The organism is Nitrincola nitratireducens, from assembly GCF_000585235.1.
GTDB classification, from domain to species: Bacteria; Pseudomonadota; Gammaproteobacteria; order Pseudomonadales; family Balneatricaceae; genus Nitrincola; species Nitrincola alkalisediminis.
Genome location: NZ_AONB01000010.1, coordinates 1 through 115,343 on the forward strand (window position 1 = coordinate 1; position 115,343 = coordinate 115,343).

General features: G+C 47.4%; 104 protein-coding genes and 4 pseudogenes (1 of these 108 running past the window's edge). 56 read left to right on the forward strand and 52 right to left on the reverse strand.

Annotated elements, in window-relative coordinates; genetic code table 11:
- Positions 1–156: 156 nt before the first annotated feature.
- The 11 genes from D791_RS09865 to D791_RS09905 form a co-directional block, all read right to left on the reverse strand.
- Positions 157–873, reverse strand: coding sequence for a tyrosine-protein phosphatase (locus D791_RS09865; protein WP_036510998.1), 717 nt, complete (start codon positions 871–873; stop codon positions 157–159).
- A 285-nt stretch (positions 874–1,158) separates the two neighbouring features.
- Complete coding sequence (locus D791_RS20370) at positions 1,159–2,055, reverse strand: polysaccharide biosynthesis tyrosine autokinase (protein ID WP_202806854.1); 897 nt, start codon at positions 2,053–2,055, stop codon at positions 1,159–1,161.
- Positions 2,013–3,398, reverse strand: a complete 1,386-nt coding sequence (locus D791_RS20375) for a GumC family protein (protein WP_202806855.1) — start codon at positions 3,396–3,398, stop codon at positions 2,013–2,015. The genes D791_RS20370 and D791_RS20375 overlap by 43 nt, the downstream gene beginning before the upstream one ends.
- 2 nt (positions 3,399–3,400) lie before the next feature.
- The gene (locus D791_RS09875; protein ID WP_036511001.1) at positions 3,401–3,937 is read right to left on the reverse strand and encodes a polysaccharide biosynthesis/export family protein; all 537 of its coding nucleotides are present in this window, start codon (positions 3,935–3,937) and stop codon (positions 3,401–3,403) included.
- A gap of 93 nt (positions 3,938–4,030) precedes the next feature.
- Positions 4,031–5,179 (reverse strand): outer membrane beta-barrel protein, encoded by a 1,149-nt coding sequence (locus D791_RS09880; protein ID WP_036511004.1) that lies wholly within the window; start codon positions 5,177–5,179, stop codon positions 4,031–4,033.
- A gap of 81 nt (positions 5,180–5,260) precedes the next feature.
- Positions 5,261–5,743, reverse strand: coding sequence for a hypothetical protein (locus D791_RS09885; RefSeq protein ID WP_036511007.1), 483 nt, complete (start codon positions 5,741–5,743; stop codon positions 5,261–5,263).
- Between the two features lie 298 nt (positions 5,744–6,041).
- Positions 6,042–6,407 (reverse strand): VanZ family protein, encoded by a 366-nt coding sequence (locus D791_RS09890; protein ID WP_051514405.1) that lies wholly within the window; start codon positions 6,405–6,407, stop codon positions 6,042–6,044.
- Positions 6,408–6,460: 53 nt separating this feature from the next.
- Positions 6,461–7,018 carry an exopolysaccharide biosynthesis polyprenyl glycosylphosphotransferase gene (locus tag D791_RS20195; RefSeq protein WP_337588629.1) on the reverse strand — a complete coding sequence of 186 codons (558 nt, stop codon included), beginning with the start codon at positions 7,016–7,018 and terminating at the stop codon, positions 6,461–6,463.
- Complete coding sequence (locus D791_RS21425) at positions 6,975–7,856, reverse strand: Rossmann-fold NAD(P)-binding domain-containing protein (RefSeq protein ID WP_164481315.1); 882 nt, start codon at positions 7,854–7,856, stop codon at positions 6,975–6,977. Before D791_RS21425 ends, D791_RS20195 begins: the two co-directional genes overlap by 44 nt.
- 83 nt (positions 7,857–7,939) lie before the next feature.
- A complete protein-coding gene (locus tag D791_RS09900) occupies positions 7,940–8,614 on the reverse strand; it encodes a hypothetical protein (protein ID WP_036511011.1) in 675 nt (224 codons plus the stop codon).
- Positions 8,615–8,797: 183 nt separating this feature from the next.
- Positions 8,798–9,775, reverse strand: coding sequence for an NAD-dependent epimerase (locus tag D791_RS09905; protein WP_036511012.1), 978 nt, complete (start codon positions 9,773–9,775; stop codon positions 8,798–8,800).
- A 751-nt stretch (positions 9,776–10,526) separates the two neighbouring features.
- Between D791_RS09905 and D791_RS20380 the strand changes: the two are divergent.
- A pseudogene (locus D791_RS20380) lies at positions 10,527–13,270 on the forward strand (bifunctional diguanylate cyclase/phosphodiesterase).
- Positions 13,271–13,313: 43 nt separating this feature from the next.
- Here the strand turns inward: D791_RS20380 and D791_RS09915 are convergent.
- Positions 13,314–13,940, reverse strand: a complete 627-nt coding sequence (locus D791_RS09915) for a peroxiredoxin (protein ID WP_036511016.1) — start codon at positions 13,938–13,940, stop codon at positions 13,314–13,316.
- Positions 13,941–14,162: 222 nt separating this feature from the next.
- Here D791_RS09915 and D791_RS09920 point away from each other — a divergent pair, with 222 nt between their 5' ends.
- A complete protein-coding gene (locus tag D791_RS09920; RefSeq protein ID WP_036511019.1) occupies positions 14,163–14,600 on the forward strand; it encodes a protein tyrosine phosphatase family protein in 438 nt (145 codons plus the stop codon).
- 127 nt (positions 14,601–14,727) lie between these two features.
- Here D791_RS09920 and D791_RS09925 read toward each other — a convergent pair whose 3' ends face one another.
- Both D791_RS09925 and D791_RS09930 read right to left on the reverse strand, forming a co-directional pair.
- Positions 14,728–16,179 carry a DUF2339 domain-containing protein gene (locus tag D791_RS09925; RefSeq protein WP_051514407.1) on the reverse strand — a complete coding sequence of 484 codons (1,452 nt, stop codon included), beginning with the start codon at positions 16,177–16,179 and terminating at the stop codon, positions 14,728–14,730.
- A 25-nt stretch (positions 16,180–16,204) separates the two neighbouring features.
- A complete protein-coding gene (locus D791_RS09930; RefSeq protein ID WP_036511021.1) occupies positions 16,205–17,347 on the reverse strand; it encodes a DUF2339 domain-containing protein in 1,143 nt (380 codons plus the stop codon).
- A 284-nt stretch (positions 17,348–17,631) separates the two neighbouring features.
- Here D791_RS09930 and D791_RS09935 point away from each other — a divergent pair, with 284 nt between their 5' ends.
- The 8 genes from D791_RS09935 (at position 17,632) to D791_RS20890 (ending at position 28,735) form a co-directional block, all read left to right on the forward strand.
- On the forward strand, positions 17,632–18,207 hold the full coding sequence (locus tag D791_RS09935; RefSeq protein WP_036511024.1) for a DNA-3-methyladenine glycosylase I: 576 nt from the start codon (positions 17,632–17,634) through the stop codon (positions 18,205–18,207).
- Positions 18,208–18,508: 301 nt separating this feature from the next.
- Positions 18,509–18,952: a YjfI family protein gene (locus D791_RS09940; RefSeq protein WP_036511027.1), complete on the forward strand. Its 444-nt coding sequence runs from the start codon at positions 18,509–18,511 to the stop codon at positions 18,950–18,952.
- 1 nt (position 18,953) lies between these two features.
- Positions 18,954–19,649, forward strand: a complete 696-nt coding sequence (locus tag D791_RS09945) for a PspA/IM30 family protein (RefSeq protein WP_036511029.1) — start codon at positions 18,954–18,956, stop codon at positions 19,647–19,649.
- A gap of 36 nt (positions 19,650–19,685) precedes the next feature.
- Positions 19,686–20,318: a hypothetical protein gene (locus D791_RS09950; RefSeq protein ID WP_036511032.1), complete on the forward strand. Its 633-nt coding sequence runs from the start codon at positions 19,686–19,688 to the stop codon at positions 20,316–20,318.
- Between the two features lie 17 nt (positions 20,319–20,335).
- On the forward strand, positions 20,336–22,375 hold the full coding sequence (locus D791_RS09955) for a hypothetical protein (protein WP_036511035.1): 2,040 nt from the start codon (positions 20,336–20,338) through the stop codon (positions 22,373–22,375).
- Between the two features lie 81 nt (positions 22,376–22,456).
- On the forward strand, positions 22,457–27,388 hold the full coding sequence (locus tag D791_RS09960) for a DNA repair ATPase (protein WP_051514408.1): 4,932 nt from the start codon (positions 22,457–22,459) through the stop codon (positions 27,386–27,388).
- A 73-nt stretch (positions 27,389–27,461) separates the two neighbouring features.
- Entirely contained in the window at positions 27,462–28,604 is a 1,143-nt protein-coding gene (locus D791_RS09965) for an ImmA/IrrE family metallo-endopeptidase (RefSeq protein ID WP_237748589.1), read from the forward strand.
- Positions 28,601–28,735 (forward strand): DUF4411 family protein, encoded by a 135-nt coding sequence (locus D791_RS20890; RefSeq protein ID WP_081763821.1) that lies wholly within the window; start codon positions 28,601–28,603, stop codon positions 28,733–28,735. The genes D791_RS09965 and D791_RS20890 overlap by 4 nt, the downstream gene beginning before the upstream one ends.
- A gap of 18 nt (positions 28,736–28,753) precedes the next feature.
- Here D791_RS20890 and D791_RS21430 read toward each other — a convergent pair whose 3' ends face one another.
- The gene (locus tag D791_RS21430; RefSeq protein ID WP_272944832.1) at positions 28,754–28,882 is read right to left on the reverse strand and encodes a hypothetical protein; all 129 of its coding nucleotides are present in this window, start codon (positions 28,880–28,882) and stop codon (positions 28,754–28,756) included.
- Positions 28,883–28,941: 59 nt separating this feature from the next.
- Here D791_RS21430 and D791_RS09970 point away from each other — a divergent pair, with 59 nt between their 5' ends.
- Positions 28,942–29,340, forward strand: a complete 399-nt coding sequence (locus tag D791_RS09970) for a GFA family protein (protein WP_036511040.1) — start codon at positions 28,942–28,944, stop codon at positions 29,338–29,340.
- Between the two features lie 58 nt (positions 29,341–29,398).
- On the opposite strand, the gene D791_RS09975 is transcribed toward D791_RS09970, so the two are convergent.
- The gene (locus D791_RS09975; RefSeq protein ID WP_036511043.1) at positions 29,399–30,706 is read right to left on the reverse strand and encodes an NAD(P)/FAD-dependent oxidoreductase; all 1,308 of its coding nucleotides are present in this window, start codon (positions 30,704–30,706) and stop codon (positions 29,399–29,401) included.
- A gap of 193 nt (positions 30,707–30,899) precedes the next feature.
- On the opposite strand from D791_RS09975, the gene D791_RS09980 reads away from it, so the two are divergent.
- From D791_RS09980 to D791_RS10015, 9 genes are all read left to right on the forward strand, one after another.
- Positions 30,900–32,456, forward strand: a complete 1,557-nt coding sequence (locus D791_RS09980) for an ABC transporter substrate-binding protein (protein ID WP_089503624.1) — start codon at positions 30,900–30,902, stop codon at positions 32,454–32,456.
- Positions 32,456–33,391: an ABC transporter permease gene (locus tag D791_RS09985; RefSeq protein WP_036511045.1), complete on the forward strand. Its 936-nt coding sequence runs from the start codon at positions 32,456–32,458 to the stop codon at positions 33,389–33,391. The genes D791_RS09980 and D791_RS09985 overlap by 1 nt, the downstream gene beginning before the upstream one ends.
- Complete coding sequence (locus tag D791_RS20895; protein ID WP_237748590.1) at positions 33,388–33,750, forward strand: hypothetical protein; 363 nt, start codon at positions 33,388–33,390, stop codon at positions 33,748–33,750. The genes D791_RS09985 and D791_RS20895 overlap by 4 nt, the downstream gene beginning before the upstream one ends.
- Positions 33,714–34,184 carry an ABC transporter permease subunit gene (locus D791_RS20900; RefSeq protein WP_237748591.1) on the forward strand — a complete coding sequence of 157 codons (471 nt, stop codon included), beginning with the start codon at positions 33,714–33,716 and terminating at the stop codon, positions 34,182–34,184. The genes D791_RS20895 and D791_RS20900 overlap by 37 nt, the downstream gene beginning before the upstream one ends.
- Positions 34,181–35,584 (forward strand): ABC transporter ATP-binding protein, encoded by a 1,404-nt coding sequence (locus tag D791_RS09995; protein ID WP_036511048.1) that lies wholly within the window; start codon positions 34,181–34,183, stop codon positions 35,582–35,584. Before D791_RS20900 ends, D791_RS09995 begins: the two co-directional genes overlap by 4 nt.
- Positions 35,585–35,758: 174 nt before the next feature.
- The gene (locus D791_RS10000) at positions 35,759–36,820 is read left to right on the forward strand and encodes a porin (protein ID WP_036511050.1); all 1,062 of its coding nucleotides are present in this window, start codon (positions 35,759–35,761) and stop codon (positions 36,818–36,820) included.
- Between the two features lie 230 nt (positions 36,821–37,050).
- Entirely contained in the window at positions 37,051–38,151 is a 1,101-nt protein-coding gene (locus D791_RS10005; RefSeq protein ID WP_036511054.1) for a malate dehydrogenase, read from the forward strand.
- 222 nt (positions 38,152–38,373) lie between these two features.
- On the forward strand, positions 38,374–39,525 hold the full coding sequence (gene nosP, locus D791_RS10010) for a nitric oxide-sensing protein NosP (protein WP_036511056.1): 1,152 nt from the start codon (positions 38,374–38,376) through the stop codon (positions 39,523–39,525).
- Complete coding sequence (locus D791_RS10015; RefSeq protein WP_036511059.1) at positions 39,525–42,131, forward strand: hybrid sensor histidine kinase/response regulator; 2,607 nt, start codon at positions 39,525–39,527, stop codon at positions 42,129–42,131. The genes nosP and D791_RS10015 overlap by 1 nt, the downstream gene beginning before the upstream one ends.
- 16 nt (positions 42,132–42,147) lie before the next feature.
- Here D791_RS10015 and D791_RS10020 read toward each other — a convergent pair whose 3' ends face one another.
- Entirely contained in the window at positions 42,148–42,822 is a 675-nt protein-coding gene (locus D791_RS10020; protein ID WP_036511062.1) for a response regulator, read from the reverse strand.
- Positions 42,823–42,881: 59 nt separating this feature from the next.
- Positions 42,882–43,433, reverse strand: coding sequence for a rhodanese-like domain-containing protein (locus tag D791_RS10025; RefSeq protein WP_051514409.1), 552 nt, complete (start codon positions 43,431–43,433; stop codon positions 42,882–42,884).
- Between the two features lie 229 nt (positions 43,434–43,662).
- Here D791_RS10025 and D791_RS10030 point away from each other — a divergent pair, with 229 nt between their 5' ends.
- Positions 43,663–44,082 carry a CopD family protein gene (locus D791_RS10030; protein WP_036511065.1) on the forward strand — a complete coding sequence of 140 codons (420 nt, stop codon included), beginning with the start codon at positions 43,663–43,665 and terminating at the stop codon, positions 44,080–44,082.
- Between the two features lie 65 nt (positions 44,083–44,147).
- On the opposite strand, the gene D791_RS10035 is transcribed toward D791_RS10030, so the two are convergent.
- The 11 genes from D791_RS10035 to D791_RS21765 form a co-directional block, all read right to left on the reverse strand.
- Positions 44,148–44,765 (reverse strand): ubiquinone biosynthesis accessory factor UbiJ, encoded by a 618-nt coding sequence (locus D791_RS10035; protein ID WP_036511067.1) that lies wholly within the window; start codon positions 44,763–44,765, stop codon positions 44,148–44,150.
- A 26-nt stretch (positions 44,766–44,791) separates the two neighbouring features.
- On the reverse strand, positions 44,792–45,550 hold the full coding sequence (gene ubiE, locus D791_RS10040; protein WP_036511069.1) for a bifunctional demethylmenaquinone methyltransferase/2-methoxy-6-polyprenyl-1,4-benzoquinol methylase UbiE: 759 nt from the start codon (positions 45,548–45,550) through the stop codon (positions 44,792–44,794).
- 76 nt (positions 45,551–45,626) lie between these two features.
- On the reverse strand, positions 45,627–46,010 hold the full coding sequence (locus D791_RS10045) for a gamma-butyrobetaine hydroxylase family protein (protein WP_036511072.1): 384 nt from the start codon (positions 46,008–46,010) through the stop codon (positions 45,627–45,629).
- A gap of 62 nt (positions 46,011–46,072) precedes the next feature.
- Complete coding sequence (hslU, locus tag D791_RS10050; RefSeq protein WP_036511075.1) at positions 46,073–47,404, reverse strand: ATP-dependent protease ATPase subunit HslU; 1,332 nt, start codon at positions 47,402–47,404, stop codon at positions 46,073–46,075.
- Positions 47,404–47,946 (reverse strand): ATP-dependent protease subunit HslV, encoded by a 543-nt coding sequence (gene hslV, locus D791_RS10055; protein WP_036511078.1) that lies wholly within the window; start codon positions 47,944–47,946, stop codon positions 47,404–47,406. Before hslV ends, hslU begins: the two co-directional genes overlap by 1 nt.
- 105 nt (positions 47,947–48,051) lie before the next feature.
- Positions 48,052–48,768: an SPOR domain-containing protein gene (locus tag D791_RS18955; protein ID WP_051514410.1), complete on the reverse strand. Its 717-nt coding sequence runs from the start codon at positions 48,766–48,768 to the stop codon at positions 48,052–48,054.
- Positions 48,769–48,771: 3 nt separating this feature from the next.
- Positions 48,772–48,987: a DALR anticodon-binding domain-containing protein gene (locus tag D791_RS20905; RefSeq protein WP_237748592.1), complete on the reverse strand. Its 216-nt coding sequence runs from the start codon at positions 48,985–48,987 to the stop codon at positions 48,772–48,774.
- A 26-nt stretch (positions 48,988–49,013) separates the two neighbouring features.
- Positions 49,014–49,748, reverse strand: a complete 735-nt coding sequence (gene argS / locus D791_RS20910) for an arginine--tRNA ligase domain-containing protein (protein WP_237748593.1) — start codon at positions 49,746–49,748, stop codon at positions 49,014–49,016.
- A 44-nt stretch (positions 49,749–49,792) separates the two neighbouring features.
- Positions 49,793–50,530 (reverse strand): arginine--tRNA ligase domain-containing protein, encoded by a 738-nt coding sequence (gene argS, locus D791_RS20915; protein ID WP_237748594.1) that lies wholly within the window; start codon positions 50,528–50,530, stop codon positions 49,793–49,795.
- A 99-nt stretch (positions 50,531–50,629) separates the two neighbouring features.
- The gene (locus D791_RS10070; protein WP_337588627.1) at positions 50,630–52,318 is read right to left on the reverse strand and encodes a primosomal protein N'; all 1,689 of its coding nucleotides are present in this window, start codon (positions 52,316–52,318) and stop codon (positions 50,630–50,632) included.
- Positions 52,319–52,329: 11 nt separating this feature from the next.
- On the reverse strand, positions 52,330–52,833 hold the full coding sequence (locus tag D791_RS21765) for a primosomal protein N' family DNA-binding protein (protein ID WP_337588628.1): 504 nt from the start codon (positions 52,831–52,833) through the stop codon (positions 52,330–52,332).
- A gap of 239 nt (positions 52,834–53,072) precedes the next feature.
- On the opposite strand from D791_RS21765, the gene rpmE reads away from it, so the two are divergent.
- The gene (rpmE, locus tag D791_RS19660) at positions 53,073–53,291 is read left to right on the forward strand and encodes a 50S ribosomal protein L31 (RefSeq protein ID WP_081763824.1); all 219 of its coding nucleotides are present in this window, start codon (positions 53,073–53,075) and stop codon (positions 53,289–53,291) included.
- A 252-nt stretch (positions 53,292–53,543) separates the two neighbouring features.
- Positions 53,544–54,812: a malic enzyme-like NAD(P)-binding protein gene (locus D791_RS10080; RefSeq protein WP_036511084.1), complete on the forward strand. Its 1,269-nt coding sequence runs from the start codon at positions 53,544–53,546 to the stop codon at positions 54,810–54,812.
- 155 nt (positions 54,813–54,967) lie between these two features.
- Here the strand turns inward: D791_RS10080 and uvrA are convergent, their stop codons facing one another.
- Positions 54,968–57,793 carry an excinuclease ABC subunit UvrA gene (uvrA, locus tag D791_RS10085; RefSeq protein WP_036511086.1) on the reverse strand — a complete coding sequence of 942 codons (2,826 nt, stop codon included), beginning with the start codon at positions 57,791–57,793 and terminating at the stop codon, positions 54,968–54,970.
- Between the two features lie 150 nt (positions 57,794–57,943).
- Between uvrA and ssb the strand changes: the two genes are divergently transcribed.
- The 4 genes from ssb (at position 57,944) to D791_RS10105 (ending at position 61,590) form a co-directional block, all read left to right on the forward strand.
- Positions 57,944–58,489, forward strand: a complete 546-nt coding sequence (ssb, locus tag D791_RS10090) for a single-stranded DNA-binding protein (RefSeq protein ID WP_036511089.1) — start codon at positions 57,944–57,946, stop codon at positions 58,487–58,489.
- A 124-nt stretch (positions 58,490–58,613) separates the two neighbouring features.
- Positions 58,614–58,925 (forward strand): YqfO family protein, encoded by a 312-nt coding sequence (locus tag D791_RS10095; RefSeq protein WP_036511093.1) that lies wholly within the window; start codon positions 58,614–58,616, stop codon positions 58,923–58,925.
- Positions 58,926–59,078: 153 nt separating this feature from the next.
- Positions 59,079–59,771, forward strand: coding sequence for a methyl-accepting chemotaxis protein (locus D791_RS21435; protein ID WP_051514411.1), 693 nt, complete (start codon positions 59,079–59,081; stop codon positions 59,769–59,771).
- 52 nt (positions 59,772–59,823) lie between these two features.
- The gene (locus D791_RS10105) at positions 59,824–61,590 is read left to right on the forward strand and encodes a PAS domain S-box protein (RefSeq protein ID WP_036511096.1); all 1,767 of its coding nucleotides are present in this window, start codon (positions 59,824–59,826) and stop codon (positions 61,588–61,590) included.
- Positions 61,591–61,702: 112 nt separating this feature from the next.
- On the opposite strand, the gene D791_RS10110 is transcribed toward D791_RS10105, so the two are convergent.
- Positions 61,703–62,452, reverse strand: coding sequence for an EAL domain-containing protein (locus D791_RS10110; protein WP_036511099.1), 750 nt, complete (start codon positions 62,450–62,452; stop codon positions 61,703–61,705).
- Between the two features lie 236 nt (positions 62,453–62,688).
- On the opposite strand from D791_RS10110, the pseudogene D791_RS10115 reads away from it, so the two are divergent.
- Positions 62,689–64,400, forward strand: a pseudogene (locus D791_RS10115) (potassium/proton antiporter).
- Between the two features lie 61 nt (positions 64,401–64,461).
- Here D791_RS10115 and D791_RS10120 read toward each other — a convergent pair.
- The 5 genes from D791_RS10120 to D791_RS10140 form a co-directional block, all read right to left on the reverse strand.
- On the reverse strand, positions 64,462–65,754 hold the full coding sequence (locus D791_RS10120) for a voltage-gated chloride channel family protein (protein WP_036511102.1): 1,293 nt from the start codon (positions 65,752–65,754) through the stop codon (positions 64,462–64,464).
- Positions 65,755–65,780: 26 nt separating this feature from the next.
- Positions 65,781–67,625 carry an ABC transporter ATP-binding protein gene (locus tag D791_RS10125; protein WP_036511105.1) on the reverse strand — a complete coding sequence of 615 codons (1,845 nt, stop codon included), beginning with the start codon at positions 67,623–67,625 and terminating at the stop codon, positions 65,781–65,783.
- Between the two features lie 245 nt (positions 67,626–67,870).
- Positions 67,871–68,875 carry a cytochrome d ubiquinol oxidase subunit II gene (cydB, locus tag D791_RS10130; RefSeq protein WP_036511107.1) on the reverse strand — a complete coding sequence of 335 codons (1,005 nt, stop codon included), beginning with the start codon at positions 68,873–68,875 and terminating at the stop codon, positions 67,871–67,873.
- A complete protein-coding gene (locus D791_RS10135) occupies positions 68,872–70,245 on the reverse strand; it encodes a cytochrome ubiquinol oxidase subunit I (protein ID WP_036511110.1) in 1,374 nt (457 codons plus the stop codon). The genes cydB and D791_RS10135 overlap by 4 nt, the downstream gene beginning before the upstream one ends.
- Positions 70,246–70,281: 36 nt before the next feature.
- Positions 70,282–70,845, reverse strand: a complete 564-nt coding sequence (locus tag D791_RS10140) for a GbsR/MarR family transcriptional regulator (RefSeq protein WP_036511113.1) — start codon at positions 70,843–70,845, stop codon at positions 70,282–70,284.
- A 213-nt stretch (positions 70,846–71,058) separates the two neighbouring features.
- On the opposite strand from D791_RS10140, the gene D791_RS18960 reads away from it, so the two are divergent.
- The 5 genes from D791_RS18960 (at position 71,059) to rfbD (ending at position 75,860) form a co-directional block, all read left to right on the forward strand.
- Complete coding sequence (locus tag D791_RS18960) at positions 71,059–71,829, forward strand: pyrroline-5-carboxylate reductase family protein (RefSeq protein WP_051514412.1); 771 nt, start codon at positions 71,059–71,061, stop codon at positions 71,827–71,829.
- A gap of 133 nt (positions 71,830–71,962) precedes the next feature.
- Complete coding sequence (locus D791_RS10150; RefSeq protein WP_036511116.1) at positions 71,963–72,952, forward strand: TRAP transporter substrate-binding protein; 990 nt, start codon at positions 71,963–71,965, stop codon at positions 72,950–72,952.
- Positions 72,953–73,013: 61 nt separating this feature from the next.
- A complete protein-coding gene (locus D791_RS10155) occupies positions 73,014–73,583 on the forward strand; it encodes a TRAP transporter small permease (protein ID WP_036511119.1) in 570 nt (189 codons plus the stop codon).
- Positions 73,580–74,839, forward strand: coding sequence for a TRAP transporter large permease (locus D791_RS10160; RefSeq protein ID WP_036511121.1), 1,260 nt, complete (start codon positions 73,580–73,582; stop codon positions 74,837–74,839). The genes D791_RS10155 and D791_RS10160 overlap by 4 nt, the downstream gene beginning before the upstream one ends.
- Positions 74,840–74,954: 115 nt before the next feature.
- Positions 74,955–75,860: a dTDP-4-dehydrorhamnose reductase gene (gene rfbD, locus D791_RS10165; protein WP_036511124.1), complete on the forward strand. Its 906-nt coding sequence runs from the start codon at positions 74,955–74,957 to the stop codon at positions 75,858–75,860.
- Between the two features lie 46 nt (positions 75,861–75,906).
- Here rfbD and D791_RS10170 read toward each other — a convergent pair whose 3' ends face one another.
- The 5 genes from D791_RS10170 to D791_RS10190 all read right to left on the reverse strand — a co-directional run bounded on the left by D791_RS10170 (position 75,907) and on the right by D791_RS10190 (position 80,113).
- Positions 75,907–76,281 carry a SirB2 family protein gene (locus D791_RS10170; protein WP_157682315.1) on the reverse strand — a complete coding sequence of 125 codons (375 nt, stop codon included), beginning with the start codon at positions 76,279–76,281 and terminating at the stop codon, positions 75,907–75,909.
- 131 nt (positions 76,282–76,412) lie between these two features.
- Entirely contained in the window at positions 76,413–77,204 is a 792-nt protein-coding gene (locus D791_RS10175; protein WP_036511128.1) for an ABC transporter permease, read from the reverse strand.
- Positions 77,201–77,935 carry an ABC transporter ATP-binding protein gene (locus tag D791_RS10180; protein WP_036511131.1) on the reverse strand — a complete coding sequence of 245 codons (735 nt, stop codon included), beginning with the start codon at positions 77,933–77,935 and terminating at the stop codon, positions 77,201–77,203. The genes D791_RS10175 and D791_RS10180 overlap by 4 nt, the downstream gene beginning before the upstream one ends.
- Positions 77,936–78,904 (reverse strand): YVTN family beta-propeller repeat protein, encoded by a 969-nt coding sequence (locus D791_RS10185; RefSeq protein WP_081763826.1) that lies wholly within the window; start codon positions 78,902–78,904, stop codon positions 77,936–77,938.
- A 21-nt stretch (positions 78,905–78,925) separates the two neighbouring features.
- The gene (locus D791_RS10190) at positions 78,926–80,113 is read right to left on the reverse strand and encodes an ABC transporter substrate-binding protein (protein WP_051514413.1); all 1,188 of its coding nucleotides are present in this window, start codon (positions 80,111–80,113) and stop codon (positions 78,926–78,928) included.
- 169 nt (positions 80,114–80,282) lie between these two features.
- On the opposite strand from D791_RS10190, the gene D791_RS10195 reads away from it, so the two are divergent.
- From D791_RS10195 to D791_RS10220, 6 genes are all read left to right on the forward strand, one after another.
- A complete protein-coding gene (locus D791_RS10195) occupies positions 80,283–80,711 on the forward strand; it encodes a cupredoxin domain-containing protein (RefSeq protein WP_237748595.1) in 429 nt (142 codons plus the stop codon).
- 172 nt (positions 80,712–80,883) lie between these two features.
- The gene (gene pedF / locus D791_RS10200; protein WP_036511135.1) at positions 80,884–81,327 is read left to right on the forward strand and encodes a cytochrome c-550 PedF; all 444 of its coding nucleotides are present in this window, start codon (positions 80,884–80,886) and stop codon (positions 81,325–81,327) included.
- Positions 81,317–82,246, forward strand: a complete 930-nt coding sequence (locus D791_RS10205) for a substrate-binding periplasmic protein (protein ID WP_036511138.1) — start codon at positions 81,317–81,319, stop codon at positions 82,244–82,246. Before pedF ends, D791_RS10205 begins: the two co-directional genes overlap by 11 nt.
- 76 nt (positions 82,247–82,322) lie before the next feature.
- A complete protein-coding gene (locus D791_RS10210; protein ID WP_036511141.1) occupies positions 82,323–83,081 on the forward strand; it encodes a quinoprotein dehydrogenase-associated SoxYZ-like carrier in 759 nt (252 codons plus the stop codon).
- Positions 83,053–84,039, forward strand: a complete 987-nt coding sequence (locus D791_RS10215; RefSeq protein ID WP_237748596.1) for a quinoprotein relay system zinc metallohydrolase 1 — start codon at positions 83,053–83,055, stop codon at positions 84,037–84,039. Before D791_RS10210 ends, D791_RS10215 begins: the two co-directional genes overlap by 29 nt.
- A gap of 150 nt (positions 84,040–84,189) precedes the next feature.
- A complete protein-coding gene (locus tag D791_RS10220; protein ID WP_036511144.1) occupies positions 84,190–85,956 on the forward strand; it encodes a PQQ-dependent methanol/ethanol family dehydrogenase in 1,767 nt (588 codons plus the stop codon).
- Positions 85,957–86,028: 72 nt separating this feature from the next.
- Here D791_RS10220 and D791_RS10225 read toward each other — a convergent pair whose 3' ends face one another.
- Complete coding sequence (locus D791_RS10225) at positions 86,029–87,096, reverse strand: META domain-containing protein (protein ID WP_036511147.1); 1,068 nt, start codon at positions 87,094–87,096, stop codon at positions 86,029–86,031.
- Between the two features lie 295 nt (positions 87,097–87,391).
- On the opposite strand from D791_RS10225, the gene rarD reads away from it, so the two are divergent.
- Positions 87,392–88,189, forward strand: coding sequence for an EamA family transporter RarD (gene rarD, locus D791_RS10230; protein ID WP_202806856.1), 798 nt, complete (start codon positions 87,392–87,394; stop codon positions 88,187–88,189).
- 98 nt (positions 88,190–88,287) lie between these two features.
- On the opposite strand, the gene D791_RS10235 is transcribed toward rarD, so the two are convergent.
- On the reverse strand, positions 88,288–88,962 hold the full coding sequence (locus tag D791_RS10235) for a TIGR01621 family pseudouridine synthase (protein WP_036511150.1): 675 nt from the start codon (positions 88,960–88,962) through the stop codon (positions 88,288–88,290).
- Between the two features lie 109 nt (positions 88,963–89,071).
- Between D791_RS10235 and D791_RS10240 the strand changes: the two genes are divergently transcribed.
- From D791_RS10240 to D791_RS10255, 4 genes are all read left to right on the forward strand, one after another.
- Complete coding sequence (locus D791_RS10240) at positions 89,072–89,974, forward strand: LysR substrate-binding domain-containing protein (protein ID WP_051514414.1); 903 nt, start codon at positions 89,072–89,074, stop codon at positions 89,972–89,974.
- 129 nt (positions 89,975–90,103) lie between these two features.
- Positions 90,104–91,213: an S-(hydroxymethyl)glutathione dehydrogenase/class III alcohol dehydrogenase gene (locus tag D791_RS10245; RefSeq protein WP_193364998.1), complete on the forward strand. Its 1,110-nt coding sequence runs from the start codon at positions 90,104–90,106 to the stop codon at positions 91,211–91,213.
- Positions 91,214–91,225: 12 nt separating this feature from the next.
- On the forward strand, positions 91,226–92,077 hold the full coding sequence (gene fghA / locus D791_RS10250; protein ID WP_036511156.1) for an S-formylglutathione hydrolase: 852 nt from the start codon (positions 91,226–91,228) through the stop codon (positions 92,075–92,077).
- 280 nt (positions 92,078–92,357) lie between these two features.
- Positions 92,358–92,951, forward strand: coding sequence for a YitT family protein (locus tag D791_RS10255; RefSeq protein ID WP_036511159.1), 594 nt, complete (start codon positions 92,358–92,360; stop codon positions 92,949–92,951).
- A 72-nt stretch (positions 92,952–93,023) separates the two neighbouring features.
- Here the strand turns inward: D791_RS10255 and D791_RS10260 are convergent, their stop codons facing one another.
- Positions 93,024–94,577, reverse strand: a complete 1,554-nt coding sequence (locus D791_RS10260) for a methyl-accepting chemotaxis protein (protein WP_036511161.1) — start codon at positions 94,575–94,577, stop codon at positions 93,024–93,026.
- A gap of 615 nt (positions 94,578–95,192) precedes the next feature.
- Positions 95,193–96,548 carry an ammonium transporter gene (locus D791_RS10265; protein WP_036511164.1) on the reverse strand — a complete coding sequence of 452 codons (1,356 nt, stop codon included), beginning with the start codon at positions 96,546–96,548 and terminating at the stop codon, positions 95,193–95,195.
- A 329-nt stretch (positions 96,549–96,877) separates the two neighbouring features.
- Between D791_RS10265 and D791_RS10270 the strand changes: the two genes are divergently transcribed.
- From D791_RS10270 to D791_RS10280, 3 genes are all read left to right on the forward strand, one after another.
- Positions 96,878–97,855 (forward strand): helix-turn-helix domain-containing protein, encoded by a 978-nt coding sequence (locus tag D791_RS10270; RefSeq protein ID WP_036511167.1) that lies wholly within the window; start codon positions 96,878–96,880, stop codon positions 97,853–97,855.
- Positions 97,856–97,991: 136 nt separating this feature from the next.
- Positions 97,992–99,461 (forward strand): GGDEF domain-containing protein, encoded by a 1,470-nt coding sequence (locus tag D791_RS18965; RefSeq protein WP_051514415.1) that lies wholly within the window; start codon positions 97,992–97,994, stop codon positions 99,459–99,461.
- A gap of 72 nt (positions 99,462–99,533) precedes the next feature.
- A complete protein-coding gene (locus tag D791_RS10280; RefSeq protein ID WP_036511170.1) occupies positions 99,534–99,842 on the forward strand; it encodes a PepSY domain-containing protein in 309 nt (102 codons plus the stop codon).
- Between the two features lie 3 nt (positions 99,843–99,845).
- Here the strand turns inward: D791_RS10280 and D791_RS10285 are convergent, their stop codons facing one another.
- The 4 genes and pseudogenes from D791_RS10285 to D791_RS19665 all read right to left on the reverse strand — a co-directional run bounded on the left by D791_RS10285 (position 99,846) and on the right by D791_RS19665 (position 102,488).
- Entirely contained in the window at positions 99,846–100,181 is a 336-nt protein-coding gene (locus D791_RS10285; RefSeq protein WP_202806857.1) for a 4a-hydroxytetrahydrobiopterin dehydratase, read from the reverse strand.
- A 13-nt stretch (positions 100,182–100,194) separates the two neighbouring features.
- The gene (darG, locus tag D791_RS10290) at positions 100,195–101,262 is read right to left on the reverse strand and encodes a type II toxin-antitoxin system antitoxin DNA ADP-ribosyl glycohydrolase DarG (RefSeq protein WP_036511176.1); all 1,068 of its coding nucleotides are present in this window, start codon (positions 101,260–101,262) and stop codon (positions 100,195–100,197) included.
- Complete coding sequence (gene darT / locus D791_RS10295; protein WP_036511179.1) at positions 101,262–101,912, reverse strand: type II toxin-antitoxin system toxin DNA ADP-ribosyl transferase DarT; 651 nt, start codon at positions 101,910–101,912, stop codon at positions 101,262–101,264. The genes darG and darT overlap by 1 nt, the downstream gene beginning before the upstream one ends.
- Positions 101,905–102,488, reverse strand: a pseudogene (locus tag D791_RS19665) (DarT ssDNA thymidine ADP-ribosyltransferase family protein). Before D791_RS19665 ends, darT begins: the two are co-directional and overlap by 8 nt.
- 139 nt (positions 102,489–102,627) lie before the next feature.
- On the opposite strand from D791_RS19665, the pseudogene D791_RS20935 reads away from it, so the two are divergent.
- Positions 102,628–102,960: pseudogene (locus D791_RS20935) on the forward strand (transposase zinc-binding domain-containing protein); the annotation flags it as partial.
- Positions 102,961–103,029: 69 nt separating this feature from the next.
- On the opposite strand, the gene ccoG reads toward D791_RS20935, so the two are convergent.
- Positions 103,030–104,406, reverse strand: coding sequence for a cytochrome c oxidase accessory protein CcoG (gene ccoG / locus D791_RS10305; protein ID WP_036511182.1), 1,377 nt, complete (start codon positions 104,404–104,406; stop codon positions 103,030–103,032).
- Positions 104,407–104,512: 106 nt separating this feature from the next.
- Here ccoG and D791_RS10310 point away from each other — a divergent pair, with 106 nt between their 5' ends.
- Together D791_RS10310 and D791_RS10315 are read left to right on the forward strand one after the other, a co-directional pair.
- Positions 104,513–105,928, forward strand: a complete 1,416-nt coding sequence (locus D791_RS10310; RefSeq protein WP_237748597.1) for an aminotransferase-like domain-containing protein — start codon at positions 104,513–104,515, stop codon at positions 105,926–105,928.
- Positions 105,929–105,963: 35 nt separating this feature from the next.
- Positions 105,964–106,269, forward strand: a complete 306-nt coding sequence (locus D791_RS10315) for an MGMT family protein (RefSeq protein ID WP_202806858.1) — start codon at positions 105,964–105,966, stop codon at positions 106,267–106,269.
- A 22-nt stretch (positions 106,270–106,291) separates the two neighbouring features.
- Here the strand turns inward: D791_RS10315 and D791_RS10320 are convergent, their stop codons facing one another.
- Positions 106,292–107,566 carry a DUF3422 domain-containing protein gene (locus D791_RS10320; RefSeq protein WP_036511191.1) on the reverse strand — a complete coding sequence of 425 codons (1,275 nt, stop codon included), beginning with the start codon at positions 107,564–107,566 and terminating at the stop codon, positions 106,292–106,294.
- Between the two features lie 607 nt (positions 107,567–108,173).
- Entirely contained in the window at positions 108,174–108,725 is a 552-nt protein-coding gene (locus tag D791_RS10325) for a cysteine hydrolase family protein (protein WP_036511194.1), read from the reverse strand.
- A 93-nt stretch (positions 108,726–108,818) separates the two neighbouring features.
- Here D791_RS10325 and D791_RS10330 point away from each other — a divergent pair, with 93 nt between their 5' ends.
- The 6 genes from D791_RS10330 to D791_RS10355 form a co-directional block, all read left to right on the forward strand.
- Positions 108,819–109,766 carry a GlxA family transcriptional regulator gene (locus D791_RS10330; protein ID WP_036511197.1) on the forward strand — a complete coding sequence of 316 codons (948 nt, stop codon included), beginning with the start codon at positions 108,819–108,821 and terminating at the stop codon, positions 109,764–109,766.
- 85 nt (positions 109,767–109,851) lie between these two features.
- On the forward strand, positions 109,852–110,277 hold the full coding sequence (gene copM / locus D791_RS10335; RefSeq protein ID WP_036511275.1) for a CopM family metallochaperone: 426 nt from the start codon (positions 109,852–109,854) through the stop codon (positions 110,275–110,277).
- 88 nt (positions 110,278–110,365) lie between these two features.
- Positions 110,366–110,959, forward strand: a complete 594-nt coding sequence (locus D791_RS10340) for a heavy metal response regulator transcription factor (RefSeq protein ID WP_475096217.1) — start codon at positions 110,366–110,368, stop codon at positions 110,957–110,959.
- Positions 110,956–112,338: a heavy metal sensor histidine kinase gene (locus D791_RS10345; RefSeq protein ID WP_036511199.1), complete on the forward strand. Its 1,383-nt coding sequence runs from the start codon at positions 110,956–110,958 to the stop codon at positions 112,336–112,338. The genes D791_RS10340 and D791_RS10345 overlap by 4 nt, the downstream gene beginning before the upstream one ends.
- Positions 112,339–112,708: 370 nt before the next feature.
- Positions 112,709–115,165, forward strand: coding sequence for a type I restriction-modification system subunit M (locus D791_RS10350; protein ID WP_036511202.1), 2,457 nt, complete (start codon positions 112,709–112,711; stop codon positions 115,163–115,165).
- Positions 115,162–115,343, forward strand: the 5' portion of a protein-coding gene (locus tag D791_RS10355) for a PDDEXK nuclease domain-containing protein (RefSeq protein ID WP_036511205.1). It continues 916 nt past the right edge of the window; 182 of the gene's 1,098 nt are visible here — the first part of the coding sequence; the start codon lies at positions 115,162–115,164; its stop codon lies off the right edge, out of view. The genes D791_RS10350 and D791_RS10355 overlap by 4 nt, the downstream gene beginning before the upstream one ends.

Consider the following 115,343-nt stretch of genomic DNA (forward strand, 5'->3'; position numbering starts at 1 on the left):
GCATTTCGGTCAAGGCCACTGATAGCAAGGGGCTTCATGATATTCCCCTGCTAAAACAATCACCTTCGTATTGTTGTAACTGACATTCTATAATTCCTTATTTCGTTCTAAGTCATTTATAGAAAGATAGTCCATTATTTTCCCTTAGCTTAAATGTTATGCAATCATCTCACTGGGACGGTGCAGTACTAGAGCTTCGTATTCTGATAAAGAGGCTTCGGCGATTACGACTTCGCGTGCAACAGACAAGATCGGTGGTCTATGTTGTACGTTGTGTGCATCGCTTGCCAGAATTGTAATCAAACCATCACGCAGTAACTGAACCGCTAAGTCTTGTGCACGCTCACCAAAATTCCCAGCCATTGAGCCTGCGGTTACTTGTAACAAACATCCTTGCTCAACAAATGGCTTTAGCTTGCCAGGTGTTTGCATGATGGCTTTGTTGCGCTCTGGGTGAGCAATCATGGGTTGAATTCCATGCTTTATTAGCCAAGCGGTAAGTTTGTCGCTTCCCAGTGGTATTCCACTGTGAGGGAGTTCCAATAATATAACGGGTTTTCCGTGCCAGTGGCCTATAAAGGGAATTTCGTTTCTCTCGATTCCCATCATAATTTCAGGACCGATCCGAACCTCAGCTCCTGGGCTTAGTAAAGTTAATTCAATATTCAGCTGTTGTAAGGCTAGTTGCAGTGTGTCAAAAGCTGACGCGATGCTCTGCTTAGTGTTTTCATATCGCCCCGGATGAATATGGGGTGTGCACACCATGTGTGTAATGCCATCTTCCACCGCAATTTTGGCCAAGGCCAGCGCGGTGTCTAAGTCTGGTGCACCGTCATCGATGCCAGGTAAAAGATGGTTGTGTAAATCAATCATGCTGCATTTTAAATATGACGTCGGTGTATCAGGAAGGTAAGGGAATTGGGTGTTGATGACTGTCTGCCGCCAAGGATGGCGGCAGCAAGTGCCCATGGATGGGTTTGCAGCGTATCATCAATGCCTGATACCCTTGCCGGACTTGGCAAATTAATCAAACGCCTTTTGACACGCTACCGCCCTAAGGTTGCATTCGGCCATCCTCAACGCCTACTTATCAAATCCATCTTGTGCAACCTCATACCAGAGAGGCTGGTTAACGTTACTCAATCACGCGTGTTACATTTAGGCTTTATTACCGCCGCTATAGCCGTAGTAATCGTAATAGCCGCCGTAGTTGTAACCCTGCTTTTTCGCTTTCTTAATATCGACTTGGTTCAATACAACGCCTGTAATGGGGGCATTGTTTTGCAATAACTGACCGACGCCTTTGATGGCTAAAGGACGTGCCGTGGCGTCGGATTTAATCACATAAACTACCGCATTGGCATGCGTTGACAAGACCAGCGCATCACTCACAGCTTGGACGGGCGGTGAGTCAATGACTACTCGGTCGTATTTCTGGCTGATCTTCTCCAAAACCTCTTTAAAGCGCGGATTCGATAACAGTTCAAGTGGGTTAGGTGGGACAACACCCGCACTTAACACATCAATGCCATCAACGGAATTGATCGCTTCTTCCAGAGTTGCGGTGCCCGAAATCAAATTGGCTAAGCCTGCCGTACCTGGAGCAAACTCAAAGCTTCTCGCCATGGTAGGGCGACGCATATCGGCTTCGATCAAAATCACACTTTCCATTTGCCCAAGAGCAGAGGCTAGGTTTGCCGCTACTGTGCTTTTACCTTCATTGGGTATGGATGATGTTACCATAATGACTTTATGCGGTTTATCTATTCCAGATAGAACTAACCCCGTGCGAATGGTGCGGATAGACTCCGCGAAGGTCTTATCCTTGTTGTCAGCAAACATATGAGCCATGGTTTTACGGTCTTTTTTCGACAGTAGCGGCAGAATGCCTAAAACAGGTAGATTTAACTTGCTCTCAACCTCTTCGATGCCCTTAAACGTATTATTTAGGGCAGAGAGTAGCAGTGTTAATCCAACGCCTAACATGCCTGCCATTATCCCCGAAACTAATACTATAAGAGACTTACGGGGTTTGATTGGATGTTCTGGAACCACTGCACGATCACGATGCGCGCATTGGCCGTCTCAAGATCCGACGTAGCCGTTGTCTCTTTCAAACGCGTCATGAAGGTGTCGTACAAGGTACGGTTTGCATCCACTTCGCGCTGCAGCTCACGTAGTTGGAACTCTTTACGCGAAATATCTTGAATCTGCTCTTTGTTTTCTTCAACAGAGCGGCGTAAAGACTGCTCATTCGCCACCGCGAGCTGATAATTACGCTCAATTCCCGCAACAATCTGCTCTACCTGAGTGCGCAAACTCGCCCGAGCTGCATTCAAATCACTCTGAGCAGCCTCCATCACGGGATGACGCGCTCCGTAACGGCCGGATAGCTCTTCTACACGTGCCCTAGCACGCGCTTCTTCCGCTTTAAATGTCTGAATCAATGGGTTGCTTAACACGGCAGGAATGGACGCTAAACGCTCCCAACCGCCCGAACGCATAGCCTGTACTTGACGGAACTCACTCTCCGCTTCCGCACGGTTACGACGCGCATCAATCATGCGGTCACTCGTGGCACTCAATTCACTGGCGGTCACCGTTAATATACCGCCCACATCAACAATGCCCTCGGCATCACGGAAAGCCTGCAAACGATCCTCTGCACTTTGCAAATTCGCCCGTAACTCACTGAGACGACTGTTCATCCAAGTGGTAGCAGACAGGGTCATTTCCATGCTGGCATCTAACTGACCATCAATAAAGCCTTCGGCCAACGCATTCGCTGCAGCCGCGGCCGTAAAGCGATCCGCCATATCAACGTTTATAAGCACCAATTGGCTGCGTCCCACGGGTGAAATGGTAATACGCTCCATAAAGGCACGTGTGACACGCTCGATGATTTCATCTTCCGACGCTGGAATCGGTTCTTCTAAGTCTTCTGGTAGAAGACCCGGAATAAACTGATTGATGTCGAAGTTTTTCAACATGCCGCGAATATCCACTAAGGGTGGCTCCTGCTGAGCAGGGTCAAACTCATAGTGGGTGTGAAGGTTAAGGCGCCGTACAACACGCTCCGCCAATGCACGCGACTTTAACAACTCGAACTGTGTTTGCAGATACTCATTCCCTGAGCCGTCAACACCGTATACCTGCTCAATCGATAAGACTCGTGCGCCTTTTTGCTCAATTAACAAGGTAGATGCAGCACGGTAAATAGGGGTAATGCTCATCACAACCAAGGTCGTGAGCAGCATGACAATAAACACGAGTGTCATAATGCTCCATTTACGACGCCAAAGGGTATTCCAAAGGGCGAGGAGATCGATCTCGTCATTGTCCATCTTTTCTCTGAGCCAATTGCGTGACTCAGTGGCAGGTAATGTGTTGCTATCCATGTTTAGAAAAAGCCCTGATCAATTTGAATAATATCGCCTGGGTTAACGGGTGTGTCCATCGTAGCGCGCTCCGGCGTGCGGCTGGTGTCACCATCACGAATAATGGTCATGCGGCGTTGTGATGCACGCTCGGTTAAGCCGCCAGCCATAGCGGCAGCCTGACGCAAGGTCATACCCGGTTGGAAGGGGTAGCCACCGGCATTGCGAACTTCGCCAGTGATAAAAAATTCACGGTATTCAAGAATGCTGACGCTGACATTTGGATTGATTAAAAAATCACCCTCTAGGCCACGCTTAAGTTCATTTTCGAGCTCTGTCGCTGTCATGTTCAGCGCGCGAATCTCGCCTAGAAAGGGATAAGAGAAGGCTCCGGCATCATTGAGTCGGACGCGCTCCAAGGAAAGATCGGCTTCACCAAAAACGCTGATTTTGATGACATCGCCAGAGGAAAGACGGTATTGAGAGTCTGCGTTTGCAAAAGCCTGCAAGCTTATCAATGGTAAGCACAAACTGAAGAGGAGGGTTTTAAATATATTCATGGTAACTGCGTCATATCCTTAACATGTTAAAAGAGGCTAATACGTAAGACTAACTAGGCAGGAGTGAATCCTGCCTGAATCTATACATGCCCTTTATAAGCCCATGGTGAGCTTGATCAAGTATTGACTTCTGTCGAAATTTTCCGAAGCAACCGTCGAACTTTGATCTGAATATTGATAGCCTAAACTAATGTCCATCCATCGGCGAACTTCGTACGTCATACCCAGACCTAAGCTTTTAATCTTGTCATTTCTACCTGTGCTGTAGTCCTTGTCAAGATGGCTGAGTCGAGCGTTTGACGTAATAAAACCATTCCAACGATGGTTCCAGTTTAGGCTTGTATTCGTTGTTTTGATGTTATCCGCACCCTTATCTCCCTCATCAATGCCCTGACGGGTGATTAAGTTAAAGGTTGAATAAGAAACAGGCTGCCAAGTAACTCCGATTTCCCACTTGTTGGAACTGACATCAGCCTTGCTTGAGTCTTTAAAGTCTTTTTTCTCACGACCCAATTTGGCTGTTCCTGCTGTGAATGCAGTGGCTTGCCACCGAACACCTGCTAGGTATGCCATATTGGTACTATCGAATTCATTGGCGGATTTGTAGTCGAACTCACTGCGGCGTGCTTCCACTAGCAGTTGAGTTCTAGGGCCAACTCGATAAAAAAACGCGCCACTTAAGACGTCAGTATTGAGTTCTTTATCAAAATTGAAATCGTTCTCGGTTCGTTTACGTTCGTGATTGAAACCCGCTTCAATATTCATCAAGGCCGTTGGTGCCCCGAAGGTATAAACAGCACCTAGCCCTGTGGTGCTGAAATGATCACTAGGCGTAGTAAAGCCGCTATCATTGACATCTTCGACGTTACTGTAAATTGCTCGTGCATTGAGACGATTGCGAACGTTGAATTCCATATTGGCCGTCGCGGTCAGAATGTGATCTGTATTATTGTCGCGTGAGCTTGAGTGGAAGCGATCATGGGCAAAGGTATATGCCAACTCATACACGCTGTTGCGATCTTGAGCACCTAAAACAAAGTTCGGTTTGATTGTGGTGATCCAACTGGAGTCTTCACTGTCATTTGATCTGAAGTTGTCGTCATAGGTCTCCGAAAGCTCAATAGTGGGAATAAAATAAAATCCACCCAGATCTACGGATGCTGGTTCGATGGCCTGCACCGAGCCAGCCATGACACCAGAAATGGCAAGTGAGATAAGACTCAATTGATACTGCTTTTTCATTAGATAAGTCCTTTTCTGGTCCCTTACAATTTAAGCGCCTAAAATAACTCGAAGCAGGCGTTTAAAAGACAATCAATTAAATTAATTTGGGCTTGAAGGCGTTATGCCGCCTCCGCCTGCTGTTGCAGTTGGAATGTTTGCAGCCGCAAGTGTATTAGGTGTGGTTCCTGCAAGAGTACCACCTTCAGTCGTAGTGTCGCCGGGGCCAGCAGCGGCAGCTTCAGCTTCAGCGATAGCTTCAGCAACAGAAGCTATCATGTCAGGCGATAGCTCAGAGACTCCGGCGAGTAACTCAGCACTGAGTTCAGGAAAGTTAGAGACAAACGCAGTTGTTATACAGCTAACGATGTCTTCGTTATCTCCCGCCGTTACAATAAGGTCTAACGTGGATTGCAGAATGTCGTCAGTATTGTCACCTGAAAAAACACTGACTTGTTCGCTCGATAACGGAGTACATGTTGTCATTGCTGAAAGTAGTGTGATTTCTTCTGGCGCCTCTTGTGCAAACGCCACTGACGAAGCCAGTGCCGCTGCAAGTGATAAAGCAAGTAAAGATTTGCGCATTTTGATCGTCCTCGAATCCTGATTTGACAATCCTAACGTCACTGCATGGCAGCTAGGTTACAAAGATGCACCGGTTGTATGAAAAATACTCAAACAAAACGTACTGCGCGCAGATTGTCCATTTGTGTATAATACAGGTTTCGTGCCAAGTCTGGCTAGCAAATTTACTGCGTTGCAATAACATTTTTTAAGCGTTTGAATTGTCTAGCGTTGTTTGAAAATTAACACTTCTTGCTTTTAAATGGTTTGTTTTAAATGCCATTAAGTTGGCCTGTTTGCCTTCATTTGGTGCAGTTTATTACTTCGTTGTGCACCAAGAGTGAAGGTGACGACCGATAACAGCCCACAAACCCAGTGCAATCAAAACCCCGGTGATGTTCGCCGCCACATCGGCCCAACTAAAGGTGCGATGGGGCTGGACAAGGTGCTGTAGGTATTCCAACCCAGGTGCAGCCAAGAACAAAAGCGGCCATACCCAAAGGCCACGCAAGGATATAAAGGCAAATCGGCTGACCAACGCCAAGCCCAAAAACGCAATCAGGTGCATCCACTTATCCGAGTGATCGAAAAGATCCGGGGGAGACTCGGGGCGCAGCAGCCCCCAAAGCAGGACAGCAGTGCAAAGGACAAATAAAGGCAAACGTAGCAGGTTAAGAATAAACACAGAGTCTCCGTTTAAGAGGTGCGAAGTCAAAGGGGGACTTCGCACCTTAGGTGTTAATAGGCGTTTTTGTTCACAAAGCCTTTGAAAAACGTTAAGAAAATAATTTTAATATCGAGCCACAAAGACCAGTTGCGAATGTATTCAAGGTCATATTCAATTCGCTTTTCCATTTTTTCGAGTGTGTCGGTTTCGCCCCGCCAGCCGTTAATTTGTGCCCATCCGGTGATGCCCGGGCGCACCTTGTGGCGCAGCATATAGTAGTCGACTTGCTTGCGGTATTCTTCGTTGTGGGCGACGGCATGGGGGCGGGGGCCAACCACGGACATATCCCCGATCAACACATTAAAAAACTGTGGGAGTTCATCAAGCGATGTCCGTCGAATAAAGGCGCCGACGGGGGTAATGCGGCTGTCGCCTTTGGTGGCTTGCACGACAACGTCTTTATTTTCCATCACCTTCATTGAACGGAATTTATAAACACCGATGCGTTTGCCGTCCAGACCGTAGCGATCCTGACGGAAAAGAATAGGGCCTGGTGACGTAAGCTTAATGCTAAGGCCACACCAATTAGCACAGGGGAGATGCCAATGAGCGCGCAGGCACTGAATAATATGTCAAAGGTTCGTTTGTAAAACTCTTTAATGCCCGACAGGGGGATTCAAAGACACTGATGGTATCAATGTTACCGACGCTGCCGACGTTGGCATGCATTAGATTCTTTAATAAGAAGTCAGGCACTAACAAAACATCGACGGTTGAATCGCCTAATTCGTGAATAATTTTGGCAATGCGTTTTTCAGCCAGTAGGGGTAAGCAAATGTAGAGTTTGTTGATTTCATTGCGCTGAGCCATTTCAACCGCTTCTTGAATCTTGCCAATCAGCAGGTCTGAGTGTTCAACGAGGCGTTCTTCGGTGCGATCGTCAAAAAAGCCGATGCACTTGAGCCCCATTTCGGTGTGCTTTTCAATTTGCTCACGCAGCTTTAGACCCGAGGGTGTCAGCCCAATAATGGCGACCTTGCGTAAGCCAACGCCATTGGCGTAGCGTTGATGCTTTATTTTACGATAGATGAGACGCCATCCAATAAATGAAACGAGCGAAAGAACATACCAGCTCAGAAGGGTCAGGCGTGAGTAGGTCTCGGCTTCTTTCATCAAAAACAGCATGAAAACAGTCAGTAAAAACGCGATGCTCAGAACGGCAAACAGTAGCATGATTCGCAGCGTAAATTGCCCTGCTCTGAGCACGCGATACAGCTGCATCGACTCACCCAAGTAGGAAAAAATGGCCAAGTTTGCAAATAACAGCAGCCAATAATCCTTAGTGTAGGGGATTCCATTGATCTGCATAGCCAACAGCAGCATAACCACCATAAGCAGCATGTCAATAATGCGATAAACCGACGTCGATTTGCTGCTAAATCGCAAGTTGGGGGTGTTTTCAATCACTGTTGTATACTCCTGTAAACTACACAGTAACATGGGTTAAATACGCTAAAACGGTCACCTGTGGCCAGCGATGCTTGTTTGCATTAGCTGCACATGCTTGCCAGGTTGTCTGTTTGACTGCGATAGTACACACAGAAGGTTGCAAACAGTCGAGCGTTATTCAGTTGTTCTGTAAGGGGGCGAATATTGCGTCTATCGGTTATGATCGCTTGCACGGTGGTCTCAAGAACCAGTCGTTTTTGTAATGGAGATAAACGAGGCCAAGCGTCGATTCCGATGCGAGAGAGTTCAAATAAGGTGTCTCTGCGCCATGGGCCTGTTTGCTTGGCCATTTGATAGGCGTGCGTGAATTCCTCATCAAGCTCTACTAACTGCGACTTCATCAGCGCAACATGGCTCCAAGCATAGGGCCAAGTGGGGCGAAGCTGTGTATCAGTTCGATAGGCGTCTAGCGCTTGGCGACGCGCTGTGTTGGCCTCCGAATCGCCGATGGGCAAGTGGAAGGCTTGCCATTCGTATACTTTTCCAATCCTAAAATGGTTAGCACCTTGTTCGATGGGAAACCACGAATGTGCGTTTAATGCGGCTGTCTGCGCGATGTCTAAGGCTTTGGGGTTTGGCGGGATGCCTTGGCTTTGCCAATGGTCCAAAAACAAGTCAACTTTGTGTGTATGAAACGAAGAAATAAGCATCTTCAGTCCGATCAAGATGATCAGACAAGCGGTACCAATTAATAAAAAGGGGAGAGGCTTGCTCATCCGTTACACTCCGTTGTGCCTGCCTTGATATGCAACACGTCTTGCGTCAGTAGAATCTATCCATAGGTTATTAAATAGCACCTTTGTTTCTGGGTAAAGTACAAATTACAGTTTTTCGTGTTTTGAGACGACTGTGCGAGCCTCAATTTAAACACAGGGCAGATGACAAGCAGTGAATAGCGCCTAGCACTTGTAATACTCTTTATACCAGGCAATAAACGCATTAACGCCCTGCTCGACAGAGGTGTTCGGTGAGTATCCAGTGAGCTTAAATAAGGCCGAGGTGTCGGCCCAGGTGGCGGGTACATCACCGGGTTGCATCGGCATTAGATTTTTGATCGCTTTTTTGCCAATGGCATCTTCCAAACACTCAATGAATTTCATTAAGTGTACGGGTTGTCCATTGCCGATGTTAAACAATTGGTAAGGGGGTGATTGCTCTGTGCTGGCGGGTGGCTTATCAAGCACTTGGATGACGCCTTCAACAATGTCGTCAATATACGTAAAGTCGCGTTGCATATCCCCATGGTTGTAGACATCAATGGCTTGGCCGGAGTAGATGGCTTTTGCAAATTTCATTGGTGCCATGTCTGGACGGCCCCAAGGGCCATACACGGTGAAAAAGCGAAGTCCTGTCACGGGCAGTTGATATAGGTGAGCATAGGTGTAGGCCATTAGCTCATTGGATTTTTTGGTGGCCGCATAAAGGGAGATAGGGGTATCAACACGGTCATCGGTTGAGAAGGGCATTTTCGTGTTGTTGCCATAGACGGAGCTCGATGTTGCGTAGAGGAGGTGCTGAACGCCTGAGTGCCTGCAGCCTTCTAGAACGGTCATGGTTCCGACAACATTGCTGTCGATATAGGCCATAGGATTGTCGATTGAGTAACGAACACCCGCTTGAGCGGCAAGATGGATGACGGCATCAAAGGCGGTATTGTCAAATAGGTTTGTCATGCCATTTCGGTCAGCAATATCAAGGTGTGTAAAGGTGAAGTTGGGGTGGTCTTGAAATTGAGACAATCGGGCGTGTTTGAGTAGAGGGTCGTAATAGTCGTTTAGATTATCAATGCCTGTTACATGATGGCCAAGGCTAAGCAGTCTGAGTGTAACGGCTGCACCGACAAATCCGGCTGTGCCAGTGACAAGTATTTTTGACATTGAGGTGTGTCCCGCACAAAAAACACTATGATAACAAAATTTTTAATAGGGGTCAGGCAAATAGATTTGACGTGCTATGGCTGATGTTAAGTGCTTGAACTCTTAGAGGGAGATTAAAAATGTGTAGATTAATTTTACAGATAGTCTAGGATTTAGAAGTATCAATATGAGTTATTGCTGTATTAAATATAAGTGAGTTTCAATGTCGATTCTCAGTACCAAGCGCCAACTTAGATTCCAAAAAATTGCGACGAGGACAGCTGCAAGTCTTTCTATTGCAAAAGAAAAAGCTGACTTTGATGCTGTGATCAATGCATGTCTTAAGGATGTGGCGGCTCTGTTTAAAGTGGATCGAGCCTATTTGTTTGAATTTAGTCAGGACTTCACTTATATCGAAAATACGCATAATTGGATAGCTGAAGGCTTATCGTTGCCGAGCAATGCGTTACGTGTATTTGAGGTCAAAGACGTGCCGTGGTGGAAAGAAACCATCTTTAGGTATGGCTATATCAGCATTGGAGAAATTGGGCATTTACCATCACAGGCAGAGCAAGAGCGTTTACTGTTTCAAAAGCTGGGTATCTGTGCCTTTATTGATGTGGTGATGTCCGGAAGTGAAGGTAACATCACTGGCTTCATTGGTTTGGCGACGATGGCAAATCCGCGTTCTTGGGGGTTGTCTGATCGCCTTGCTTTACGAATACTGGCGGGTATTCTAGGGTCTGCACTTGAAAGCCGCCGTACCTTGCAAATGATTCAGCGTCAATCGCAGTATCGAGCGCTGATCTTGAGTTTAGCTCAATCGTTTATCAATTTTCCGATTCATGAGTGCGACTTAGCCATTAATAAAGCGCTAGAGCGTATTGCTGTATTTTTTAAAGCGGATAGGGCCTATGTGTTTGATTATGATTTCATCCATCAAACCAGCAGCAATACCTATGAGTGGTGTGCGCCTGGAGTCTCGTCAGAAATCAACAGTCTTCAAAATATACCCTTGGATCATGTCAATGATTGGCTAGAGTGCCACCTTCGCGGTGAGCCTTTGTTCATTCGTAGTGTGCAGTCTCTACCAGAGGGGCATCTGCGTATTCTTTTAGAGTCCCAAGGAATCCAGAGCTTGATCAACGTGCCGCTGATGAACGGGTCGGAATGTCTGGGATATGTGGGCCTTGATGTCGTGAGTAAGGACGACGTCGTATTGGGTCGAGATGAGCAAGAGCTATTGGCGTTGTTTGCAAATTTATTGGTCAATGTTCAGTTACGGCTTCAGGCCGATAAGGCCATGCGACAGAGTGAAGCTCGTGCAAATGCACAGCGCGCTGCAATCGCAAAATTGGCCTTAAACTCGAATTTAATTAATGGGGATATGACGGCCGCCGTTCAATTTTTGCTGCAAACCTTATCAGAAGCTCTTGGCGTCGAGCGAACTAGTTTTTGGATGATCAAAAACGATGAGTTTTATTGTATGTTGGCCTACTACGCCGCAAAGCACTCTTTTTTTGAGGGACCCGTTATCTCAAGTAAAAGCATTCCCCATTATTTCGAAATATTAAGATCGGCTGAAGTGATTGCAATTGATCGAACTCAAGAGGATGACCGTTTTCTTGAGTGGAGGGATATTTATACCGAAAAATTGGGGATAACGTCTTTAATCGATGCGGGCATTTTTATTGATGGCGAGGTTGCAGGGTTAATTTCGGCAGAGCACTTAGGTCATCCTCGACAGTGGCATTTAGATGAGGTGTCGTTTGTCTCTACGGCGGCTGCAATCGCTACGCAGTTGCTGCTAAATGTCGAGCGTAAAAAAGCGGAAGATCAATTGAAAGAGGCCGCGAGTGTCTTTCAGCACGCAAATGAAGGCATCATGATTACGGAGTCTGACGGTACGATTGTCGATGTTAACGAAGCCTTTACACGAATAACGGGTTATACCGCCGACGAAGCCATCGGACAAAACCCGCGTATCTTAAAATCAGGAAAACAGGATAAAGCCGCCTACGACACCATGTGGAAGGCCTTGTTAACGGAGCGCTCCTGGACAGGGGAGATATGGAATCGTCGGAAAAATGGAGAAATTTATGCCGAAAGGCAAACCATTAGTGCCGTTCTGGACGATCAAGGCGAAGTAAAGCGTTATGTTGCCCTTTTTTCGGATATTAGTGCGCTGAAAGCACATCAAGAGCAACTCGAATACATTGCACATTATGATGCCTTAACGGGTTTGCCCAACCGTGTGTTATTGGCAGACCGTATGCAACAGGCCATGTCTCAAGCTTTGCGTCGTGGTGAAAAAATGGCGGTTGTGTATTTGGATTTAGATGGGTTTAAAGAAATCAATGACGCGTACGGCCATAGTGTGGGCGATCGATTTTTAATCATGCTGTCGGCCAATATGAAGTCAACTCTTCGCAGCAGTGACTCCTTAGCCCGTCTGGGGGGGGATGAGTTTGTGGTTATTATGACGGATTTATCTAGTGCTGACGCGTGTTACCCTTTGCTGTCTCGTTTATTAAGTGCATCCTCAGAAAGTGTTCAAATAAATGAACGGGCGTTAAAAGTGTCGGCCAGTTTGGGTGTGACATTTTTCCCTCAAGCCGAAGCTATCGATGCTGAGCAATTGTTGCGCCAAGCAGATCATGCCATGTATCAGGCAAAAATGAGCGGGAAAAACCGCTTTCATATCTTCGATGCTGAGCAGGATCGTTTTGAGCGTGATCGACATCAGTCTTTATTGCGGCTAGAAAGGGCGTTGAATCATCGAGAGTTTGAGTTGTTTTATCAGCCGAAAGTGAATATGCAAACCCGAGAAGTTATTGGATTTGAGGCATTGATTCGTTGGCGTCATCCACAGAGAGGAGTTCTTTTGCCGGGGTATTTCCTTTCTGAGTTGCATCAACATCCGTTAATGGTGCGCTTGGGGGATTGGGTGTTGAATTCGGCCTTAAGTCAAATGTCTAAGTGGCATGAACAGGGGGTTCCGCTGGTTGTGAGTGTCAATGTTGATCCTTTGCAAATGTTGCAACCCAATTTTGTTTCAAAGCTGCAATCGTTACTGTATCACTATTCAAAGGTGGCTCCCCAGAGTCTTGAGCTGGAGATTCTTGAAACAAGTGCGATTGAGGATATGGCGCATGTGTCCGCATTGCTGAAGAGTTGTAAGCAGCTAGGGGTTCGGATTGCTTTGGATGATTTTGGTACAGGTTACTCATCACTCTCGTACTTAAAACGCCTACCTGTCGATATGATCAAAATTGACCAAGCGTTCGTTAGAGATATGCTAGAGGATGCGGATGATCGGAGTATCTTGCAGGGAATTGTGGGGCTGGCTGAAGCTTTAACCGTCAAGTGATTGCCGAGGGCGTTGAGACCGAGGCCCATGCTCAGTTGCTCATTGAAATGGGGTGTATCTTGGGGCAAGGCTATGCCATTGCTAAACCCATGCCCGCTGAAGAGGTGTTGCCTTGGTTGGCCTCATATTCACAATCAGCGCATTGAAAGGCTGCGCTCAGGATGCTGTCCCGAGCGCAGTCTGCTTAACTTAGACTTTCGTTAAGCGTAAGTAAGGACGCAGTTCATTCCAGCCTTGTGGAAAAATATCTTTTGCCGCTTCGTTGCTGATGGAGGGTGGAATGATAACTTCATCGCCTTTTTTCCAATCAGCAGGTGTCGCAATGCGTTTAGCATCACTCAACTGCAGCGCGTCGATGACGCGAAGAATCTCATCAAAATTACGTCCACATGACATAGGATAAGTCATGGTAAGACGAATTTTCTTATTCGGATCGATAATAAATACGCTTCTGACGGCCGCAGTCTCGCTTTCCCCTGGGTGAATCATGCCGTAGAGCTCAGAGATTTTATAGTCTTCATCGGCAACGATAGGGAACTCTAAGGTTGTATTTTGGGTGTCATTGACATCTTCAATCCATTTGTTGTGTTCTTCAACCGTGTCGGTTGAAAGGCCTAGAGATTTTGTATTGCGTGCCGCAAACTCACTGGCTAATTGAGCCGTGCGTCCCATTTCTGTTGTACAAACTGGAGTGAAGTCAGCGGGGTGGCTGAAAAAGAAGACCCATGAATCACCGCTCCATTCGTGAAAGTCAATTTCACCTTGAGTTGTATCGATTTTGAAGTTCGGTGCGATATCGCCTAAACGTAATGACATGTGATATTTCCTCTTAGATTGTTGTGTATTCATTCAGTGACGCTAGACTATCAAATATATCCAATTGTAATAAGTATATTCTATTAATGAATATGATAGTGAAAATCAATCTAACATAAGAGAAGTCTAATTGAAAATGATTTAATATTGACTGTCGCTAGAGTTGTTTCAGTCGCGAAGGTTCGCATCCATTTCAATCACAGTACTTTAAAGAGAAGAACGATGGACATTAAAGCGTTAGAGCCAGGCTTCAGTATTTGTCATGCCATTCAGATATCCGATGTCAGCCGTATTAAAGCATTGGGTTTTAAAAGTGTTATTTGCAATAGAGTGCCCGGAGAAGCTGATGACTATCAACATGATTCGAGTCTTCGCCAAGCCATCGAGGCAGAAGGGTTACTCTGGAAAGAGATTCCAGTCGTACCGGGTGAGTATACAGAAGAAGCAATTGAAGCCTTTGGGCATGCGATTGAGGAGCTTCCGACGCCTATCCTTGCTTTTTGTAGGACGGGACGCAGAGCGGTTTCTTTATGGGTTCATAACCAAGTTAAGTTGCAAGATTGTGACTTAGGCGCTTTGCTCAATGCGGCTCATGCCGCAGGCCATGACTTACAAGACAGTCGTCCCGCGTTAGAGAAACGCATGGCGAATAAAGCGTAAATGCGGTGCTGTTATCTGTATGAGCGCTGCCTTGAGTGGATCGTCTTAATCTGCAAGAAAAGCAACTGGAACTGCTTGAAGATTAAATTGCCGGTTTGTAGTTCACCTTTTAAAACGCACTAAAGTCTTACACTTCAGTGCGTTTGGCCGACTGCGAACGTTCAATATATTGATGAGTGAAGGCTAAGCCTAATAAACACAAGCCAAGCCCCATGAACGACACCACCCGCAGCAATCCGGTGAGCCCAGACATGTCGATCAGGAAGATTTTTCCTATCGTGATCATTAATAGCGCCATTCCGGCTTGATACAGTCGAGCTTGTTGGCGCAGGGTGCCATAGAGCAAGCTGGCGACGGCCATCATCAGCCAAACCAAAGAGTAGGTGTACAGCTCACCTCCTTCAGCCCGAGGCACCAGTGAGAGTTCTCCCTGCCAAAGGTGTCGAATTTCCAGATTCAGAAAGATCCAAGTGCCAATGCCTGCCAGCGCATAAAAGTGTGTTTGCAAAGCGGGCTTATAAAACTTGGCGGCCAACCCAAAGAGTAAAACAGGCGCGCCGTAAGCCAGCAATAGAAGGTTGGCAATGGGGCGGCTGCTGATCACGTCATTTGCGTGAAATAGCGGGTTAAACCAGGTTAAGAGCAAGCCGTAATTGAGCACGAGTGCCAGCAATAACAACTGAGCGGCTTTATGGTAAAAGGGCGTCAACTGCTCTGATAAGAAGCCTCGGTAGTAGTAAACCAACCCGAGCGCGCCCCACAATACACCATTGAGGGCGGCTTCCGTAAAACCGTATTCATGTTTAAACATATTCCCAGCGTAGAGCCAGTAACGCAGTGCCATTGCACAGAAGAGTACACCCAAGTGCAGACTGACGCCCTCTAGCCAGCGGCGCAGGCTGAGATCTTGGTTGAGTCTTGAGGCGATCAGCGTAAGGGCGAAACAACCCGCATAGATAAGCAAGGACGTTTCAAATCTTGGCAAAATCCAAGGCAAAATAGTGAGTCGTGTGAGAATCAGCATTAGGATGACTTTCATCAACCCCCTTAATAAAGGATGCGGGTTTTCTGTATGAAGCCAAGCCAGTGAAACGACTTGTGCGGCGAGTGCGAGTGTGAGTGTGGCCGTATCGAGTAAAATGATCACGGCCAATGAGTAGCCAAGATGCCCTGCAAAGATCAACCAGGTTTTGCCAAAGTCTTTTTGTTGGCGAAGGTGTCCTCGTCCGATATAGGCCAAGCCTAAGATTAACGATAACGCACTGACAAAACCCTTATGCAGCGGAAGCTCGGTGTATTGCCAGATGAGCGCTAGCGCGATTAAGGGGAACAGAGTGCCTAAGGATAACGCGAGGGCCGGGTAGCGAGTCTTCTGTAACGAAAAAAAGGCAAAGCCACAATAGATGCATGTCCAAACAAGTAAGAGTTGCTGTAAAGCGAGCGAGTGCTCGGTGGTATTCGCCCAGCTGAAGCCTAAATGAACCAGTATGATAGCAAGTGACATGACTAGAACGCTGAGCCAAGGCAGAAGCTTTAAGTGTTCATTGCGGAGGCTGGCGACAAGAATGAGCAGTAGCAAGGGTGTCCAAGACAGAATTGCATGTTCATGCGGGGTTGAGCAGAAAGCCAATGGCCTGTGCGAGTAATAACAGGGCTAAGCCAAGTGTGAGTTGTTGTTGATCCTGTTGCTTGAGCCGAAAGAACGCGCTGAAGGATCGCTTTAATGGCTGATCAACGAAGACTTTTTTCAGGCGAAAGTTCGCGTGCGGTATGCTGATTAAGGCGTAGCCTGCCAGCGTAAGGTAGAGCCCAGTCCACTCAACACCATAGTTGGCGAGTTGCATCAGCCACCACCAGCCCAAAATACCCGCGAGGGTTAGAGCAAAAAGCCAAGTACGTTGCACATAGCGTTGCAGGAACAATGCAGCGCTGCTGATAATGAGAATGTAGACAAGTACCAATAAGGGTTCACCTCCACTGCCACCAAGCAATAAAGGCACCAAATAACCGCCTGTAATGCCGATGAGGGCAAGTGTGGGGCCGTGCCATAACGCCAATAACATGCTTGCGAGTGACACAAGCGCGAGTAATGCAAATACCAGAAGAGGTGGCCAGAGTTGGTATAAATGCAGCGACGCTAAGATAACGCTGTAAAGCATGACACTGGCGCCGCCTGCCAACGCCGCAACGGCGGAGTAGGCCACTTGTGTTTTTCGCCTAAGCCACTCGGCTGCCACTAAAAGCGCTAAGCCTGTCATAATGCCAAGGGAAATGCGGGCGGTGGGACCAAGCAAACCCTGTTCAATGGAATACCGCGCGAGAAAAACACCGGATAGGGCAACACAGAGTCCACCCACCCAAACCATCCAGTTCCCAGATTTTGGTGAGGGGGTCTGGCGTTCCGTCGTAGCAACACTTTCGGGTTTAGGGTGTTTAGTGTCCTTACTATCCCAAGGGTCGACGACGGGTGCTGCAGCGGCCTCAATAGGCCGCGCGTCAAGAGGAGTGGGTTTAGGCGTCGATTCGGAGGCACTCGTTGATTGTGTGGCCTCGTTTGAGGGGCGTTCGGACAGGATTTGCCGGTGGGGCCTTTCAACTGACGACGCCGTCGTTGCTTTAAGTTGCTCAAGTTCTGCAACCGTGCGCTTGAGTTTTTGCAGCGTAAAAAAATTGGTCCAACTCAAAATAATGCTGGAAATCAAGAGAAGTAAAAAAACAGCACCCAATAAAAACCATGCATCCATCATCTTCGTGTCGTATCCTTGCTTTTTGGTGTGTATTCTTTGTTTAGGGTTAGTGCTTTGATTGTAGCTGCAATGCGGTTAAGTCGCTTGGTCTCTGATGTCTATTTTCCTCCCCTTTGGTCAAGCACTGGGCTATGCTTCTATCCTACTTACCTAAGCGCTTAAGTGAAAGCCCGTATAGTCAACAATACCTGTTTTAAATCTGATAATTATTTGATTTTAATGTGTTTAATCGTTTTTTCTTATCGTTGTTCTAATAATTTAATCATTAGTCAAAAGGGTTTTATATGATAATACGTTGTGCATGGTGCAGTGATGATCCTTTATATCAAGCCTATCACGATGACGAGTGGGGAGTGCCTGTGCATGATGATCGTCATTTGTTTGAAATGCTCACCCTAGAGGGGGCGCAAGCTGGACTCAGTTGGATCACCATTTTGAAAAAGCGCGAGTCCTATCGTGAAGCCTTTGCGAATTTTACGATTCCATTGGTTGCTGATTTTGATGATGCGGATATTGAGCGTTTGATGCTCAATCCGGGTATCGTCCGCAATCGTTTGAAAATCACATCAGTCATTAACAATGCGCGAGCAGCGCTCAGTGTTCAAGCGGAGTTTGGTAGTTTAGATGCCTATTTGTGGCGTTTTGTGGATGGCAAAACCCTTCAAAATGCTTGGAAAACCTTGTCTGAAGTGCCTGCGCAAACACCTGAATCTCAAGCCATGAGTCGTGATTTAAAAAAGCGAGGCTTCAATTTCGTGGGCCCGACCATTTGCTATGCGTTTATGCAAGCGGTGGGAATGGTCAATGACCATACGGTAGATTGCTTTAAGTATGGGGATGTGGGGGATGGTTCCCACTGAGTTTTGCTGAAGCACTAGTCCTCGCCGCGCATGGTTCTTGTCCCTTTCGTATAGGACTTAAGTGGTCTAGACATGTGTATTGACTCATGCTGAATGAAAATGAATAATGCAGGTCAGCAAAGTATTCTACTATTGAGTTCGCTGGCAACTTCGCGACTCACATGATCAAGTTTCATTCATACAAGGAGGTATGCATCATTATAAACACCTTCTATTGTATACAAGAAAAAATGAGCTGAATCAATCGTTTGGTTGTATTTGGTTTGCTAGGGAAATGTAATCTAAGGAAATAGAGGTCAGTATGAACGATAAACATGCATGGACGACACACGCGTTGTTTAATGCGCTCTCCAGGTCAACACTCGTAGTGTCCAATCAAGCCAGCATTGAGCTTGAAGAAGGGATACATGCAACCCTTCATTTAACGCTTCACTCCATGGGCGACCTTCCTGTTTTTATCACAGCGGAAGGTGAACAAGTCTTGGTTGAGAGTCTCTTGTGGCCGCAAGCCATGGTCAAGGATGTTGCCGCTTTTAACGATGAAGTGTTGGCGACGCATAAAGTATTCCCCCTATCGACGATCAGCTTAGATACGCTGGCCAACGGCGAACGTTACTACACGATGTTTGGTGCCTTGAGTGCATTTTCGTCGTTGGACGACGTACTCTTTGAGATAGAGCTTTTGGCCGACAATGTGATAAAGGCGGCGGATGCCTATTCAACGTTTATAAGTGAGGGCGTGTAAAATGGCCGTATGGAGTAAGTTAATGACTGCCTTGCGTGGCAATGCAAACATGCTGGGCGAAGCGATTGTTGATAGTCAAGCCATGGTGATTTTGGATCAAGAGATTCGAAGTGCTGGCGCTGATCTTAACAGTGCAAAGCATGCGTTGGCTGACATTATGGCTAAACATCGTCTTGCCGCGTCTAAGTTGAGTGAGTTAAACGCCTCTTTGACTCAGTACGAAGGCTATGCGCTGGAAGCCTTAGAGAAAGGCGAAGAGGGGCTGGCCCAAGAGGTTGCACTCAAAATTGCCAATATTGAAGTTGAAATCCAACAGCAGCAAGAGACGGTCAATCACTATGCGAAAAGTGAACAGGACTTGCGCTACGCTGTTCAATCGGCTGAAGGTAATTTAAAGCGGTTACGCCAGCAAGCCGATACGGTCAAAGCGACAGAGTCTGTTCAACGGGCGCAAGCGGCTGTTGTCAGCCGTTATGCAGGTAGCAATGCCAAACTGCAAACGGCGATGGACTCGCTTGAACGCATTAAAACCAAGCAGGCTGAAAATGCTGCAAAAATGGCGGCGGCGCAAGAATTAGCGGCGGAAAGTCAGGGCGATGCCCTTGATGAAAAGTTGCGAGCAGCTGGCATTACGCCTGAAAAAACAAGTGCTGCAAATGTGTTGGCTCGCTTGAAGGCTAAACAGCAGTCTAACTAAGCGACAGTAGAAGCCGTTAATCAGGAGTCTTTAACAGTGGATGTTTTCTTTGCAATCATCGCTAGCTATCCCGTTGCCATTTATACGTTTTTGCTAATTGTTGTAACGATTTATTGGTTAATAACAATTCTAGGCATGATTGACATTGATGTACTGGATTTTTCAGATATCGACGGTGGTTCTGATTTAGACAGCTTAGGTGGACTTGCAGGCCTGCTAACCAAGTTGGGTTTCACTGGGGTGCCAATGACGGTTGTATTGAGTCTTGTCGCCCTTTTTGGTTGGTGGAGTGCTTACTTCAGTATTTGGCTTTTACCCTTTAGTGCTGTTGGTATTTGGCACTTCATCTTAGTTACAGCCATTCTTGCAACCTCCTTGATTGTGGCTTTTTTAGTGACCTGGGTAGCGATTATTCCCCTTCGACCACTCTTTATCAAAAACACGGCCAGAAGTAAAAAAAGTCTTTTAGGTCAGGCTGTTGAAATACGAAGTTCATGGGTGGACGAGCGTTTTGGACAGGCAGAATTTAAAGACGCAGGGGTAGACCTTATTCTGAATATACGGGCAAAGACGCCGAACCAACTCAAAAAGGGCGATCGAGTGGTTTTGCTGGAATATAGTAAAGAAGACCATGCGTATTTTGTGATCCCAGAAAGGGACTTTTATTAAACAATCGGAGAATTAGAATGGATTTATCAATTTTGATGCCATTACTCACAGGTGCTGTGATTTTTGTCATTGCGGTCCTTGGGCTACTGGCGTTATTTAAGGCCTTTTATGTCAAGGTGAATCAGGGTTGGGCCTTGATTATTAATGACATGTCATCGACGCCTAAAGTGTATTTTACCGGTGGCATGGTATTGCCTGTTATCCATAAAAAAGAAGGCATGAAAATCTCGTTAATCACCCTTGAGGTGGACAGACGCGGTAAAGAAGGCCTTATTTGTGCAGATAACATGCGAGCAGATATTAATGTTAATTTTTATCTGCGCGTGAATGAAACAGCGGAAGATGTTTTAAAAGTTGCGAAAGCCATTGGCGTTGAGCGAGCGTCAGATCGTGATGCTGTGAATGAGCTATTTGCCGCTAAGTTTTCGGAAGCACTGAAAACGGTGGGTAAACAGATCGAGTTCGTCAAATTGTTCGAGGACCGCCAGTTCTTTCGCGATAAAATCATCGAAACCATTGGCAATGATTTGAATGGTTATGTGCTTGAAGACGTCGCCATCGATTATCTAGAGCAGACCCCGCGAGAAGCGTTGGATCCCAATAATATTCTGGATGCCGAGGGTATTCGCAAAATTACGGAGCTGACGGCTAGGCAAAATATTGTTACCAATGAGCTCGAACGCAACAAGCAGCTAGCCATCACTAAAAAAGATGTTGAGACGCGTGAGGCGATGCTGGCTCTAGAGCGTCAGCAAGCGGATGCAGAGGCACGGCAAAAGCGTGAAATAGACACGATTCAAGCGCGCGAAGTGGCCGAAACGCAAAAAATAGTTGAAGAAGAACGACTCAGATCCGAAACCGCTCGGATAGAAACGGATTTGCGTTTAAGCATCCAGGAAGAAAACAAGCAGCGCGAGATTGAAGTGGCCCAACAAAACCGAGTGCGTGCGGTGGCTATAGAGGAAGAAAAAGTTAAGCGTGCGCGAGACCTAGAGCAGGTCGCTCGTGAAAAAGAAGTGGCCTTACAGCGCATTGAAAAAGAGAAAGCCTTAGAGATTGAGCGCAAAAATATTGCCGCAGTGGTCCGAGAGCGTGTGGCGGTTGAGAAAACCGTGGCTGAAGAGGAAGAAAGAACCAAGGCGGTTCGTGTTCTTTCGGAGGCTGAGCGTCAAAAAGACGTGAAAGTGTTGCAAGCCACGGCCGCGGCTGAAGAAGACTTAATCATGCAGATTAAAGCCGCAGAAGCCGCCGAAACAACCGCTAAGCATCGTGGTCAAGAGATCAATATCTTGGCACAGGCCGAGCTGGAGTCTGCTAGCAAAACAGCGGAAGCGAAAAAGAAACTGGCTGAAGGGATTGAAGCTGAAGAAGCGGCCAGTGGTTTGGCTCAGGCGAAAGTTAAAATTGCCAATGCCCAAGCCCTTGAAAAAGAAGGTTCTGCTGAAGCGCGTGTATTAGAGCTAAAAGCCTTGGCAGAAGCTCAAGGTCTAGAGCAAAAAGGCTTGGTTGAGGCACGCATTAAAACGGCGAATGCCGAAGCCTGTGAAAAAGAAGGCCTGGTGGAAGCGCGTGTCATGGAAGAAAAATTGAGTGCTGAAGCGCAGGGTGAAGAGCAACTGGGTCTTGCGCGTGCAAAAGCTGAGAAAGAGAAAGGCTTGGCGGAAGCAACCGTCATTCGTGAGCGCTTCAAAGCCGAAGCCGAAGGGCTTGTTGAGAAGTTCAATGCAATGAATGCAATGACAGATGCTGCACGCGAGCATGAAGAGTTCCGCATGAAGTTGGAGAAAGACTTTGAGCAGGCGTTGGCATCGATTGCTGCCAATAAAGATATCGCAGCGGATCAAGCAAAAGTTCTCGCATCTGCGTTGGGCAATGCGAAAATTGATATCGTGGGTGGACAGGGTGATTACTTTGATACCTTTGCAAAATCCTTGTCTCTAGGCAAAGCAATTGAAGGTGTTGCTGGCAAAAGTCCAAATGTCCAGGCCTTGTTAAACAAGTTTTTATCCGGCCAATTATCTGCAGGTAGTTCAGCTAAAAACTCCGTTGATAGCTGAGGAATACCTCGTTCCTCACCCATACACAACGCTTAGCCAGGCTAAGCGTTGCTCAAACTAAACTCCATAAGGACAGTGAAGATGGCAGACTCCCCGAGTGTTAGTGAAAATGCGACTTACGAAGTCATTCGTAGACGATTATTGACCCAAGGGGGGCAGCTAAAGTCTGAAGTTGAGTTGCTAAACCAAGCTCGATTATCAGAGTTTGGTCAAACAGATTTGTCGGTTGTTCATCGTTTCCGAGTTCGAACGGAGAACAACTGCACAGCCCGTGACATCGTTCAAGTCGGTGAGTATTTGTTGTTTGGTTACAATGTGTTTATTGGGTTAAAAAACACAACGGCCGTTAACGATGTGTTTTCACTCTATACGCACAACCCAGAGGCTGAGTCTTTTGAAATGACGGAGGTCCCGTTAAAGGATAGTTTTCTCTCTGCAACGGCATTCGTAAATGATTTTACCGAGCTGTATACCTACTATAAAAATACGCGTTTACTTCAGCTACAAGTCCGCAATAATCGTTTGTTGGCCTCGTTTCAAATTGGAGAAAGAAGCCAGGATATTCGAGTCTTTCGTTGGCAGATCAGTGCAGACGGACAAACCGTTACCTATATAGACAATCGAGGTGAGCGGGACATTCAGCTTCCGCCTTCACAGGACTTTGAGTGGGTGACCGTGGGTCGTGAACAGATGATCAACGGAAAGCATCCACATTATTCGATTGTGGATCATATTTTCGTGGATACCCTTGGCGGTGACTTAACGATCAAAGTTGAAAACAACACTGAGGCGGGTCAAGGCATCTACTCCGAACCCGTTACCGAAACAAATCAGTCCTTAAATGATATTGATCTGCGTTATGCCTTGTTAGGTGAGCTGATTTTGCTTCGGGTGTTACCTTACCGTGAAACACAGGTGCGCTATTTCGTCTTCAATCGATTTAATCAAGATATTAAGCGTATCGATGCCATAGGCGAGGCCTGTATGCAGTTACCGGAGGATCACGGTCTTATTTTTCCGGGCGGCTGTTATTTAGTGCAGGGCGGTCTGCGCTATTTTAATAATGACTTGGAAGGATTGGTGTTTCAGCGCGCGGTGCGCTCACCTAATGGCGAGGACATGCTCTATGTCTTTTATGAAGCCACTCATGGCACTGTGGCGTTGTATCCCTATAACTTGATTAATAAAGCCCTAAGTAACCCGATTATCAGTCATGGGTATGCCTTGGCTGAAGATGGGCGGTTGATTGTATTTACAGCAGAGGGAGAGCCATCTCGAACACACCCTATGCAAGTCTGGCGGACGCCCTTTTTCTCGGAGTATTTTGCTAGCCAGCAGCCCAGCAGTCAGTCATTTTATGGGCGAATTGGCAATCCTGAGTTGGTGAGAGGGATCTCAGAGCTCTATTCGATTACGCGTTTGGTTGAGCAAGAAGACGCCAGTGCGAGCCATTACAATTTGCTGATTCAAGCCGCGGCGCGTTTATTCGACAGTTTTTATTGGCTATCCGCACCCGAACTCGAATCCATCGCCCAGTTGCTCAAAGCGGTTTCAGAAACAGCCGAGTTGGTGTTGGATGAGTATGAAAAAGCAAAAAGTATCAAACAGCATGCACAGACAACCTTATCGGATGCGAAAGAAAAGCAGCAAGCACTGATTGCAAATGCGCGTCCGGATGCCTGGGAAACCCTTGAACCTTTTGTCGATGCCCTCTTTGCGTTACGGCAGCAGCGCGGTCATTTGTTAACGATTCGTGAGTTACGTTACATGGATGTGGCGAGTGTTGATGAAATGGAAACGCAAGTGATCGAGACAGAGGCGTTAATAACCTCTGCTATTGCCGAGTTTTTAGGAGAAGCCCGCGCATTTGAACCCTATTACCTTCAGATTAAAAGCATTACACAGGCCGTCGATCAAGCAAATTCAAGCCTTGAATTACAACCCATACTAACGCAGTTAGAAGGCCTGTCTGAAAGTCTCGATTTGCTGTCAGAACTGACAACTGGTTTGACCATTGCTGATGCGAATCAGCACACTCAAATAATTGATAACATTAGTGAGATTTACGCACAAAGCAATCAATTACGTGCTCGTGCTAGGCAGAGAGCACAAGGGTTTGGCAGTGATGAGGCACGTGCTCAGTTTGCAGCTCAGTTTAAATTGTTTAATCAATCGATTAATAATGCACTCGCCTTAGCCACAACCCCCGTTCAATGTGATGAGCAATTATCCCGATTGCTGGTTCAGTTAGAAGAGCTAGAAGGCCAGTTTTCGGAATACGACGAGTTCCTGGTTGATATTCTAAGTAAGCGTGAGGACATTCAAGACAGCTTTGAAGCGCATCGACAACGCTTAGCCGATGCAAGAACACAGCGAGCACAATCTATCTTTGATGCGGGCAGTCGCATTCTTGCCAATCTCGCGCGCCGATCCTCTCGGTTTAAGCATCCTGATGAACTGAATACGTATTTCGCCTCGGATGCGATGGTCTTAAAACTGAGCAGTCTTGTACAGGACCTTCGAGACCTTGATGATTCGGTGAAGGCGGATGATCTTGAATCGCGCTTGAAAATGGCAAAAGAACAGGCGGTTCGCTCGTTACGTGACCAAGTGGATTTGTATGAGGACAATGGCACGGTTATCAAGCTGGGTCCTCGTCATCGTTTTAGTATCAATACGCAAGAGCCTGAGTTAACCCTGATAACGCGTGGGGATGCGTTAGTTCTTCACTTAACAGGAACGGATTACTACGAAGCGATAGAAGATGCTCGTCTTAACGATGCCCGTCAGTACTGGCAGCAAGCCCTAGAGTCCGAAAATGATCACGTCTATCGAGCTGAGTTTCTAGCCGACAGTCTGTTGCAAGCGGCCCGCACGCAGTCCGAAGGGTTAGATTGGACGTCCTTGGTGAGTGCCAGTTCGCAATTTGAACTATTGCTGGAAACCGTACGTCGCTTTAGTGGCGCTCGCTACAAAGAAGGTTATGAGCGCGGCATTCATGATCATGATGCTGCGCGTATACTGCACGCTTTGATCCCGGTGCGTGAAGCGGCGGGCTTATTATCCTTTCCATCTGATGCGCGCTCTATTGCCTTATTGTTTTGGTGGCAAACGCAAGAAAAACCGGAGCAACGCCGCTGGCCGCAATATGCCCGTTCTGCGAGTCAGATGCAGCGTATTTTCAATACCTCAAAAGCCGTTGATATTCTTGAATCTGACGTGTCACAGCAACTGTCTTCATTTGTTGAAGTGCATGGTTTGCCGCTTAGTCAGCAGGGTATTAAGCAGGGGGCTGCATTTCTGGTCGCTTTGTTAAGTCATGAGCACATTGAGTATGTGGTGAGTAAATATGGGGATCAGCTGGTTAAGCAGCTTAAAACGAGTGTGGATGATCAAACGTGGCAGGACTTTCAAGGAGCCTTGTCGGAGTTAAAAGATGATCTCGGCGGACAGTGGGCCTTGGTGGCTGCATGGTTCAGTGCCTTGGTGCAACACACAGAAGAGCTGGAGCTGAACGCCTATATCCCAGATGCGGTTCTTCTCATGCTTAACCATGAAAAAGAACCCGTTAGTGCATTACAAGTCGATGTGTCTTTTCAGGTTTCAGGGTTGTTAGGCGAGCATCCACGCATTGTCAATCAATGCATGCAGCTGCGATTAGATGACTTTGAGGCACGATTGCACGGCTTTAAACACCATTGGTTACCGGGCTATCGACAGTATCTTGAAAACCGAGCAGAAGTGGTGCGCCAAGCACGTCAATCCATCAGGTTGGATGAATTTAAAGCGCAGCCACTCAGTTCGTTTGTCCGAAATAAACTCATCAATGAAGCTTACTTACCTATTATTGGCGATAACCTTGCGAAACAGATGGGTACAGTGGGTGATAATCGCCGTACCGATTTAATGGGCTTGTTAATGATGATTTCGCCCCCAGGATATGGAAAAACCACTCTGGTTGAGTACGTGGCAAATCGATTGGGCCTCATTTTTATGAAAATCAATTGTCCATCTTTGGGGCATGAGGTGTTGTCCTTAGACCCCGAGCAAGCGCCGAATGCCACCGCAAGGCAAGAGCTGAATAAACTGAACCTAGCGCTGGAGATGGGCAACAATGTCATGCTTTATTTGGACGATATTCAGCACACGCATCCTGAGTTCTTACAAAAATTCATTTCGCTCTGTGATGGCAGTCGACGCATTGAGGGGGTTTGGCGGGGTCGCACACGCACCTACAACATGCGCAGTAAGCGCTTTTGTGTGGTGATGGCCGGTAACCCTTATACTGAGTCAGGTGAAGTGTTCAAAATCCCGGACATGCTAGCCAACCGAGCGGATATCTATAACCTGGGTGATATTCTTGGCGGTATGCAGGGTGCCTTTGAGTTGTCGTATATTGAAAACTGCTTAACCTCGAATCCTGTGTTGGCGCCTTTGGCAACCCGCGAACTCAGTGATTTTTACAAAATTGAAGCCATGTCGAGAGGCGAGCAAGTTGCGAATACGGAGTTGCAGCATAGTTATTCAAACGCTGAACTCAATGAAATGATTGCGGTGCTGAAACGGCTAAGAAGTGCTCAGGAAATAATTTTAAAGGTTAATCAGCAGTATATTGCCAGTGCAGCGCAAGCGGATGAGTATCGAACAGAGCCGCCTTTCCGGTTGCAAGGGTCTTATCGCAACATGAATAAACTGGCCGAGAAGGTGTCAGCTGTCATGACCGATCAAGAGTTGCAGCAAGTGATTGATGACCTCTACCTTGGTGAGGCCCAGCTCTTGACCACAGGTGCAGAGGAGAACCTGCTCAAATTAGCGGAGCTGCGCGGTACCTTAACGGATGAGCAGGCGAAGCGTTGGCGTCAAATTAAAGACGATTATATGCGCAACAAAGCCATGGGTGGACCCGGTACTGACTCAAGCCAACAGGCCGTAGCGCAACTCGCGGATATCGCCAGTGCGATGAAAAAAACCAATCGTTACATTCTCTTTGGTATTAAGAGGACGTTTCGGTAGTGATTTATATGAATGCTATAGTAACAGGGTGTTTCAAATTCTATAATTTAGGGATAAATAGGAATTAACGACCGTGGCAACGACCGCAAAGATAAATAACCGAATGCTGACTTGGGCGCGCGAACGTTCGGGGACAGCTGTCCATGATTTTGCTGTAAAGTGCGGAATTAATGAAGAGCGCCTGCGTCTGTGGGAAGAAGGAAAACAAGCACTAACATTTCATCAGGCACAAATGTTTGCAGACAAAGCGCATGTCCCTTTCGGCTATTTGTTTCTTAGAGAGCCGCCTGTTGAGGAGTTGCCACTCCCCGATTTGAGAACTCTTGGCAATCAGGGTGTGAATCGTCCCAGTGCTGAGCTACTTGACCTGATTAAGCTGACTCTGCATCGCCAACAATGGTATCGAGAGTATCTTTCTAAGGAATTGGCAAGTCCATGTGAAGTCGTTGGACGTGTAAGGACTGAAACGGCTGTTCCAGCCATTGTCAACGATATGAGAGAACTTCTTGGTGTGCCTGCACATCCGCAACGCGGTAGTTGGGAGGAGTATTATCGAGACTTGGTGCAGCGTATCGAGACACTAGGGATACTGGTTATGCGTGAAGCAAGTCTTGGCCACCATACCAGACCTTTGAGTGTTGAAGAGTTCCGTGGCTTCGCAATTTCTGATGAATATGCACCGACTATTTTCGTTAATCATGCAGATGCGCCAGGAGCCAGACTATTTACCCTTATTCATGAGCTGTGTCATATATGGATGGGTATTTCAGGTGTTTCTGATGGTAGCGAGTCCTCTGAGCGTGAGAGCGAAGTAAAATGTAATGCTGTCGCAGCAGAATTCCTCGTTCCAGAATCAGAGTTCCGTCCTTTATGGAACGACAAAGATGATTGGAAAGGTAATCTAGCGTCTCTTGAGGCATATTTTCACGTGAGCCAATGGGTTCTTGTCCGCCGTGCACTGACACTTGGTTTTATCAATATATATCAATACCGACAGTTTATTGCAGAGCAAAAAGCCCTATGGGAGGCTCGTAAAAAGAAAAGTGATGGTGGACCGTCATTTCATAAGACTAAAAATGCCCAAATCAGTAAACGCTTTTCCAAAGCTGTTCTCTCTCAAGCGTTTAATGGGCAGATATTGTTACGTGAGGCTGGTCAGTTACTGGGAATTAACCCAGCGAAGTTAAAGAAGTTTGCTGATGAGGTACGCCTTTGAAGTATCTGCTTGATTCAAATACCTACATTCAGGCAAAAAACCAATATTACGGAATGGATTTTTGTCCTGGGTATTGGGATTTATCTGCCAACAATTCGATGTCCGCTGCATCAGCACATTTGACCTATTAAACGAACTCAAACCACGGTTTATTCTGGAGTAACTGGGTTATATGCGATACTGGCTTGTAACAATACAGTTCGTGCATGCGCTGCTAGCATCGCATAGTTAATCTGGATAACGAAGGATAGCAGCATAATAAAGATTATTTTCGTCATACGGCAATGCACCAACTAAACTAAGCACCAGACGTTATTGATACACAAGGAGACGTACTATGAAAGCTAAATGTCTTTGCGGTTCAATCGAAGTGATCGCGCCAAAACACGAAAAAATAGGACTGTGCCACTGCTCAATGTGCAGACGTTGGTCGGGTGGTCCGATGTTTGCGGTTCACTGCGGGTCGGATGTGCAGTTCAGTGGGGTAACACCCTCGACCTATCGTTCATCGGAATGGGCTGAGCGTGGTTTTTGCCCATCCTGCGGTACACACTTGTTCTACCATCTATTACCCAGTCATGAATACATTTTACCAGCCGGGCTGTTTCAGGATCAGGCCTTTAAGCTAACCAGCGAAGTCTTTATTGATGAGAAGCCCGACTACTATGAGCTCAAGAACGAAACCCACAAAATGACCGGACAGGAAGTCTTTGAACAATTTGCTCCGCCCTCATGAGCCTGCGCCAGGGTATGCAAAAAACGCCATACCCATGAAGCCAGAGCCTTAGATTAAATTAATGCAGCTTTAAACGTGGCCGTATCACACGATTAATACGATCTACCAAGGTCACTAAGGCCGTTTTAAAGAAGCCATAGAGGGCCAATTGATGAAGTCGATACAAGGATACATACACAATACGTGCAATGCGTCCTTCGACCATCATGCTGCCTTTACTCAGGTTCCCCATCAAGCTCCCCACTGTGGAGTATTGACTTAGGGAGACCATCGATCCGTAATCTTTGTATTGGTAGGCCGGAACCTCTGTACCTTCAAGCACTTTTCGAAAGTGTTTAAAGACAAAACTGGCCATTTGATGCGCTGCTTGAGCACGAGGGGGCACAAGGCTTTTTCCGTCCGGCATCAAGCACGCGGCACAGTCACCGATCGCGAAAATACTTGGGTCGAGTGTTGTGCGCAAATCGGGGTGGACAAGCAATTGATTGCGGCCATTCACCTCTAAGCCATCGAGCGTTTTTAACAAGTCAGGTGCCTTGATGCCAGCGGCCCAGACTTTTAGATCGGCTTGAATTTCCTCACCGGATTGCGTAATGAGGTGAGTGGCCGTGACTGAGGCAACTTGTGTGCTGGTTTTGATTTTGACTCCCAGTTTTTCCAACTCAAAATGTGCAGCGCTTGAAAGACGTTCAGGCAATGCAACAAGAATGCGAGGCCCTGCTTCAATCAGCGTGACTTCCAATTGGCTGCGATTCAGCTTGGATAAACCATAGGCGCTCAGTTCTTTGGCCGTGTTAAAAATCTCGGCAGAAAGCTCCACGCCCGTCGCACCGGCCCCCACGATGGCGATGCGTAAATGTCCCTCGGATTCGGAGCTGGCGCGAAGCCATGCCTCCAGAAGATGATGGTGAAAGCGCTCAGCCTGATAACGATTGTCCAGGAATGCACAGTGATCACGAACCCCGTCGATACCAAAGTCATGAGTCTGACTGCCCACGGCAAGCACAAGGTAGTCATAGTTAAGGGTGCGAACGGGGAGGACAACTTCGCCATCAATCCCTTTGACGGCCGCTAGGTTGAGTGTTTTTTGTGAGCGGTCGATACTTTCTAAGCGGCCTATCTGGAATTTGAAACGTGCACTGCGGGCTTGGGCTCGATAGCTGAGTTCATCAATTCCTGGGTCAAGGGAGCCTGTGGCAACCTCGTGAAGTAAGGGTTTCCAAATATGGGTGGGGTCTTCATCGACAAGCGTGACCAGCAATCCCTTACGGGCGTATTTACGGCCCAAGCGGGTGGCAAGTTCCAATCCACCTGCACCACCGCCAACAATCACGACATGTTTATCGAAGATTCGACGATCAGACATGGCTAACCTCTCTTCAAAATAAAAACATTATCCTCTTCTTTATCAGGAATAACACTGTCGATCGGTATTCATTTAATGCGACTTGCGGTTAATTTTTTGCGACTGCGGGATAACACGCATCGACTCAAATGTTGTAGATGTTATATCATACCAATTATTAATGATTCTTGTTTCTTTAAATAAGGAAAACTGCATGAAAACTCAACGCTTTTTGGTTAAAAGTTGCCTTGCGTTACTCGTGTCTGGCGCTGTTTTGGTATCGGCACATACCTTTGCACAAGGTCCAACGAAAGCGAATACTCTGTCGATTGGTGGTCCCTTTGAATTTACCAGCCAAGAGCCTTCGCAGCAGGGGTATTTATTCACACGAATGCAAGTTGCAGAAACCCTAGTAGATGTCGCCCCGGATGGGCGCTTATTGCCAGGACTGGCCGAGTCTTGGGAAGTTGATACTAGCGGTCTGATTTGGCAATTTAAGGTGCGTGACGGTGTTGTGTTTCATGATGGACAGTCTCTGGATGCAAGCGCGGTGTTGAACAGCATCGAGCAGGCGTTAAAAAAACATGGACCTTTGTCTCAAGTGCCAATCGCGTCGTTATCGGCTCTCTCAGATCAAACGCTGCAGATCACCTTAGAGCAGCCTTACAACCTTCTCCCAGCGGTATTGGCGCATTACTCGACAATGATTATTTCACCCAAGGCTTATAACAGTGAGGGGCACGTTGACCAATTGCTCGCGACGGGTCCGTATCAAATAGACACCGTTCAGCCCCCCCATAAAGTTGTTGTAAAGCGTTTTGATGGCTATTGGGGGCAGGTGGCGTCAATTGAGTACGCAGAGTATTTGACAGGGCATCGCGGCGAGAGCCGAAGCTTGCAAGCACGCAGTGGCCAAGCCGATATCACGCTCACACTCGATCCTGCAAGCATGAATAGCCTGAATCGTGAGCGTCATTTAACCCTGCACTCGGATCTTATTCCGCGCAGCATTCTGATTAAACTGAACAGCGGTCATCCGTTTCTTGATCATATAGATGCCCGTCAGGCATTAAGTTTAGCCTTAGATCGAACGGGTATCGCCAATGCGATTTTACGTGTGCCGGGCTCTGAGGCCAATCAATTGGTGCCCTCATCACTGGCCGCTTGGCATCGCCAAGACTTACCGCCAGCCGCGCGCGATTTACAAAGGGCAAAAGCATTATTGACTGAGTTAGGTTGGCAGGCCGGTGCCGATGGCGTGTTGGTGCGCGAGGGAGAGCGCTTTAGTCTTAAGCTCATTACCTATGCTGACCGTCCCGAGTTAACCACGGTGGCAACGGCCATTCAAGCGCAGTTAGCCGAGCTGGGTGTAGAAGTGAAGGTTGAAGTAACAAACTCCAGTGCAATTCCATCTGGCCATCAAGATGGCAGTTTAGAAATGGCGTTGATTGCACGTAACTACGGATTTATTGCAGATCCATTGGGGGTGATGATTGCGGATTTTGGTCAGCTTGGTGGCGGTGATTGGGGAGCGATGAACTGGCAAAACCCTGAAGTGGTTGAGTTGATCACTTCTTTAAAAGTTGAACAGGATACGGACGCGTATCTGCAGAAATCGCAACGTGTCGCTGAGGTGTTAGCTCAGGAATTACCTCTAATCCCTGTGACGTTTTACACTCAGCAGACAGCGGTGAATACGCGAGTTAAACACTTTCGCTTTGATCCCTTTGAGCGTAATTATTACGTGAACGAGATGGAGCTGTCTAAGTAATGAAGTCAATTCTCCTCAACCGCCTGATTCAGGCGGTGATGGTGGCTTGGGGTGTAGGGACCCTAACCTTTATTTTTATGCGAACCCTGCCGGGTGATATGGCATATCGTATCGCGGCGGGCCGCTACGGTCAGGACAATGTGACGGCTGAGGCCGCTGAGTTGGTTCGGCAAGAGCTGAATCTAGAGTCATCACCTTGGTTGGCCTATGTGAATTGGCTTTGGGATTTAGTGCAGTTGAATCTGGGAACCTCGCTGATCAGCGGAGCACCTGTGATACATGAAGTACAACATCAGCTTGGACACTCGTTAGGCCTGGCCTTCGTCGCGATTCTCGTGTCGGCGATGATTGCGTTGCCCTTGGGCATTCTGTCGGGTATGCGAGTGGGGGGGCTGTTTGATCGATGCCTCTTGATTCTGTCTGCTGTGTTGCGTGCACAACCTGTGTTTGTTATCGGCTTGTTATTAATTTTGCTGTTTGCGGTGAATTGGCGAATTTTTCCGGTTGCAGGCTTTGGCACACCCGCTCACATAGTCTTGCCGGCTCTGGCATTGGCCTTGGTTTTAGCCTCGGTTTCCAGTCGTGTGATTCGCGACAGTACGCATCGTGTTATCCACTCCTCTTTTTATACCTTCGCTCGGGTGAAGGGCTTGTCTGCATCCCAAACCTTTACTCGACATGGTTTGCGTAACCTGTCAGTTCCTGTAGTGGCGTTTATGGGGATTCAGTTGGTGGGGTTGATTGAAGGAATTGTGATGGTCGAGTCGTTGTTTTCGTGGCCGGGTATTGGGCATGGCTTGGCTCATGCTATTTTTTCGCGCGATGTACCGATGATTCAAGGCACGGCGTTAATGATGGGGCTGATTTTTGTGTGTTTAAACACGGTGATTGATATTGCCTGTTATCAATTGGATCCAAGAGGGCGTTTACAATGAGTCCTGTTACGCTTCGTTTACGCTCCTCTCAATGGTTGGGATTGGCGCTGATACTCAGCCTCTTGATCTTTGCGGTATTGGAAGGGTGGCTGCACTCAGGTCATTATGCAACCCAAAATCTTGCCAATTATTTGATGATGCCGAATGCTCAAGAATGGTTGGGTACCGATCAGTTTGGACGTAGCATGATGGCTCGCATGGGCTCGGCGATACGTTTGTCCTTTTTATTGAGCTTCTTTTGTGTGCTGACATCGGTGTTGCTCGGCTCTTTCTTGGGGGTGTTGGCGGGCTGGTACGGGGGCTGGGTGGATAGCCTATTAAATTGGGTTGTGAATATCCTAATGGCCTTGCGGGGTTGATTTTAGTCCTGTTGCTGGCCGCCATCATGCCGGGTTCGTTTGTGATGCTGTATTTTGCCATTTCCTTGGTGCTATGGCTCGAATACTACCGAGTGGTGAGAGCGCTTACCCGAGTTGCGGTGAGCAGTCCGCAAATGGAGGCTTCGCGGCAATTGGGTTTTGGGCGTTTTTATCTGTTTAAGCGCCATATTTGGCCAAGTGTCCAATCCTCTGTACTCACCCTTGCTGCATTTGGAGCGGCTAACTCGATTCTTGCCTTGGCATCGATTGGCTTTGTCTATGTCGGTTTACAACCGCCGGTGGCGGAGTTGGGTTTGATGGTGGTCGAGCTCTTACCTTACTTCGATGAAGCGCCTTGGATTATTGCTCAGCCCCTTGTCGCCATTTTTATGTTGGTGCTTGGGTTTAACTTGTTGGCAGGAAAAGCGAAATGACGCCCAGTATAGAAGTGAAAGAACTGTCGATTTTTGTCGGAAAACAGTGCTTGGTCGAGTCGCTTTCGTTACGTCTAATGCCAGGCATGCCGTTGACGATTTTAGGGCAAACAGGGTCTGGGAAAAGTCTATTGGCGCAAGCCATTATGGGGCTTTTACCCGACGAAATGACCCTGAAAGGCGAGATTTTGTATGAAGGACAGCCCTTATTAACCCTACCGAAAGCAAAGCGTCAAGCGCTGTGGGGGCGAGCGTTGGCCATGCTGCCGCAAGAGCCTTGGCATGCGCTAGACCCTGTGATGAAAAGTCAGCAGCAAGTGGCCGAGGTTTTTGAGCTGGTTGGAGGCTTAGAAGAGGAGCAAGCTCAAGAAAAGGCAAGTCAGGCATTGACGGAGATGGGGCTTGCACCTGCGAAGGATAAAATTCCCAGTCAGTTGTCGGGTGGGATGGCACAGCGCTTGGCATTTTTAGCCGCCACGGCAGCCGGTGGCGATCTCATTCTTGCGGATGAGCCCACCAAGGGGTTAGATTATTCGCGTCGTGATCAGATCGTGGCCTTGTTGCAATCGCGGCTCGTCGACGGCAGTTTGCTCACCATCACACACGATGTTGATGTCGCGCGTCAGCTCGGTGGCGAGCTGATTGTTATGTGCCAAGGGCAGGTGGTTGAGCAGGGCGATGCCGCCACGATTTTGGCCCATCCACAAGCGGACTATACACGACAGTTACTCGCCGCTGAGCCCAGCAGCTGGAACAAAGTATCGGCACGAACTCAATCCAGCGCGGAGCCGATTGTGACGCTGGAGAAGGTGGCGTTGAGTCGAGGTGGAAATCGTTTGTTTAGTGATCTTTCATTTCAGCTGCATGCCGGAGAAATCCTTGGCATTGTCGGAGACAGTGGCACGGGTAAAAGCTCGTTAGGCGATCTTTTACTGGGCCATTTGCAACCCGATCAAGGCCGGATTCGCTTCGCGGAGCGATACAAACGCCATCAATTACTCAAGCTGTATCAGGATCCCCCAGCTGCATTTGCCCCCCACATTCCGCTGGGGCGTTTATTGCACGAAGTGATTAATTTACATGGTTTAGATGCAGCCCAGATTCCACGTCTGATGGCACGTTTGAAGTTGTCCGAAGGATTGCTGTCTAGAACCGCTCTTGAAGTCTCTGGAGGTGAGTTGCAGCGCATCGCTTTGCTGCGCATTCTGCTGCTAAAGCCCGTATTGCTCTTTGCAGATGAGCCTACCTCACGCTTGGACTTAATCAGTGCTCAACGAATCATGGAGTTACTGGTCGAGATCGCGCGTGAAGAAGGGTGCGCATTGGTGTTGGTCAGTCATGACCCTATTCTGGTCGAAAAAGTCTGTGACCAGGTGATTCGGATCGCCCAACCCATCTAGTACTAAAGAGTGGGTCGTAACGCTTACTGATGAGACGGACTAACACTTAAGCCGAATAGGCAAAAGGCAATGGAATTAACGACTTGGGTTGAATGTTACCTAAGCTAAAAGCCCTTGATAATCACAAAGCGTTGAATTCTTGACGAGTGATTTATCCAGCTATCGAGGGCTTTTATGAAAAATAAGAACATACTTAAAGCGTTACTTCCGACCTTAGTTTCAGCGGTGTGCGTTGGTCATGCCAATGCCGGCATTACGCTGTACGATCAAGACGGCACGACCTTCTCGGCCGATGGTTTTTTGAACGCTTTTTACACCTACCAAGATCAAGGAAATAAAGAGACCTCTCGCGTTCGCATGGGTTTTTTGCCGAACTATATCGGGTTTAATGCCGGAAAAGAGTTGGACGGGCTGACACTGGGCGCACGCTCCTCTTTTTGGGTCACCATTAATGATGTGAACAGTGACGATAAAAAAACGGACAACGGTATTGATGTTCGTCAGTTCTATGCCACGGTGGATGGTGATTTTGGTCAAGTTTTGTTTGGTAAAGACTTTGGTCTTTATGCACGCAGCAATATTTTTAATGATGAACTGCTGATGGGGGTTGGTTTAGCCCCTCAGGGCACGAGCGGGACGACCTTCGGCAACATCACAACGGGTTATCCCTACGCGAACCCAAATGCTCAGATTACCTATCGCACCCCTGATTTTAATGGTCTGAAACTGGCGGCGGGTATTCTGGACCCCAATAATGAGTCAGGCCGCAACAGCTCCAAACCGAGATTTGAAACAGAGTTGACCTATGCGCTGGATATGAATGGTCTGGGTTTAATGACCTGGTTAAGTGCGGCGGCAGGCAAGACCGATGACGTGAGTTCACGTGGCGTAGCTTATGGCGCACGAGTTTCCTACGAGGGATTGGCCTTCACTGCATCTGGATTTAACCAGAAAGGCATTAGTGCCGCATTTGCCAGCAACAATCTGACGTCAGCTGATAAGACATCAGGTTATCTAACACAAGTCTCTTATGAATACGGCAAAGCCAAGGGCGTGTTGTCGTATGGCTTAACCGACAACAAAAACGGCACCAAGAACAATCTTCGCGGCGGTGCACTGTTTTATAGTTTAAATAGCAACTTGAAGCTAGTCGGTGAGTACACTGTACACAAAGCCAAAGGCACTCAAACAGACAACACGGATACCTTTGCAGTGGGTGCGGTGTTTAGCTGGTAAGTGGTGACAGGAAACATATAAAGGCACGGCCCACATAACTTCCCCCCCCTTCATTATGTGGTTGTGCCTTTATCCTTTTAGTACCGTCGTGGGTTCTGGAGATTTTCAAAAGCGACACCCGCTACCGAATTTTCCCCATATAGAGCAAATTACTCTGTATATCCTTCATCTATTTGACAATCTGGTCTAAGCTGATTTTTTGATTCATTTTATTAGACTAAGGTATTGGTATGAGACGTCCTATACGCATTGCAGTAACTGGCGCAGCCGGCGCTATCAGTAATAATCTGTTATTCAAAATTGCCAGTGGCGAGATGATGGGAACTGACCAGCCTGTCATTATGCAGTTGATAGAGGTTCCTGGTCGTATGGAGGCCTTGCGTGGCATCGCGATGGAGCTTGAAGATTGTGCTTTTCCTCTGCTGCATACCATTACCCTGCATGACAATGTCGAAGAGGGCTTTGAGAACATCCACTATGCACTGTTGATCGGTGCATATCCAAGGGGCCCCGGTATGGAGCGCAGGGATCTGTTGGAGATGAATGCCGAGATCTTTGCGCGCCAAGGTAAGGCGCTGAATGATTTTGCCAACCGCGATGTCAAAATTCTGGTGGTCGGTAACCCGGCCAATACCAATGCGCTGATTGCCAGTCGAAACGCGCCCAAGTTAAGCCCTTCGCAGTTTACGGCATTGACACGTCTTGATCATAACCGTGCCAAGGGGATTCTTGCCAATCACACCGGCGCTAACCCCAAGAATATCAGTCGTATTGTGGTCTGGGGCAATCACTCGACCACTCAATATCCAGACCTGCACCATGCGACGATTCTGGATGAGCCTGCAATGCAGCAAATCTCTGAGGAATGGTACCGCAGCGTTTATATTCCTAAGGTACAACAGCGTGGTGGAGAGATCATTGCCGCGCGAGGGCAGTCAAGTGCAGCCTCTGCCGCTCAGGCGATTGTCGATCATATGCATGATTGGGTGTTGGGCACTTCACCTGGTGAGATCGTCAGTATGGGAATTTTCAGTGACGGTAGCTATGGTATCCAGAAGGGGATCGTTTACTCTTTCCCGGTCAGGTGTGATTATGGTCGCTACCAGATTGTTAAAGGCTTGGAAATCAACGAGTGGGGGCTGCAGCAGATGAGGCTGACTGAACAGGAGCTTTTGGATGAAAAAAGTGCTGTTAATCACCTGTTACCGACAGCCACAGCAGCTTCTCATGAAGACCTATCGATTTGCTTGCGCTCGGGCGTTACGCTCTACGCGGATGGCACTGGACCTCAAGCATCGTCTAAGTATCTCACGACAAATCGTGTGCTGTAACGTTTCAGCTTGAAAGGTCGGAGCAGCGATGGTGAGCGGCATCCGGCCTGTATCCTTTTGCGACTAAAGTACTGATTTCTGATTCACAAGTAGAATTACCATTCATCTAGCCCCCGAATATAATTACAGTATCTACTAATATATCTGTTGAATTATGACGGCTCAGACATTTACGTGTATCTTAGAGGTAAAACCGTCAGAGTCAGCTAGGGAGCTGTATACATGAATGCGCCCTTTAGGTTACAACCCATTCAAACGGCTATGTCCGATTCATCCAACGCTCAGGTGGCGGCACAGGACTTGGCGACTCAATTGCGTCATCCTGACTTGGGGTTTGTGCTGTTTTTTTGTTCCGCTGAGTACGATCTCACGCATTTGGGCGATGCTTTAGATCAGGTGTTTCAAGGCGTTCAGGTAGCCGGGTGTACGACAGCGGGTGAAATCACGCCTTTTGGGTATGCAAGAGGAACCGTGACGGCTATCGGCTTTGATCGACACTATTTCTCCATTGAAACCGCCTTAATTGAGGACTTGCAAAGTTTTGGTTTGCAAAAAGCTCAGCATTTGGTAGACGACCTGATTCTGCGTGGACGTCGTCAGCATATAGCGCCAACAAAAGGCCATACCTTCAGCCTGACCCTACTGGATGGGTTATCGAGTCAAGAGGAAATGGTGCTGGTTGCCCTGGATTCAGCCTTGGGCAGTATCCCTCATTTTGGTGGCTCGGCTGGGGATGATATTCAGTTAGCCAATACGCATATATATGTTAACGGACGCTTTAGAACGGAAGCAGCGGTTGTGATCTTAATTAATACGCCATTGGATTTTGAGGTGTTTACCACACACCACATGCGCAGTCGTGGTCAGAAATTGATCGTAACCGAAGCCGACCCAGGAACACGTACGGTGTTGGAGCTCAATGCAAGTCCTGCAGCCATTGAATATGCGGAAATGGTGGGTTTAACACCCGCGGAGCTAAATCCCGATGTGTTTGCACTGAACCCTTTGGCGGTTCGGATTGGCAGTGAGTACTATGTTCGGTCGATTCAACGTGTGAATCCTGATATGAGTCTGACCTTTTATTGCGCAGTGGGTAAAGGCATCGTGTTAACCTCCATGGAGCCTCAGCCTATTTTGCCGGATTTAGAGCGGCGCTTTCGCGATATAGAGCAACGCATAGGTGCGCCACTTATCACCATTGGCTGTGATTGTTTTTTAAGGCGTCTGGAAACTGAGCATTTGGGAGCCTTGGACGAAGCGTCAGCCTTTTTGGTGAAACACAAGGTTGTCGGCTTTAATACCTATGGTGAGCACTTTGACGGAGTGCATATCAACCAAACATTTACAGGTGTTGTGATCGGTGGAGCGCGTTAATGAACAACTTAACGGATGCGTCGGCAGCCACTAGACGGATAGCGCAGCTAGAGCAGGAAAATCAAAAGCTCAAACGGATCAATCAAGCGTTAATCGAGCGTGTTGAAGCGGGCAGTTCCATGAGTGCTGCGCCCTATGCCGCGTTTGAGCATTCGGCGGCCTTAGCGGAACAAGTCCGAGATCGGACAGAGGCGCTGTCGATTGCCTTATCTGAGTTAAAGCGCAGCAATCAGGCGCTAAAACAAGCGAATCAAGAAGCGGCAACGGCGCATCAGCGTTTGATCGACGCCATTGAAAGCATTTCAGATGCCTTCGTCTTGTTTGATCAAGATAGACGTATTCTGCTTTTTAACAGTCGTTTTAGTGACTATTGGCAGCAGACGGGTGTTCAAGTTGGGCGAGGCACCTCCATCAGTGATTTAAGACGACTGACCCGAGAAAAAGGGCTGATTCTTGAAGAGTACTGTGACGAAGGCAGTGTCGCCACGATTTTTCGGTTATCCAATGGGCGCTGGGTGCAGGTCTCTGAGCGACTGACGGGCGACGGTGGTTTAGTCATTTTGTACACCGACATTACTGAACTTAAAGCCAGTGAAGCGGTGAGGCGTGAAAAAGCCCTTGAGCAGAAGTCTAAGCTTCTGCAACGCACCGTTGATAACCTGTCTCAAGGTGTGGCTTTGGTTAACCATGAAGGGCGCTTAGAAGTGTGGAATCAGCGCTTTTTAGAACTCACGTCTTTATCGCCTTTAGATTTAACCAGTTCTTCGCAATTCTCCGACCTTATGCAGCTCTCTGAAGTGGTGTTGTTAACCCCCCAATCTGAGCAGGACAATGCTGAACCGCTGTTAGAGCTTGAACAACGTTTAAAAGATGGGCGTGTATTGGAAATCAAAACGCATCCTATGCCATCCGGTGGTTTTGTAAACACCTATACGGACATTACCGAGCATTACCGATACGCTGAAAATCTTCGCGAAAGCGAGCGCTGGATACGGTTAATCACGGACCATGTGCCCGCCTTGATTGCCTACCTTGGCAGCGATATGTGCTATCGCTTTACGAATCAGGTCTACGATGATTTTTATGGTTGGCCACGTGGCTCATTACTGGGTGAAAGCATTGGTCGGGCACATGGAGATGCCTCCTTCACGAAACTCTTACCCTATGTTGAACGTGCCTTAGCTGGCGAAAGTGTGACGTTCGAAATAGAGGAGCAAAATGCCGCTGGTGAAGACCGTCATATGCTCAAGTCTTACGTCCCTAATCTTGACTCAACGGGGACAGCGGTTGGTTTCTTCGTATTGATTCGTGATATTACCGACAGAAAGCGCACCTCTGAAGCACTTAAGCAGGCGTATCAAAACCTTGAACTGCGGGTTAGAGAGCGTACGTCAGAGTTAACGGAATTGAATCAGCAATTGCGTTTAGAAATTAACGAACGCAAAACCATCGAAGCCCGTTTACGAGAAGCCAAGCAAGAAGCGGAACAGGCGAACCTGTCTAAAACCAAATTCTTGGCGGCGGTTAGTCATGATTTGTTGCAACCTTTGAATGCGGCACGCTTGTTTACTGGAGCACTGCTCGATCAAAAGGTGCCGGAGCGAATTTTTTCATTGATTAATTCTGTGAGCCATTCATTAGAAGATGTTGAAAGCCTATTGGGAACGCTTGTCGACATTTCAAAACTGGATGCTGGGGTGATTAAACCCGATGTGTCGTCCTTTCGCTTGAGTGATTTGTTGGACAATTTAGCGTCTGAATATCGTCATGTTGCGGCGGCTGAGGGCATTGAATTCAGGTATGTGGGTAGTCAGTCGGTGGTGGCGTCCGATGCGACATTGCTGGCACGCATTCTAAGAAACTTACTTACCAATGCTATGCGCTATACGGAGCCCGGTGGGCGAGTTTTGCTAGGGTGTCGTCGTATTGGCAATCATGTGCTTTTGCAGGTGCATGACACGGGGAGAGGGATTCCTTCAGATAAGCTCCTTGAAATTTTCGAAGAGTTCAAACGTGTCGATGCAAACAAAAATCGACAGGACAAGGGCTTAGGTCTTGGTTTAGCAATTGTCGATAAAATATCGCGCATGCTTGCTCATCCCGTGTCTGTTATTTCTCACGAAGGGGTCGGTTCTATCTTTAGTGTTCAGTTACCCTTGGGCGAACTGGTGCCGCACAGCTTGATTCCGGTGTGTGAACGGGAAGGCTATGATCAGCATTTATTGGGTGCCCAGATTTGGATGATCGACAACGATGCGGCCATTTGCAATGCAATGAGTGTCTTGCTAGAGGGGTGGGGGTGTGAGTTATTAACGGCGCAAAGCTTGGATGAGCTGAATGAAAAAGTCAGTGTCGGCAGTGATCCAGTGGATCTCCTCATCGCCGATTATCATCTGGACAATGGTGTTGTTGGCACCGATGTTGTCGCTGAAATCCTTGGACGTCGTCGGGAGCTGCCACCGGTGTTAATGATCACCGCTAACTACACCAACGAATTGAAACAGCAAATTCGTGAATCTGGGTACTTGTTGATGAATAAACCCGTCAAACCCATGAAGTTGAAGGCGACGCTCACTCACTTGCTCAGAACGAGATCTTCCCAGTAGGAAGATCTCGTGCGTGTTAACGACGAAGGTAGTTGGAAAAGTCAATATCGCTCGCCGCGAGGATGGCTTGCACGCGGTTGTGGACGCCAAGCTTGGATAAAATAGCGGAGACATGGGCTTTCACCGTTGTTTCTGCAATATTCAGATTGTACGCAATCTGCTTGTTGGATTCGCCTTTCACCATTCGCTCAAGAACCAAGAGTTGACGTCGTGTCAGCGACTGCAATAACTCAGTCGGAACGTCCTTTTGCATGAGTTGACGGCGGTTGCGACGACTGTCCTGTTCGCTGCTTTGTCGAATGATATCGGGGGGGAGGTAAACATTGCCATTCAGAATCTGCTGCAAGGCTTCGGTCATTTGCGCTCGCGGTGATGATTTTGAAATGAAACCGACGGCACCACAGGTAATGGCTTGTAAGACCACTTGCTTTTCATCTTCCGCGGATACGATCACAACGGGGATGGTGGGTGCTTCGTTGCGAATTGAAATGAGGCCATTGAGTCCATTCATGCCGGGCATATTCAGATCCAACAGGACTAAGTCCAGTTCATCGTCTTGCGTTGCGATTTCAAGGGCATTGTCGAGATTCTCTGTTTCGATGATTTCAGCACCTTCAAAGGCAGACTGAATCACGCCACAGATGGCATCTCGAAACAATGGGTGATCATCGGCTATTAATATTTTATACACAATTATACCTGTTTATGATTATTATCAGGGTTATTTACAGTCAACTCTACTCAGCGATCTTAAGGAACCTCGCCTGTAGCGTATAAAAGTGCGTCCACTGCTAAGGGTTCTGGATGAGTCTCTTTTAAAGCATACCCTGCCTCAAGCCATCCGTCACTGCCTTCGGCATACCACAATAGTTGTGTATACCCCCAAGAATGTGCGCGTTTCACGGCATTCCATGACATCCAGCAATCAGCCGTGCAAAAAAGGGCGATGGGGTGGTTTCGATCGCCTTGGCTTAATTCGAACAAATGCTTGGCAAAGTACTCGATCCAATGGTTTTCTAACTCTCCCCAGCCAACGTTTGGAAGCCAGAGGCTGTTAGGGAGGGTTTGTCTTGGTGTATCGTAAATAAAGATACCATCGCGCCAGGTGACCGGTTGGACGTCGATTAGCCGTGTTTCAGGGTGTTTTTGTAACTGGTGACGGAGTTCTTCGGTTGTCAGTGTGATTCCGCCTTGAACCTCAAGCGGTGTCGCACTGCGATAGTAACTGATGCGATAACCCTCTGGTGAGAAGTGTGCAGGAGTATCTAGGTTTGTTGCCAACCCCGAAATGCTATATAGCATGAGTATTGCACCGATTGATCTGCGCCGTCTCATACCTCGGTACTCGTCTTGAAGGTTTATAGTTCATATAAACCATTACACTCCTGTTGCGCAAATGGCATAAGTAGACGTTCGAATAAAAAAAATACGACCTAAGTACTGTTTTGTGGGTTTATATAAGAGTTTAACGGTCTTTGGCTTAATTTAAGGTAAAATGAGCCTTCGTAAATGAAATAAGGGTGGAAGGGGTATGATGTATCTTTGGGTGAAGCTGTTACATATCGTGGCAATGACCAGTTGGATGGCTGGCATTTTCTACTTACCTCGTATTTATGTTCATTATGTCGAAGGACGCGCGGAGGGGCAGGATGTCTCACGGTTAGCCATCATGGCGCGTAAACTGTTTGGGTTTATGAGTATTATGGCGGTTTTTACACTGATATTTGGTCTGGTTTTATGGCTGGGCTTTGGCTTTCGCGGGGGGTGGATACATGCGAAACTTTTATTTGTTGCATTTTTGATTGGATATCACGGGTGGTGCTTTGCTTATTTGAAAAGGCTGCAAAGAGGGGAGTTGAATCAAAGCGGTCGTTATTTCAGATTATTTAACGAACTGCCGTTATTAATTTTTATCCCGATTTTGTATTTTGTGTTATTTAAGCCGTTTTAAAAACGAAACACACTTTTACTCATGGCTCAGATCCTGCAAACATCTGAGCCTGATTCGAGCCTGATTCAAGTGGTTCGCGCCAATAAACGCTGGATGCGTGCTTCAAGCCTAGCGACATCGTCTCGTAATGCCTCAACCTCACATGTAAAGCCTTCGACCTCTGCTGGAGGGGGTAATACTCGCGACTCTTCTTGAAGAAACTCTTTGGTGTTAAGCGCAAAACTGGCTGCGCTGTGTTTAAGGTAGCGTGACTGTGCTGTAAATGCCTCGGCGACTGGGTGAGCCAAGGTGTCGCCTAGCCATTCGGCCAACCAGGCTTCCCAATCAATTGAGAAATCCCTTAACAGTGCTTTAAGTGATTGCGCTAAATTAAGGTCCCCTTCAAGTTCAATACCCTGACCAAAGAGTTTCCCTTGTGACTGTTCAGATTGAGCCATGATGAACAAGTCGGCCGCTGTGCCCGTTAATGTTAAATCAGGAGGTGTTTCGCTGTGGTGCAGTAAATCGATGCCCTGCTCATGCATCAGGACGAAAAATGCGTAAGGAGGACTCGTTAGCGTGATATGGATGGATTTGCCCGCTAGTGACTTCACTTGAGCAAAGGCTGGAGTATTATGCTTTAACAATAGATTGAGACTGCTTTCGGCACTGCTCAGTAGTGCGGCCTCTAACATGGCTTGCATGCAAAATACTCCTTACATAGAGTCGTTTAAGGTTTGATGCCTGTGTGAAGTGCGACGACGCCGCCAGTCATGTTTTCATAATGACAGTTGACCAATCCTGCTGTTTTCATCATGTCTTTAAGCGTCTCTTGATCCGGATGCATGCGAATCGACTCCGCTAAATAGCGGTAGCTTTCAGCATCATTGGCAATGAGTTTGCCCATTTGCGGTAAGATGTTAAAGGAGTAAACGTCATAGAGTTTTGATAAAACAGGGTTGTTGGTTTTCGAAAACTCTAACACCATCAGCTTGCCACCCGGTTTGAGCACACGGTGCATTGACTTGAGGGCTGCGTCTTTATCGGTGACATTGCGTAAGCCAAATGCGATGGTGATAATGTCAAAGGTATTGTCAGCGAAGGGTAGGCACTCGGCATTGGCTTGAATGTACTCAACATTTCCGGCAGTGCCCGAGTCGATGAGTTTATCGCGCCCAACTTTGAGCATAGAGTCATTGATGTCGGCCAAAATGACTTTGCCATCGCGCCCCACGATCCTAGAAAACTTTTTAGTGAGGTCGCCAGTGCCGCCTGCGATATCAAGAATCGTATGGCCAGGGCGTGCACCGCTGCGCTCAATGGTGATACGTTTCCAAAGACGATGAACCCCACCCGACATTAGGTCGTTCATCAGGTCATATTTACCCGCCACTGAATGAAAGACATCTGCAACACGTTTGACTTTTTCATCAACGGGAACTTCGGAAAAACCGAAATGGGTGGTGTTGTCTTTATTGGATTCGCTCATAGTACTCGGTCTGCCTGACGGATAAGGTTCAAGATGAAGGATAGATTGTAACCTCAGTGAAGCACAATGTCCTGCGTCAATGTGATGTCTTCACAATCAAACCTTCATCACGTGATGCACCTGCGGCTTGTAATGCGGCGAGGTACTCTGTCCAGTAGTTCTCTGCATTGTGGGTTAAATCATGCAGATATTCCCAAGTGTACAGTCCTGAGTCATGACCATCGTCAAACACAATTTTCAACGCGTAATTTCCGCTAGGGATAATTTCTTTGATCGCGACCCATTTCTTACCTGTTTGTAACGTGCCCTGACCGATACCGTGGCCTCTCACTTCAGCCGATGGGGAGTGTACCCTCAAAAATTCGGCCGTGAGTTCAAAGCTTCCATCTGGGTAAATTAATTCGAGGGTTCTGGACTTCAAATGAAGACGTATATCGGTTGGTAATGGAATCTGAAGCATATCAAAACCCCTTGCGTTTGTTGGACGCTTAGGGCCTTAAAAAGGCCCTAAGATACAGGTTGTTAGAGGATGTAGTGACTTAAATCTTCATTGCCGCTGAGCTCAGCCAGTTGAGCGTTGACAAAGGCTTCGTCAATGGTAATACGTTCGCCGTTTTTATCCGATGCGGAGAACGACAGTTCATCCAACAAACGCTCCATCATGGTGTGTAGACGACGCGCACCGATGTTTTCAGTTTTTTCATTCACCTGAAAGGCCAGCTCTGCAATGCGACGTATGCCATCATCGGTAAACTCAATGAGTAAGCCTTCAGTGGCCAGCAGGGCTTTGTACTGTTCAGTCAACGATGCCGTTGGCTCTGTCAGAATACGTCTAAAGTCATCGGGCGTGAGTGCTTGTAACTCAACACGAATCGGCAAACGGCCTTGCAGTTCAGGAATGAGGTCAGAAGGCTTGGCTAAATGAAACGCACCTGAGGCAATAAATAAGATATGGTCGGTTTTGACCATGCCGTACTTGGTTGTGACGGTTGAGCCTTCAATGAGCGGAAGCAAGTCACGCTGTACCCCTTCGCGAGACACATCACCGCCACTACCGCTGTCGCTGCGCTTGCAGACCTTATCGATTTCGTCTAAGAAAACAATGCCGTTTTGTTCAACCAGATCAACTGCTTGCTGTTTGATATCGTCTTCTTTAACTAGATTGGCGGCTTCTTCATCGATTAAAAGCTTTAACGCATCTTTGACTTTTAAACGACGAGATTGTTTTTTCGCTTGGCCAAGGCTAGAGAACATGCTCTGCAACTGATTGGTCATTTCCTCCATGCCTGGAGGTGCCATAATTTCAACGCCCACTTTGGGCTGTGCCACTTCGATTTCAATTTCTTTATCGTCGAGTTGGCCTTCACGGAGTTTCTTACGGAAGATTTGACGTGTGGCCGTGTCTGTTTTAGCGGGCTCGTCGTAGCCTGTGCTGCGTGCAGGGGGCAGTAGCGCATCTAAAATGCGCTCTTCAGCGGCATCTTCCGCGCGCGTGCGCATTTTGACCATGGCCTGTTCACGAACCATCTTAACGGACATTTCGACCAAGTCACGAATAATGGTCTCGACATCACGGCCCACATAGCCGACTTCTGTAAACTTAGTGGCTTCAACTTTAATGAAGGGGGCATTGGCGAGTTTAGCCAAGCGACGTGCAATTTCAGTTTTGCCGACACCGGTTGGGCCAATCATTAAAATGTTTTTTGGGGTGACTTCTGGGCGCAATGCATCGCTCAGTTGCATGCGACGCCAGCGATTGCGAAGCGCAATTGCAACGGAACGTTTAGCCTGATCTTGACCGACAATATGACGGTTGAGTTCGTGGACAATTTCTCTTGGGGTCATTTCGGACATCAGGCTTCTCCTTGAGTGACAGATTCGAGTTGCTCAATGGTTAAGTTGTGGTTTGTGAATACGCAAATATCACCCGCAATGTGCAAGCTTTTTTCGACGATTTCTCTGGCACTCAGTTCAGTGTTGTCAACGAGAGCACGCGCGGCAGCGAGTGCATAGTTTCCACCTGAGCCAATGGCAACCACTCCGTCTTCTGGATCAATGACATCGCCATTACCCGAAATTAAAAAGGTTCGGTCTTTGTTTGCGACAAGCATTAAGGCTTCGAGTCGTCTCAGAACGCGATCGCTGCGCCATTCACGCGCGAGGTAGATGACCGCATTGACGATATTGCCTTGGTGTTTGTCGAGCTGTTGCTCGAATAAATCTCTAAGGGTGATGGCGTCGGCCGTACCGCCAGCAAACCCAGTGATGACTTGATGTTTAGCAAGGACATTTACTTTTTTCGCTGTCCCTTTCATAACGGTGTTGCCCAGTGAAACCTGACCATCACCCCCAACCACCACTTGGTTGCCACGACGTACCGAAACGATTGTTGTCATATTAAAAAATCCCGTTGCGCTTCAATTCATCATGATATGGATGCGCAATGGGATTTTTCAAGGGTTAGACGTTTGAGTGTGACGAAAAAACGCTCAAACGCTCGATTAATTGAGTGGAATCGGCATTGGGGTGATGCCAAGGCTTGTTAACTGGTTACGAGCACTGTTCAGTTCTGAACGATTATTGAATGGGCCTGTGCGTACCCGATACCAAATGCCATTCTCACCATCAACACGTGATGTGTGGACATTCGGTAGCCCCGAGAGCAATAGCTGTGCGCGCATGCGTTCAGCATCGCTTTCCGAACGGAAAGAGCCAGCTTGCAATAAAAAACGCTCTTGAATAGCACCCGGCGCATTGGCGTTTCGAGGGGTAGATCGATACACGTTCTGCGGTGCTTGCACTTCGCTTCTGGGCAGAATGTCATAAAAATCAAATCGACTTTCACGGACATCAGGAATGGGGTCGGCTTCTGGCTCAGCAGGTTGTGCTGGAGCGGCAACGGGGGCTGGAGCCGTCGTTGCCGGTGCAACCGGGGTGGGGGCTGCAGGTGCAGACACCGGTGGCTGTTTTGGCGCAGGTTGTTTAATTCTAGCGTCAGGATGTTCCGCTTGAAGCAAGACGTACAACAGTGAGCCAAGTCCACCGAGCGCAAGCAGCGTTAATAAGGGACGTTTATACGAGCCCTTAGCGGCAGGCGCAGACGGTTTCTTTTTGCTCGGCTTCGTTGCTACCAGTGGAGGTGCGCTTTTTGGACGTGCGGGTGCACGACTGGCTGAGCTGTTACTACGACGCTTTTGAGCAAAATCCTGCCTAGCCATAATTTACATCTGCTCCGGAGCCGAAACACCCAATAAGTTCAGACCGTTTGCCAATACCTGTCGAACGGCGACACTTAACGTGAGGCGAGCATTTCTCAGTGCAACGTCGTCTATGATCATTTTGTGACCATTGTACCAAGTATGGTAATCGCTGGCTAAATCACGCAAATAGTTGGCGAGAACATGAGGCTCAAAGTTTAAGGCCGCATTGCGAAGCACATCGGGATACTTGGTCAGTTGTGTAATCAGGTCTTTTTCTGTTTCGCTATCAAGACGCTAAGCTCAGCCACGCCTTGAGCCTGATCCCAGCTCATGTTTGCGTCTTCTAGTTTTCTGAGGACGGAGCAAACACGCGCGTGGGCATATTGAATGTAGTACACAGGGTTGTCTTTTGATTCAGATTTTGCCAACTCTAAATCAAAGTCCATGTGCTGTTCGGCTTTGCGGGTGACATAGAAAAAGCGGCAGGCATCGCTGCCAACTTCATCGCGTAATTCGCGTAAGGTCACAAATGAGCCTGAACGTGTGGACATTTGCACACGCTCTTCACCCCGATAGAGAATGGCAAACTGAACAAGGCGAACCACTAAATTGTCTGGGTTGTAGCCAAGCGCTTGAATGGCTGCTTTCACACGTGTGATGTAACCGTGGTGGTCGGCACCCCAAATGTTGACGACTTGATCGAAGCCACGATCAAATTTATTCATGTGGTAGGCAATATCAGACGCGAAATAGGTGGTTTGACCGTTGGCGCGTTTTACAACGCGGTCTTTATCGTCACCAAAGGCGGTAGATCTAAACCAAGTGTTGCCTTCGGCCTCATAGAGGTGGCCTTTTTCTTGAAGAATGTTCAACGCAACGTCGACATCGCCGCTGTGGGTTAATGAGCGCTCTGAGAACCAGACTTGGTAATTAATGCCAAACTCGCTCAGGTCTTCACGGATATCACCTAGGATCGACTCTAAGCCCGCACGAAACACGATTTCGTAGCCTTCTTCGCCCAGCAGTTCCTTCGCGCGCTCAATCAGGGCATCAATGTAGACGTCCTTATCGCCCCCATCGGCTCATCGGCAGGGAGGTTATCAAACACTTGAGCGTGGGTGCGTAAAAAGCGATTGCCATGCTCTTGCTGCAATGCATGTGCGATATCACGAATGTAGTGGCCTTGATACGCATTCGTTGGGAAGACCAGATCCATGTCCAGATCTTCTAAATAGCGTAACCATACGCTGGCCGCTAAGATATTCATCTGGCGGCCTGCATCGTTGACGTAATATTCACGCTCAACCTCAAGGCCCGCGGCTTCAAGCAGGTCAGCAACGCTGGCTCCATACGCAGCCCCACGACCATGGCCGACGTGCAAAGGCCCTGTTGGGTTTGCTGAGACAAACTCGACTTGTACGCGAGGACCTGAGTTGGCAGGTGCACGCCCGAATTCAGAGCCTTCGGTGAGGATTTTTTCAACGACCGAATAAATAGAGGACTGGTTGATGAAAAAGTTAATAAAGCCAGGGCCTGCGATCTCTGTTCGGACGACCTGATCTGATTGAGGAAGCGCGGCGCAGATTTTTTCAGCCAGTTGTCGAGGGTTGCATCGCGCCGCTTTTGCCAGAGTTAATGCAACATTGCTGGCGAGATCGCCATGGGCTTTGTCGCGTGTATTTTCAATGTGAATACTGGCGCTGGTGTCGGCGGGTAAGGTTCCCTCTGAGATCAGGTTTGTCAACGCTGATTGAATAAGATCTGCTATATGCTCTTTCATTAGATTACCGTTGGGTGAAAAAGATGCGCTTGCCGGCGCGACCGGAATACGTACTAACCCGTTATTATAATTCGTCTAGGCCCTAGAATGCCAACCCCATCAGTAACTATCGATAGGATCAACATCAATTGACCATCTGACTTTATTTTTCATGGGGTTATGTTCAACTTCATGCATAATCATGCGGAGGAGGGCATGCAAATGTCGGCGCTCTCGGCCCTGAATCAGCATTTGTGAGCGAAAAAGTCCCGCCCGTTTTTCCATCGGTGAGGGAAAAGGGCCTGACCAATGGTTACCCTGAGGTAGTGATAAATGCGTTTCGATGGCGTCACGAATCGAACGTAGAAAGGCTTCAGCCCAACCCTGACGACTGGCTTCTGCACGAATCAGTGCATGGTGGTGGAAAGGTGGAAGTCCTGCCCCTTGGCGTAAAACGAGTTCGCTTTTCGCGAAGGCTTCGTAACCCTGAGTGACCAGTGCGGCCAGCATCGGATGGTCAGGATGGTGGGTTTGCAGTAGAACCTCGCCAGAGAGTTCGGCCCGTCCCGCCCGTCCAGCGACCTGCAAAATTAACTGAGCCGTTTTCTCCATGCCACGAAAATCTGCGCTGAAAAGTCCAGCATCAGCATCGAGTACGGCCACTAACGTGACCTTAGGGAAATGATGTCCTTTGGCTAACATCTGTGTCCCAATCATGATGCAGGGTTCACCTGTGTGAATTTGCTTCATCATGTTTTCTAAGGCGTGTTTGCGTGAGGTGCTGTCACGGTCAATTCGCAGCACGGGTATGGTCGGGAAAAGGGATTTGAGCTGCTCTTCCGTGCGTTCTGTTCCGGCACCTGATGGCCTTAAATCCTCACTGTGGCAATGATGGCAGCGCTTCGGAATCGGTGTTTGCCGATCACAATGATGGCAATGCATATGAGCAGGCGAGCGGTGTAACGTCATGCGTGCATCGCAGCGGGTGCACTCATTCACCGCACCACAATCATGGCAAATTAAAGATGGCGAAAAACCACGGCGGTTAAGGAAAATGAGAACTTGTGTCTGAGCTGATAAATGCTGGCGTATGTGATGGATTAACTCAGGCGCCATTCCGGCCTGCAATGCCTCACCGCGAATATCTAAAAATTTGAACTTAGGGGTACTGGCATTGCCCGCACGTTGGCGAAGATGTAAATGCTGGTAGCGACCATCAAGAGCATTGTGCAGGCTTTCAAGAGAAGGTGTCGCTGTTGTGAGCAGCAGTGGAATGTCTTCTTTCTTCGCCCTTAATACCGCTAGATCTCGGGCATGATAACGAAACCCTTCTTGCTGCTTAAAAGAGGGGTCATGCTCTTCATCGACGATGATGATGCCGGGGTTCTTCATCGGTGTAAAAATCGCAGACCGAGTCCCGATTAAAATACGAGCGCTGCCATCTCGAGCCATTAGCCAAGCATCCAGTCGTTGCCGATCCGTAAGCCCTGAGTGAAGTGCCATGACCGGCACTTGGAAGCGTGCTTTAAAACGACTCAGAGTTTGAGGCGTTAACCCGATCTCGGGCACCAAAATAAGGGCCTGCTTTCCTTCTTTTAAAATGGCCTCTATTGCTTGTAAATAGACTTCTGTTTTTCCAGATCCTGTGACTCCCTCTAATAACAGCGTGTGAAATTGTGAAGGGTTTAGAAGGCTGTAGAGCGCTAAAGCTTGTTCTTCATTAAGCGTTAAGGGCGCTTCTTTCAGTATCGTTTCTGAGTCAGTTGCAACCTGATAGGGTCTTGGGTGGCTGGCAAAGGATTCCGCCAAGTGTTTATCGGCTAAGGCTTTAAGTAAGGGCGTCGAAAAGCTTCAATTTTGATGGCTTCGCTACTCACGCCATCTGGATTTCTTAGTAGAAGTTCTAATAGCTCTCGCTGACGTTTAGCCCCATTGGCCAGCACATTGAGTGTGGCGTGAGCGGTTGCGCGCCAAAGTGTTGCATGGGCAAAGGTCGGCTCGTGTCCTTTTCGTAATAAAACCGGAAGCGCTTGCTGTAGGGCTTCGCCCTCGGGGTAAAAGTAGTAATGTGCTGCCCAGCGTGCTAGCCAGAATTGGGTGGCATCTAAGACAGGGTGCTCATCTAATAGCATCAAGGCGGTTTTGAGTTGTTTGGTTGAGTATTGTGATTGCACGTCTGTATCAATCACAATGCCAATCATTTCTCTCGAACCAAACGGAACTTTGATGCGCATCCCAGGCTTTACACGTCCTTCAAATTCTACAGGACACAGGTAATCAAAAAGCGTGTGAAGGGGGGATGGAATAGCCACTCGTAGAATCACGGAAAAAACGCCCTGTGGAACGATAATGAGTGTACAGTCTAGTGGCTTTTGAAAACGGGATAAACCTCAATTTTTGCTTGCGACTAAATAAGGGAGTCCGTATAATTTGCGGCCTTGCTGAATATGTGGTTAGCAAAAGTCAAAACTCTATGCTATCCGACCCCGTTAGTGCGGTGCCTGACAACAAACGATCATGATCAGGTGGCGGCACACCCATAACTCTATTGAGGTTTTTTGAAATGAAAGCTGGTATCCACCCAAATTATGTCGATGTAACCATCACCTGTTCTTGCGGTAACGTAATGCAGACCAAATCTACGTTAGGCCAGAGCACTATGCTTGTCGACGTATGCAGCCAGTGCCACCCCTTCTACACTGGTAAGCAAAAAGAAGCGACCAGCGGTGGTCGTGTGGATCGCTTTAACAAGCGTTTCGGTGGCCGTACTATCAGCAAATAAGCTCAGTTTTAGGCTTGATTTGCAAAAAAAGCACTCTACGGAGTGCTTTTTTTATGGAATTTTTTTCTAAGTTTTGGTGGTTTTTAAAGCAAGCCTTTCGTGTTTGATCGCAAAATCTAGCGTTTCGTTAGGCATATTAGCCTAAAGGCGTATTTTCTCTTAATCTCTTCTTAAATGAGCGGTTGTCGCATACAGGTGTTTTGGTTATGATGCATGACCGTATAACTTCAACCTTTAGTTGGAAAAGCAACCATGTCTCAAGATTTTAAACAAGCTGCTCTTGATTACCACGAGTTTCCTCGTCCAGGTAAGATCAGTATTGAACTCTCAACTTCGGCTGAGACCGCTAAAGATCTTGCACTGGCATACTCTCCGGGTGTGGCAGAGCCTGTACGTGCGATCGCAGCCGATCCTGAAGCCGCGTATCGTTACACAGCAAAGGGTAACCTGGTTGCCGTCATTTCCAATGGTACTGCTATTTTGGGCCTAGGTGATTTAGGTCCTTTAGCATCTAAACCTGTCATGGAAGGCAAAGCATTGCTGTTTAAGCGTTTCGCCAATATTGATTCAATCGATATTGAAGTTGACGCTGAAAGCCCACAAGCCTTTATTGATACAGTTGCGCGTATTGCTGAAACCTTCGGCGGAATTAACTTGGAAGATATCAAAGCGCCTGAGTGCTTTGAAATTGAACGTACTTTGATTGAGCGTTGCAATATTCCTGTTTTCCACGATGATCAGCATGGCACAGCGATTGTAACGGCAGCAGGCATGATTAATGCGCTTGAACTGGCAGGCAAGAAGCTTGAAGAAGCTTCAATTGTGTGTCTAGGTGCAGGTGCAGCAGCAAGTGCATGTATGAAGTTGCTCATCAACATGGGCGCGAGAGTCGAGAATATTTACATGATCGATCGTAAGGGTGTGATCCACTCCGGTCGTGATGACCTGACTGCCGAAAAAGCGGCATTCGCAACTGAAACGGATAAGCGTACCCTTGATGATGCCATTGATGGCGCTGATGTTTTCCTAGGTCTGTCTGGTCCAGACCTGCTGTCACCTGAACAGCTTAAGAAAATGGCGGCTAACCCCGTTGTCTTCGCCTGTGCGAACCCAGATCCTGAAATCAGACCGGAAGTTGCGAATGCAGTCCGTAATGATGTGATTATGGCCACAGGTCGCTCTGACTTCCCGAACCAAGTAAATAACGTGTTGGGCTTCCCATTCATTTTCCGTGGTGCACTCGATGTTCGTGCGTCTGCGATTAATGAAGAGATGAAAGCAGCTGCAGTAAAAGCGCTAGCGGAATTGGCGCGTGAGCCAGTGACGCAAGAGGTTTTAATTGCGTATGGTTTAGAATCATTGGAATTCGGTCGTGAGTATATCCTGCCTAAAGCAACTGATTCACGTTTGTTAGGCCGTATCTCGTATGCGGTTGCTCAAGCGGCGATTGACAGTGGTGTGGCACGTTTACCTATGCCAGAGCATTACCCGATTCGTAGTAGCGCTGAACTGGCGAACTAATGTATTGAGTATCTAGCTAGACGTTCCTAGCGTTGATTAGTATCGCTAGGAACAGCTGAAGCCGCTGTAACACCCATAAAGTATTGAGCTTTTATGTGTGTTACAGCGGTTTTTTTATTGTCTGTACCCTATTCGGGCGTGAGCCCGAACAGTGTTTATCCAAGTAAAGGCTTCAGAAAACGTCCTGTGTGAGATAGCTCAACCTTAGCGACCTCTTCGGGTGTTCCAGTGGCAATGATTTGCCCTCCACCTGTACCGCCTTCTGGTCCTAAATCAACAATCCAATCCGCCGTTTTAATCACATCAAGATTGTGCTCAATCACTACGATGGTGTTGCCATGGTCGCGCAGTCGATATAAAACATTTAACAGCTGTTGAATATCGTAAAAGTGCAGGCCAGTTGTCGGTTCATCAAGGATATATAGAGTATTGCCGGTATCGCGCTTTGAGAGCTCTTTGGCAAGCTTTACACGCTGAGCCTCACCACCAGATAAGGTTGTTGCACTTTGCCCTAGTCGGATATAGCTCAACCCCACATCCATGAGCGTTTGTAATTTGCGTGCCAGCGCTGGAATCGCATCAAAGAACTCACGGGCATCTTCGACCGTCATGTTCAGCACTTCATCAATGGTTTTACCTTTATACCGAACCTCAAGTGTTTCGCGGTTGTAGCGTTTTCCATGACAGACATCGCAGGGCACGAAAATATCGGGTAAGAAATGCATTTCCACCTTAATCACCCCATCGCCTTGGCAGGCTTCGCAACGTCCGCCTTTGACGTTAAAACTAAAGCGTCCGGGTTTATAACCACGTGATCGCGCTTCTTGAGTGCCTGCAAACAGGTCGCGAATAGTGGTGAAAATCCCCGTATAGGTTGCAGGGTTTGAACGGGGAGTACGGCCTATCGGGCTTTGGTCAATATCAATGACTTTATCAAAGTGTGAAAGGCCCTCAATAGCGTCGTATTCCGATGCCTCCAATGTAGTGGCATGGTTTAATTCAGTCGCTGTGATTGGGTAAAGCGTGCTGTTAATCAGCGTTGATTTTCCAGAACCCGATACGCCTGTAACGCAGGTCATCAATCCGACAGGAATTTCCAGGGTGACGTTTTTGAGGTTATTACCACGTGCGCCCGATAGTCTAAGCACCTTGTCAGGATTGAACATGCCCCTTTCGGCAGGAACCTCAATTTTGCGAGTGCCTGAAAGGTATTGTCCCGTCATGGACTCTGCACACTGCATCACATCGGCAGGTGTTCCAGATGCAATGACTTGGCCGCCATGAACGCCTGCCCCGGGGCCAATGTCGATGACATGATCGGCCAAGCGGATGGCATCTTCATCATGCTCGACGACAATCACCGTGTTGCCTAAATCACGTAAATGACGCAGCGTATCTAAAAGACGGTCATTGTCACGTTGATGCAAGCCGATTGAGGGTTCGTCCAGAATATACATCACACCGACAAGCCCAGCCCCGATTTGGCTGGCCAAACGAATCCGTTGTGCTTCACCACCCGATAGGGTTTCGGCACTGCGATCAAGTGAAAGATAATCCAAACCGACGTTCACCAAAAACGCCAGACGCAAGCGGATTTCTTTTAAGATTTTATCCGCGATTTCGCCTTGCTTGCCAGAAAGGGTCAGTTGATCAAAATAGGCTTTGCTGTCGCCAATGGCAAGCTTAACAATATCCGGTAGCGTGCGCTCATCAATGTAGACGTGGCGTGCTTCTTTTCGTAAACGTGTTCCCTGGCAACTCGGACAGGGCTGCATGTTTAAATAGCGTGCTAAATCTTCGCGCACAACGTCTGATTCAGTTTCTTTGTATCGACGCTCAAGGTTGTTTAAGACGCCTTCGAAGGGATGCTGCTTGCTAACGACCGTACCGCGATCATTGGTATAGCGGAACTCGATATTTTCCTGGCCACTGCCATGCAAAATCACCTGTTGATGCGGTGTCGATAATGCCTCAAAAGGCGTGTCCATATCGAATCCATAGTGCTGTGCAACGGCCTGCAGTTGTTGAAAGTAATACAAGCTACGCCGATCCCAGCCACGGATCGCGCCCTGAGATAAGGTGAGTGTGGCATCCTGAACCACTTTTGCAGGGTCGAAAAACTGTTTAACCCCTAAGCCATCGCAGCTTGGGCAAGCGCCATGAGGGTTGTTGAAGGAGAACATGCGCGGTTCAAGCTCTTGAATGCTGTAGCCGCATTCTGGGCAGGCAAAACGAGCCGAAAAAATCAACTCCTCTTTACCTTCTTCATCCATCCAGGCAATACGGGCAATGCCGTCCGTGAGTTGAATGGCTGTTTCAAAAGACTCGGCAAGACGGGTTTGCAGATCTGCACGAACTTTGAAGCGGTCAATGACCACTTCAATGGTATGTTTTTTATTTTTTTCTAAATTGGGTGCTGTGTCTAAATCAACGACGATGCCGTTAATGCGCGCCCTGACAAACCCTTGAGCTTTGAGCTCACTGAGCGTATGGAGGTGTTCACCTTTGCGGCCTTGAACCACTGGAGCCAGTAACATTAATTTGCTGCCTTCAGGAAGGGCTAATACTTGATCCACCATTTGTGAAATGGTTTGTGCGGCCAGTGGTAGATCATGGTCAGGGCAGCGAGGCTCACCCGCACGGGCAAAGAGTAGGCGTAAGTAATCGTAAATTTCCGTGATGGTGCCGACGGTTGAACGTGGGTTATGAGACGTGGATTTTTGCTCAATCGAAATGGCGGGTGACAGTCCTTCGATATGATCCACATCCGGTTTTTCCATCATGGATAGGAATTGGCGGGCGTAGGTTGATAATGATTCGACATAACGCCTCTGACCTTCGGCATACAGGGTGTCGAAGGCTAACGAGGACTTTCCAGAACCTGACAATCCTGTGATGACGATGAGCTTGTCACGCGGAATGTCTAGGTCGATATTCTTCAGGTTGTGCGTGCGCGCGCCTCTGACCAGTATTTTATCCATTACCGCTCCGTGTGGGTGATGTAAAAAAGACATATTATAAGCCTTAACTTGTTCAGCCTAAACCTAAGCTTGTGTTATTCTCATGTTTCTACGCAAGGTTGGGTGCAGGGAGCACTGATCGGTAGCAAATTATTTGATTTGGAGAGAACAATGGCACGCGGTATCAACAAAGTCATCCTGGTTGGCAACCTAGGACAAGATCCTGAGGTTAAGTACATGCCATCAGGCAATGCAGTCACGAATGTAACCCTGGCAACCAGCGACACATGGAAAGATAAGCAAACAGGGCAGGCGCAAGAGCGTACCGAATGGCACCGTGTCGTATTTTTTAACCGTTTAGCGGAAATTGCGGGTGAATATCTGCGTAAAGGCTCTAAAGTTTACGTAGAGGGTGCGTTGAGAACGCGTAAATGGCAAGATCAAGCAGGCCAAGATCGTTATACAACAGAAATCGTCGCGAGCGAAATGCAAATGTTGGATGGCCGTGGTAGCGATAGTGGCATGGGCGGTGGCATGGGTGCAAATGCAGGTGGATATTCACAGCAGCCTGATCCAATGGGCTATGGTCAGCCTCATCAGCAAGCCGCTCCTCAGCAAGGGCGTCCACAACAAGCGCCACGTCAGCAGCCTCAACAATCACCTCCGCTCGCACCTCCAGCTGGGTTTGATGATTTTGATGATGACATTCCGTTCTAGTTTAAGACTGAATTAAAAAAAGCGGCCGTGGGTCGCTTTTTTATATGAAGGTTATGATGGTGCTTGTCCATCAATAAAATGCACAGTCATAATGCATTATGAAACAATTGATTGGAGATCTACTATGTATAAGCTGGCCTTTTATGTTCCGGTAGCGGATGCTGAGAGCGTTAAACGAGCTGTGTTTGAGGCAGGTGCGGGGTGTGTTGGAGCCTATGAGCATGTGTGTTTTCAAACTCGTGGTGTCGGCCAGTTTCGTCCTCTAGACGGCGCTCGACCTCACATCGGTTCAGTCGGTGAGTTGGAGCAAGTTGAAGAGTTTAAAGTGGAAATGGTATGTGATGATGCGCATATTCATCGTGCGATCTCCGCTTTAAAGCTTGCTCATCCTTATGAAGAGGTTGCTTATGAAGTGTGGCGACTGGCGGATCTATAACGAAATGAGATGCTTTTAATTAAAAGTAATCTTTTAATCGTACGGGTAAAAAATATATGCATAACCTGAGTCTCGTACTTGACTCTAAAAAGGTGAGCTGACTTAATATAAGCAATCCCAAATACTCTGTTTCATTAACGCAGGGCCGTCAAGATGTCACAGTCGCTTCAGTTGCAAAAGAATCTAGACGTAAGTCCTTCGGTCAACGAACTCATCAATGTCTATGATAGTATCACTGGACGGATGAATGGTTTCTTGTACCGTTGCATAAATGACCCTAACTACACGATGGAATTAATGTCGGGTCAAGTGAAAAAACTCACAGGGTATGATGCGCGGGACCTTATTCAAAATCGACGAGCTTCATATATTTCCTTAATTTATCAAGATGACGTTGAAAAAGTTGATCATGCGGTTGGTAAGGCACTAGAGGCTCATCAAAACTGGGATGTCGATTACCGTTTGGTCCGCCCGGATAAAAGTATACAGTGGGTTAACGAGCATGGTGGTGGTGTTTTTGATGAGCAAGGTGAGTTGGCATTTTTAGAGGGGGTTGTTGTCGATATTTCTCATCGGATGCAATCTGAATCATCGCGCTTAGAGCGTATGTCCAGAGTCGAGTCGGTCAGTGGAGAGATTATTTCGGAAACTCAAAAAATTCTGCAAATGTTAAAGTCACTGCGTTTGTTGAGTTTAAATGCCAGCATCGAGGCAGCACGTGCTGGTGAGGCCGGAAGGGGCTTTGCAGTGGTTGCGGAGCATGTAAAAGAATTGGCTGAAAATACAGGTAAGTCTGCTGAAAGCATTAATAAACTGATAAAGGAACTTGAATCTAAATTGGAGTAATCTATAGTTTTGATTTAACTGGTTGTGTAATAAAAATAAAAGGATGTGTGTTATGTATTTTAAAAATTTTAAATCCAGAAGTTACTTTCAGCAAGTTTTAGATCAAGCTATTGATGCAGTTGTGAGTATTGACGATAAAAATATTGTTACCTATTTTAATCGTGCGGCTGAGCAGCTTTGGGGGTATGATAAATACGAGGTTATTGGAAGCAATGTTAAAATGCTAGTCCCCTCCGTTATTCAATCTGAACATGATCATTTTGTAAACAGAAATCGTGATACTGGCAAAGACAAAATTGTTGGTACAAGTCGAGAGGTCGAGATTCACCGTAAAGACGGTTCTATCGTGTGGGGAAGCCTATCACTTTCTAAAGTCAAAGTAGGGAGGCATCTTCACTATACAGCATTTTTAAAAGACATCACTCAAGAGAGAATGCAAAGAGAAGTTATTAATCAAACACTGGAGCAAGCTGTAGACGCAGTTGTTACTATTGATAAATACAATAATATTACATTCTTTAATAGATCTGCGGAGTTATTATGGGGGTATGATCGATCTCAAGTTATTGGTAAAAATGTTAAAATGCTGGTCCCTAAAATTTTACAGGGTGATCACGATAAATTTGTGAATAATAACCGTACGACTGGGCATGATAAGATAGTTGGCACGAGTCGTGAAGTGCAAATAGAACGCAGTGATGGCAGTGTAGTATGGGGAAGCTTGTCATTATCAAAAGTGTACATGGGTGACGATCTTATCTATACGGCCTTTGTACGTGATATTTCTGTCGAACGTCAAGCGCAAGAGGTAATACGACAAACACTTGAGCAGGCAATGGATGCTGTTGTTACTATTGATGAACATAATTGTGTGACTTTTTATAATGATGCGGCCATTCAACTCTGGGGTTACTCCCGAGAAGAAGTTCTAGGCAAGAACGTAAAAATGCTAGTGCCTTTGCATTTTCAGTCAAATCACGATGAGTTTGTTAACAAAAATCGAACAAGCGGAATTGATAAAATAGTTGGAACAAACAGGGAAGTACAAATAGAACGTAAAGATGGTACTGCCATTTGGGGGAGTTTATCTCTTTCAAAAGTGAGGCTTGATAACAAAATATTATATACTGCATTTGTGAAAGATATTACGTCTGAAAAAAATGCTAAGGATATTATTAATCAAACGCTTGAGCAGGCTCTAGATGCTGTTGTTACAATAGATAAATTCAATAATATTACTTTTTTCAATAAGGCGGCGGAGCAGCTTTGGGGGTATGATCGCAATGAGGTCCTAGAAAGAAATGTAAAAATGTTGGTTCCAATAGATATACAGGAAAAACATGATACATATGTGAATGCAAACAGAAAAACGGGTGAAGATAAAATTGTAGGGACTACTAGAAAAGTTACTATTTACCGTAAAGATGGCACCGTGTTACATGGCTCGTTAGCTTTGTGTAAAATTCAAATTGGAAATGATATTGGCTACACAGCGTTTCTAAAAAATATAAATGATGAGCAAAATAATAGAGATAGTATCAATGCTGCAATGAGTTCTGTTATGCAGTCTAGTAATCAAATCGGCGCTATCGTATCTGTGATAAATAATATAGCTGATCAAACAGGTTTGCTTTCTTTAAATGCAGCTATTGAAGCAGCAAGAGCTGGTGAGCAAGGGCGAGGGTTTGCTGTTGTTGCTGATGAGGTGCGTACTTTAGCATCTAAGTCTGCTGATTCAGCGAAAGAAATTGGAAAACTTGTAGAAGAAACTAAAAAACGAATCAGCGAGCTTGCAGATGCTTTGCAGAATTCCAGATAACTCAATCTCATATAGTGTAAGTAATGCGCATACTTTGAGCCAAACAGGCTTATATCGTTCATTATTGCAGACACCTGAGTAACGTGTATGCAGAGAGGAGTAATGTGAATCACTAGGAAAATTGAACGTCTGGCAGGCACTGGAATCCAGGCTTCGCAAAGTAGTAGCCTTGCATTAGTTCAACATTCAGGGATTTGAAGTAGAGCATCTCCGCGTCTGTCTCGATACCCTCAGCCAGTACCGTAATCGAAAGTTGCTGGCAAATATCAATCAGTCCTTTAACCAGTACTTGTTTGACTGAGTTTGTATCGATATTACGAACCAACTCCATATCAATTTTTAAAATTTGGGGAATAAAGTTGGCCAACATATTGAAGCCCGCGTGCCCAGCCCCAAAATCATCGATAGCTGTAATAAAACCTTGTTTTTCATAGTGTTCGAATATGTTACGCAAGTGTGCTGGATCTAATACGACCTCTGACTCTGTGATTTCAAACATGAGTTTATTGATTGGAAACCCAGTCTCTGTCGCCGCTTGTAAGGTGCTCTGAATGCAGTGTTCAGGCTCGTAGACAGCATTAGGTAGAAAGTTAATACTTAATACTTTGTCTAGGCCTAGGTGGCTGGCCAACGTAATGGCTTTGACTCGGCAGGTTTGGTCAAAGGCATAGCGATTCTCATCGTTAACGCGAGACAGAACACTGTAAGCGGACTCTCCTGCTATGCCTCGAACAAGGGCTTCGTAACCGAAAATGCTTTTTTCACGGACATTGACGATAGGCTGAAACGCAAAGCTGAACTCAAAATCAAGAGGTGTCTGACAGTCTTTGCAACCTTTGCGTTGCGCTCTGTTTGAAATCATGTACAAAATCACCTTGAGTTAGAGAAAAATAGAAGCTATCAATACAGCACCTTGTTTAATAATATACATTAGTCAATTTCAAAGTAAATCGCTATGGTTGTGAGGCTCGAGTGCCTGACTTTTTAAGGATGATCCGGTATCTAAGGTATGCTAGAAGTCCCTCTATTCCTGAGATGCGTCTGTGTTATGATCCATTGGTCTAATTCTATTAATATATGCCGAGATGAAACTGAACTGTGTCGAATATTAACCTCATCTTTTTAATTGTATCTGTGTTGTTGTGCCTAAGTATCTTGGCCACGATTATCTCTGCGCGTGTTGGAATGCCATTACTTTTGGTGTTTTTGGGTATAGGTATGTTAGCAGGAGAGGATGGCATTGGAGGATTGAGTTTTCAGGATTTTGAGGTTGCGTATCTGATAGGGCATTTAGCCTTGGCAATTATTCTGTTAGATGGCGGTATGCGAACTCGAATGAAGACCTTTCGAGTGGGGCTTAAACCCGCATTGTCTTTAGCAACCTTAGGGGTTGTTGTCACCAGTGGCCTCACGGGCTTATTGGCCATGCTAATCTTTGACCTTTCGTTGCTACAAGGCATGCTGATTGGTGCAATCGTGGGGTCAACGGATGCGGCAGCCGTTTTCTCGATGTTGGGTGGCAAGGGGGTTCATTTGAACGAGAGGGTCAGTGCAACGCTTGAAATTGAATCCGGCACCAACGACCCTATGGCGATTTTTTTAACCATTACCTTCATTACATTATTAATGAATCCCGGTGATGATTGGTACAGCAGTCTTATTCTGTTTGCCGAGCAGTTTGGGATAGGGTTACCGATCGGAATACTCGGTGGATGGTTATTTGCGCATACCTTGAAGCGCCTAGATCTGGCAACAGGTCTGTATCCCTTGTTGGTAACAGGTGTTGGACTGTGTATTTTCGCAGGTGCCAACATGTTGGGCGGCAGTGGATTTTTAGCCATTTATCTTGCGGGATTAATGATCGGCAACAGTGGCAGCCGTCACCTCTTGCATATTTTGCCTGTGCACGATGGTTTGGCATGGCTGAGTCAAATCGGTTTGTTCTTGATTTTAGGATTGCTAGTGACGCCCCATGAAATGCTCGCCATTGCTTGGCCTGCGACCTTCTTGGCATTGGGGCTGATTTTTGTGGCGCGACCAATCGCCGTTGTTTTGTGCCTCAAGCCCTTCTTCCATTTCTCTTGGCGAGAGTTAGGCTTTATTTCATGGGTTGGCTTACGTGGCGCTGTGCCGATTGTCTTGGCAATTTTCCCGATTATTGCGGGCGTTGAGTCTGCTGGTTTGTTGTTTAATATGGCGTTTTACGTCGTACTGATTTCTCTGTTGATTCAAGCAGCAGCTTGCCTTGGGTGGCCAAGTGGTTAAAGGTCGAAGTGCCGATGGCGACAGCCCCCTGTCATCGTATGCCCTTAGGGATTTTTCCTGAAAACGACTATGAGGCATTTATGTACACGGTGAAGCAGGATACCGTCCAAGGGGTAGAACTCAGGCGGCTGCATTTTCCATCTGGTGCGCGTGTCGGTGCATTGTTTAGAGATCATCAGCTGATTCATCCATCAGGCAGTACGCGTTTGCAAGTAAATGATGTGCTTTGCATTATAGGTCGCGATGCCGATGTTCCGATTCTAAATAAGCTTTTTAATCAGGAGCCTTTGCCCTTTAAACAACAAGCGCGAAGCTTCTTTGGTTACTTCACTCTGGATGGGAGTGCACCCCTGAAGGATGTGGCCGCACTCTATGGACTAGTGATCAGTCCTGATCAAACGCATTTAACCCTTGATCAGTTTTTGAGTCAGCGGTTTGGTGGTCATCCTGTGGTGGGGGACCGCATGGAGTGGAACGGAATACAATGGGTAGTGAATGAAGTGGAAGGCGATAGAATCACTAAAGTGGGCCTGCGCCTGATTTAACAAACTCCGTTGTATTGTCTCTGTTTGGCCTCTGTTGTCCCTCTGTTGGACTCTCAAAACATTAAGGGGAAGGGGGGCGCTGCTTGCGGCGCTCTCTGAGTTCGTTGAGTTTTAGCCCTTCTTCGGTAGGTAGGTGCTTTCCATCGCCTATGCGCTGTGAGCCATAAATGCCTGAATGCCCCGAAAAAAGGTAACTGACAATACAGGCAGTGGCTGCAAAAACCCCAATCTCTGTACCAAACAACTCCATCGCCATTAAGGTAGAAGCAAGAGGCGTATTCGCCGCGCCTGCAAATACCGCCACAAAACCTATGCCTGCTAAAAATGCAAACGGCATATCAAACAAGGGTGAGAGTGCATTGCCAAGGGTTGCCCCAATGAAGAAGAGAGGGGTGACTTCTCCACCTTTGAATCCAGCGCCTAAGGACAGGACTGTGAAAAAGAATTTACCAATACTATCCGTGATGGAAAGGGGTGCATCAAAGGCCTCTAAAATGACGGGTATGCCTAAGCCTAAATAGCGGTCTGCTTCAAAGAGGCCTAAGCCAACCAAGACAGCAATCAGCAGTCCACCCACGAAAGGCCGTAAAGGGCTGTAGTGTATTCGGCGCTTCATAAAGCTGCTGATGGAGTGAATGACCTCAGCAAAGGCGCGCGCCGTAAGACCAAAAATGGCACCACAGACAATCATGACACCAAGGCTCCAGGCGGATATGGATGGAAAAATAGCGACGGTGAAATAGTCATGATGCACGCCCCAGAGGAGTGCAACTTGATCACCAACAATTGCGGCAATAATACAGGGCAGTAAGGCTTCATAGCGCAGCCGACCCGTTGCTAAAACCTCGAGGCCAAATACAGCGGCTCCGATGGGCGTGCCGAAGACCGAGGCAAAACCTGCACTGATACCCGCCATCAGTAAGATACGCCGATCATCATTCGAGAGTTTAAAAACACGGGTGAGTTGATCGGCAAGTGCTCCCCCCATTTGCACCGCTGTTCCTTCACGGCCAACCGAAGCCCCGAAAAGGTGGGAAATGAGCGTGCCGCCAAGCACCAATGGCACCATGCGCAATGGAATTACGCGTTTAGTGTCGTGAATTTCATCCAGTAAAAGGTTGTTGCCCGCTTCAACACTTTGGCCAAAGCGAAGATACATCCAACCCACAAAAAAGCCTGCAAAGGGCAGTAACCATAGTAGCCAAGGGTGGCTAGAAAAGGTGTTCGAAACCCAGCTCAACGAAAATAAAAACAGAGCCGCTGCACTGCCCGCCAAAATCGCAACACCACAGGCCAAGATCAGCCATTTAGCAAGGTGTTTGAATAACCCGAGTGGGATTGGCGAGCGATGCATGGTCGTAGTCTCAGTCCAAAAGTGATTTACGGGAGTCTATCACCATTATCCTCCCCCAGAAAACCGCCGGATTGCCGTGCCCAGAGTTGAGCGTACAAGCCTGGTTGAGCTACCAGTTCATCATGGGTGCCCATTTGAATAATCTGTCCCTTATCCATTACGATTAAACGATCCATGGCCGCGATGGTCGATAAACGATGGGCAATGGCAATCACGGTTTTGCCTTCCATCAGTTTATACAGGTTTTCTTGAATGGCAGATTCCACCTCGGAATCCAACGCAGATGTGGCTTCATCAAGAATTAGAATCGGGGCATCTTTCAGCATGACGCGTGCAATCGCAATGCGTTGTCGTTGACCGCCAGAGAGTTTGACGCCTCGCTCGCCCACTTGCGCGTCGTAGCCCGTACGGCCTTTGATGTCTTTTAAGCTGAGAATGAAGTCATGGGCTTTTGCGCGTTTAGCGGCTTCGATGACCTCCTCGTCAGATGCATCGGGGCGACCGTAGGCAATATTGTCGCGCACGGATCGGTGCAATAACGACGTGTCTTGGCTGACCATACCAATATTAGCGCGTAACGACTCTTGCTGAACTTCGTGGATGGCCTGCCCATCAATCAAAATACGGCCTTTTTCAACGTCGTAGAAGCGCAGAAGTAAATTCACGAGCGTTGATTTACCCGCACCCGAACGCCCGACAATACCGACTTTTTCACCCGATTTAATCGAAAGCTGTAGCCCTTCGATGACACCGGATGCCTGACCATAATGAAAATCAATATGATCAAACTCGATCACGCCGTTTGATGCCTGTAGAGCCGGCGCGTTGGGTTGATCTTGCACCTCTTGCGCGACTGAAATTGAGCCGATGCCATCTCTGACGGTGCCAATGTTTTCAAATAAAGACGATACTTCCCACATAATCCATTGCGACATACCCGATAGGCGCAGCACTAAGCCAAGTGCAACGGCGACAGCGCCAATGCTGATCAGGTCTGATAACCACAGATAGATACTGAGGCCTGCAACCGATAGCAGCAACAACGAATTCAACAGATACAAGCAAGTGTTAAACAAGGTGACTAAGCGCATTTGCTTATGAACCGTGCTTAAAAAACCCTGCATGCTTTCTTGGGCATAGTCGGATTCCCGTTGAGAGTGAGAAAAGAGCTTAACGGTTTGAATGTTTGTATAGGCGTCGACAATGCGTCCGGTCATGATCGAGCGTGCATCTGCTTGGAGTTGCGAAACCTTACCCATTAAGGGGACAAAGAAACGTAACATGACAATATAGGCAACGATCCATACCAGCAAGGGCAGCATCAAACGCTGATCGGCACTGCCCAGAATGAACAGAGTGCCAATGAAGTAGACCGTGACGTAATTGAGCACATCGATCATTTTGATCACGCACTCGCGTACGGCAAGAGCGGTTTGCATGAGCTTGGTTGCGATGCGGCCTGCAAATTCTTCTTGGTAAAAGCTCATTGACTGTTTAAGCAAGTAGCGGTGAACCAGCCAGCGGATGCGCATGGGGTAGTTGCCCATCAGCACTTGGAAATTCAGTACAGAATGAATGAACACCAATAATGGCAGTCCCATAATAACCAAGGCCATTCCGATCAGTTTCCAGCCCTCGGTGGCTAAAAAGCTTTCTTTGTCTTGCTCAGACAACCAGTTCACAATATTACCAAGGAAGCTAAATAACCAGACTTCGACCAAGGCAACGCACGCCATCAAAACGGCTGCACAAGCGATCCAAGGCCACATCCCACGCGAGTAATGCAGGCAGAAGCGAATGAGGCTTTTTGGGGGTTGACCTAATTGTTCATCGGGAAATGGGTTAAGTCTGCTTTCGAACCAGCGAAACATGTGGACTCTCTGTTTTTTGTCTGTTGAGTTGTGCGGGAAATGTCATCAAGGTTGGGCGAGCATGATGTTGATAGGCATTGAGCAGACGATTTAACACTAATTTAGACTGAATAGTCCAGTTTTTGTGCGAAAGAAAATCATTTAATGCGCGCACTCCATCACAAACCACACTCAGGATTCAAAGCCCCATTCCACTCAAGTTATTACGCAAAGCGAATGAGGCTTTGGGTTTCTAAGCCGCGAACTTAATAGTACTTCAAACCATCGGCTTTACCTCGGAAGGCGTAATACGCGACGGCGGTGTAGGCCGCAATAATGGGGATGACGATCACCGCGCCAAAGAAGATTATGGTCAAGGATTCTTTTGAGCTGGCGGCTTCATACAAGGTCATTTGGTTTGGAACGACAAAGGGGTAAAAGCTCAGTGCTAACCCCGCAAAGCTGCAGACGAAGATCACCTTGCAAATGAAAAAGGGTATCCAAGCGCCACGATCATTCGGTAGGGGCAGCCGCTTAAGTGCTAGATACCCCAATGCAAACATGGCAAAGCACAAAAGAGGAATGGCAGCGAATAAATACGCCAAAGGTGGTTCTGTCCATACCTGATACACATTGGCATTTACCAGCGGGTTAATCGCGCTGACCGTTAAAATACCGGCTAACGTCCAGACGCCTGCGCGTTTACATTGACGGATCGCATGAAACTGTAAATCGCCAGTCGTTTTCCCGATCAACCAAGCGTTGCCAATCATGGCGTAAGCCGCTGTCACACAAAGGCCACTAAAACAGGCAAAAATCACACTTCCGATGTGATACTCCAGCCCCATGACATAAATACCCAGCATAAAACCCTGGCTAAAGGTTGCGAGTAAGGATCCACACTTAAAGGTCCAGTCCCAGTGAATTTTACGCTCAGGTTTGACCTTAGCACGAAAATCGAACGCCACTCCTCGAAGAATAAGTCCGATTAATAGCAATGCTGCAGGCAAGTATAGTGCGTGAAGAATGGCACTGTGCGCTGCAGGGAAGGCCACCAGCAGTAAGCCTACGGCTAAAACAAGCCAGGTTTCGTTGGCATCCCAGAAGGGGCCAATCGATGCAATTGATGTATCCCGCCAAGCCTCTTGTTTCATGGGTAAGGTTATCCCTACGCCCAAGTCATATCCATCGAGAATGGCATACAAAAGCACGGCCAGAGCCGTTAGGGCGGCAAAAACCAACGCCAAGTTTTCCGCTGTTAATAGGCTCATACGCGGGCTCCTTCTGTGGCAATTTCCGTTTTCTTTTCGGGTAAACCGGGAAGCGATAAATCGTACTCTTCTACATCAATCGCGCGCTTGGCCAACCAGAATAGGGTTTTGATATAGGCCACCAACAACACTGCATAAAGTAAGAGATACATGATTAAGGTGAGAGCAACCTGCTCACTGGCGACCGTAGTAACCGCTTCACTGGTACGTAAGACGCCGTAGACCAAGTAAGGTTGACGCCCAATTTCGGTGACATACCACCCTGCTAGTGTGGCGAGCCACCCCGAAAAAGACATACCCATTAAGACCTTATACTGCAGGGGAGTGAGCTCATTTTTACGGTAGAGTCGCAGACTGCACCACCAGGCCACCAAGATCATCGCTATGCCTGTTCCCACCATTACCCTGAAACTATAAAAAACAGGCGCAACGGGGGGATGGGCATCTTCGAAGTCACTGATCCCTTGTAGCTCACCCTCTAATTCATGTGTCAGGATCAAACTCGCCAGTTTTGGAATTTCAATCGCAAAGCGGTTCGTTTGGGTTTCAGCATCCGGTATAGCAAACAGCACCAAGGGGGCGCCTTTTTCCGTGTGCCACAATCCTTCCATGGCCGCTACTTTTTGCGGCTGATGCGCTAAGGTGTTTAAACCGTGCAAATCCCCGATAAATGCTTGGCTAGGAGCCAACACCGCCGCACTAAACAGAGCGGTTTTGAGGGTTAGGCGAGGTGCCTTTTTATTATCGCCTCGGTACAAGCGATACGCTGAGATGCCTGCAACCAAAAAGCACACCGTTAATGCCGAAGCGAATAACATGTGCGTAAAGCGATAGGGGAAGGACGGGTTGAAGATGATCGCCAACCAATCCGTCGCGTGGGCCACGCCATCACGCATTTCGAAGCCGACTGGTGTTTGCATCCATGAATTCAGAACGAGAATCCAAAATGCGGACAAGGTTGTGCCGAGCGCAACCAATAACGTGGCCAAGGTGTGCAGCCAGCGGGGGACTTTATTAAAGCCAAACAACATAATGCCCAGCATCGTGGCTTCGAGGAAAAAAGCCGTCAGAATTTCATAGGCCAGCAAGGGGCCCGCAATATTTCCAACCGTTTCCATAAAGCCGGGCCAGTTGGTACCAAACTGGAACGACATGGTAATGCCGCTTACTACGCCTAAAGCAAAGGTCAAGGCAAAGACTTTCACCCAAAAGCGGTAGGCTCGCATCCAAACGGGATGTTGAGATAAATCAAAGCGAATTTTGAAGTACACCAGCAACCAGCCAAGGGCAATGGTGATTGTGGGAAATAAAATATGAAAGCTGATATTGGCGGCGAATTGTATTCGCGAGAGTAGCAGGGTGTCTAACATAAGGACCTCGCAGGTAGATAAGCACCGATCAACACACTACGCCTTTTTGGCAGGCTCTTTTTTACTTAAGAACGTATCCGTAAACTCCAGCACCTTGCCCACCCCCGAACCGAGTTTCATTAAAGTGTTCAGCTTATCGGGTGAAAGTGATTGCAGGCTTTGCGTCCACTCCGTAATGTTTTCCAGCAGGTCATGAATTTCGGCGATGCGTTTCTGGGCGTAGATTTCTTCTTGATTGGCGGCTTCGTCCATCATAATGTCGCGCAGTAATGTGAGGGTGGGGTCCATTTCGCGTTTGCGCCGTTCTTCAAATACACGATTAGCCATGTCCCAGATACTGCCTCGGCTTTGATAAAATTCACGTCGCTCGCCTTGTTTGTGAATCACCTGAACCAGCTGCCAACTGCCCAGCTCTTTTAAACCCATGCTCACGTTGCCACGAGAAATGCCGAGTAGATCCCCGATTTCGTTCGCACATAAGGGCTCTTCGCTGATGACCAATAAGGCGTAAATCTGACCCACGGTGCGGTTGAAGCCCCAGCGGCTGCCCATTTCGCCAAAGTGGTAAACAAAGGATTCAATCATTGGTGTTAATTGCATAGTTGTGCCTTTATTGAACTTTCAGAATTTTCTGAAAGAATAATACGCCTATGTCTTGATCTAGATCAACGCTTTTAAAGAAAATCTATGATTGAACGTTACAGGTGTGCTTGTTCGTGCATTTCTTGCATCCATGAGCGTGTAAATATGTCGAGGCTAGCGATATTCGAATTCACACCTATACTGATGTAAAAGTATAAGAAAGGGGGCCGCATGCGTATCGGTGTGTTAGGGGTAGGGGCGCTGACAGAGGCAATCGTGAGGGGCGTCCAGAAATCAAAATCGCCTTACCGTTGGTGTTTATCTCCACGTTCGGCGTTTCGTGTTGAGCGGTTATTGAGTTTGCCGCAGGTGTCCGTTGCGGCAGACAACCAAGCCGTGGTGGATCAATGCTCGACGGTGATCATCGGTGTTCGACCGAATGATTTGCAGGCGCTTGCGGCGCAGATCAAACTGACACCGGATCATCATCTGATCTGTGTTGCCGCAGGTGTCGAGCTAAAAACTCTTCAAGCGCTGTTTTACCCGGCCAAAGTGACTCGTATGATGGCAAGCATTGCAGCAGAATATCCCGGCGCGAGTGTTTTTTTCTTTCCAAGCGATGCGGCCCTGTCGACGTGTTTTTCAAATGCAGGATTTGGTGTTCAGAGTTTTTCCACGGAAGCACAGTTTGAAGCGTCAATGCTTAGCGTTTGTGTGAATGCATGGTGGTTAGATCAGATTCAGGCGTTGGCACAGGCCTTTTCGGATGAAACGGGGATGTCTTTAGTCGATGCTGTTGAGTTATTAGCGCGGGCTCAACAGGAGTCCGCAACCTTACTTAAACAACGCCGGAGCACCGCGCCCTCTGTTCTTGCACGTGAGATTGGAACCCCCGGTACGTTTACGGCGCGAGGCCTTTATCACCTGAAAGAGCGGCAAGCCGAAAAGCCTTGGGTGGATATTTTGAGTGAGTTACTGAAAGAGTTAAAGTCAATGCCATGATCGGCAAATGCATCTCATTTTTGTAAATTGAGAGTGTTTGAAAAGCTTTTACAGATATCGCTTTATCTAGAAACGCTTTTCGGGTAGATTTTTAGATATATTCGCATCAAATACCTGCCGTTAGGAGATGTTCATGGGTTACTTTCGAAAATCATTGGCGTCGGCTGTCGCTGTCTCGTGTTTAAGTTTGGCGGCCTTTGCTGTTCAAGCAAAAGATTTTCGCTTAGGGCTAATTACCCCGCCGTCTCATCATTGGACACAAGCGGCTCAAGCCTTTGCCGATGAGCTCAATCAGGCATCCAACGGTAAGCACAGTGTTGCAATTTTTCCGGCACAGCAGTTGGGGAATGAAGCACAGATGGTTCAGCAGTTGCAAGCGGGCTCTTTGGATATGGCTTTTTTGACTATTGCTGAGGTTTCAAATCGTGTGCCAGAATTCGGTGCGCTCTATGCACCCTATTTGGTGGATAACGTGGACGAAGCCGCCAGTTTGCTCAAAACAGATGAAGCGAAACGTTTATTTGATCTTCTGCCACAACAAGCGGGTTTAATCGGTATTGGCTACGGCATGGCGGGCATGAGGCAAGTCATGAGCCGAGTGCCGGTCGAAAGTCCTGCCGATCTTCGGGGTAAAAAACTGCGAATTACCCCTTTTGAACCGATTCGCGATTTTTACAATGCGTTAGGTGCAGCTCCCACCCCTTTACCCTTGCCAGCCGTCTATGACGCTTTAGCAAATCGTCAAATTGATGCCATTGATATGGATTATGATTCAATCTTAATCTTCAAATTCTATGAGCGTGCCGAGCACTTGCTGATTTCTAACCATATGATGTTCCCGATGGTCGGCGTTGTCTCAGCTCGTGTGTGGAGAACTCTGGAGGAAGAAGATAAAGCATTAATTACAGAGCTGATGCAAGCTCAGCTAGACGGTGTATTAGAAACCTTCAGGCTGCAAGAAAAGGATCAAGAAGCTGAGCTAAGAGCGCTAAATATCATGATTACAGAAGCAAGTCGCGAACACTTTGCTGAAAGCATCGCGGCATGGGAAGCGATTTGGTCAGAAAAAGCGCAATCGTTAGGTGCATTAAGAGATGCAGTGAATAGACTGCGTACCCCCTAAAATCGCCGTCAGTGTTTTCGACAGTTAAGGCCCTAATCAACGTTAGGGTCGGTATTCAACAATGCAGTTATTACGACAACTCTCACATTGGGTCGCTAAGTTTGAAATGGCCTTAGCGGCTTTGATGGCGCTATTTATCAGTGTGTTGATCTTAGTGAACGTGGTCAGCCGAGCGCTGGGCATGGCCATTTACTGGATTGATGAGCTGGCCATTTATGCGATGATTTGGATGACCTTTTTAGCCACCTCTGTTGTGATTAAAAAACGTCAAACCCTTGCGGTCACCTTTTTAGTGGATCAATTACCCCTTAGGGGGCGGTATTGTTTAGCGCTGTTTAGTGATGTGATGATATTGGGGTTTGCTCTTTTATTGGCCGTCCTGTGTTATCGCTGGTATGACCCTTGGCGGTTATTTCAAACCGGATTTGATGTGATGGAGTATCAGTCGCAGACGTTCAATTTTATCTATTCAGAAAACACCAACACACTGGGTTTAAAAAAGGTTTGGGTGTGGATGTGTTTACCCTGGGTTGCATTCGCACTGATGATACACAGCAGCGTAAATGTGCTGGATCGACTCTTGTCTTGGAGAACGCCCAAGGCATACGAGCAAAAGGGAACGTCCGCATGATTTTGGCTGTGTTCTTAATTTTGTTGTTTGCTGCTGTTCCAATTGCACTTGTGTTGACCTTGACGTCTGCGGCTTATATTGCACAATCGGGTAATCATCTTTTATTTGATTCGTTCACTCAGCAACTGTTTGGGGCAATTGAAAACTATGGTTTGTTGGCCATCCCTTTGTTTATGCTGGCTGGTGAGTTAATGAATGAAGGCGGTTTAACGTCTCGCTTAATTAATATGGCGCGTATTTTAGTGGGCGGTTTTAGGGGTGGACTGGCGTATATTAACCTTGTGGCCAACATGATGATGGCTGCTATTATGGGATCGGCGGCTTCGCAGATTGCGATTATGTCGAGAGCGATGGTGCCTGCAATGGAAAAAGAGGGCTACTCGCCAGCCTACGCGGCGGCGATTACCTCTGCAGGGGGGCTTCTATCGCCGATTATTCCCCCCTCGATGCTATTTGTATTGTTTGGTGTGTTGGCTCAAGTACCCATTGCCGATATGTTTATTGCGGGTATTTTACCCGGTTTACTCATGTCAGCGTTGTTCTTCCTGACCATTGCGCTGATGGGGTTGGTGCACGAATATCCCAAGGGCCAGTGGTTAACAGCGGCAGAGGCTAAAAAAGCCTTTTGGATGGGGCTTCCCGCCTGCTTGATACCCGTATTGATCATTGGTGGCATTTTGACGGGACTGGTCACACCAACCGAATCAGCGGCCTTGGCATCCTTAGGAGCTTTGCTGGTGGGGACCTGTGTTTATAAAGAATTAAAACTCAGCCATTTACCCGAGATTATGAAGCGAACAGCATTGAATTCGGGCATGGTGATTATTTTGATCTCCGCTGCCGGTGTCTTTGGCTGGGTCCTAATCTACGAGCAAATTCCGCAAGCCGTCGCCGCTTGGATCGTTCAGCAAACCTCAGATCCCTTTGTCTTTTTATTGATGGTGGTTGCTGCGCTGATTTTAGTGGGGATGCTGTTGGACGGTATTGCAGCATTAATTCTGGTTGTGCCTATCCTGTTACCCGTTGCGCAAGCGGATTTTGGCATCAGCCCGTATCAGTTTGGTGTGGTTGTGTGTCTGACGCTCGTCATGGGACTTTTAACGCCACCCGTGGGGGCTGGCTTGTTCATTGGTTCGGCCATGACAGGTGTTCCCCCGATGAAGATATTTAAAGCGTTGCTCCCTTTTTTGATGATGACGTTACTCTCGCTTATCCTAATCAGTGGTATTCCGAGTATTGTCTTGATTTTACTTTGAATCCATCCATTTGTGGCTTTTCGTTACTCTGGATTGTCTGTAAAGTAGAGTGAGATTTGAGTGGCAACACACATAAGGTTGAGCACGAATGGCTAACCGCTTAGGAGTAAAATGATTGTTCGCTGATCCAGTTAAAGTGCTAATTACAGGTGCCGATGGGCAAGCTGGCTATGCGATTACGCATTTAGCGAAGTCCGATCCCTTTTTTGCCGTTACGGCGCTCAGTCGTAAACAGCTCGATATCACTCAACCTGAAAAGGTGATAGAGCAATTGGATGCGTGTCTTCCTGATTATGTGATTAACTGTGCTGGATTAAACAGTGCCGACCGTGCCGAGCGCGAACCGGAGCGTGCGTATCAACTCAATGCCGAGGGCGTAAAGAATCTGGCGCAGGCCTGTGCGAGCTTGTCGATTCCGGTCATTCATTTGTCCACGGATTATGTTTTCGATGGGCATTATGCCACGGGTTACAGCGAAAAAGATGAAACAGCACCGCTTGGCGTGTATGGCTTAAGTAAGTTTCAAGGAGAAGAGTATCTGCGAACAGGCTGGCCGCAGCATATCATTTTGAGAGTCAGTTGGTTGTTCAGTGAGCGAGGCGATAACTTCATGTTGCGCTTACTTGATGAAGCGCGTCATCAGGAAGAGATTTGCGCTGTGGATGATCGACGCGGTTGTCCTACGAGTGCCTATGACTTAGCTCGAGTGGTGGTGGCGATTCTTAAGCAAATTAGCAATGGAGCGGATGCCTGGGGAACCTATCACTATTGCGGTGCTGAAGTGACCACGCGATATGGCTTCAGTGAAGCCGTTATTGCCGCCGCACGACAGTATGAAAACTTAAAAGCCACCCATCTTGTACCTGTTTCAACCAAAGATTATCCCACGGAAGCTCAACGTCCCTCTACCTCTGTTTTAAAATGCCAGAAAATTTTAAACGTTTTCGGTATTCGGCAGCGTCCGTGGCGCAGCGAATTGCAGCGGTTAGTTCGCATCTACTATGATCAAGTGGAAACATGAAATGGGCGTGACCCCATAGGGGCCCGCCTGTGTTCAGCGAAAGGGGTTAGAACAAGCCGAGCGTTGCCGAGCGCGCCAGAGCGACCTTAGCAATGTAGATTAAGGCCGTACCCGCCAAGGCCAAGCCAAGAATTTTTTCCCCTAATGAGTGGGCCTTTTTGAATGCGTAGACGGCAAAGGCAATATACAGTATGAGTCCAATGATTTTTGCCAACACCCAGCCAACGTGCAAAGGGTTCATCTGCATGGCGACCAAAAGGCCAATCGCCGATAGAATCAACAAGGTATCAACCACGTGGGGAAGAATTTTAAACAGTTTCTTCTGAAGCCCTTTTGGCCATGCCAGCAACATCACGGCACGAATCAAAAAGAGTAAAATCGTGATAGCAACCATCGTGAGATGAAGGTGTTTAAACGCCATGTACATAAGACAGGATTCTCATATTATTAATCAAGGAAAGCAGACTTTGGCATAAGCCAGACCTTCGAGCAACTGCTGGGTTCAGTTGTTGTGAAAATGGGACGTTGGAAAGAAGTATCTAGATTTCATTTTCACTTAGTACCCGTAACCTTTTCAGGGCGAAATCCAATAATGGCCATACCACCAAAGAATAGGGTTGTCGCCAAGGTCACCCAGAAGGCTTCGAGGTTTAGCTGCGAGTACATGGCGAAGCGAACTAACTCAACGGCATAGGTAAAGGGGTTCAGGCTACACACCCAGTAGAGCCATTCACTGCTTTCACGCATTCGCCACAGAGGATAGAGCGCGGACGACATAAAAAACATCGGGAAAATAACAAAGTTCATGACCCCCGCAAAGTTTTCCAACTGTCTGATTTTAGACGATAAAAACAGACCGATTGCGCCTAGTTCAAGGGCTGTGAGCAATAAAGCAGGCAGTGCATAAAGAAGCCCAATTAAGGGTAAACGTATGTCGAGCGCTAAGGTGATGCCATAAAACGCATACACCTGAATCAGTGAAATCAGAGCAATGGCAAAGAGTTTACAAAAGAGCAACCAGCTGCGAGGGAGAGGGCTCATTAACAATACTCGCATACTGCCCATCTCTCGATCATAGACCATGGACAGAGCACTTTGCATGCCGTTAAACAACAGAATCATGCAGGCCAGACCGGGAATAATGTAGGTCTCATAGGTGATGTAGGTTTGGTATGGGGGCGTAATCGACAAGCCGAGTGCCGCACGAAAGCCCGCCGCGAATACAATCAGCCAAAGTAAAGGGCGAACCAGCGAACTAAAAAAACGTGAGCGCTGGTGAATAAAACGTAAAAACTCTCGCTTTAAAACGCCCAAAAAACTGTAGGCATAGACAGAAAAATTCATATGACCGTTTCCCTCAGGCCTGTGATCTGCTCAAAGGCATCGGATAGAAGATGAGTCTGGGTGAGCGATAATAACTGAGTACCCGTGTCTGCAAACAGCAAATGACCTTTATTCAACACAAGCAGATGATCCTCGGGACGAATTTCATCCATCAAGTGAGTGGTCCAGAGCAGGGTGAGTGCATGGGTTTGGCAGAGGCCTCGTACATACTCATTGAGTTCGAGGCGTGTGCGCGTGTCCAACCCCACACTGGGTTCGTCAAGCAGTAAAACCTTAGGTCGGTGCAGGAGTGCACGGGCAATTTCGACACGACGCCGATGGCCCCCGTTCAAACTGCGCACTTTATCATTGAGGCGGTCAGACAGGCCCATACGAGCCAGCTCTTCAAGCGCTCGGTTCTTAACTTGTTGGCGTGACAGGCCATGAAGCGCACCATGGTATTCAAGATTGTGTAAGACGCTGAGATCTAAATCGAGTGTGCTTTGTTGGAAGACAACGCCAAGTGATGCCATGATTCGTCTGGGTGCTTGGCGCAGGTCGTCCTCATGAATTTTGATGGAACCTGACTGTAATGCGAGCAGGCGTGTCAGAAGTGAAATAAGTGTGGTTTTCCCCGCGCCATTAGGGCCAAGCAGTGCATTGAAGCTTCCCGCCGTGAGGGAAAACGTCAGGTCGTGAAGGACCTGACGTTTTCCATACTGGAAGTTGACAGCATTGAGTTCAATACTCATTTACGGCGCTGCCACAACGCCCCAAGGGTAACGGCCCACCTTGAGGGTTTTAATCACTTCACGCTTCTCAACATCGATGATTGACACATCGCCACTCACACCGTTGGTTGATATCACGTATTTGTCATCAGGTGTGAGTCCCACTCCCCAGACACGACGTCCAACCAAGAAATACTCAAGAACTTCATAGGTTTGTTGATCGATCATGGCCACGTGGTTAGCGGGGCCTAGCGCGACAAAGGCGTAGCGACCGTCTTGAGTTAACTGAATACCAACGGGTTGAATGCGATCCGGGTGAACGCCTTTGATTTCGAAGTTGATTTTGTGAATTTCCTCGCGGCTGTCGACATCGTAAATGGTAACAGTGCCACCAATTTCAGCGGAGGCCCAGAGACGTTGACTGTCGTGGGTAAACTCAACGTGTCGAGGACGTTGGTCAATCACCGTGTTGTCGACCAGTTCAAGTGTTTCAGTATCGATCCAATGCAGCATATTGGTGGTTTCGCTGGTGTTGACCGCCCATTTTCCATCGGGGCTAACACCCATGCCTTCCGGTTCAATGCCCACTTCAATTTGCGCGAGGACTTGGTGGGTTTCCGTATCGACAACGGAGACAATATCGTCATCCTCATTGGCAATAAATAGCAAGCGATCATTGGGATGCAGGGCAAACTGCTCGGGATCATCGCCGGAAGGAAGGTCGGTGATAAACTCAAAGGTCTTCGCATCATATATTTCAACGCGGTCTGAGTCGCTTGCACAGACATAGAGCTTTGAATAGTCGCTGTTTAAGAGAATCCCTCTGGGGCGCATGCCCACATTGAAGGTGTTCACAACTTCCCAGCTTTTTGTATCAATTACCGAAATGGTGTTGTCTCGCTCATTGGAAATAAACGCAGTCCCTGCAAACAGAGGTGTGCTAAATAATGCCCCTGCGATTAAGCCTGTTAGTAGACGTTTTTTAAACATAGTTACTCTCCACTTTATTTATTATTTTACGTGGCATTGACTTTCGGGCGCGTCAAAACCAAGGGTATCCAAGTCAGTTACCGGATGTAAAAAGCCTTCCTGAGGCGATTGTGAAACAAGTGCTCGCGGGTGGACCAATGGAATGGGCTGTTTTAACTGCCCACTCCAAGGTCTGTATTCCAAACGTCTACCCTTAAACCCTGCCAGTTGAAAATCATCCGATAAAATAAACGCTCGAACATCCTTTAATTCAGTTGTCTTGATGGCGGCGACGGCCTCGCCAACGGTACGAACGCCTGCCCATGAGGCGTAGTCCAATTCGTTCATCCAGCGATCAGCGTGTCGCTCAAAGCGGCTGTGCAATTGAGCAGCACCCCAGGCTTCAACCGCCTTGTGCCAACCTGTTGGCATTAAGCCTTGCGTACCTGCAACGGGGCGGGGCAGCCAAGTGTTGTAGAGTAGATATTCACCAAAATCACCTCGTTCGTCAGCAACAATCACGACATCGTAATCACTGGCACGTGTGAACATGGGCAGTTCTTGTTGTGCCGTGCGGCGTAGGTCCGTGTCAAAGTCCCATTCTTTTTCAGCCACTATGCGTCCACCAAAACGGTCGGCTGCACGTCGAATGGCAGCCGCATAGGCTTTATCATCTTCCGTTTGCCCTGTGACGAGCAGCCATTTATTCCAGCGCCGTGCCGCTAACCACTGCCCAAGTGCGTCGGCGAGCATCGCACGGGATGGCAGAGTATGCAGAAGTCCTGGGATGCATTCATTGACTCTTAAAGCATCGTCCTTGCTACCGGCATTAAACAATAAGGCATCGTCGCCGAAGGTTTCGTGCAGACGTCGTATTTGGTCGGCAGGTAGGTTAGCAACGAAAAACCGAACACCGTCCGCATGAAGCTGCGTGGCAAACTCATAGAGTTCGTCTGCATCATCCGTGTGTAAGGCATCTAAATGATAGGTTTGCTTTAAAAAACGTCCCGTACTGTTGTTGTCGCGTAATGCGACCTCAGCGCCTTTCAGTCCCGAGTCTTCAGGTTCGGGAAATGAATTCGACAACAGAGGGCCTTTGTCTTCCTCAAACCCCAAATAGGCAATACGCACCTCCAGCCCTTCACTGTGAGCCGGTGTTGACAAAGCGATTGCACTGGCTAGAAGGCAGGCTGTAACAGGAGCAGTTATCAGTTTTTTTATCGTTTTCATGGCTGATTCTTCTGCATTTATAAACGTGGTCTTCAGCTTAGAAGCTTGAGGGATAAATCTGAATGTTTAGAAAGTAGTAATTATTTAGTTCTTAAGTAGCATTTTTTTTGAGCAGGGCTGGGATAGTCTAAAAAGGAGCATACTTACAAAAATAAAAGAGGTGATAGACATGCTATCTAAAAAACACATTGGAGTGAAATCTATATTGGCTGCCATCGCAATATCCGTGTCGGGTATGGCTTGGTCTGCTGGTGATTTGACTCAGCGACCTGAACGATTAGAGCCAATACAACTGGGTAAGTTAACAGATACTGAGTTGTTGGATTATTTTATGGAACCGAAGGAATACACCTTTGAAACGGGGAAATCCTATCGATTGAAAATACAAGCGTCTGGATTGAAAGAGTACGCATTTCAAGCACCTAAGTTTTTTGAGTCCATCTATATCCGTAAAGTTGAAGCCGGTGGTGTTGAGATCAAAGGTGTTGGGTTAACGGAGCTAGAGTTTGAAGATAAAGCGAGGCCGAGATTTTCTTTGTGCCGATACGCCCCGGTGAATTTCCATTCTATATCAAAGGTCACGAAGAGCGTGGCATGACTGGCGTCTTTAAAGTTGAGTAAAGTTTCTATTTACATTGTTATTGAGCACTTAGTACTTAAGTATCAAAAAAAACAGTCTAATGACGAATCTTAAAATAATTTAAAAGACATCACTATCTACCCATAAAAACATTTTTAAGTTTAATAAATCTAATAATGGGTGATTAAAAATGAAAACCAAGCAAAAAGCATTCAGCCTTATCGCTGCGTCAATGATAACAATGGGTCTTTCCACTTTAGCCATTGGCCATGGCGACGTAACGCCGCAAGCCGTCGATACAAAAGGATTATCTTCACTTGGTTCTGATTGGCTGGACGAAAATCCGTACCGTCCAGGTCATGCTGAATACGATACGGCTGTGCGCATTGGTGCGTCTGCATACAATCAAAACTGTGCGCGTTGTCATGGTTTAGAAGCGATATCGGGCGGTATCGCTCCTGATCTTCGTGAAATGGAGAATGGCCTAGAAGGGGATGAGTGGTACATCTACCGTGTTCGTGAAGGTGCGGTAAGAGATGGCCGTGTCTACATGCCGCGTATGGCCGATCATATGGATCAAGAAGCGGTATGGGCCATTCGTGCTTGGTTGGAGACTGTGAGCCATGGGCATTAACCAACGCGTTTTTCTTCCTTTTCTACTCGTCCTGACCCTGCTAAGTGCAGGGCAGGCGTTTTCTCGTCCCTATGATGAACTTTTGGCCTCTGGCTTTTTACGGGTGGGGGTTTACGAAAATTTCCCTCCGTATTCATTTAAAAATGCAGACGGTGAAGCTGTCGGAATTGATGTGGATATTGCACAGCATATTGCCGACGAAATGGGTCTTGAACTTGAGCTGTTCTGGATGCTCCCCGACGAAGATCTTGCCGATGATCTGAGAAACTATCTCTGGCGTGGGCATGTGCTTGATCATGACCACAAGCATGAACGTTTGTCCGGTAAGAAAGTGGCGGATGTCATGTTGCGTGTGCCTTATGACCGTAATTTTAATTACGCGCGTGGTTACATAGGTCAGGGGGTGTATGCCTATCAAAACGATCTGATTGTGATGATGATGCCCTATCAACGTGAGACGTGGAAGTTGGCACATAATTCGGATCGCCTTGAAGCGGCCCGAACCCTCGCCGTTTTCCAATACCACCCGATTGGCGTTGAAATGGAAACCGTGCCAGCTTTCATGTTGACATCGGTTTTTAATGGTAACTTGCGCAACCAAGTGCGCCACTTCCGCTCTCCCGCTCAAGCGTTTCAAGCAATGGTTGAGGGTGAGGTGACAGCGGTCATGGCGATGAGAGGGGAGTTAGAGTGGCTGCTGGCTCAGCACGCATCCGATAGCTTAAAAATGGGAGACACCACCTTTCCAGCCATGGGAAAACAGCATTGGGATATTGGCATTGCGGTTAGAGAAGCAGACCGTCAATTGGGGTATCACATTGAGGGGATTCTAGAGCCTCTGGTAATGAGCGGTGAAATTGCCAGTATTTTTGAACGCTACGGCGTCACTTGGGAAGTGCCTGCTTTTTACGATTTCTAGCAACTGGCTCAGTCTGACAGACGGCTAGACGTCATGCGGGTACAGATGATCAATATAACAATAAAAGAAATTGCCCATGAAAAGACTACTCATACTCTACTGCGCCATCTGTTCTGGAATCTTGCCTAGCCTGGTTCTTGCTCAAGTTCACGACAGCGTGATGTGGGATTACACCCGTAAGATGTTTTTAGGGGAGGCTCTGTATCAATTTGATGATCGGATACGTGTCTCTTTACCTGAGTTTGCTGAAGATTCGATGCAAGTTCCGGTATCGGTTGATGCCAGTGCAATCGATGAGCCCATTGTAAAAATGATTACTTGGGCGGATTACAACCCTATTCAGCATATCTTCACCTACCATCCTGAGTCTGGGATGCTGCCACAAGTTTCCATTACCTTTAAGGTCCAGCAAAGCACACCCGTGCGAGCGGCTGTGTTGACGGAATCAGGGCAGTGGTTAGTGGGATCTGGTTATGTGAGTGCGGCGGGTGGAGGATGCACCTTGCCAAGCGAGTCGCGCATGAATGACGATTGGCAGTCCAGTCTTGGCCAGATTCGAGCCGGTCGATTTTCAAGACATGATCAGCCAGGTGCGGATCGCTATAAGTTTCGCATTATGCATCCGATGGACTCAGGTTTGGTTGCCAATATCCCCAGTTTTTATTTAGAGCAAGTGGAGCTGAGGGCTGAAAATGGCGATCTACAGGTGCGCTTGGAGTTGTCACCCGCCGTTTCCGAAAACCCTAGCATTAGTTTTGATCGGCTGAGTTCGGATCAGCATTATCAGCTGTGGGTCAGGGATAACGATGGCAATGAATTCCAACGAGCACTTTAAGGGGGCCGCTATGGTTTTAAAACACCTGCGTTATGCACTGATGGGCTTGCTCGTTTGTGGCAGTTGGGTACAGGCCAATCCTTTGAACTACGAATTGACACCCCAGGAAATAGCGCCAAATACCTGGGTTGTGACCGGCTTAACGGAAGACTTTACTCCGCAGAATGGCGGCGATATTGTGAATACCGCCTTTATTGTTACGGCAGAGGGTGTCGTTGTATTGGATACCGGACCGTCCAAGCGTTATGGAGAGGCGTTGCGCCGTGTCATCCGTGAGGTGACAGAGCAGCCGATTGCGCGTGTTTATAACAGTCATCACCATCCGGATCATTTTTTAGGGAATCAAGCGTTTGCGGATGTCGATATTTATGCCTTAGCCGCAACCATCGACTTAATTAAAAGTCGAGGCGAAGCCTACACCGAGAATATGTATCGCATGGTCGGGGATTGGATGCGAGGCACCGATGTTCTATTGCCCAACCGTATTCAAACACCAGGCCAAGAGAGAATAGGTGAACATTCCCTTAGGTTTATGGCGTTTTCGGGGCATAGCGGGCCGCAGTCCGATCTCGTCATACTTGATGAAACGACAGGTGTGCTGTTCGCATTTGATCTGGTGTTTTATGACCGAGCACTCACAACACCCGACACACCTGGCCTCATGCAATGGCTTGAGGATATCGATGCGTTATCTTCACTTGAATTTACCACTCTTGTGCCGGGACATGGGGAGGTTGCCACTTCAAGAGAGCCTTTGGATCAGATGCGAGCCTACCTCACGTGGCTGGATCAGGTATTAACCGATTCGGCTGCGCAAGGGCTCGTGGCAACGGAGGTGATGAGGGTGGATATTCCTGAGCGTTTTTCTTCAGTGGCTTTAGCGGCACAGGAGCTACAACGCACAGTGACACATTTGTATCCCAAGTATGAAGACCTGTTCTTTGCTGAGAATTTTTAGAAGTAGTACGACTAATGTACCGCTAATACACGACGAGCGGTCAATGGTTGATCTTGAGTAACTGGCCAAAATAAAAGCATTCCTAAGTACACCGGGAAAACAGCCCAGTCTATACCGGGAAAACAACAATAATCCGTAAAGGTGATCAACATGAAACCAAGCCATGGTAAATATTTTGCAATCAGCGCTTTGGTCGCTGCTATGTCTTTGAGCTGGCAAGCTCACGCGGTAACCAATGATGACTTATTGCAAGACCATCTGACCACAGACCGAATTGTGACCGATGGTATGGGTCTGCAAAAACAGCGTTACAGTCCGTTAACAAAATTAAATACGGATAACGTGAAAGATCTGCGTCCTGTTTGGGCGTTTTCGTTCGGTGGCGAGAAGCAACGTGGACAAGAAGCACAACCCATTATTGTGGATGGGGTAATGTATGTGTCGGCATCCTACTCGCGTGTTTTTGCAGTTGATGCGAGAACGGGTGAGGAGCTTTGGGAATACAATGCTCGTTTACCGGACGGTATCATGCCCTGCTGTGACGTGATTAACCGTGGTGTGGGTGTGTATGATAATCTAGTGATTTTCGGCACCTTGGATGCACGTCTGGTGGCGCTCGATAAAGACACAGGTCGTGTGGTGTGGCGTAAAACCGTTGGTGACTATCAAGAGGGCTATTCAATCACAGCGGCTCCACTGATCGTCAATGACAAAATCATCACAGGGGTTGCCGGTGGTGAATTTGGTGTAGTGGGTAAAGTAGAAGCCTATGATGCCAAAACAGGCAATTTGCTTTGGACGCGTCCAACGGTAGAAGGGCACATGGGGTACATCTGGAAGGATGGCCAGCAGGTTGAAAACGGCATCACCGGTGGCGAGGCTGGAAAAACCTGGCCGGGCGATCTGTGGAAAACAGGTGGCGCTGCCACTTGGTTAGGCGGAAGCTATGATCCAGACACCAATCTCTTGTTCTTTGGAACCGGTAACCCTGCTCCTTGGAACTCACATTTACGTCCTGGCGACAACCTCTACTCTTCTTCTCGCTTAGCGCTCAATCCTGATACGGGTGAAATTGTTTGGTCATTCCAAACCACACCAAATGACGGTTGGGACTACGATGGTGTGAATGAGGTGATCTCATTTGATTACGAAGAAAACGGTAAGACGGTTAAAGCGGTGGCAACGGCGGATCGTAACGGTTTCTTCTATGTATTAGAGCGTGAATCCGGTGACTTTATTCGTGGTTTCCCCTTTGTCGATAAAATCACTTGGGCGTCTGGCCTAGATGAAAATGGACGCCCTATCTTTAACGATGATAACCGTCCTGGCAATCCTGCTAAAACCGAAGGCACTCAAGGTCAAACTGTAACAACGGCTCCGTCCTTCCTCGGTGGTAAAAACTGGATGCCGATGGCCTATAGTCAAGAGACAGGTCTATTCTATGTACCGTCCAATGAGTGGGAAATGGACATCTGGAATGAAGATGTGACCTACCGTAAAGGGGCTGCTTATTTGGGGGCCGGTTTTACGATTCGTCCGATACATGAAGACTATATTGGTGTTCTGCGTGCCATCGATCCAAAAACCGGTGAAGAAGTCTGGCGTTACAACAACTATGCGCCTTTATGGGGCGGCGTTATGACGACCAAATCAAACCTGGTGTTTACGGGTAACCCTGAAGGCTACTTGATGGCGTTTGATGCGAAGACCGGTGAAATGCTCTATCGCTTCAATACTGGCTCCGGCATTGTAGGAACGCCTGTCACTTGGGAAATGGACGACGAACAATATGTATCGGTTGTGTCTGGATGGGGTGGAGCAGTTCCGTTATGGGGCGGCGAGGTGGCGCAGCGCGTCAGTAATTTTAACCAAGGCGGTTCAGTCTTCACCTTTAAGCTTCCTAAAGCCTACGAATAAGCGCTGAGCAGAGCGTTCGTTGATTAAAACACCCCCATGCGTTCTGAGCGCATGGGGGTGTTTGTTGTTAGGCTATTGAGATATAGAACGAGGGGCGGCTTGTTCGAAGGACATGAGTCTTCCCATGTCTTCGTTATACCAAGTCCAATATGCTCCCTCAAGGCTCACATAGGTGGCCTGTTCGAGCGTCTGTAAAAACTGGGTTTCCAAATCGGCTGTTTGCATGCAGAACATACGAGTGGTGGCCACAGGACCCAAGGTGACTCGATTGCCGTCTAAGGTGATTGAGCCAGCAAGCGAGTTACAGCCCGTATGCCCAGATAACTGTTGACCGCTGACTTTGATAAAGGGTTTACCCTCTTCCGGTAAGGCCTGACGTGATATGTCTGTGATCTCGCGCAGTCGCCATTCATGGTGCTCGATTTTTTCCAGAGAGGTTCCACAGGTCGTTGCAGGTGTGAAGGATGTGAGAGTGTTAAAGGCCAAGTAGTAATTTGCAGGGCCTTCTTCAGGTGTCTGCCAATTGAGGGATACGTCGGCATTGATTTGTAAATAGCTGCCAGGGGCGCTAATCGAGGATAAATAGGTGCGCTCTATATCAAGCCAAGTCTCTGTCATTTCGACGGGAAAACGCGTTCCGGTCGAGCAGTCGACGACACTCGCGGCATCCGCGTAATACACCAGCATGCCCGTTATACTCATTGCTAAGGGTTTAGGTGCCCACTCTACTGGACGTATTTCGTAGTTTAGGTTGGATTGAATAGGACGGCCTTCAGTATCGGCTTGCAGCCAACCCCCACTCTCTGTCGCAAAAAAGACTAGGTTTGAATCTTCGTGCTGAAGCAATAAGCGTGTTTCATCTATTTGCCAATGTCCAGCGCGAGTAAAGGTGGCATTGGCGCGATCTTGATAGGTTTCCGTTAAAAAATAGCGACCATCTGGGAGCAGATCAAGCTGAGTTTCAATGCCAGGGCAGCTGGCGCAGGGCAACACTCCAGAAAAAGATTGAGGCGCTATAGGTGTGGTGACTTGATCGGGCGTGGCCAGTGCTGAGGGGGCAACCGTGCTTTGGCTGCTGCAGCCAGCCAGCATCAACAAACAAGTGGATAAGGCTAGGGTACTACGTGTATGAATACGCATTGTTCACAATTCCTATTGTAGAGTCATTCTGCATTTTACTCATGGGTGTGCCAAGATGTCAGGCACTTACACCAAGACAACGTTCCGTCGATGACGAGGTGTTCAGCATTTTGATCGAGATCCTGAATGTTAGGAAACAATATTTTCAGATGATTAATTGCATGAAACAATCGAAACAATTAGATTAATACCATCGAAGTCTATGATGATCTGTTTTAGCAGATTATCCAAGAAGTCCGTTCCCAATTTCTCATCTTATTCTTAATCAACCCGTCAATTGTATGGAGTCAGTTGTATGCGAGGCTTTTGGCTAGCGTTGGCCGCCTATGTCATATGGGGATGTTTTCCACTGTATTTTAATTTGCTGAAAGAGATACCCGCGATCGAGGTGTTATCCAATCGCGTCATTTGGTCGCTGGTGGCAACGATGACGATTGTATTGGTGATGGGGCGTTTTCAGTCTTTCTGGCAGTTGTTTCAGCAACGCGCGATGATGCCTTGGTTAATCCTTAGCTCGCTTTTGATCGGTGCGAACTGGTTAATTTATATTTGGGCGGTGGGTCAAGGGCGTGTTCTTGAAGCCAGTTTAGGCTATTACATGACCCCCTTAGTCAGCTTGTTTTTGGCGCGTGTGTTGTTAAAAGAAAAACTGCACCCATTACAGGCGATTGCAGGCGGAATCGCGGCGATTGCAGTTGCTTGGGAGCTGTATAGTTTGGGCTCACTTCCTTGGATCCCCTTAACCTTGGCATTATCCTTTGGTTTTTATGGACTGGTCCGAAAACACTTTCCGGTTGATAGTCTCAATGGTCTAACCGTTGAAACGTTATGGTTGTTCCCTCTGGCCTTACTTTGGATGGGATGGCAATTTGTTCAGGTGGATGTCGACCTAGCTTTTGGTGAAGATTTAACGACGAGTTTGCTGCTGTTTGCCTCTGGGATTTTGACGGCCATTCCTTTGCTGCTGTTTGCCGCTGCAGCCAAGCGACTCGATTTATCGATTGTTGGCTTTATTATGTACATTAACCCAACCTTACAGTTTTTGATTGCCGTATTGATTCTTCAAGAAGACTACCCACGCAACGTTTGGTGACGTTTGGGTTGGTGTGGGCAGCCTTGTTGGTGTTTATGCTGGGTCTTTGGCTGGGTCGTAACCAAAGAGCTGCGGTGGTTAGCCTTGAGCGTTAGCCTTCACCGAGTTGGCCAGTCGAGGTGTTCAGGGCTGAACCACTCTGTATTGATACATGATTGACAGTTGTCAGTCAGGAACATCTTTCCTTGCGAAGGTGGGCTTCGATAGTGGTAATGAGTCGAGTTGTACTCAAAACTTAAGCAATAGGCATGTAGATACCCACGATCCGCGTCATCCCCTCCGTAGCGTTGATCGCCAAGTATCGGAGTGCCTAGGCTGGCGAGTGCGACGCGTAGCTGGTGTGTTTTGCCTGTTTCGGGCTTTAATAGGTAAAGACGTAACCCCTCCTGTAGCGCATGTGAGTAGAAGCGCGTAATCGCTGGGTTGTCTTGGCTGCGCATCAGTTTGAATTGGCCGCGTCGTGATTTGGCCATATCGCCTTGTATTTTGCCTTGTTTTTTTGTGGGCTTGCCTTTGGCAATCGCTAAGTAGAACTTTTGTATACGTCGTTCTGAAAAGCGCTTGGCTAGCTGGTGTGCCGCTTCTGACGATTTTGCAAACAGAAGTAAGCCCGAGGTCAGTGTGTCGAGCCGATGGACGGCAAATACGGGATACCCTAAATTCTGTTGCAATTGCGCCGCTAAACCTGCCTCACCCGACTGGCTGTGGAAATCGACACCTGGGTGTTTATCCACCACTAGGAAATCCGTTTCGTTCGCAACAAGGTCATACATATTGAAATCTCTTAAAGAAGTTTTGCGTTGTGTCTGAGAGCATTTTATCCTGTTGCCGGCAGAACTGCCTTAAGTGAATGGTGTTTGATAATAAGTGAGAGAAAGCGACATGAACCGCTGGGACTGTATTGATGCGTTTGTAGAAGTAGTAAAGCTCGGTAGTTTTTCAGCAGCGGCTAAACATCTGAATGTCTCGGGTTCACATGTCAGTCGTTTGGTCGCGCGCTTGGAAGAGCAACTGGGGACGCAGCTTTTGTATCGAACCACTCGGCACATACGCTTAACCGATGCTGGCCAAGTGTATTTTGAGCATTGTCGTCACATGCTGGATGGCTTTTTGGAGGCTGAAGCAGCGATTAATGATTTGCAAAGCAGTCCAAAAGGTATTTTACGCCTGACGGCTGGAACCACCTTTGGTGAGCACTTTATCGCACCCATTGTGAATGATTTTATGTTGAAGTACCCCCTGTTGGAAGTGCGTATGCACTTTACCAACCGCTGCGTTGAGTTGGTTGAAGAGGGCTATGATGTTGCTATTCGTATGGGTGTCCTGGATGACTCATCGTTGATTGCACGACGCATTCTGGATCGAAATGAACGTTTAGTGGCGTCGCCGGAGTATCTCCAGCACCATGCGGCACCTGAGTGTTTGCAGGATTTATATCAACATCAGTGTTTAGTGGGTACGAAAGATCGCTGGTTATTTTCCGTGGACGGGCAACGTCGAGAGATCCGTATCAGCGGTCGCTACCATGCGAACTCAGGATTGGCGCTCGTGGATGCGGCGTTGAAAGGAATGGGAATTTCTCAGCTTCCGGGGTATTACATTGACGAATACATCGAAACGGGGCGGCTAGTACCTGTGCTTGATGAATACCGCTTTCGGGAATCCGCGGTATGGATTATGTACCCTCATCATCGCTATCTCTCGCCTAAAGTCAGATTGTTCATTGATTTTCTGGTTGAACGTACACAAAAGCCCGATATTTTGCGCTTATTTGCTCAGGTATAAGCGCATTATTTCTCAGTAACAAAAGTCATTTGCTGACCAACCCCTAATCCCCAGCCGCTTAATCTCTATAATGGTTAGCTATTAAGAACATTCGTTAGCTTAAGAAAGTCAGGAGTTAAGATGGACATGATCAAAACAAGAGCCGCCGTTGCTTGGGGACCCGGCCAACCGTTAAGCATTGAAGAGGTGGATTTGATGCCGCCTCAAAAAGGCGAAGTGTTGGTGCGCATTGTTGCTACGGGTGTCTGTCATACGGATGCTTTCACCTTGTCAGGTGATGATCCAGAAGGTATTTTTCCTGCGATTCTTGGTCATGAAGGGGCTGGCATTGTTGAAGCCGTTGGCGAAGGTGTAACCAGCTTAGCGGTGGGTGACCACGTGATTCCGCTCTACACGGCTGAGTGTGGTGTTTGTAAATTCTGTAAATCAGGAAAAACCAACCTCTGCCAAGCGGTTCGTGCGACTCAAGGTAAGGGGCTGATGCCGGACGGCACGACGCGTTTTTATAAAGATGGTCAACCCATTTATCACTACATGGGAACGTCTACGTTTTCTGAGTACACGGTGGTTCCCGAAATTTCGCTAGCCAAAATAAACAAAGACGCTCCCTTGGAAAAAGTCTGCTTGTTGGGCTGTGGTGTCACCACTGGGATGGGCGCTGTGCACAATACCGCCAAAGTCAAAGAAGGCGATACGGTCGCGGTGTTTGGCTTAGGGGGCATCGGTTTGGCCGTTATTATTGGTGCGGTTCAAGCAAAAGCCAGTCGAATTATCGCCATTGATTTAAATGAAGATAAGTTTGAAATAGCCAAAAAACTGGGAGCAACTGATTTTATTAATCCAAGCAAGTATGACCGCCCGATACAAGAGGTCATCGTTGAGCTCACAGATGGGGGCGTGGACTTCTCATTTGAATGTATCGGCAATGTGAATGTCATGCGAGCGGCTTTAGAGTGCTGTCATAAAGGTTGGGGTGAGTCCGTCATTATAGGCGTTGCCGGAGCTGGACAGGAAATCTCGACACGTCCTTTCCAATTGGTGACAGGGCGCGTATGGCGTGGCAGTGCCTTCGGTGGTGTTAAAGGGCGCTCAGAATTACCGGGTTATGTTGATCGTTTTATGCAAGGTGAGTATGAGTTGGACACCTTCATTACCCATACACTCCCTCTTGAACAAATCAATGAGGCCTTTGATTTGATGCATGAAGGCAAATCGATACGAACCGTTATTCATTACTAACAGGGAGCTGGCATGTCGACATCCTTTGTTCTGAAGAGCTCTGTTCGGTGTTTTGGTGGACAGCAAAACCAGTATGAACACTATTCAGACACGTTGAATTGCACGATGCAGTTCAGCGTCTATTTACCGCCTCAGTCCTGCGTTGGAACGCCTGTGCCAGTTGTGTATTGGTTATCAGGGTTGACCTGCAATGATCAGAACTTTACAACGAAAGCGGGTGCTCAACGTGTGGCGGCTGAGTTGGGAATTGCTCTGGTGATACCGGACACTAGCCCTAGGGGTGATCAGGTTCCGGATGATGCCGAGGGCGCCTATGATTTTGGTTTGGGGGCCGGCTTTTATGTCAATGCAACCGAAGTGCCTTGGTCTGCGCATTATCGGATGTATGATTACATCGTTACTGAGCTGCCCGCCTTGGTTGAAAAAGAGCTGCCTGTCACTCAGGTGCGCTCGATTTCAGGACATTCCATGGGTGGGCATGGCGCCATCATGATTGCACTGCGAAATGCGGGACAGTATCAAAGTGTTTCGGCGTTTTCACCGATCGTGAATCCAAGCGATTGCCCTTGGGGACAAAAAGCCTTTTCGGGGTATTTAGGGTCAGATGTAGAGTCCTGGAAAGACTATGACAGTGTTGAGTTAATCCGTCGTGGTGCGGCTCACATTCCGTTGTTGGTTGATCAAGGCTTATCGGACACCTTTCTATCCGAGCAGTTGAAAACATCGGAATTAGAGACAGTATGCCAAGAGATGAACTTCGACGCCGCAATTCGCTATCAAGATGGCTATGACCATAGCTATTACTTTATTGCGAGCTTCATTGAAGAGCATTTACGCTTTCATGCTCAGCATTTGTTTGACTAAGTTTGGCATGTTTAGGCTAAAAGGTGTGCGTATGTGCACCTTTTTACCCTACTAGAAAGCCAGTTTTGCACCAAGGTCGCTCGTATAAAACCCCCATCATTCGCTTCAACCTCCCATTTTCTGCTCTTTTTTCATGTCATACTGCTATTTTTCACAATTGGTATGTATTATGCAGCCATTACTTTGCAGTCTATGCAACCCTTTGGCTTCCACAAGAAGCTCTTTTATTAATCTCTATACCCGATCAGCCATAAGCTGAGGTGAATAGTGAGGATTTGTTATGAGTACTACCCATCGTTGGCTCTCAATTTTTGAGGGCTGTCTGTTAGTTGCGCTTGGCGTTCATCTACTTAATGCTTCCGGCTTGTTAATCAGTGGTACCGCAGGCATGGGCATGATTTTAACACGCTTAACGGATCTGTCATTTGGACAGCTTTTCTTTCTTCTGAACCTTCCTTTTTACGTACTGGCGGCTCGGACATTGGGCTTGGCCTTTACCTTGCGGACGTTTTGCAGCATCAGCCTTTTATCCGTCATGTCTGAGCTTATGCATCGTTTTATTCACATCGAAATTGATCCCTTGATGGCAGCAATTTTAGGTGGGATGTTAGTGGGGTTCGGTTTGATTATCCTCTTCCGTCACAATGCATCGCTGGGTGGGTTAAATATTCTGGCTGTGTATCTTGAACGACGCTTTTCGATTCATGCAGGTAAGACGACACTCGTGGGTGACTGTTGTGTTTTAATCTGTGCATTGGTGTTTTTTGAACTCAGTCAGGTGGCCTATTCACTGGTTGCATTTTTATTGTTAAGTTCAGTGGTGGGGCGTTATCATCGGCCACCAGTGTGGGCGATTGTTAAACCAGTATCCTGATATGAAAAACGCCAGTGATGACTGGCGTTTTTTGTTTAGAGACAGATCCAACTTGAATCCGTTTGTGTTTCCTTAACGCTTAAAGCGAATAACAAGTTCATGGAGCTCATTGGATGTTTTTTGCAGTTGCTCGACAGAGTGATAGGCGCTGCCTGCACTGGATTGGCTGCTTTGTGCCAAGGTCGAAATATTGACCACTTGGCGATTAATATCTTCAGCAACATGGGCTTGTTCTTCAACCGCCGCCGCCATTTGTGTGGTCATGTTATCAATCACACTAATGGCTTCGGATATACCGTTTAACACCTCTGAGGTTTCAGCAACGCGCTGCATGCCTGTGTTCGCATCTTCTCGGCCAGAATCGGCCACTCGCACAGCGTCTTCAGCCGCCGTGGTGAGTTGTTTGATGATGCTATAGATTTCTTTGGTTGACTCTTGTGTACGGCTGGCCAGCGATCGTACTTCATCCGCGACCACCGCAAACCCTCGGCCTTGTTCGCCTGCACGAGCCGCCTCAATGGCGGCATTCAATGCCAAGAGGTTGGTTTGTTCTGCAATATTTTCAATGATCTGTGCGGCTTCAGAAATGAGTTTTGTTTGCTCCGCCACATCCAGAACTGACTGACTGATATTGGCGACGGTGTCGCGCAGCTCTTGTATGGCTTTTAAGGTTGTTTGCGCGACACTTCGCCCTTCATTGGCCAGTCGGTTGGCTGTTTCAGCTTCTGTGGCTGTGCTTTGTAAGTGATTTGAGACTTCGGCAATCGTCATGCTCATTTCGTTCATGGCCGTTGCAACCAGTTCTGTTTCACTGTGCTGACGATTAATTTCGGCATGGGTGTGTGACATGAGTTTTAGCCCATTTTGAGACTCTTTTGACACCAATTGCGCTGCATTTTCAATGCGGGTGAGCACCGTGTTTAAGTGGGCTTGCTGACTCTTAATGGCAACGCTCAGAGTCCCTAGGTCGGCATGATGATCGGAATAGCTTTGCACGGCGAGAGGGTGCTTAAAGGAATGGGCCGTTAATTCATTCAAGTAACGTAACATATGCTTTTGACGATAGGTGACGACAACACCATAGATAATCACGGATGTGGATAAAATAGCCTGCGTGATTTCTTTAAACCCGTAGGCAAATAATACAGCGGTGATGAGTAAGGCGAAGGCGATAAATAGGGTTTCAGGCTTAAATGGAAGCGTAAATTTGGCACCTTTGCCTGCATTGATACGTTGATACAAGGCATCGGCTCGTTCAACATCTTGTCGAGATGGGCAAGAACGAACAGACTCATAACCAACCACTTTTCCCTGTTCTGTGATTGGGGTGATGTAGGCATCGACCCAATAAAAATCACCGTTTTTACAGCGATTTTTAACCAGCCCCATCCAAGGCTTTCCTTGTTTTAAATGCTCCCACATGATTTGGTAGGCCAAGGGCGGCATGTCGGGGTGTCGCACCAAGTTATGCGGCTGCCCGATCAGCTCCTCCTTAGAGAAACCACTGATCTCAATGAATGCATCATTGCAATGCAGGATGGTGCCATTAAGATCGGTTGCCGAAATAAGCCTGACATCTTGAGGAAAGGTCTTCTCAGTTAGCGTTGTGGGGCCGTTGTTTCTCATCACTTGATCCTTCAAAAGTTTGCAGATGTAGTAAGCATAGAAGATGGAAAATTATTCTGTATCATGTGGTATTAAAAAGACCGTAAAATAATTAGGTGCAAATGATAAAAATTATGTTTATCAGATGATAATAAAGAAGTGTTTGTGTGGGTGCATTATAGAATGAATAGAGAAAATTTACTAAGGGTACTTTAGGTTTAAGATAAGTAAAGTACACAGTTGTATGCCGATACTATTGCTCTGTGAGCGCGTGTAGACGAGTACAGGTATGTTCTAGGCACGTATTTTGTCTTTCAGAGTTGACAGGTGGGTAAGCGTATTTGTCCATCGCCGTACTGAAGCACCCGCCCTCAAACATAAGAGCGGGTGCTTAAAAGAACGATTAGTGTAAATAGGTCAGACCAAATTATTTGTCTTTATATTTATCAAACGCCTTATCTTCATGGTGTTTAATCGATGCAATTACCCCTATTATTATTGAGCTACTCCGATTGAAAATAAAACCAGTGCCAGAGGATTATCGGCAAATGTAAAATACGCGGCTGCATTTTCCCATTCTGTAATTGATGCGCCCATAATGGTTTTCTCCAGTTATTCATTATTTAAAAAGTATGTCTAAACATTGGCCAGTTTATTGGGCACTTCACTTGGACGAGTGGCCGGAACACTGGTTTCAGGATAGGGTTTGGCTAAAATTTCCACTTCATCTATGCCTAAGTCTTCAACGGCATCTGGTACACGCAGCATGCTCAGTTTTTTCAGAAGCAAAGAAATTGCGTAACCGGGTATGAAGCCGACCAGCGCCATTACGATTGCCGCGATAGACTGTCCTTGGATAGAAATGGCGGGATTGCCATCAACGTTAGGAGTGCCACCTGCAAATACACCAACAAGAATAACGGCGACAAAGCCAGTGAATCCATGGACCGCAACAGCACCTACAGCATCATCGATGCCCTTGTTTTCAAGAATTTTTGCAAACTTAACCGCCAGAACACCCATACAGGTTGCGATCATGAAGGCAAGCGCTGGGTCGTAGAGGTCAAGTCCAGCGGCAACCGAGATGATACCGACCAGTCCGCCAGACATTGTCCAAAAAGGATCACGCGTTGCGACATAGCATCCAATCACGCCACCTGAAAAGCCCATCAGCGTGTTAAAGGCAAACGCGGACAGGTTCGTTGGTGTGTTGTAAATTGTTGTCCAGCCAATATCGCCGCCGTTGAAAATAATGCAACCGCCTAAAAATCCAAAGAAGCCGAAGATGATCATCATGAGCCCAATCAAGGTCATGGGGAGGCTGTGTGGTGCAATTGTTTGAGCAACGCCATTGATGAATTTACCCTTGCGTGCGCCCAAGTTGATCAAAACGCCCAAGGTAAAGAAGCCCGCAACGGCATGGACAACACCCGATGCGCCCACATCATGATAGCCCAGTTGTGTGAGTAGCCATCCATCTGGATGCCAGCCCCAAGCACCTGCGAGTATCCAAGCGACACTGCCCACGGTGATGGTTAAGATGAGGAAGGCACTGACGCGAATGCGCTCAATAACGGCACCGGATAGAATTGATCCTGTTGTGGCGCCGAATAGAGCGAAGGCTCCCCAAAAAATGCCCGTTTCCATATCACTGATATTGGGGCCCATGCTGTCCGACCAAGGAAGCGCTTCTGGAACGCTTGCTGGCAATAAACCGCCCGGAAACGCGTTGTATATCCACCAGCCAAATAGGTAAAACGCTGGGATAATGGTCGCCAAGGCTAATATGTTTTTGATACCCGCCGCGAGCGCATTTTTACTGCGTGAAGCGCCCATTTCATACGCAAGAAAGCCTGCATGAATCATGAGCATGATGGCGGTGCACCACCAGTAAAAAACTTCCATATTCATCGACTGGTGCATAGCAAAGACGGCTTGCTGCGCATCCAGCGCTGCCTGCAGACTTTCTAACGTCGGTGTTTCTAAGGCCATAGGATGTATCCTCTCAGTCTATCAATTTAGATATTTCGTCAGTGGTGAAGTCGTTTTTTTCGTAATCTTTAGTCGTGCCTTTTCTGGCGTCATCATGAAAAGGCACAGCTTTTGCTGTATTTAAAACCGTTAAACTGAAAACGAAGGGTCAGTTGTTATTCACAGTGATCTCGGTTTTAAATACAGCCGTATTCAATGATTTTTTAGCTTAACAATTGCTCAAGTTGGGGCGTTAACAAATTTTGGCAAAGTAAAATTTATTATATATCAATGATTTGTGTTTTTTTGATGTTGGGTTGGTAACCTGCTTCACCAAAAGGAGGCAAAAAATGTCCTATCAATATGAGAGCGCACAAAAACAGACCAAATATCAACAATGGACACCTGGCAGTGCGCCTACTGTAATAGAGACATTTGATGTTAATCAGCAAGCTGAGAGCTTAAGAACATGGCATCAGCAGTATGATCAAATCAGTGATGGTGAGTTTTTTGGTAAATTGACAGAGTTGACGCTAATGGGGGTGCATGTTTTTAAAGAAGAGACTGAGCAGGCATTGCAACAGGATTGTGAAGTGTGCTCGGATTCATTTTGGCTGGGGTTGCCCGTACCTACATCTTCGACAAGCCGCGTGAATGGCTTGGAAGTGGAGAACAACAAAATTATTTGCCGTCCAGGTGGCATTGCCTTTGAATTAACAACGCCTGAGCACTTTGAAATATTTGGGATTGTACTTTCGCAATCTGACTTTCATGCGATTGCCGATCGTCACGATATTGCCTTACCAAAAGCACTATTTGATACACCACGTATTCAGCTACCTCCTAAGGTATTACAGCAAGCACAGTATTTATTGGATCATGTGCTAAAATCGCGTGATTTAAGGCCACCGGATCATCTTCAGTATGATTTGATTTGCCTGATGCTGTTGGATATTTTTGATCAATATTCGCTGGTGAGTACACAAACGTCAGGATTCAAACATCGAAAAAAAGTGGTCGATCAAGTTAGGGGGTATTTACACGACAACAAGGATAGGCCCATTTCGGTAACTGAACTCTGTGAGTTGGCCAATGTCAGTCGTCGCACGCTTCAGTACAGCTTTATGACAGTGCTGGGTATGAGTCCTTTGCAATACTTGCGTTTGTCTCGCTTGAACGCTGTTCGGCGTGCGCTTCAGGCGAACCATGCGCAGCGAGCGGTGGGCGAAATTGCCAGTGAATGGGGATTTTGGCATTTGAGTCAATTTTCAAGTGATTACAAACGATTATTTGGTGAGTGTCCGTCCATGACAAAGCGCATTCAGTGACAAAAAATAGATGCATAATTCATGGTGATGAATTAAGGTAGTCGATTATTTTTTAATCGAATGAGCCATGGCTGGAATTGGTCTATGAGTTCAAAAAATCAGGGACAGTCCACACATTCGTCGAGATATCCTATTCATGCAAGCAGCGCCAAATAAAGCGACCCCATCACTCTATCGAATTACACGTCTAATGCTGGGTGTATTCATTCCAATTTTAATTTTAATTGGTGTGTTTAATGGCATTCGAATGTCCAGTGACTTCGAAAAAATGATTAATCAAGTTGAACAAGACGTCATTCATTCTTTGCAATTAATCGACGACGCTTTAGAGATTCTTGAAAAAGTATTTGATCGACAAATGTTGGATGGTTTGGACGAGTTCATGCAAGCGTATCATGCATCTGGAGAATCGCCACGTGACCTTGATCTTATGGCATTAAAGGGGCGTTTTAACCATACAATGGATGTGTATATCATCAACAGCAAGGGAATTGTTGAGTTTTCAACCATCGAGCAGGATTTAGGTCTAGATTTAACGCAGTGGGCTGATTTTCATGAGTATTTAGAAACGATTCGAGCGGAAGGAGTGCCCGTTGTTGATCGAATGAGCCGAGAGACCTTGACCGGACTCTTTCGTAAATATGGCTATTATCCGACACCAGATAAAGAGTGGATTTTAGAGCTTGGCATCAAACCAGAGGTCATTGCTGAGTATATGAAGAAACTGGACCCTGTGCAGGTGGGGCGGAGAATCGCACTCAGCAATGATGTGATTGACAGTATTCGAATTATCGATCGCTTAGGTTGGGAGCTTTCTATGTCCAATCCTGAGCAGATAGAACCCTTCGTGTTGGCAAGAGCCAACCGAGTGCGAGAAACTCGGCAATCCTTAGAACTGGTAAATTGGAATACACTCACACGCTATATTCTGCAGGAAAATCGTGGGCATATGATGTCCTTTGGGGCTCCAGATCAAGTGATTGAGTTGGTGTATAACCGCACAGGGCTCATCACAGGCATTGTGGCGAATATTTTGGTTACGCTCGCGGGTATTATCGTCTCCTTAATACTGGGGTATTGGTTGAAGACCGTTGAAGAAGAGTTACGGAAACAGGCCATATACGATGGGTTAACAGGAGTGTTTAATCGTCGTTATGGTATGAGTCTATTGGAAATCGAAATCAATAAGGCCTCGCGTTTAAACAGTCCCTTATCCTGTTTATTAATTGATATTGATAATTTTAAGAAAATCAACGACTCCTATGGGCACGATGTTGGCGATCAGGTCTTGAGTAAAGTGGCTACAGAGTTGAATCAAACCCTACGTGCCTATGACGTTTTTTTCCGTTACGGCGGTGAGGAGTTTGTCATTGTTTTTCCTGGGCTAAGCTTAGAGGATGCGAAAGTGTGTTCAGACCGTATCCGCCAACTGTGTGCCCAAGTGAGTATTTCCGTTGATAATGACAAATCGATCCAAACCACACTAAGTGCCGGATTAGTTTTGCTCAATCAAAATGAAACCAGCAAAGATCTCTTGAAACGCGCAGATATGGCCTTATATGAAGCTAAAGAGGGTGGGCGAAATTTGATTAGGATTGCCGCATAAACTTAATCCTGGAATGCGTGTCCAACCCAATTAGAACGATCTGAGCGTGATTAAAAAACGAAAGGTATCTGTATGAAAAAGAGTCAGTTTTATAAATCCTGTGTAGCGGGTTTGTTGATCATGGGAAGTGCGGCAATGGCTGATGATGTTCGCATAGATGAAGCCCTGAGACTGGTCGAAACCGGCGTGATTAAACATTTAAATGAATTAAACGACATCGCGTTGGCCGTGCAGCCAGGCTCCATTAAGGACACGGAGTTGGAAACAAAATACGGTCGTTACATTTACAAAGTTGAAATTCGTGACGCCATGGGTGTGGAGTGGGATGTTGAGGTCGATGCCATCTCGGGTGATATTCTGAAACGTGAGAAGGATGATTAAGTCTTAGCCTTGGCTATAGATACGATCCGTTTCTTTTGCACATAAAAAATCACCCACTTGAACCCCTTTAATCTTGTGGGTATACCAAACAACCGTCACGTTTCCCCATGCGGTGTATAGGTCGGGGTGATGACCGACCTGCTCCGCAAACTCCCCAACTTGATTCGTAAAGTGAAGCGCACTGGCAAAATCCGGAAAGGGGAATTGGCGTTGTAGCATTAACTTTTCCGGATTTTCATCAATTAATGACCAGCCATTTAATGACTTGAGTTCATGCTCGGCCTCTTCTTGAGTTAGGCGTTTTGCATCCGACCGACAGTAATCGCAAGTGTTTGACACATCAATGCTCCTTTTATAGTGAAACTAGTTGCAAACGATCTATTGCAATTTGTAGGCTCTTATCATCAAACAATTTAAGCTTTCTATCAGCCCATTTCTTACCTGCTGGCCAGTTAACGAGGCCAGTTTTAATCGAAGCTAGTGTAGGCTGACAGCCTTCTTTCACTAATAACCAATCAACAGTGGAAAGCAACTCCATGCCAAAGGGAGACTCAAAGCCGTCAATCATCTCGCTAGCCTTTTCCAATGCAGGTAAAAAGTCTTTACCTTCACTATTGAGATAAACTTCAACTTGCTGCTTTTGAGCATCATTAAAGGCGATCACATCCATAGGGTCGCTATCGGGAATACGCTTGTCAGATTTTAAGTAGCTACCGTCCAACGCATTTAACAAGTGTTCTAGATTATTGGCATAAGGGCCATAATTTCTGGCTTCGAAATTGAGCTTTAACTCGTTTTTAAGGCCTTGCGCTTCAATTACACGCTGTAAGAACCAGGCCAGCTTTTGGATTTCTAACAGACTACATTCCATACCCAAAATCCAATATCGCCTGACAAGTTCAGCAACCATAGCTCGTGCAGGCGTTAACTTCTTTACGCCTACTTTCTTTGCGACGTTTTGATATTTTTCAGTCGGCTCGAATACCCAAATTTCAACATCAGCCAAATCAGCCAACATAAGTTCAATTTTCGGCTTCACTTCTTGCCAGGCTAGACCACCATTGCCTGCACCCAAGGGTGGGATGGCGATGGATTTAACACGGGATTCAGCAATGAAATTGCGTAAGTCTTTTAGTCCTTCTTCTACCCACTCCATTTTGGAGTTGGCGCGCCAATGCTGTTTGGTGGGAAAGTTGATGATCCACTTTGGCCCCATCAATTCACCAGTCTCTGTGACAAACATCTTACCAGTAAACACTTCACCAGCTTTACATGCTTTGGCATAGGCCTGCGTGTTGTTAGGAAAGCGCTCTTTGAACATCAGCGCGATACCTTTGCCCATTACTCCGACGGTATTCACGGTATTAACCAATGCATCGACGTCGGCTTCTAGCAAGTTGCCTTGTGTGTAATGAATCATTAGAAATACCACCTTGCTCTTGCAAACACTGGCATGGTTAAACCGCGCTCTTGCAGCCATCCATCCAGTTTACTTTTCGTACTTTCAGTGTAACAAACCATTCCTGCCAACGCATGGACAGGACAATGCTTATGCACCAACGCCTCAGCCTGATAACGCTCAAATTTTGCCGGATCGTCAGGGTCACGCCTGAAGTCTCGCGACTGAATGATACGCCAGTCGATTTTGTCTAAATCGATCAAGTCCGTATAAAAATTAGACCATGCATAATAGGCATGGCCATCAGAGAATACAAAAGGTAAACCCAACTCCCGGGCCCGATAGAGGTTAGACACCAGAATTACAATTTCATCGTTCTGACGCTGCCGAATGCCACCATAACCACTATGGATGTTTTTCATCATCGGTGAAAAAGGGGTGAAATAAAACGGTACATAATCACTCAAAAAGCCACCTAATCCGACAGGTACAAGATGGGCTGCACGCTTATCAATCAACTCAGGGTTACCAATATGCACCCAATTGGGCGCCTGCACGCTACTATTCCCACAGTGTAGGCCATTATCCAAAATCCAGGGGATATTATCGCGATGAACAATACGCCAGATCAGGGCTTTTTGAGGGTTGAGGGTTTTACTATAGTCATACATTCACTTCACCCGCAAACATGTGGCTCTGCAGATTGATGTGACGCACAACCTTATACTTATCAGCCCAATCCTTTACAACTACCCTAGCTGCCTCAGTCTTCACATATACACTAAATATTTTTTCAGCAGGTACAGTGCTTGGAGATAAACACTCAGCCATACAAGCAACTTTGCATGCTCGGTCGTTGTAGTCTCTTTTTGCAATCAGCGCCCAATCTATTACAGCAATTCCGTCATCATAATCAAAAATTTCATAACCCTCTTCGGCTAAAGGGTGCCTTGCTATAACCTTCCATTTATTTGCTTGCGCGACCGTTCGATGCACCGTTACCAGCACAAAATTCTTATCATGATGAGTTCTCTGAACACCATAATCAAAAGGATTTTTGCAAAAAAATGAAACGGGACGAACTGATCTAAGCCATGCTGTTGGCGCGATTTTAAAATCTCGCTATCCGCGACATCTTCAAACTTATTTTCTTGTAAAGCTGCGCGAGATTGCAATCCGTTTTGGAGAATTGATTCCAGATTATCCAATGCCGTTAAGTGATAAAGCAGTTTTCCATTTTGCGGCATCAGTACCCCCACTGAACAATACGATTTTGACTGACGCACTCGCACTGGTCTAGGTTACTCATTTATGCACTCCTTTCACTTAGTCGAACTATCCAGTCAACCATCTAGTAACCAAACATACTATCAGCGGAAGATACCCATGTCACTGATAAAGAACGCCAAGGCGAGCCAATCGCTCACTTAAACAAAGGGTTACGAACGTCACCAACCCGAGCAAACGCTTCTCTAACACTGATTGAGCGCACTATCCAGCTTTCAAAGTCTTGCTAGAGGCAAAGGGGCAACATCTCCCCCGCTATATTCAGCAGGAATTCGAATATTTTTCCAGTGTGGCCGCCTAGAGTATGGTTTCTTACGCATATGCTGAGAGGATTTCCATCACGAGAGTGTGGCCGCCTTCAGCTGTAAACGGCGCAGCTTTTGCCCCAGACGTAGTGCCAGACGTAAGGCAGAAAATGCGGCACTACTGGTCGGCTAAGACGTTTTGTATCGGGCCGACAGTAGTCGCAGTCGTAAGTGTACAGTGCCTTTCAAGTGTTGCTTAATGGTTTTGAAAATCAAGTGAACGGGTGAAAAAGGATGTATTTAATTGCCGACTCATTCCATGTCCTTCAACCAGAAAGCCAACCTCAGCTCGTGGTGAGCTGATTTGATCTGAACACACTCGATAGGCGATCCACTGTGCATTTTGGTCTGTTAAGTCCAACTGAGTGGGGCCAAAAAGTTCAAATAAGGTGGGGTCCGTCAGGCGAATACTGACGTTGCGTAAATCGGGATGAAAACGTTCAACCTTCACATTGTAAAGATTACAGAAGGTACGCTCATCAAGCTGCATGAATAAGGGGCCTCGATCACGGGCAATATCAACTCGCAGGTTTTCTTTGGTAGAAAAGCCCAATAGTACCGCACTCATCGCAACCAACATAACTGCACCATAGCCAACGAGTCGAGGGCGAATCAGGGGGGATGGCTGCTTTTGCAGTTGGACTTCTGACGCAAAACGAATGAGTCCTTTGGGTCGCTCTAAGGTTTGCATGACACTGTCACACGCATCAATGCAGGCCGCACAGTCAATGCAGGCTGCTTGCAACCCTTCACGAATATCAACCCCCGTAGGACAAACCTGCACGCAGATTCCACAGTCAACACAATCCCCAATGGGATCTTGTAGAGCTTCCACTTGACGGCGTTTGCCTCTAGGTTCCCCGCGTTCAATATCATAGGTTACGGTTCGTGTGTGCTGATCAAACATTACCGCCTGGAAGCGTGAATAAGGACAGGCATGTAAACAAATTTTTTCGCGGACTAAGCCCGCATTCAAATAGGTTAATGTGGCCATGATGATCAGCCAACCTAAGGTCGTTGATGATTGAAATACGTCAGGGCTGACTAAATCACGAATAGGAATAAAGTAACCTGTGAAGGTGATAGAGGTTAGGCTAGCGACACCTATCCATAGCAGATGCTTGGTGATGCGTCTAAGAGAGTCATTCAGGGTGAGTGCGCGTTTTTCGCGGCGCGAACGCTGCTGAGCGGGTCCTTCTATCCAATCTTCGATCCGAATAAAAATCCAGGTCCAGATGCTTTGTGGGCAGGCAAATCCACACCAAACACGCCCCCACGCCACAGCGGCGAAGAACAGCAAACTGGCACCTGCAATCATGATTCCCGCTAATAATGGTAAGTCATGCCACGAGAGTTGAGTTCCAAAAAAAAGTATCTGACGCTGCTCGAACGAAAAAAGCAGCAATGGCGTTCCTTCCCACTCTAACCAGACAACTAAAAAAAACAGCACAATTAACGGCCAGCTGGTCAGGCGTCGCACATTCTGAAAATAGCCCTTCGTGAGGCGAACATGGAGCTTTCCATCCTTGGCATAGCTGGGCGTATTGATTTGAACAGCGTGGATTTTATCCATGGCGGCACATCCGAACAGTTTAATTGGATGCAGAATACACTTGCCTATCTGTCCATATCAGGTATAAATAAATTAATATTTATAGGTACAGATGAGGGGCTTGCCCGTGTCACGTTCTCCTTTGCGCTATCGTTATCAACAAGTCGAGGCTTGGTTGTTTGAAGGGATTGAACAGAAGCGCTGGCGCTTGGGAGAAAAACTGCCCTCTATTCGTCGTTTATGCCAGCTTCATCAGGTGTCTAAGGCGACAGTGTTGCATGCGCTGATGCATTTAGAGGCACAAGGATGGATAGAGGCACGACCTAAGTCCGGGTATTTTGTCACCTATCATGTCAACCCTCCCAAGGCAGCTCAGTCTCATAACATACTCGATGTGCCGCGTTTGGCAAATGTGAGTGATCTGTTTCTGGATATTATGCAGCGCAGTGCCGCATTTGATCTATTGCCATCAAGCCCAACGCTGGAGGAATCACCGGGAATTCGCACATTAAATCGGTCGATTGCCCGCGCGCTACGGCAACAAAACACTCAGGAAAGTCAGTATTATGACTCGCCAGCGGGTGATGCGGGGTTACGATCTCAATTGTCGATTCATCAAGCGCGGCGTGGCTGGCGAGTGGAAAGTGATGAACTCTGCATTACATCTGGAACACAGCAGGGGTTATTTTTAGCCTTGATGGCCAGTTGCCAGCCGGGTGATATTGTGGCGGTGGAGTCTCCAGGCTTTTATGGCGTGTTGCAATTGCTGGAGACATTGGGGTTGCAGGTGATTGAGGTGCCCAGCTCTGTCAATCATGGTATGGATATGGAAGCGTTGGAGACGATGCTGCAACGTTGGCCTATTCGTGCCTGTGTGGTTGCTCCAGCCTTCTCGACGCCCAGTGGTGCGCTCATGCCTATCGACAGACAGCGTAGATTGTTGGACTTAGCAGAGCGTCATGATTTGGTTGTGATTGAAGATGATATCTATGCTGACACAGCATTGGGTGAGATTCCAGCCCCCTTAAAAGCCTTAGATACGTCGGGGCGTGTGATTTTATGCAGTTCATTTTCGAAAAGTGTATCGCGTGATTTGCGAATAGGCTGGATTTGTGGAGGGCGTTGGCATCAACAGATACAACAGCTCAAGGTTGTGACACAGCTGGCCAACAGTCGCTTTTTACAGCAAGGGGTTGCACATTTTATGGCGGAAGGAGGGTTTGCGGCTCATCTTCGACGTCAGCGTCAAGTCTTGCAAAGGCGGCGAGATCAATTAATGATGTCTTTAAATGAGTGGCCCATTCAGCCGATGACAATCAGTCGTCCGCTGGGCGGGTTATCCATCTGGTTAGAGTTACCGGAGGCCGTGAATACACTGAATGCCTATTCGGAGGCTTTGCGTCAGGGAATTGTGATCACACCTGGACCACTCTTTTCTATATCGGGACGTTATGCCAATTGTTTACGATTAAGTTTTGCTCATCCTTGGAATAAACAGCGCCTACAGGCGCTTGCGCGACTGAAAACGCTCTTGTTTAAATGAGCGTCCTTATTAATCGGTGAATGAAAGAGGTGAGTATGCCGTCACAGACCCTCAAAGATATTATTTGGCAAGTGGTGTATTCGATACCTGAGGGGGAAGTGATGAGTTATGGTCAGATTGCAAGACTCTGCGGTTACCCTGGCCATGCACGTTATGTGGGCGCTGTTTTAAAGCAATTACCGGACGATTCGCAACTGCCTTGGCACCGGGTGATTAATGCTCAAGGACGCCTGTCTTTTCCTCCAGAGTCAGCCAGTTTTGCTCAGCAAAAAGCGCGCTTAGAAGCCGAAGGCTGGCGTTTGGACGGAAGCAAAGTGCGTCGTGTTTTACAGTCGAGTTAATAGGGCCGTTAGCGTCTGAATGTTAGTGTTTTTTGACCCGCCGACTGAGCCAGTTTAATAAGATAACAACACCTGACACCAGAACGGGAACGCTCACGGCCTGCCATAAAGGTAAGTTAATCCCCGGAAGCCAATAGGCCAAAGCATCTAACATTTTATGTCCAACTTGTATTGCATAATAGCTAATAGCAACAAATGAGAAGCCTTCGACCATTTGTTGTAATTTTAACTGTAACTTCGCCTTTTGCTCCATTGAGAGCAGTAACTGTTGGTTTTGCTGCTCCAGTTTTAGATTAATACGCGTCCTGAGGAGTTCAGTGGAGCGGCCCAATCGCCCTGATAAACTGTTTTGCCGGAATTGCACGGATTCACTGGTACGAAAGGCTGGAGTCAGTCGACGTGCGGTGAAGTCTTGCAGTGAAAGCTGATCATCAATCGCTTGTTCTTCCAGTGCTTTTAAACGATCCAATGTCAGCTGATAATAAGCGGCGGTTGCTTGCAAGCGCGAGTTATTTTCAGCAATTAATCGTTCCGTCGCGGCGGCCAGTTGAGTGATCTCATTGAGTAACTGCTCGTCATTGTGGGGCTCTTGTTCAATTCGCTGCGTTAAACACGCAAGATCTTGTTCTAATTGATTGAGCTTGAGCAAGCTTTGCCGTGACACGGGCCAGCCCAGTAACGATAATTTTCGGTAGTTGCCTAAGTCGAATAACTGCTGCGCCAAACGTCCCAAGGCCGAAGCCGATAATCCCTTATTGATCAGCAGCATTCGGCCGGCGCCCTCAGCGTGCTTTTGAAAGTCAGTCCAGATCCGTGCTTTACCCGCGGCCAGATGGCTACTAATGCAGTTCTCAGGATTAAAGAGCATGGCTATTTCGGCATCAGGCAGGGATTGTTCTTCAGGGAGTACGGTGAGCTGAATAATGCGAAAAATTTGACCGGGAATGCCGTTAAACCAATCGCGGGCAGGTAAAAAATCCAATGGGTCATCAAACCAGGGTTGGTTCGCACCTGTACGAATAAATGTATAACTCGAAAACTCACCGTGACGTTCCCAGCGCAGCCATTGGCCATAAAGTGGTAGGGTTATATCCTGTGCTGTGTCAGCAAGGACTTGGCCCAATTGTGCTGAGAGTTGTTGCATCAGCTGTAATTCCAACGCCCGCGAGGCGGGGTCGACTGTTAGGGTAAAGTGGCAGAGGCTACAGGGAGTGCTGATGGGTGGGAACGTCCGTTGTTGAAGCTCTTTATCTAGGACATCTCGCAATGGGTGACTGCGACTCGATAGACTTTCCATTGCACACCTCTTTGTGGCTAAGAAGACTGTATGTATTGTGAGTTGTTTGGGAAGATTGCAGTTTGTGTGCCAGTTGACTTTAGTTTACTAAGACTAGTAAAAATGGATGACAAATTATTTAAATTGCGAAAATGTTTGTATTGCGGCGTGGAAAGGCTCGTCAATCAAATCCTTTATTAGCACTTTTTTAATGATGTTTGCGTGTTTTCGGTGCATAGCGATCTCGATCAAATATGCTTTGAGTGATGGATATTCCTGTTTTTTATTATAAGTACCATGCATATGGTATTTCCCTAATCAATCTAAATTTAATTAGTGGAATATGCCGATCACCATTGGAGTAATAGATTTTTATCAATAGACATTAAATGGACAAGGATAGGGTGTAATTCATATGTTATCTGCTCAAACTCAATCAGTATCATGCACGAGATCTATCGCCAATTTTTTGTCACAATGTCTCATGTCGGTGAGCTGATAATGAGATCGTCGAGTACACATCTGAAAGTCCCAACCAGTTTAGTTTTGAATTGGAGGGCCACCGTAGCTCTTGCTGAGTATCGGGTTGCTCGCCCCCAGAGTAGGAGCGAGCGATGCACGAAGATGATTACTGAGCCGACAAGAATGTGTCGGTGCTAACGACCTCAGCATAGGCGAAGGCCAGTGCAGCCATAAAGGCAGCATGCACTTGAGGCGCTGGAACATGCACACCATTGAACTCAACACTGAGTGTAGCGCAGGCGTCGTGTATAAGGGTGTTGCTGTAACCTAAATCAGAAGCGGCGCGCGTGATGGCATCGATACAGATATGGCTCATGGCACCCGTGATCACTAGGCGAGTAATGTCCTCTCGCTGAAGCAGCGCGTGCAGCTCAGTGCCCTTGAAGCTGTTGACCTCATTTTTCAAAATTTGGAACTCACCATCCGCAGGCTGCAGGCTTTGATGGATGTTAGCGCCTTCGCTGCCAGGCACAAAAAAGGGTGCATCGCTGGATGGGAATTCATGACGCACATGGATGACTGGCAGTCCACGCTCGCGAAAGTCAGCCAATACTCGAGCGGCATTAATGGCCGCTGCTTCTACGCCCTCCAGAATCCACTTGCCACCGGGAAAATAATCCTTCTGCATATCGACGATGATCAGTGCTGTTTTACTCATGCTTTTCTCCTGTTAAAGGGTTGTCGCTCATCATAGCCTTTCCTGTTACCCTGTTCGGGTGGCAAAACTGACATTAACAAGGCTAAAACTGACATGTCTAAGACTATACTTGTCGCTATACTCATGGTGCCGGGTACTGCACTTTCCGCAGTCCACGGTTTGATCGACCTATTCATGTCTGCTAACCGCATGTTGGCTCAATTGCAGCAGGCGCCTGATCTTCAGTTTAAGGTTGTCTGTTGGAAACTTGAGCAGGGGCAATTGTTACCCTTGGATGAGATGGAGTCTTCGCCGTCGTTAGTCATTGTGCCACCGATACTGGAAGGGCAGGCCTACCTTGAACCTCAACCGTTGGTTTGCTCGTTTCTGCAAGACTGGCATCGGCAGGGGGCTATGATCTGTTCCGCCTGCGCGGGTGCTTTTCTGCTGGCACAAGCGGGTCTGTTGGATGGGCGCAAAGCGACAACCCACTGGCAACTGGAAGGTGTTTTTCGTTATCACTACCCCGAGATCGATCTAGATACCAATGCTCTGCTCTTGTCAGACTCGGATCTGGTGACCGCAGGTGGTGTGATGGCTTGGATTGATCTGGCACTGCATTTAATTGGGCGTTATGTTCCGCCTTCAGTCGTCCAAGCATTGGGACGCTTTCTGGTGGTGGATACTGGGTCGCGTCAGCAAAGCTATTACCGTTCATTCATGCCATTGATGTTGCACGGAGATGCGTCGGTTCTGAGAGTGCAGCATCATTTACATAAAGAGTATCGACACAAACAATCTACCCGAGAAATGGCGGAGCTAGCTGGCCTGACGGAGCGCACGTTTATGCGACGCTTTCACCGAGCCACTGGCTTTCGTCCCACGGAGTATCTGCAGCAACAGCGGTTGCTTAAAGCTCGCGAGGCGCTTGAGAACAGTCGAGTAACGGTCGAGCGTGTGGCGTGGGAAGTGGGATACGAAGATGTGAGCGCTTTTCGTAAGATGTTTCATAAACAGACAGGGCTAACACCTAGCCAATATCGGGAAAGGTTTGGTATTTAATGACAAAAATGTAATTTTGCTGTCATGTGTCTGAAAGAGAGCGGCGACTAAGATGAGTATAAAGCAAGCAAATGAGGAAGACATCATGCGTAAAGCAATTATACTAAGCAGCTTATTGGTGGCATCAGGTGCTGCATTTTATGCCTTTGCCGGTAATCATCAATCCGCTGGGCATCAAGGACATCAAGGACATCAAGGGCATCATAACAAGCACGAACAGCATAGCAGCAATAGTGCCGCTCATGCGGAAATACCCGCTTCAGTGGCGGCTTATCAAGCAATTAATGATCAAATGCATTCCGCTATGAGTATCGAGTTTACGGGTGATGCCGATGTTGATTTTGTTCGTGGTATGATCCCCCATCACGAAGGCGCAGTCGAGATGGCTAAGGTGGTGTTGGAACATGGCAGCGATTCTGAAATCCGTGCTCTAGCAGAGGCGGTGATCGAAGCACAAGTGGAGGAAATTGAGATGATGCGCCGCTGGCTTGCAGAAAGAGGCCTTGATTAAGCAGCATGAAAATTCTGATCGTCGAAGATGAACACAAAACCGGCGACTATCTTCGCCAAGCTTGAGTGAGGCCGGGTTTGTTGTTGATTTGGCACGTGATGGCATCGACGGAATGCATTTAGCACTGACTGGCGAGTATGACCTGTTAGTGCTCGATGTTATGTTGCCTGGTATTGATGGTTGGGGCATTCTTCAAGCTGTGCGCCGGGCCGAACAGGACATCCCGATCCTATTTCTAACTGCAAGAGATAGGGTCGAGGATCGCGTACAAGGGCTGGAAATGGGCGCAGATGACTATTTAATCAAACCCTTTGCGTTTTCTGAACTGCTCGCTCGCATTCGAAGTCTGGCACGTCGTGGTAAAAGTAAACCTATCGAAAATTTATACATTGCTGATTTGGAACTCGATATTATCAAGCGGCGCGTGACTCGAAGCGGGCAGAGAATCGATTTAACGGCAAAGGAATTTAGTTTACTGGAGTTGTTACTCAGACGTAGAGGAGAAGTGCTTTCTCGTTCACTGATTGCGTCTCAAGTATGGGATATGAATTTCGACAGCGACACCAATGTTATTGATGTCGCTGTGCGTCGTTTGCGTGCCAAAGTGGATGAGGCCTATGAGCCAAAACTTATTCGCACCGTCAGGGGGATGGGGTACGTTATCGAGGTAGACGAAGTGTGAGAAAAACGCTGTCTCTTACGGCTCGATTAGCGCTGCTTTTTGCCTCCATGGCCTGTGCTTTCTTAGTGTTCGTGGCGATATTTATTGATCGCAGTGTCTCAGCTCATTTTGATGAGTTGGATCTTCACGACCTGTCAGCAAAACGAGTTCAGGTTGAAACCTTGTGGGGCCACATTCATTCAAAAGATGACCTTAAGGGATTGCCTCTTCGGATCGATGATGCGTTTGTAGGTCATGACACGGTCGCGCTGTTGATCACTCTGCCACAAACATCATGGCAATATACCTTAAACGCGGATAAGTTCGGTGATATACACACTCAGCTGCACAATTCTCTAGACCCTTTTTTTAAATGGGATACCGCGGGGGGCGGTCATTATATTGGTCAGTCTATCCTTTTAAAAGCTGGAGTCCCTGGCGCATCTGAAGTCAACCTTTTGATTGGGTTAGATATCTCTCACCATGTTCATTTTCTGGAGCAGCTAAGGCTGTACTTAGGCTTGGGTATTGGTGTGGCCACCTTGCTTGCTGGGTTATTGGGTTGGTTCGCGGCATATAAAGGATTGGCACCGATACGCAAGGTTGCTTCAACCGCCCGGCAACTCTCTGCCAAGCGCTTGGCTGAACGGCTTTCGACTGATGATGCGCCTGCCGAAATGCAAGAGTTAATAGTAGCCTTTAATGGCATGTTAGAGCGCTTGGAAGCTTCATTTCGTCGCTTAAATGAGTTTTCCGATGATATTGCACATGAGTTGCGCTCCCCCGTTTCCAATTTAATGACTGAGACCCAAGTAGCGCTCTCGCGTATAAGGTCTGCTGATGAATACCGGGAAGTCTTGCACTCCAACCTAGAGGAATTTGATCGCTTAGCCCGGATGATTGCGGATATGTTGTTTTTGGCTAAAACCGATAATGGCGAGCTTCCAACCCCCTTAAAAACCGTTCATCTGGATAGAGAAGTGATCGCGTTATTGGAGTTTTATGAAGCGCTAGCTGACGAAAAGCAGCTTCGACTGACACTTGAAGGGGAGGGATGGGTAAGGGGAGAGCCTTTGATGTTGCGACGGGCCTTGTCGAATCTACTGTCCAACGCTATTCGACACACACCCTCTGGTGAACATATAGCTATTAACATTCATCAGCAAAAAAACGGGGTGAATTTGACCATTAGTAATCCAGGAGAGCCGATTCCTGCCGATCAAATTTCGCGTATTTTTGATCGTTTTTATCGAGTTGATCCCTCACGGTCAAGACATGGTGATGGTTCTGGACTTGGCTTATCCATCACTCGTTCAATCGTTGAGGCCCATGGTGGAGAGATCTCTGTTGAATCCAATCCGGTACTTACTACTTTTATGATAAGGATTCCTCTGGCGTAAAACGTGCGTGGTCGGAGACGATTGGTGGGTAGGATTGATGGTTGCTTGGGGGCTATGAGGTTGACTTGGCTCAATTAATGACCGAATTGGAGAGCTTACGTCAACATGCACAATCAATTTGCGATAAGCTGACTTTCTATATAAGTTAACTAAATTAAATTCTTGCTACAGTAGGAAGGCTTAGATGATCTAAGGAGAGATTTACACGCGCGTCAGACATCTAAGGCACGAAGGCTTGTAATGTGTGTACTGAGTCAGCACTTCATTGCTGCGGGTCTATACACTGCATCGCTACACTAGCCCATATTGAGTCACTAACTAATTTCATTTTTTAAAATACGCAAAATAGTATAGTTGTTTAGGAATAACGATGGCCATTAAGAAAACCGAACTTTACTCTTCCCTTTGGGCCAGCTGCGATGAGCTGCGCGGCGGCATGGATGCCAGTCAGTACAAAGACTACGTACTGACCATGCTCTTTATGAAGTATGTTTCCGATAAGTACAAAGGCGACCCCTACGGCATGATTGTGGTGCCGCAAGGTGCGAGTTTTGACGATATGGTCGCCCTGAAAGGCGACAAAGAGATCGGCGATAAAATCAATAAAGTCATCAGCGCGCTGGCCGAAGAGAACGACCTGAAAGGCGTGATAGACGTTGCCGACTTTAACGATGAAGACAAGCTCGGCAAAGGCAAAGAAATGGTCGACCGCTTGGGCAAACTGGTCGGTATTTTTGAAGGGTTAAATCTGGGCGATAACCGCGCTGATGGTGATGACTTACTGGGCGATGCCTACGAATACTTAATGCGCCACTTTGCTACCGAATCAGGCAAATCCAAAGGGCAATTTTATACACCCTCGGAAGTATCGAAAATTCTGGCCAAAGTGATTGGCATTGATAGCAACACCCCGCAAGATGCCACCGTATACGACCCCACTTGTGGCTCCGGCTCGCTGCTGCTTAAAGCCAGCGACGAAGCACCGCGTGGCTTAAGTATTTTCGGCCAAGAAATGGACAACGCCACCAGCGCCTTGGCGCGCATGAACATGATTCTGCACAACAACGCCACCGCTAAAATCTGGAAAGGCAACACCATTGCCGACCCGCAGTGGAAAGAAGCAAACGGCCAGTTAAAAACATTCGACTTCGCCGTGGCCAACCCGCCGTTTTCCAATAAAAACTGGACCAGCGGCATCAACCCGCAAGAAGACGAATTTGGCCGCTTCAGTTGGGGCATTCCACCCGAGAAAAACGGCGACTACACCTTTTTGTTGCACATCATTAAAAGCCTAAAAAGCACCGGAAAAGGTGCGGTCATTCTGCCGCATGGCGTATTGTTTCGCGGCAATGCCGAAGCGCGCATTCGTGAAAACCTGATTAAGCAAGGTTACATCAAAGGTATTATCGGTTTGCCTGCCAACCTGTTTTATGGCACCGGCATCCCTGCGTGCATTATCGTCATCGACAAAGAGCACGCGAACGCGAGAGCCCTCAGCGCTACTGGCGAAGCCAGTGATATAAAGAGCGGCATTTTTATGGTCGATGCCAGCAAAGGCTTCGCCAAAGACGGCAATAAAAATCGCCTGCGCAGTCAGGACATCCACAAAATCGTCGATGTCTTTACCAAGCAGTTGCAACTGCCGCGTTACTCGCGCATGGTGCCGCTCAGTGAGATTGCCACCAACGACTACAACCTCAACATTCCGCGCTATATCGACGCCAGTGAGCATGAAGACCTGCACGACTTAAGCGCTCACCTGCAAGGTGGCATTCCTAACCGTGACATTGACGCACTGCAAGCCTACTGGCAGGTATTCCCCAGCCTCCGTGCCAGCTTGTTTGCACCTGGTCGCCCAGGTTACAGCAACGCGCTGGTCAAGGCCTCGGCCGTAAAAGCCAGTATTCTGGCGCATCCAGAATTTACCGCCTTTGCCAGCGCCAGCCTTCAGCCCTTTATCGAATGGTCTAACGCTGCCGCGTTGGATGAGATCAGTGTGGGAGAAAAGCCTAAAGACATCATTCACCGTATCAGCGAAGCGCTGCTGCAAGGCTACGAACAAACCCCGCTGTTAAGTAAATACGACATCTACCAGATCCTAATGGATTACTGGGCAGAATCCATGCAAGACGATGTCTACGTGTTGGTTCAAGATGGATGGCAGGCAGGTAAAGTACTGCGCGAATTGGTCGCCAAGAAAGGTGAAAAACTCAAAGAAACACCCGACCTAGTCATTGGCAAGAACAAGTACAAAGCAGAATTGATACCACCTGTGCTGATCGCAGAGCGCTTCTTTGGTAGCAAATTGAGGCAGATTGAACAGTTACAGGCCGATCTCGACAGCGCCACACAAGAACTGGAAAGCTTTGTCGAGGAAAACAGCGTTGACGAAGGCCTACTAAGCGATGCTCTGAACGACAAAGACAAAGTGACCGCCGCCTCGGTGAAAGCCCGCCTAAAACTGGCTATCGATGCAGAAGAGCGCAAAGTGTTGCAACAATGCAGCAAGCGGATGGATGCAGAAAGTATTGCCAAAAAAGCGTTGAAAACCGCGCAGGATGAACTTGATCTGGCCATCTTCAAGCATTACAGCACGCTAGATGAAGAAGACATCAAAGCGCTACTGGTGGACGACAAATGGCTGGCCACACTGCAAAGCAATATCGTCGCTGAAATTGAGCGCGTTACCCAGCAATTGGCTAATCGCGTCAAAGAGCTGGAAGAACGCTACAGCGAACCGCTCCCCGCCGTTACCCAATCCGTAGATCAGCTGAGTGAAAAGGTGGCGGGGCACTTAAAAGCCATGGGCTTGGAGTGGTCGCTATGAGCGCCCCACAACCCACGGATTTGAGCAGGCTGGTCGAGGCCATCAGCAGCCAAATTGAGCAAGCCAGAAACCAGGTTCGCCAAAGCGTAAACAGCGCGATGGTACAGAGCTACTGGCAAATAGGCCGTTTGATTGTTGAAGATGAGCAGCAGGGCGAAAGCCGTGCGGCCTATGGCAA

Excerpts from the sequence above, each read along its gene's own strand:
- D791_RS10105 (WP_036511096.1), top strand. The coding sequence starts at position 59,824 with ATGTATTTTAAAAATTTTAAATCCAGAAGTTACTTTCAGCAAGTTTTA.
- rarD (WP_202806856.1), top strand. The coding sequence starts at position 87,392 with ATGCGAGGCTTTTGGCTAGCGTTGGCCGCCTATGTCATATGGGGATGT.
- D791_RS18960 (WP_051514412.1), top strand. The coding sequence starts at position 71,059 with ATGCGTATCGGTGTGTTAGGGGTAGGGGCGCTGACAGAGGCAATCGTG.
- D791_RS10240 (WP_051514414.1), top strand. The coding sequence starts at position 89,072 with ATGAACCGCTGGGACTGTATTGATGCGTTTGTAGAAGTAGTAAAGCTC.
- D791_RS10155 (WP_036511119.1), top strand. The coding sequence starts at position 73,014 with ATGCAGTTATTACGACAACTCTCACATTGGGTCGCTAAGTTTGAAATG.
- D791_RS09880 (WP_036511004.1), bottom strand. The coding sequence starts at position 5,179 with ATGAAAAAGCAGTATCAATTGAGTCTTATCTCACTTGCCATTTCTGGT.
- D791_RS09920 (WP_036511019.1), top strand. The coding sequence starts at position 14,163 with ATGGACATTAAAGCGTTAGAGCCAGGCTTCAGTATTTGTCATGCCATT.
- ssb (WP_036511089.1), top strand. The coding sequence starts at position 57,944 with ATGGCACGCGGTATCAACAAAGTCATCCTGGTTGGCAACCTAGGACAA.
- D791_RS10150 (WP_036511116.1), top strand. The coding sequence starts at position 71,963 with ATGGGTTACTTTCGAAAATCATTGGCGTCGGCTGTCGCTGTCTCGTGT.
- argS (WP_237748594.1), bottom strand. The coding sequence starts at position 50,530 with ATGAAAGAGCATATAGCAGATCTTATTCAATCAGCGTTGACAAACCTG.
- D791_RS10015 (WP_036511059.1), top strand. The coding sequence starts at position 39,525 with ATGAACAACTTAACGGATGCGTCGGCAGCCACTAGACGGATAGCGCAG.
- D791_RS09995 (WP_036511048.1), top strand. The coding sequence starts at position 34,181 with ATGACGCCCAGTATAGAAGTGAAAGAACTGTCGATTTTTGTCGGAAAA.
- D791_RS10125 (WP_036511105.1), bottom strand. The coding sequence starts at position 67,625 with ATGTTTCGCTGGTTCGAAAGCAGACTTAACCCATTTCCCGATGAACAA.
- D791_RS10320 (WP_036511191.1), bottom strand. The coding sequence starts at position 107,566 with ATGGAAAGTCTATCGAGTCGCAGTCACCCATTGCGAGATGTCCTAGAT.
- D791_RS21435 (WP_051514411.1), top strand. The coding sequence starts at position 59,079 with ATGTCACAGTCGCTTCAGTTGCAAAAGAATCTAGACGTAAGTCCTTCG.
- darG (WP_036511176.1), bottom strand. The coding sequence starts at position 101,262 with ATGATTCATTACACACAAGGCAACTTGCTAGAAGCCGACGTCGATGCA.
- copM (WP_036511275.1), top strand. The coding sequence starts at position 109,852 with ATGCGTAAAGCAATTATACTAAGCAGCTTATTGGTGGCATCAGGTGCT.
- D791_RS10045 (WP_036511072.1), bottom strand. The coding sequence starts at position 46,010 with ATGCTTCAGATTCCATTACCAACCGATATACGTCTTCATTTGAAGTCC.
- rpmE (WP_081763824.1), top strand. The coding sequence starts at position 53,073 with ATGAAAGCTGGTATCCACCCAAATTATGTCGATGTAACCATCACCTGT.
- D791_RS09930 (WP_036511021.1), bottom strand. The coding sequence starts at position 17,347 with ATGATGGATGCATGGTTTTTATTGGGTGCTGTTTTTTTACTTCTCTTG.
- D791_RS10205 (WP_036511138.1), top strand. The coding sequence starts at position 81,317 with ATGGGCATTAACCAACGCGTTTTTCTTCCTTTTCTACTCGTCCTGACC.
- D791_RS10080 (WP_036511084.1), top strand. The coding sequence starts at position 53,544 with ATGTCTCAAGATTTTAAACAAGCTGCTCTTGATTACCACGAGTTTCCT.
- D791_RS10235 (WP_036511150.1), bottom strand. The coding sequence starts at position 88,962 with ATGTATGACCTTGTTGCGAACGAAACGGATTTCCTAGTGGTGGATAAA.
- D791_RS10215 (WP_237748596.1), top strand. The coding sequence starts at position 83,053 with ATGGCAATGAATTCCAACGAGCACTTTAAGGGGGCCGCTATGGTTTTA.
- hslV (WP_036511078.1), bottom strand. The coding sequence starts at position 47,946 with ATGACAACAATCGTTTCGGTACGTCGTGGCAACCAAGTGGTGGTTGGG.
- D791_RS20895 (WP_237748590.1), top strand. The coding sequence starts at position 33,388 with ATGAGTCCTGTTACGCTTCGTTTACGCTCCTCTCAATGGTTGGGATTG.
- D791_RS09980 (WP_089503624.1), top strand. The coding sequence starts at position 30,900 with ATGAAAACTCAACGCTTTTTGGTTAAAAGTTGCCTTGCGTTACTCGTG.
- D791_RS10160 (WP_036511121.1), top strand. The coding sequence starts at position 73,580 with ATGATTTTGGCTGTGTTCTTAATTTTGTTGTTTGCTGCTGTTCCAATT.
- D791_RS10180 (WP_036511131.1), bottom strand. The coding sequence starts at position 77,935 with ATGAGTATTGAACTCAATGCTGTCAACTTCCAGTATGGAAAACGTCAG.
- D791_RS09905 (WP_036511012.1), bottom strand. The coding sequence starts at position 9,775 with ATGTCAAAAATACTTGTCACTGGCACAGCCGGATTTGTCGGTGCAGCC.
- D791_RS10140 (WP_036511113.1), bottom strand. The coding sequence starts at position 70,845 with ATGCAATTAACACCAATGATTGAATCCTTTGTTTACCACTTTGGCGAA.
- D791_RS09900 (WP_036511011.1), bottom strand. The coding sequence starts at position 8,614 with ATGAGCAAGCCTCTCCCCTTTTTATTAATTGGTACCGCTTGTCTGATC.
- darT (WP_036511179.1), bottom strand. The coding sequence starts at position 101,912 with ATGTATGACTATAGTAAAACCCTCAACCCTCAAAAAGCCCTGATCTGG.
- D791_RS10175 (WP_036511128.1), bottom strand. The coding sequence starts at position 77,204 with ATGAATTTTTCTGTCTATGCCTACAGTTTTTTGGGCGTTTTAAAGCGA.
- D791_RS10260 (WP_036511161.1), bottom strand. The coding sequence starts at position 94,577 with ATGAGAAACAACGGCCCCACAACGCTAACTGAGAAGACCTTTCCTCAA.
- D791_RS10095 (WP_036511093.1), top strand. The coding sequence starts at position 58,614 with ATGTATAAGCTGGCCTTTTATGTTCCGGTAGCGGATGCTGAGAGCGTT.
- D791_RS21430 (WP_272944832.1), bottom strand. The coding sequence starts at position 28,882 with ATGACGAAAATAATCTTTATTATGCTGCTATCCTTCGTTATCCAGATT.
- ubiE (WP_036511069.1), bottom strand. The coding sequence starts at position 45,550 with ATGAGCGAATCCAATAAAGACAACACCACCCATTTCGGTTTTTCCGAA.
- D791_RS10350 (WP_036511202.1), top strand. The coding sequence starts at position 112,709 with ATGGCCATTAAGAAAACCGAACTTTACTCTTCCCTTTGGGCCAGCTGC.
- D791_RS10185 (WP_081763826.1), bottom strand. The coding sequence starts at position 78,904 with ATGTTTAAAAAACGTCTACTAACAGGCTTAATCGCAGGGGCATTATTT.
- D791_RS10035 (WP_036511067.1), bottom strand. The coding sequence starts at position 44,765 with ATGCAAGCCATGTTAGAGGCCGCACTACTGAGCAGTGCCGAAAGCAGT.
- D791_RS10225 (WP_036511147.1), bottom strand. The coding sequence starts at position 87,096 with ATGCGTATTCATACACGTAGTACCCTAGCCTTATCCACTTGTTTGTTG.
- D791_RS09970 (WP_036511040.1), top strand. The coding sequence starts at position 28,942 with ATGAAAGCTAAATGTCTTTGCGGTTCAATCGAAGTGATCGCGCCAAAA.
- D791_RS10005 (WP_036511054.1), top strand. The coding sequence starts at position 37,051 with ATGAGACGTCCTATACGCATTGCAGTAACTGGCGCAGCCGGCGCTATC.
- D791_RS09940 (WP_036511027.1), top strand. The coding sequence starts at position 18,509 with ATGAACGATAAACATGCATGGACGACACACGCGTTGTTTAATGCGCTC.
- D791_RS10120 (WP_036511102.1), bottom strand. The coding sequence starts at position 65,754 with ATGCATCGCTCGCCAATCCCACTCGGGTTATTCAAACACCTTGCTAAA.
- uvrA (WP_036511086.1), bottom strand. The coding sequence starts at position 57,793 with ATGGATAAAATACTGGTCAGAGGCGCGCGCACGCACAACCTGAAGAAT.
- D791_RS18965 (WP_051514415.1), top strand. The coding sequence starts at position 97,992 with ATGCAAGCAGCGCCAAATAAAGCGACCCCATCACTCTATCGAATTACA.
- D791_RS10270 (WP_036511167.1), top strand. The coding sequence starts at position 96,878 with ATGTCCTATCAATATGAGAGCGCACAAAAACAGACCAAATATCAACAA.
- D791_RS10110 (WP_036511099.1), bottom strand. The coding sequence starts at position 62,452 with ATGATTTCAAACAGAGCGCAACGCAAAGGTTGCAAAGACTGTCAGACA.
- D791_RS10325 (WP_036511194.1), bottom strand. The coding sequence starts at position 108,725 with ATGAGTAAAACAGCACTGATCATCGTCGATATGCAGAAGGATTATTTT.
- D791_RS10190 (WP_051514413.1), bottom strand. The coding sequence starts at position 80,113 with ATGAAAACGATAAAAAAACTGATAACTGCTCCTGTTACAGCCTGCCTT.
- D791_RS10330 (WP_036511197.1), top strand. The coding sequence starts at position 108,819 with ATGTCTAAGACTATACTTGTCGCTATACTCATGGTGCCGGGTACTGCA.
- D791_RS10195 (WP_237748595.1), top strand. The coding sequence starts at position 80,283 with ATGCTATCTAAAAAACACATTGGAGTGAAATCTATATTGGCTGCCATC.
- D791_RS09955 (WP_036511035.1), top strand. The coding sequence starts at position 20,336 with ATGGATTTATCAATTTTGATGCCATTACTCACAGGTGCTGTGATTTTT.
- D791_RS09945 (WP_036511029.1), top strand. The coding sequence starts at position 18,954 with ATGGCCGTATGGAGTAAGTTAATGACTGCCTTGCGTGGCAATGCAAAC.
- D791_RS09915 (WP_036511016.1), bottom strand. The coding sequence starts at position 13,940 with ATGTCATTACGTTTAGGCGATATCGCACCGAACTTCAAAATCGATACA.
- D791_RS10170 (WP_157682315.1), bottom strand. The coding sequence starts at position 76,281 with ATGGCGTTTAAACACCTTCATCTCACGATGGTTGCTATCACGATTTTA.
- D791_RS10220 (WP_036511144.1), top strand. The coding sequence starts at position 84,190 with ATGAAACCAAGCCATGGTAAATATTTTGCAATCAGCGCTTTGGTCGCT.
- pedF (WP_036511135.1), top strand. The coding sequence starts at position 80,884 with ATGAAAACCAAGCAAAAAGCATTCAGCCTTATCGCTGCGTCAATGATA.
- ccoG (WP_036511182.1), bottom strand. The coding sequence starts at position 104,406 with ATGGATAAAATCCACGCTGTTCAAATCAATACGCCCAGCTATGCCAAG.
- D791_RS09935 (WP_036511024.1), top strand. The coding sequence starts at position 17,632 with ATGATAATACGTTGTGCATGGTGCAGTGATGATCCTTTATATCAAGCC.
- D791_RS09865 (WP_036510998.1), bottom strand. The coding sequence starts at position 873 with ATGATTGATTTACACAACCATCTTTTACCTGGCATCGATGACGGTGCA.
- D791_RS20375 (WP_202806855.1), bottom strand. The coding sequence starts at position 3,398 with ATGGATAGCAACACATTACCTGCCACTGAGTCACGCAATTGGCTCAGA.
- D791_RS10210 (WP_036511141.1), top strand. The coding sequence starts at position 82,323 with ATGAAAAGACTACTCATACTCTACTGCGCCATCTGTTCTGGAATCTTG.
- D791_RS10000 (WP_036511050.1), top strand. The coding sequence starts at position 35,759 with ATGAAAAATAAGAACATACTTAAAGCGTTACTTCCGACCTTAGTTTCA.
- nosP (WP_036511056.1), top strand. The coding sequence starts at position 38,374 with ATGAATGCGCCCTTTAGGTTACAACCCATTCAAACGGCTATGTCCGAT.
- D791_RS09875 (WP_036511001.1), bottom strand. The coding sequence starts at position 3,937 with ATGAATATATTTAAAACCCTCCTCTTCAGTTTGTGCTTACCATTGATA.
- fghA (WP_036511156.1), top strand. The coding sequence starts at position 91,226 with ATGTCGACATCCTTTGTTCTGAAGAGCTCTGTTCGGTGTTTTGGTGGA.
- D791_RS10025 (WP_051514409.1), bottom strand. The coding sequence starts at position 43,433 with ATGCTATATAGCATTTCGGGGTTGGCAACAAACCTAGATACTCCTGCA.
- D791_RS09985 (WP_036511045.1), top strand. The coding sequence starts at position 32,456 with ATGAAGTCAATTCTCCTCAACCGCCTGATTCAGGCGGTGATGGTGGCT.
- D791_RS09960 (WP_051514408.1), top strand. The coding sequence starts at position 22,457 with ATGGCAGACTCCCCGAGTGTTAGTGAAAATGCGACTTACGAAGTCATT.
- D791_RS09885 (WP_036511007.1), bottom strand. The coding sequence starts at position 5,743 with ATGCGCAAATCTTTACTTGCTTTATCACTTGCAGCGGCACTGGCTTCG.
- hslU (WP_036511075.1), bottom strand. The coding sequence starts at position 47,404 with ATGTCCGAAATGACCCCAAGAGAAATTGTCCACGAACTCAACCGTCAT.
- D791_RS10265 (WP_036511164.1), bottom strand. The coding sequence starts at position 96,548 with ATGGCCTTAGAAACACCGACGTTAGAAAGTCTGCAGGCAGCGCTGGAT.
- D791_RS10030 (WP_036511065.1), top strand. The coding sequence starts at position 43,663 with ATGATGTATCTTTGGGTGAAGCTGTTACATATCGTGGCAATGACCAGT.
- D791_RS18955 (WP_051514410.1), bottom strand. The coding sequence starts at position 48,768 with ATGGCTAGGCAGGATTTTGCTCAAAAGCGTCGTAGTAACAGCTCAGCC.
- D791_RS10280 (WP_036511170.1), top strand. The coding sequence starts at position 99,534 with ATGAAAAAGAGTCAGTTTTATAAATCCTGTGTAGCGGGTTTGTTGATC.
- D791_RS09975 (WP_036511043.1), bottom strand. The coding sequence starts at position 30,706 with ATGTCTGATCGTCGAATCTTCGATAAACATGTCGTGATTGTTGGCGGT.
- D791_RS10135 (WP_036511110.1), bottom strand. The coding sequence starts at position 70,245 with ATGTTAGACACCCTGCTACTCTCGCGAATACAATTCGCCGCCAATATC.
- D791_RS10255 (WP_036511159.1), top strand. The coding sequence starts at position 92,358 with ATGAGTACTACCCATCGTTGGCTCTCAATTTTTGAGGGCTGTCTGTTA.
- D791_RS10315 (WP_202806858.1), top strand. The coding sequence starts at position 105,964 with ATGCCGTCACAGACCCTCAAAGATATTATTTGGCAAGTGGTGTATTCG.
- cydB (WP_036511107.1), bottom strand. The coding sequence starts at position 68,875 with ATGAGCCTATTAACAGCGGAAAACTTGGCGTTGGTTTTTGCCGCCCTA.